At 71.1% G+C, this 111,555-nt stretch carries 102 protein-coding genes and 8 pseudogenes (1 of these 110 only partly in view); 60 read left to right on the plus strand and 50 right to left on the minus strand.

Features of this window, described 5'->3' with window-relative positions:
- Positions 1 to 310: 310 nt before the first annotated feature.
- Positions 311 to 1,405 carry an alanine racemase gene (locus ACWDAG_RS10515; RefSeq protein ID WP_450695202.1) on the plus strand — a complete coding sequence of 365 codons (1,095 nt, stop codon included), beginning with the start codon at positions 311 to 313 and terminating at the stop codon, positions 1,403 to 1,405.
- Between the two features lie 3 nt (positions 1,406 to 1,408).
- Here ACWDAG_RS10515 and ACWDAG_RS10520 read toward each other — a convergent pair.
- The 3 genes and pseudogenes from ACWDAG_RS10520 to ACWDAG_RS10530 form a co-directional block, all read right to left on the minus strand.
- Positions 1,409 to 2,211, minus strand: a pseudogene (locus ACWDAG_RS10520) (IS5 family transposase).
- Between the two features lie 48 nt (positions 2,212 to 2,259).
- Complete coding sequence (locus ACWDAG_RS10525) at positions 2,260 to 3,126, minus strand: TIGR03620 family F420-dependent LLM class oxidoreductase (protein WP_450695203.1); 867 nt, start codon at positions 3,124 to 3,126, stop codon at positions 2,260 to 2,262.
- Positions 3,127 to 3,170: 44 nt separating this feature from the next.
- Positions 3,171 to 3,995: a nucleotidyltransferase family protein gene (locus ACWDAG_RS10530; protein ID WP_450695204.1), complete on the minus strand. Its 825-nt coding sequence runs from the start codon at positions 3,993 to 3,995 to the stop codon at positions 3,171 to 3,173.
- A gap of 1,108 nt (positions 3,996 to 5,103) precedes the next feature.
- Here ACWDAG_RS10530 and ACWDAG_RS10535 point away from each other — a divergent pair.
- The 3 genes from ACWDAG_RS10535 (at position 5,104) to ACWDAG_RS10545 (ending at position 6,083) form a co-directional block, all read left to right on the plus strand.
- On the plus strand, positions 5,104 to 5,619 hold the full coding sequence (locus ACWDAG_RS10535; protein ID WP_450695205.1) for a hypothetical protein: 516 nt from the start codon (positions 5,104 to 5,106) through the stop codon (positions 5,617 to 5,619).
- Between the two features lie 120 nt (positions 5,620 to 5,739).
- The gene (locus tag ACWDAG_RS10540) at positions 5,740 to 5,955 is read left to right on the plus strand and encodes a hypothetical protein (RefSeq protein WP_450695206.1); all 216 of its coding nucleotides are present in this window, start codon (positions 5,740 to 5,742) and stop codon (positions 5,953 to 5,955) included.
- Positions 5,952 to 6,083 carry a hypothetical protein gene (locus ACWDAG_RS10545; RefSeq protein WP_450695207.1) on the plus strand — a complete coding sequence of 44 codons (132 nt, stop codon included), beginning with the start codon at positions 5,952 to 5,954 and terminating at the stop codon, positions 6,081 to 6,083. Before ACWDAG_RS10540 ends, ACWDAG_RS10545 begins: the two co-directional genes overlap by 4 nt.
- A 6-nt stretch (positions 6,084 to 6,089) precedes the next feature.
- Here the strand turns inward: ACWDAG_RS10545 and ACWDAG_RS10550 are convergent.
- Positions 6,090 to 6,622: pseudogene (locus tag ACWDAG_RS10550) on the minus strand (IS5 family transposase); the annotation flags it as partial.
- Positions 6,617 to 6,803, minus strand: a pseudogene (locus ACWDAG_RS10555) (helix-turn-helix domain-containing protein); the annotation flags it as partial. The pseudogenes ACWDAG_RS10555 and ACWDAG_RS10550, both read right to left, overlap by 6 nt.
- Before the next feature lie 3 nt (positions 6,804 to 6,806).
- Here ACWDAG_RS10555 and ACWDAG_RS10560 point away from each other — a divergent pair.
- Together ACWDAG_RS10560 and ACWDAG_RS10565 are read left to right on the plus strand one after the other, a co-directional pair.
- Positions 6,807 to 7,016: pseudogene (locus ACWDAG_RS10560) on the plus strand (ISAzo13 family transposase); the annotation flags it as partial.
- A gap of 391 nt (positions 7,017 to 7,407) precedes the next feature.
- Entirely contained in the window at positions 7,408 to 8,793 is a 1,386-nt protein-coding gene (locus ACWDAG_RS10565; protein ID WP_450695208.1) for an MFS transporter, read from the plus strand.
- Between the two features lie 40 nt (positions 8,794 to 8,833).
- On the opposite strand, the gene ACWDAG_RS10570 is transcribed toward ACWDAG_RS10565, so the two are convergent.
- The 4 genes from ACWDAG_RS10570 to lnt form a co-directional block, all read right to left on the minus strand.
- Positions 8,834 to 10,783, minus strand: coding sequence for a helix-turn-helix domain-containing protein (locus ACWDAG_RS10570; protein WP_450695209.1), 1,950 nt, complete (start codon positions 10,781 to 10,783; stop codon positions 8,834 to 8,836).
- A gap of 76 nt (positions 10,784 to 10,859) precedes the next feature.
- Positions 10,860 to 11,660: a 3-hydroxybutyrate dehydrogenase gene (locus tag ACWDAG_RS10575; protein WP_450695210.1), complete on the minus strand. Its 801-nt coding sequence runs from the start codon at positions 11,658 to 11,660 to the stop codon at positions 10,860 to 10,862.
- Positions 11,661 to 11,714: 54 nt separating this feature from the next.
- The gene (locus tag ACWDAG_RS10580; protein ID WP_450695211.1) at positions 11,715 to 12,194 is read right to left on the minus strand and encodes an NUDIX hydrolase; all 480 of its coding nucleotides are present in this window, start codon (positions 12,192 to 12,194) and stop codon (positions 11,715 to 11,717) included.
- Positions 12,195 to 12,262: 68 nt separating this feature from the next.
- A complete protein-coding gene (gene lnt, locus ACWDAG_RS10585; protein ID WP_450695212.1) occupies positions 12,263 to 13,873 on the minus strand; it encodes an apolipoprotein N-acyltransferase in 1,611 nt (536 codons plus the stop codon).
- Between the two features lie 245 nt (positions 13,874 to 14,118).
- Here lnt and ACWDAG_RS10590 point away from each other — a divergent pair, with 245 nt between their 5' ends.
- Positions 14,119 to 15,186: an O-antigen ligase family protein gene (locus ACWDAG_RS10590; protein WP_450695213.1), complete on the plus strand. Its 1,068-nt coding sequence runs from the start codon at positions 14,119 to 14,121 to the stop codon at positions 15,184 to 15,186.
- A gap of 9 nt (positions 15,187 to 15,195) precedes the next feature.
- Here ACWDAG_RS10590 and ACWDAG_RS10595 read toward each other — a convergent pair whose 3' ends face one another.
- Together ACWDAG_RS10595 and ACWDAG_RS10600 are read right to left on the minus strand one after the other, a co-directional pair.
- Positions 15,196 to 15,741, minus strand: coding sequence for a hypothetical protein (locus ACWDAG_RS10595; protein WP_450695214.1), 546 nt, complete (start codon positions 15,739 to 15,741; stop codon positions 15,196 to 15,198).
- A gap of 88 nt (positions 15,742 to 15,829) precedes the next feature.
- Positions 15,830 to 16,615 carry a glutamate racemase gene (locus ACWDAG_RS10600; RefSeq protein WP_450695215.1) on the minus strand — a complete coding sequence of 262 codons (786 nt, stop codon included), beginning with the start codon at positions 16,613 to 16,615 and terminating at the stop codon, positions 15,830 to 15,832.
- Between the two features lie 39 nt (positions 16,616 to 16,654).
- Between ACWDAG_RS10600 and ACWDAG_RS10605 the strand changes: the two genes are divergently transcribed.
- Both ACWDAG_RS10605 and ACWDAG_RS10610 read left to right on the plus strand, forming a co-directional pair.
- Positions 16,655 to 17,854 (plus strand): glycosyltransferase, encoded by a 1,200-nt coding sequence (locus tag ACWDAG_RS10605; protein WP_450695216.1) that lies wholly within the window; start codon positions 16,655 to 16,657, stop codon positions 17,852 to 17,854.
- A 75-nt stretch (positions 17,855 to 17,929) separates the two neighbouring features.
- A complete protein-coding gene (locus ACWDAG_RS10610) occupies positions 17,930 to 18,436 on the plus strand; it encodes a DinB family protein (RefSeq protein WP_450695217.1) in 507 nt (168 codons plus the stop codon).
- Positions 18,437 to 18,454: 18 nt separating this feature from the next.
- Here ACWDAG_RS10610 and ACWDAG_RS10615 read toward each other — a convergent pair.
- Positions 18,455 to 19,001 (minus strand): annotated as a pseudogene (locus ACWDAG_RS10615) (IS5/IS1182 family transposase); the annotation flags it as partial.
- 73 nt (positions 19,002 to 19,074) lie between these two features.
- The gene (locus ACWDAG_RS10620) at positions 19,075 to 20,409 is read right to left on the minus strand and encodes a TerD family protein (RefSeq protein WP_450695218.1); all 1,335 of its coding nucleotides are present in this window, start codon (positions 20,407 to 20,409) and stop codon (positions 19,075 to 19,077) included.
- Between the two features lie 300 nt (positions 20,410 to 20,709).
- Here ACWDAG_RS10620 and ACWDAG_RS10625 point away from each other — a divergent pair, with 300 nt between their 5' ends.
- The 4 genes from ACWDAG_RS10625 to ACWDAG_RS10640 all read left to right on the plus strand — a co-directional run bounded on the left by ACWDAG_RS10625 (position 20,710) and on the right by ACWDAG_RS10640 (position 25,419).
- Complete coding sequence (locus tag ACWDAG_RS10625) at positions 20,710 to 21,144, plus strand: DUF6643 family protein (RefSeq protein WP_450695219.1); 435 nt, start codon at positions 20,710 to 20,712, stop codon at positions 21,142 to 21,144.
- A 43-nt stretch (positions 21,145 to 21,187) separates the two neighbouring features.
- On the plus strand, positions 21,188 to 22,015 hold the full coding sequence (locus tag ACWDAG_RS10630; protein WP_450695220.1) for an MOSC domain-containing protein: 828 nt from the start codon (positions 21,188 to 21,190) through the stop codon (positions 22,013 to 22,015).
- A gap of 245 nt (positions 22,016 to 22,260) precedes the next feature.
- Positions 22,261 to 22,866 carry an Rv1733c family protein gene (locus ACWDAG_RS10635; protein WP_450695221.1) on the plus strand — a complete coding sequence of 202 codons (606 nt, stop codon included), beginning with the start codon at positions 22,261 to 22,263 and terminating at the stop codon, positions 22,864 to 22,866.
- Between the two features lie 108 nt (positions 22,867 to 22,974).
- A complete protein-coding gene (locus ACWDAG_RS10640) occupies positions 22,975 to 25,419 on the plus strand; it encodes a right-handed parallel beta-helix repeat-containing protein (protein WP_450695222.1) in 2,445 nt (814 codons plus the stop codon).
- Here the strand turns inward: ACWDAG_RS10640 and ACWDAG_RS10645 are convergent.
- Positions 25,389 to 27,743: a hypothetical protein gene (locus ACWDAG_RS10645; protein ID WP_450695223.1), complete on the minus strand. Its 2,355-nt coding sequence runs from the start codon at positions 27,741 to 27,743 to the stop codon at positions 25,389 to 25,391. The two genes, ACWDAG_RS10640 and ACWDAG_RS10645, sit on opposite strands and share 31 nt — an antisense overlap.
- Before the next feature lie 286 nt (positions 27,744 to 28,029).
- Here ACWDAG_RS10645 and ACWDAG_RS10650 point away from each other — a divergent pair, with 286 nt between their 5' ends.
- Positions 28,030 to 28,848 carry a DeoR/GlpR family DNA-binding transcription regulator gene (locus tag ACWDAG_RS10650; protein WP_390667331.1) on the plus strand — a complete coding sequence of 273 codons (819 nt, stop codon included), beginning with the start codon at positions 28,030 to 28,032 and terminating at the stop codon, positions 28,846 to 28,848.
- Between the two features lie 94 nt (positions 28,849 to 28,942).
- A complete protein-coding gene (locus ACWDAG_RS10655; RefSeq protein ID WP_450695224.1) occupies positions 28,943 to 29,413 on the plus strand; it encodes an SRPBCC family protein in 471 nt (156 codons plus the stop codon).
- Between the two features lie 111 nt (positions 29,414 to 29,524).
- Here the strand turns inward: ACWDAG_RS10655 and ACWDAG_RS10660 are convergent, their stop codons facing one another.
- The gene (locus ACWDAG_RS10660) at positions 29,525 to 30,649 is read right to left on the minus strand and encodes a PLP-dependent cysteine synthase family protein (RefSeq protein ID WP_450695225.1); all 1,125 of its coding nucleotides are present in this window, start codon (positions 30,647 to 30,649) and stop codon (positions 29,525 to 29,527) included.
- A 329-nt stretch (positions 30,650 to 30,978) separates the two neighbouring features.
- Here ACWDAG_RS10660 and ACWDAG_RS10665 point away from each other — a divergent pair, with 329 nt between their 5' ends.
- Positions 30,979 to 31,302 carry a hypothetical protein gene (locus ACWDAG_RS10665; RefSeq protein WP_266963703.1) on the plus strand — a complete coding sequence of 108 codons (324 nt, stop codon included), beginning with the start codon at positions 30,979 to 30,981 and terminating at the stop codon, positions 31,300 to 31,302.
- 231 nt (positions 31,303 to 31,533) lie between these two features.
- Positions 31,534 to 32,064, plus strand: a complete 531-nt coding sequence (locus ACWDAG_RS10670) for an ATP-binding protein (protein ID WP_450695226.1) — start codon at positions 31,534 to 31,536, stop codon at positions 32,062 to 32,064.
- A gap of 191 nt (positions 32,065 to 32,255) precedes the next feature.
- Here ACWDAG_RS10670 and ACWDAG_RS10675 read toward each other — a convergent pair whose 3' ends face one another.
- Genes ACWDAG_RS10675 through ACWDAG_RS10685 form a run of 3 tightly spaced genes read right to left on the minus strand, consistent with a single transcriptional unit; the run spans position 32,256 to position 35,847 of the window.
- A complete protein-coding gene (locus ACWDAG_RS10675) occupies positions 32,256 to 34,817 on the minus strand; it encodes an ABC transporter permease (protein WP_450695227.1) in 2,562 nt (853 codons plus the stop codon).
- A complete protein-coding gene (locus ACWDAG_RS10680; RefSeq protein ID WP_450695228.1) occupies positions 34,814 to 35,563 on the minus strand; it encodes an ABC transporter ATP-binding protein in 750 nt (249 codons plus the stop codon). The genes ACWDAG_RS10675 and ACWDAG_RS10680 overlap by 4 nt, the downstream gene beginning before the upstream one ends.
- Positions 35,560 to 35,847 (minus strand): SHOCT domain-containing protein, encoded by a 288-nt coding sequence (locus ACWDAG_RS10685; protein ID WP_450695229.1) that lies wholly within the window; start codon positions 35,845 to 35,847, stop codon positions 35,560 to 35,562. The genes ACWDAG_RS10680 and ACWDAG_RS10685 overlap by 4 nt, the downstream gene beginning before the upstream one ends.
- A gap of 188 nt (positions 35,848 to 36,035) precedes the next feature.
- Between ACWDAG_RS10685 and ACWDAG_RS10690 the strand changes: the two genes are divergently transcribed.
- From ACWDAG_RS10690 to ACWDAG_RS10710, 5 genes are read left to right on the plus strand one after another with little or no spacing between them, the layout of a single operon-like run.
- Positions 36,036 to 36,605, plus strand: a complete 570-nt coding sequence (locus ACWDAG_RS10690; RefSeq protein ID WP_450695230.1) for a TetR/AcrR family transcriptional regulator — start codon at positions 36,036 to 36,038, stop codon at positions 36,603 to 36,605.
- 12 nt (positions 36,606 to 36,617) lie between these two features.
- On the plus strand, positions 36,618 to 37,022 hold the full coding sequence (locus ACWDAG_RS10695) for a (R)-mandelonitrile lyase (RefSeq protein WP_450695231.1): 405 nt from the start codon (positions 36,618 to 36,620) through the stop codon (positions 37,020 to 37,022).
- Between the two features lie 17 nt (positions 37,023 to 37,039).
- Entirely contained in the window at positions 37,040 to 37,624 is a 585-nt protein-coding gene (locus tag ACWDAG_RS10700; RefSeq protein ID WP_450695232.1) for a DUF4865 family protein, read from the plus strand.
- Positions 37,621 to 38,529: a phosphotriesterase family protein gene (locus ACWDAG_RS10705; protein ID WP_450695233.1), complete on the plus strand. Its 909-nt coding sequence runs from the start codon at positions 37,621 to 37,623 to the stop codon at positions 38,527 to 38,529. The genes ACWDAG_RS10700 and ACWDAG_RS10705 overlap by 4 nt, the downstream gene beginning before the upstream one ends.
- A 22-nt stretch (positions 38,530 to 38,551) precedes the next feature.
- A complete protein-coding gene (locus ACWDAG_RS10710) occupies positions 38,552 to 38,950 on the plus strand; it encodes a tautomerase family protein (RefSeq protein ID WP_450695234.1) in 399 nt (132 codons plus the stop codon).
- A gap of 9 nt (positions 38,951 to 38,959) precedes the next feature.
- Here the strand turns inward: ACWDAG_RS10710 and ACWDAG_RS10715 are convergent, their stop codons facing one another.
- The 3 genes from ACWDAG_RS10715 to ACWDAG_RS10725 form a co-directional block, all read right to left on the minus strand.
- Positions 38,960 to 39,487 carry an SMI1/KNR4 family protein gene (locus tag ACWDAG_RS10715; RefSeq protein WP_450695235.1) on the minus strand — a complete coding sequence of 176 codons (528 nt, stop codon included), beginning with the start codon at positions 39,485 to 39,487 and terminating at the stop codon, positions 38,960 to 38,962.
- A gap of 122 nt (positions 39,488 to 39,609) precedes the next feature.
- Positions 39,610 to 40,272, minus strand: coding sequence for a response regulator transcription factor (locus ACWDAG_RS10720; protein WP_450695236.1), 663 nt, complete (start codon positions 40,270 to 40,272; stop codon positions 39,610 to 39,612).
- Entirely contained in the window at positions 40,269 to 41,450 is a 1,182-nt protein-coding gene (locus ACWDAG_RS10725; protein ID WP_450695237.1) for a sensor histidine kinase, read from the minus strand. The genes ACWDAG_RS10720 and ACWDAG_RS10725 overlap by 4 nt, the downstream gene beginning before the upstream one ends.
- Before the next feature lie 212 nt (positions 41,451 to 41,662).
- On the opposite strand from ACWDAG_RS10725, the gene ACWDAG_RS10730 reads away from it, so the two are divergent.
- Together ACWDAG_RS10730 and ACWDAG_RS10735 are read left to right on the plus strand one after the other, a co-directional pair.
- Entirely contained in the window at positions 41,663 to 42,259 is a 597-nt protein-coding gene (locus tag ACWDAG_RS10730; RefSeq protein WP_450695238.1) for a DUF308 domain-containing protein, read from the plus strand.
- Between the two features lie 342 nt (positions 42,260 to 42,601).
- Positions 42,602 to 42,827: pseudogene (locus tag ACWDAG_RS10735) on the plus strand (transcriptional regulator); the annotation flags it as partial.
- Positions 42,828 to 42,842: 15 nt separating this feature from the next.
- Here ACWDAG_RS10735 and ACWDAG_RS10740 read toward each other — a convergent pair.
- The 5 genes from ACWDAG_RS10740 to ACWDAG_RS10760 form a co-directional block, all read right to left on the minus strand.
- Positions 42,843 to 43,799, minus strand: coding sequence for a pseudouridine-5'-phosphate glycosidase (locus ACWDAG_RS10740; protein ID WP_450695239.1), 957 nt, complete (start codon positions 43,797 to 43,799; stop codon positions 42,843 to 42,845).
- Positions 43,796 to 44,947, minus strand: coding sequence for a PfkB family carbohydrate kinase (locus tag ACWDAG_RS10745; protein WP_450695240.1), 1,152 nt, complete (start codon positions 44,945 to 44,947; stop codon positions 43,796 to 43,798). Before ACWDAG_RS10745 ends, ACWDAG_RS10740 begins: the two co-directional genes overlap by 4 nt.
- Before the next feature lie 74 nt (positions 44,948 to 45,021).
- Positions 45,022 to 45,477, minus strand: a complete 456-nt coding sequence (locus ACWDAG_RS10750; RefSeq protein WP_450695241.1) for an RpiB/LacA/LacB family sugar-phosphate isomerase — start codon at positions 45,475 to 45,477, stop codon at positions 45,022 to 45,024.
- Positions 45,478 to 45,902: 425 nt separating this feature from the next.
- On the minus strand, positions 45,903 to 47,144 hold the full coding sequence (locus ACWDAG_RS10755; protein ID WP_450695242.1) for an ROK family protein: 1,242 nt from the start codon (positions 47,142 to 47,144) through the stop codon (positions 45,903 to 45,905).
- A gap of 36 nt (positions 47,145 to 47,180) precedes the next feature.
- Positions 47,181 to 47,822, minus strand: a complete 642-nt coding sequence (locus tag ACWDAG_RS10760; protein ID WP_450695243.1) for an alpha-ketoglutarate-dependent dioxygenase AlkB family protein — start codon at positions 47,820 to 47,822, stop codon at positions 47,181 to 47,183.
- 69 nt (positions 47,823 to 47,891) lie between these two features.
- Here ACWDAG_RS10760 and ACWDAG_RS10765 point away from each other — a divergent pair, with 69 nt between their 5' ends.
- Positions 47,892 to 49,025, plus strand: a complete 1,134-nt coding sequence (locus tag ACWDAG_RS10765; protein WP_450695566.1) for a methyltransferase — start codon at positions 47,892 to 47,894, stop codon at positions 49,023 to 49,025.
- Here ACWDAG_RS10765 and ACWDAG_RS10770 read toward each other — a convergent pair whose 3' ends face one another.
- The 3 genes from ACWDAG_RS10770 to ACWDAG_RS10780 are packed head-to-tail and all read right to left on the minus strand — an operon-like array spanning position 49,026 to position 50,955.
- Positions 49,026 to 49,886, minus strand: coding sequence for a class II fructose-bisphosphate aldolase (locus ACWDAG_RS10770; RefSeq protein WP_450695244.1), 861 nt, complete (start codon positions 49,884 to 49,886; stop codon positions 49,026 to 49,028). It lies immediately after the preceding gene.
- Between the two features lie 30 nt (positions 49,887 to 49,916).
- Positions 49,917 to 50,042, minus strand: a complete 126-nt coding sequence (locus tag ACWDAG_RS10775; RefSeq protein ID WP_450695245.1) for a hypothetical protein — start codon at positions 50,040 to 50,042, stop codon at positions 49,917 to 49,919.
- A gap of 31 nt (positions 50,043 to 50,073) precedes the next feature.
- Positions 50,074 to 50,955, minus strand: a complete 882-nt coding sequence (locus tag ACWDAG_RS10780) for an SIS domain-containing protein (RefSeq protein WP_450695246.1) — start codon at positions 50,953 to 50,955, stop codon at positions 50,074 to 50,076.
- A 147-nt stretch (positions 50,956 to 51,102) separates the two neighbouring features.
- Between ACWDAG_RS10780 and ACWDAG_RS10785 the strand changes: the two genes are divergently transcribed.
- The 5 genes and pseudogenes from ACWDAG_RS10785 to ACWDAG_RS10805 form a co-directional block, all read left to right on the plus strand.
- The gene (locus tag ACWDAG_RS10785) at positions 51,103 to 51,882 is read left to right on the plus strand and encodes a DeoR/GlpR family DNA-binding transcription regulator (RefSeq protein ID WP_450695247.1); all 780 of its coding nucleotides are present in this window, start codon (positions 51,103 to 51,105) and stop codon (positions 51,880 to 51,882) included.
- A gap of 99 nt (positions 51,883 to 51,981) precedes the next feature.
- Complete coding sequence (locus tag ACWDAG_RS10790; protein WP_450695248.1) at positions 51,982 to 53,823, plus strand: glycoside hydrolase family 15 protein; 1,842 nt, start codon at positions 51,982 to 51,984, stop codon at positions 53,821 to 53,823.
- Positions 53,824 to 53,952: 129 nt separating this feature from the next.
- Positions 53,953 to 54,606: a hypothetical protein gene (locus tag ACWDAG_RS10795; protein ID WP_450695249.1), complete on the plus strand. Its 654-nt coding sequence runs from the start codon at positions 53,953 to 53,955 to the stop codon at positions 54,604 to 54,606.
- A 41-nt stretch (positions 54,607 to 54,647) separates the two neighbouring features.
- Complete coding sequence (locus tag ACWDAG_RS10800) at positions 54,648 to 56,162, plus strand: amidohydrolase (RefSeq protein ID WP_450695250.1); 1,515 nt, start codon at positions 54,648 to 54,650, stop codon at positions 56,160 to 56,162.
- 135 nt (positions 56,163 to 56,297) lie between these two features.
- Positions 56,298 to 56,885, plus strand: a pseudogene (locus ACWDAG_RS10805) (NADP-dependent oxidoreductase); the annotation flags it as partial.
- Between the two features lie 144 nt (positions 56,886 to 57,029).
- On the opposite strand, the gene ACWDAG_RS10810 reads toward ACWDAG_RS10805, so the two are convergent.
- Positions 57,030 to 57,848 carry an alpha/beta hydrolase gene (locus ACWDAG_RS10810; protein ID WP_450695251.1) on the minus strand — a complete coding sequence of 273 codons (819 nt, stop codon included), beginning with the start codon at positions 57,846 to 57,848 and terminating at the stop codon, positions 57,030 to 57,032.
- 120 nt (positions 57,849 to 57,968) lie between these two features.
- Positions 57,969 to 58,298, minus strand: a complete 330-nt coding sequence (locus ACWDAG_RS10815; RefSeq protein ID WP_450695252.1) for a hypothetical protein — start codon at positions 58,296 to 58,298, stop codon at positions 57,969 to 57,971.
- Between the two features lie 94 nt (positions 58,299 to 58,392).
- On the opposite strand from ACWDAG_RS10815, the gene ACWDAG_RS10820 reads away from it, so the two are divergent.
- On the plus strand, positions 58,393 to 59,172 hold the full coding sequence (locus ACWDAG_RS10820; protein WP_450695253.1) for an SDR family NAD(P)-dependent oxidoreductase: 780 nt from the start codon (positions 58,393 to 58,395) through the stop codon (positions 59,170 to 59,172).
- Positions 59,173 to 59,285: 113 nt separating this feature from the next.
- On the plus strand, positions 59,286 to 59,882 hold the full coding sequence (locus ACWDAG_RS10825) for an AMIN-like domain-containing (lipo)protein (RefSeq protein ID WP_450695254.1): 597 nt from the start codon (positions 59,286 to 59,288) through the stop codon (positions 59,880 to 59,882).
- A 148-nt stretch (positions 59,883 to 60,030) separates the two neighbouring features.
- Here ACWDAG_RS10825 and ACWDAG_RS10830 read toward each other — a convergent pair whose 3' ends face one another.
- Positions 60,031 to 61,014: a S1C family serine protease gene (locus tag ACWDAG_RS10830; protein ID WP_450695255.1), complete on the minus strand. Its 984-nt coding sequence runs from the start codon at positions 61,012 to 61,014 to the stop codon at positions 60,031 to 60,033.
- A gap of 101 nt (positions 61,015 to 61,115) precedes the next feature.
- Positions 61,116 to 62,231, minus strand: coding sequence for a GNAT family N-acetyltransferase (locus tag ACWDAG_RS10835; protein ID WP_450695256.1), 1,116 nt, complete (start codon positions 62,229 to 62,231; stop codon positions 61,116 to 61,118).
- Positions 62,232 to 62,939: 708 nt separating this feature from the next.
- Here ACWDAG_RS10835 and ACWDAG_RS10840 point away from each other — a divergent pair.
- The 3 genes from ACWDAG_RS10840 to ACWDAG_RS10850 all read left to right on the plus strand — a co-directional run bounded on the left by ACWDAG_RS10840 (position 62,940) and on the right by ACWDAG_RS10850 (position 69,151).
- On the plus strand, positions 62,940 to 64,382 hold the full coding sequence (locus ACWDAG_RS10840; protein WP_450695257.1) for a DUF2079 domain-containing protein: 1,443 nt from the start codon (positions 62,940 to 62,942) through the stop codon (positions 64,380 to 64,382).
- A 64-nt stretch (positions 64,383 to 64,446) separates the two neighbouring features.
- Entirely contained in the window at positions 64,447 to 67,380 is a 2,934-nt protein-coding gene (locus tag ACWDAG_RS10845) for an AAA family ATPase (protein WP_450695258.1), read from the plus strand.
- Between the two features lie 139 nt (positions 67,381 to 67,519).
- Positions 67,520 to 69,151: a S53 family peptidase gene (locus ACWDAG_RS10850; protein ID WP_450695259.1), complete on the plus strand. Its 1,632-nt coding sequence runs from the start codon at positions 67,520 to 67,522 to the stop codon at positions 69,149 to 69,151.
- A 103-nt stretch (positions 69,152 to 69,254) separates the two neighbouring features.
- On the opposite strand, the gene ACWDAG_RS10855 is transcribed toward ACWDAG_RS10850, so the two are convergent.
- Entirely contained in the window at positions 69,255 to 70,466 is a 1,212-nt protein-coding gene (locus ACWDAG_RS10855) for a cytochrome P450 (protein WP_450695260.1), read from the minus strand.
- Between the two features lie 113 nt (positions 70,467 to 70,579).
- Between ACWDAG_RS10855 and ACWDAG_RS10860 the strand changes: the two genes are divergently transcribed.
- From ACWDAG_RS10860 to ACWDAG_RS10880, 5 genes and pseudogenes are all read left to right on the plus strand, one after another.
- Positions 70,580 to 71,239, plus strand: coding sequence for a TetR/AcrR family transcriptional regulator (locus tag ACWDAG_RS10860; RefSeq protein WP_450695261.1), 660 nt, complete (start codon positions 70,580 to 70,582; stop codon positions 71,237 to 71,239).
- Positions 71,240 to 71,586 (plus strand): annotated as a pseudogene (locus ACWDAG_RS10865) (amidohydrolase family protein); the annotation flags it as partial.
- Positions 71,587 to 71,651: 65 nt separating this feature from the next.
- Positions 71,652 to 72,224, plus strand: a complete 573-nt coding sequence (locus ACWDAG_RS10870) for a MarR family winged helix-turn-helix transcriptional regulator (protein ID WP_450695262.1) — start codon at positions 71,652 to 71,654, stop codon at positions 72,222 to 72,224.
- A gap of 70 nt (positions 72,225 to 72,294) precedes the next feature.
- Positions 72,295 to 73,005 carry a type 1 glutamine amidotransferase gene (locus ACWDAG_RS10875; protein ID WP_450695263.1) on the plus strand — a complete coding sequence of 237 codons (711 nt, stop codon included), beginning with the start codon at positions 72,295 to 72,297 and terminating at the stop codon, positions 73,003 to 73,005.
- Positions 73,006 to 73,222: 217 nt separating this feature from the next.
- Positions 73,223 to 74,602: a Tat pathway signal sequence domain protein gene (locus ACWDAG_RS10880; protein WP_450695264.1), complete on the plus strand. Its 1,380-nt coding sequence runs from the start codon at positions 73,223 to 73,225 to the stop codon at positions 74,600 to 74,602.
- Between the two features lie 40 nt (positions 74,603 to 74,642).
- On the opposite strand, the gene ACWDAG_RS10885 is transcribed toward ACWDAG_RS10880, so the two are convergent.
- The 5 genes from ACWDAG_RS10885 to ACWDAG_RS10905 are packed head-to-tail and all read right to left on the minus strand — an operon-like array spanning position 74,643 to position 78,813.
- Positions 74,643 to 74,990 (minus strand): hypothetical protein, encoded by a 348-nt coding sequence (locus ACWDAG_RS10885; protein WP_450695265.1) that lies wholly within the window; start codon positions 74,988 to 74,990, stop codon positions 74,643 to 74,645.
- Positions 74,991 to 75,049: 59 nt separating this feature from the next.
- Complete coding sequence (locus ACWDAG_RS10890; protein ID WP_450695266.1) at positions 75,050 to 76,327, minus strand: NAD(P)/FAD-dependent oxidoreductase; 1,278 nt, start codon at positions 76,325 to 76,327, stop codon at positions 75,050 to 75,052.
- Complete coding sequence (locus ACWDAG_RS10895; RefSeq protein WP_450695267.1) at positions 76,324 to 77,118, minus strand: amino acid ABC transporter ATP-binding protein; 795 nt, start codon at positions 77,116 to 77,118, stop codon at positions 76,324 to 76,326. The genes ACWDAG_RS10890 and ACWDAG_RS10895 overlap by 4 nt, the downstream gene beginning before the upstream one ends.
- Positions 77,115 to 77,870: an amino acid ABC transporter permease gene (locus ACWDAG_RS10900; protein WP_450695268.1), complete on the minus strand. Its 756-nt coding sequence runs from the start codon at positions 77,868 to 77,870 to the stop codon at positions 77,115 to 77,117. The genes ACWDAG_RS10895 and ACWDAG_RS10900 overlap by 4 nt, the downstream gene beginning before the upstream one ends.
- Positions 77,871 to 77,880: 10 nt before the next feature.
- On the minus strand, positions 77,881 to 78,813 hold the full coding sequence (locus tag ACWDAG_RS10905) for a substrate-binding periplasmic protein (RefSeq protein WP_450695269.1): 933 nt from the start codon (positions 78,811 to 78,813) through the stop codon (positions 77,881 to 77,883).
- Positions 78,814 to 79,018: 205 nt separating this feature from the next.
- Between ACWDAG_RS10905 and ACWDAG_RS10910 the strand changes: the two genes are divergently transcribed.
- A complete protein-coding gene (locus tag ACWDAG_RS10910) occupies positions 79,019 to 80,200 on the plus strand; it encodes a CdaR family transcriptional regulator (protein WP_450695270.1) in 1,182 nt (393 codons plus the stop codon).
- Positions 80,201 to 80,305: 105 nt separating this feature from the next.
- Entirely contained in the window at positions 80,306 to 81,478 is a 1,173-nt protein-coding gene (locus ACWDAG_RS10915; protein WP_450695271.1) for an acyl-CoA dehydrogenase family protein, read from the plus strand.
- A gap of 17 nt (positions 81,479 to 81,495) precedes the next feature.
- Here ACWDAG_RS10915 and ACWDAG_RS10920 read toward each other — a convergent pair whose 3' ends face one another.
- Entirely contained in the window at positions 81,496 to 82,338 is an 843-nt protein-coding gene (locus ACWDAG_RS10920) for an SMP-30/gluconolactonase/LRE family protein (RefSeq protein WP_450695272.1), read from the minus strand.
- Positions 82,339 to 82,455: 117 nt separating this feature from the next.
- Positions 82,456 to 83,268, minus strand: a complete 813-nt coding sequence (locus tag ACWDAG_RS10925) for an SAM-dependent methyltransferase (protein ID WP_450695273.1) — start codon at positions 83,266 to 83,268, stop codon at positions 82,456 to 82,458.
- An 82-nt stretch (positions 83,269 to 83,350) separates the two neighbouring features.
- Between ACWDAG_RS10925 and ACWDAG_RS10930 the strand changes: the two genes are divergently transcribed.
- Positions 83,351 to 84,754: a PP2C family protein-serine/threonine phosphatase gene (locus ACWDAG_RS10930; RefSeq protein WP_450695274.1), complete on the plus strand. Its 1,404-nt coding sequence runs from the start codon at positions 83,351 to 83,353 to the stop codon at positions 84,752 to 84,754.
- Positions 84,755 to 84,778: 24 nt separating this feature from the next.
- Here the strand turns inward: ACWDAG_RS10930 and ACWDAG_RS10935 are convergent, their stop codons facing one another.
- Positions 84,779 to 85,219, minus strand: coding sequence for an ATP-binding protein (locus ACWDAG_RS10935; protein ID WP_450695275.1), 441 nt, complete (start codon positions 85,217 to 85,219; stop codon positions 84,779 to 84,781).
- A 191-nt stretch (positions 85,220 to 85,410) separates the two neighbouring features.
- Here ACWDAG_RS10935 and ACWDAG_RS10940 point away from each other — a divergent pair, with 191 nt between their 5' ends.
- Genes ACWDAG_RS10940 through ACWDAG_RS10950 form a run of 3 tightly spaced genes read left to right on the plus strand, consistent with a single transcriptional unit; the run spans position 85,411 to position 87,382 of the window.
- Complete coding sequence (locus ACWDAG_RS10940) at positions 85,411 to 86,289, plus strand: helix-turn-helix domain-containing protein (protein WP_450695567.1); 879 nt, start codon at positions 85,411 to 85,413, stop codon at positions 86,287 to 86,289.
- Complete coding sequence (locus tag ACWDAG_RS10945; RefSeq protein ID WP_450695276.1) at positions 86,286 to 86,579, plus strand: DUF397 domain-containing protein; 294 nt, start codon at positions 86,286 to 86,288, stop codon at positions 86,577 to 86,579. The genes ACWDAG_RS10940 and ACWDAG_RS10945 overlap by 4 nt, the downstream gene beginning before the upstream one ends.
- A complete protein-coding gene (locus tag ACWDAG_RS10950; protein WP_450695277.1) occupies positions 86,576 to 87,382 on the plus strand; it encodes an SAM-dependent methyltransferase in 807 nt (268 codons plus the stop codon). Before ACWDAG_RS10945 ends, ACWDAG_RS10950 begins: the two co-directional genes overlap by 4 nt.
- Positions 87,383 to 87,456: 74 nt before the next feature.
- On the opposite strand, the gene ACWDAG_RS10955 is transcribed toward ACWDAG_RS10950, so the two are convergent.
- The gene (locus ACWDAG_RS10955) at positions 87,457 to 88,509 is read right to left on the minus strand and encodes a glycoside hydrolase family 5 protein (protein WP_450695278.1); all 1,053 of its coding nucleotides are present in this window, start codon (positions 88,507 to 88,509) and stop codon (positions 87,457 to 87,459) included.
- 191 nt (positions 88,510 to 88,700) lie between these two features.
- Between ACWDAG_RS10955 and ACWDAG_RS10960 the strand changes: the two genes are divergently transcribed.
- The 9 genes from ACWDAG_RS10960 to ACWDAG_RS11000 all read left to right on the plus strand — a co-directional run bounded on the left by ACWDAG_RS10960 (position 88,701) and on the right by ACWDAG_RS11000 (position 100,920).
- Complete coding sequence (locus ACWDAG_RS10960) at positions 88,701 to 89,756, plus strand: LacI family DNA-binding transcriptional regulator (protein WP_450695279.1); 1,056 nt, start codon at positions 88,701 to 88,703, stop codon at positions 89,754 to 89,756.
- An 80-nt stretch (positions 89,757 to 89,836) separates the two neighbouring features.
- On the plus strand, positions 89,837 to 90,616 hold the full coding sequence (locus ACWDAG_RS10965) for a YqjF family protein (protein WP_450695280.1): 780 nt from the start codon (positions 89,837 to 89,839) through the stop codon (positions 90,614 to 90,616).
- Positions 90,617 to 91,029: 413 nt separating this feature from the next.
- Entirely contained in the window at positions 91,030 to 92,292 is a 1,263-nt protein-coding gene (locus ACWDAG_RS10970; protein WP_450695281.1) for an MFS transporter, read from the plus strand.
- A 55-nt stretch (positions 92,293 to 92,347) separates the two neighbouring features.
- Complete coding sequence (locus ACWDAG_RS10975; RefSeq protein WP_450695282.1) at positions 92,348 to 94,729, plus strand: ATP-binding cassette domain-containing protein; 2,382 nt, start codon at positions 92,348 to 92,350, stop codon at positions 94,727 to 94,729.
- 63 nt (positions 94,730 to 94,792) lie between these two features.
- On the plus strand, positions 94,793 to 95,437 hold the full coding sequence (locus ACWDAG_RS10980) for a class I SAM-dependent methyltransferase (protein ID WP_450695283.1): 645 nt from the start codon (positions 94,793 to 94,795) through the stop codon (positions 95,435 to 95,437).
- Positions 95,438 to 95,575: 138 nt separating this feature from the next.
- Complete coding sequence (locus ACWDAG_RS10985) at positions 95,576 to 97,858, plus strand: glycosyl hydrolase family 95 catalytic domain-containing protein (RefSeq protein WP_450695284.1); 2,283 nt, start codon at positions 95,576 to 95,578, stop codon at positions 97,856 to 97,858.
- Between the two features lie 33 nt (positions 97,859 to 97,891).
- On the plus strand, positions 97,892 to 98,740 hold the full coding sequence (locus ACWDAG_RS10990; RefSeq protein ID WP_450695285.1) for a helix-turn-helix domain-containing protein: 849 nt from the start codon (positions 97,892 to 97,894) through the stop codon (positions 98,738 to 98,740).
- Between the two features lie 66 nt (positions 98,741 to 98,806).
- Positions 98,807 to 99,235, plus strand: coding sequence for a VOC family protein (locus tag ACWDAG_RS10995; protein ID WP_450695286.1), 429 nt, complete (start codon positions 98,807 to 98,809; stop codon positions 99,233 to 99,235).
- A 128-nt stretch (positions 99,236 to 99,363) separates the two neighbouring features.
- Positions 99,364 to 100,920, plus strand: a complete 1,557-nt coding sequence (locus tag ACWDAG_RS11000; protein ID WP_450695287.1) for a metallophosphoesterase — start codon at positions 99,364 to 99,366, stop codon at positions 100,918 to 100,920.
- Positions 100,921 to 101,355: 435 nt separating this feature from the next.
- Here ACWDAG_RS11000 and ACWDAG_RS11005 read toward each other — a convergent pair whose 3' ends face one another.
- Genes ACWDAG_RS11005 through ACWDAG_RS11025 form a run of 5 tightly spaced genes read right to left on the minus strand, consistent with a single transcriptional unit; the run spans position 101,356 to position 106,027 of the window.
- Positions 101,356 to 101,952: a hypothetical protein gene (locus tag ACWDAG_RS11005; RefSeq protein WP_450695288.1), complete on the minus strand. Its 597-nt coding sequence runs from the start codon at positions 101,950 to 101,952 to the stop codon at positions 101,356 to 101,358.
- A 5-nt stretch (positions 101,953 to 101,957) separates the two neighbouring features.
- Positions 101,958 to 102,818: a carbohydrate ABC transporter permease gene (locus ACWDAG_RS11010; protein WP_450695289.1), complete on the minus strand. Its 861-nt coding sequence runs from the start codon at positions 102,816 to 102,818 to the stop codon at positions 101,958 to 101,960.
- Positions 102,815 to 103,759 (minus strand): carbohydrate ABC transporter permease, encoded by a 945-nt coding sequence (locus ACWDAG_RS11015; RefSeq protein ID WP_450695290.1) that lies wholly within the window; start codon positions 103,757 to 103,759, stop codon positions 102,815 to 102,817. Before ACWDAG_RS11015 ends, ACWDAG_RS11010 begins: the two co-directional genes overlap by 4 nt.
- On the minus strand, positions 103,756 to 105,039 hold the full coding sequence (locus ACWDAG_RS11020) for an ABC transporter substrate-binding protein (protein WP_450695291.1): 1,284 nt from the start codon (positions 105,037 to 105,039) through the stop codon (positions 103,756 to 103,758). Before ACWDAG_RS11020 ends, ACWDAG_RS11015 begins: the two co-directional genes overlap by 4 nt.
- 49 nt (positions 105,040 to 105,088) lie before the next feature.
- On the minus strand, positions 105,089 to 106,027 hold the full coding sequence (locus tag ACWDAG_RS11025; protein ID WP_450695292.1) for a DUF6807 domain-containing protein: 939 nt from the start codon (positions 106,025 to 106,027) through the stop codon (positions 105,089 to 105,091).
- 324 nt (positions 106,028 to 106,351) lie between these two features.
- On the opposite strand from ACWDAG_RS11025, the gene ACWDAG_RS11030 reads away from it, so the two are divergent.
- The gene (locus tag ACWDAG_RS11030; RefSeq protein ID WP_450695568.1) at positions 106,352 to 107,485 is read left to right on the plus strand and encodes a S1 family peptidase; all 1,134 of its coding nucleotides are present in this window, start codon (positions 106,352 to 106,354) and stop codon (positions 107,483 to 107,485) included.
- An 80-nt stretch (positions 107,486 to 107,565) separates the two neighbouring features.
- Here ACWDAG_RS11030 and ACWDAG_RS11035 read toward each other — a convergent pair whose 3' ends face one another.
- Positions 107,566 to 108,411, minus strand: a complete 846-nt coding sequence (locus tag ACWDAG_RS11035) for an NAD(P)H-binding protein (protein WP_450695293.1) — start codon at positions 108,409 to 108,411, stop codon at positions 107,566 to 107,568.
- 147 nt (positions 108,412 to 108,558) lie between these two features.
- Between ACWDAG_RS11035 and ACWDAG_RS11040 the strand changes: the two genes are divergently transcribed.
- The gene (locus ACWDAG_RS11040; RefSeq protein ID WP_450695569.1) at positions 108,559 to 108,948 is read left to right on the plus strand and encodes a winged helix-turn-helix transcriptional regulator; all 390 of its coding nucleotides are present in this window, start codon (positions 108,559 to 108,561) and stop codon (positions 108,946 to 108,948) included.
- Between the two features lie 25 nt (positions 108,949 to 108,973).
- On the opposite strand, the gene ACWDAG_RS11045 is transcribed toward ACWDAG_RS11040, so the two are convergent.
- Positions 108,974 to 109,414 carry a helix-turn-helix domain-containing protein gene (locus ACWDAG_RS11045; RefSeq protein WP_450695294.1) on the minus strand — a complete coding sequence of 147 codons (441 nt, stop codon included), beginning with the start codon at positions 109,412 to 109,414 and terminating at the stop codon, positions 108,974 to 108,976.
- A gap of 74 nt (positions 109,415 to 109,488) precedes the next feature.
- Between ACWDAG_RS11045 and ACWDAG_RS11050 the strand changes: the two genes are divergently transcribed.
- The 3 genes in view from ACWDAG_RS11050 to ACWDAG_RS11060 are tightly spaced (at most 40 nt apart) and all read left to right on the plus strand, a layout consistent with a single transcriptional unit that may run on beyond the window.
- Positions 109,489 to 110,376: a class I SAM-dependent methyltransferase gene (locus ACWDAG_RS11050; RefSeq protein ID WP_450695295.1), complete on the plus strand. Its 888-nt coding sequence runs from the start codon at positions 109,489 to 109,491 to the stop codon at positions 110,374 to 110,376.
- A gap of 40 nt (positions 110,377 to 110,416) precedes the next feature.
- Positions 110,417 to 111,127: a ThuA domain-containing protein gene (locus tag ACWDAG_RS11055; RefSeq protein WP_450695296.1), complete on the plus strand. Its 711-nt coding sequence runs from the start codon at positions 110,417 to 110,419 to the stop codon at positions 111,125 to 111,127.
- Positions 111,097 to 111,555, plus strand: the 5' end (the start) of a protein-coding gene (locus ACWDAG_RS11060) for a Gfo/Idh/MocA family protein (protein WP_450695297.1). The gene runs 669 nt beyond the window's last position; only the first 459 of its 1,128 coding nucleotides appear in the window; it begins with the start codon at positions 111,097 to 111,099; its stop codon lies beyond the right edge, outside the window. The genes ACWDAG_RS11055 and ACWDAG_RS11060 overlap by 31 nt, the downstream gene beginning before the upstream one ends.

Here is a 111,555-nt window from a genome sequence, read left to right on the forward strand (position 1 = left end):
GGTGCACGGGAGCGTGCGTTCTCAAAGCGGCGTGTACCGGTAAATCTTCAAATGAGACAGGAGCACTCGTAAGGAAACCGGCGCATTACGGCTCTATCGATTGCCGCGGAAGTGATGTTTCCGGCGAATCGCTTCGCTGAGTGCTCGACCTGACTCCTGAAAACCCGCGCGAACCATCCGATATCAGAATCAAACGCTCACTTAGAGGTCGTCTCGATTGGTTGCGTATGACCTGGGGCGATGGCTTTGTGGCCCTCGTCTGCCGACCTGCCATGATCATCTCGACGTGTTCCATGGCGGGAGGCAAGAGATGGCGATGCTGCTGCCCGATGGGCTGGCTACGCCGGCGCTCGTGGTCGATTCGGACGTGTTGGAAAGCAACATCTCGCGCATGGCCGAGGCTTCGCGGGCTCAAGGGTTTGCCCTGCGTCCGCACGCCAAGGCCCACAAGTGCGCACAGATCGGGGACCTTCAGCTTCAGGCTGGCGCGCGCGGGCTGTCGGTGGCCACGATCGGCGAAGCCGAGGCATTTGCCCGGGTCGGCGTGGACGACCTGTTCATCGCGTACCCCGTGTGGCTCGATGCCGACAAGGCACAGCGGCTGCGCCGACTGGCTGACCGCGTTGCCCTGAGAGTCGGCGTGGAGTCGGTCGAAGCCGCGCAGCGGCTGGGGAACGCCGTGCGCGGCAGCGACCGGCCCGTCGAGGTACTTGTCGAGGTCGACAGCGGCAGCCGTCGCACAGGAGTACAGCCCCAAGTAGCTGGTGAGGTTGGGAAGGCGGCCGCCGACGCGGGACTCATTGTTGCGGGCGTGTTCACGTTCCCGGGACACGGGTACGGTCACGACGCGCGGGCACGTGAGCGCGCCGCACGAGACGAGGAGCGCACGCTGGGCCAGGCCGCCCAAGTGCTGCGGGATCGCGGGCTCGGCGTCCATGTGGTCAGTGGCGGGTCGACTCCGACGGTGGGGCAGTGGCAGCCGGGCGCAGTGAACGAGTTGCGGCCAGGTGTCTACGTCTTCAATGACGCCACCCAGTTGGCCATCGGCACCTGTGGGGTGGAGGACCTGGCGCTGGTCGCTGCGGCGACGGTGATCAGCGTTCCCGCCCCGGACCGCTTCGTGCTGGACGTCGGCAGCAAGGTCCTCGGCTCCGACCGGTCGCCTTGGGTGACAGGCCACGGCTACCTGCCTCAGTTCCCGCAGGGATCCATCACGGGGCTGTGGGAGCACCACGCCGTGGTCCGCCTTCCGGAAGGCGTGAGGGGGCCATGCCTTGGGGCGGTGGTCTCTGTCGTCCCCAACCACATCTGCACGCCGGTGAATCTCGCCGATGACCTGCTGGTCGTCAAAGACCGCCAGGTGATCGACCGCTGGCAGGTCACGGCACGAGGGGCCAATACGTAAGCATCACTTCAGGCGGGAGAGACGGCGGTAGCAGATCAAAGTTGCGGCTATCCCGGCGAAGGCAAGGAAGGGTTCGGCCTTGCGCTCGTAGCGACGGTGGAGTCCGCGGCACCCGGCCGGCCAGGCCACCGTCCGCTCCACGGTCCAACGGTGGCGGTCCAGCCGCTGCGATGACTCGATCCCCTTGCGCGCGATGCGCGGGACGATGTTCCGGCCGCGGAGCCAGCGTCGCAGGTGGTCGTAGTCGTACCCCTTGTCGGCGTGGAGCTTGGCAGGCCGCCGTCGGCGCGGTCCACGGCGAGAGCGGATCGGCGGGATACCCCTAACCAGGGGTTCCAGTCCCTGACTGTCATGGGTGTTCGCGGCAGAGATGCCGATCGAGAGGGGCAGACCGGACCGCTCGGTGATCAAGTGGATCTTCGAGCCCTTCTTGCCGCGATCTACGGGATTCGGACCCGTCAGATCCCCCCTTTCGCCGCCCGCATGTTCACCGAGTCGATGGCACACCGCGACCAGTCCAACTCGCCGCGGGTGCCCAGCTCATCCAGCACCAGGCGGTGAAGCATGCCCCCACACCCGGGCCCGGCTCCACTCCATGAACCGCCGGTGCGCGGTTGGCCCAGAAGGGCCGAAGCCGGACGGCAGCTGGCGCCACGTACATCCGTCGTGGCCACGAAGACAATGGCTGCCGGCACCTGCCGGTCCCCATACCTGCGTCGGCCCCCGCCCTGGGGCCGCACCGGAGCGGTCGGCACCACCCGCTGAAACAACGCCCACAACCCGTCCGGCACCAGACGCTCCACCATCGCCATCACGCCTACCAGCCTAGTGATCAAGCCAGTTGAGACGATCTCTTAAGCACGGGGCAGGCGCTCGGCCACGGCGCGCCACGCGGTGAGCGGGAAGGCTTGCGGGGTGTCGGTGACAATCTGGAGGGCGACATGGTCCGCGCCCGCCTCCAGGTGGGCCGCGACACGCTGCGCGACGACATCGGCGGATCCCCATACCACCAGGGAATCGACGAAGCGGTCACTGCCGCCGTCGGCGAGCTCGTCCCGCGTGAACCCGTCCTCCATCCAGGTCCGCACGTAGTTGGCCTTCGTGAGGTAGGGACCGATCGCCCGCCGTGCCGTGGCACGGGCCGTGACCGGGTCGGTGTCCACCACGGACGTCTGCACCGGCGCGAGGAGCGGCCCTGCCCCCAGCGCCGCTCGTGCCCGGGCCGTGTGGGACGGCGGGACCAGGTAGGGCTGCACTCCAGCGGCCCGGTCGGCGGCGAGCTGGGTCATCAGGGGCCGGTGCGCGCCCAGGATCCGCGCGGCTTTCGGCAGCGGGCCGGCGGACGCGTCCAGCGCGTCGAGGTAGGCGGACATCGCCGTATAGGGGCGCTGGTAGGCCGCGGCGATCTCGGCGTGACTGACGGCCAGGCCCACCAGCGTCCGTCGCCGATAAGGTGCGGGAAGCCCCTGGTAGGCGGCGGCGAGCCGACCGGGCGGAAGGTTCCAGACGGAGACGCAGGAGGGGGCTACGATCGCGTGTCGGGTCGCCGTGAGGAGGTTGAGGCTGCTGTGCAGGTCCCCGCTCGGGTTACCGCCGGGCATGCCGCCCAGCCACAACGTGCCGTAGCCGAGCTCCTCCAGTTCGCAGGCCGCAGCCCTCGCTCGATCGGGATCACCGTGAGTGAACGCTGTACTCCACACCCCGACCGGCGACACATCCATACCGCGCCCTCCCCGGAATTCACCTGACCATGCCTGTCCTGCGGTCACTCGGCCACAGCCTGACGGGTAGCCCGTCGGGTGGCGAGATCGCGTTCCAGCCTGAGCACGTCCGCCGGGGTGTTCACCGCCTGCCAGGGCGCGTCGATCGCGTAACCGGCCAGCTGACGGGTGCCAACCAGTAGGGGCAGTGTGCTGTCGGCGTGATCTCCCTCCTCGGGAAGGAGAGAGACGACCTGCCAGGCAAACAGGTACACACCGGCGTTCACCCGGACCGGCCCCGGGGTGGTCGGGGCGAGGTCTGTCACCCGGCCCAGCTCGTCGTAGGCCACCGCGCTGCCGGGCAGGCCGGGACCGGCGAGCGCCACGGTCGCCGCGACGCCACCGCGCAGGTGATGGGCGCGCATCCCGCCCAGGCAGAAACACGTCCAGATGTCCCCGTAGAGGGCGAACCACGGCTCCCCCGGATACGGCAGGGCCCGTGCTGCCCGGCGTAGTCCACCGCCGCGCCCCAGCGGCCGTTTCTCGACCACTGCCTCGGTCCGCGGCGGAGACGGCAGGGAGTCGAGGTACGAGACGATGCTTTCGGCCAGATGTCCCGCAGACACCACGACGCGTTCGACACCACAACCAGCCAGCCAGTCGAGTTGGTGCCGAAGGATCGGCACCCCGCGGACCTCCACCATCGCCTTGGGCCGCTCACGGGTCAGCGGCAGGAGCCGACTGCCCCTTCCCCCCGCAAGAATGACAGCCTGCCGGACGGACAGCGGGTCGTCTCGCCCGCAGACCAGGGGGAGCGTGTCGGACGCGGCGGGCCCGCCCGGTCTATGCACGCACAGGCGAGCGTCGGGCGACAGGCCGGATCGGATCATGCTCTTGTAGATACCCGTCCTGCCGGGACGAGAAGAGGCGTAAACCGGTCTTCGCGCGCTCTGTCCACTGGTCGGCCGGGCCCGTCGCGCGAGTCTGGCCGACCCCCGTCGAACGCCGGGTACGAGACGGGGGCGCGCCACATTGCCTGCCGTGACGGTGAAGAGCGGCTCAGGTGCAAGGGCCTTGCCGGTCCGTCGGTCCGGGCGGCCTCAGGATGAGGTGGGCCGCCATGGAAAACGGTACGTGCGTGTCCCATCCCGCTGCGACTGCGCTTACGTGGTGTGCCAGCCGGAGGCCGTGAGATCCGAACGGGGGGGTGCCGAGCACGTGGTGGGCCCCGAGAGCAGCGGCCCGAAGGTCGCCGCCGCCTGGATTCTGGTGAAGTTCAGGCCGGGTAAGGAAGACTGAAGGCCGGCATCCAGGTGCGGGGAGGCGGCGGTGCGGGTCGGCTCCGCCGCCCCTGGGGTGCGCCGATGCTCGGCGCAACCGTGTTGCAGGCGCAGACCGACCTGCTCGCCAAGCCGCATACCCTGGGGTGCAGGATCGCCGCGCTGCTGACCACAGCGGGCCTGTACGCGTGGTGGGCGCCGTCAGAAGTCCTGGCCGCCTTCGCCGGACCTGCCAATCACCTGAGGGACTCCGGCCGCTCCACGCTCAGCGAACTCCCCCATCCCGCCCAGCTGGAGACAGAACTCACTGCCCGGCTGCTCGCCTCTCAACGGCGCCGGGCACGGACCCACCCGAGAGCGCGTCAAGCAGGTATGGGCTTGCTTACTACACAAGTGCCGGCTTCGCCCGGACAAGTAGTTCGCGTAAAGCGTTCGGGCCAGTTGGTCGGCGCCGGGCTGAACTGACCCGGCATGGGAGCTTCATCCCAGCACCATACAGCTCAGAGAACGGGATCAACTCACCCATGATGGCAGGCTCCAGTGGCGGGGCGACAAGACCGGTGTTTGAATGAACTCGTGTCCTATTGAGACGGCTTTGTGAAATGGCCGAAGCCGGGTCGCTCGCTCTTGGGACCTCGGGCCCCAGAGCCGCCCAGTTTTTCGCTCCAGATGTGTCCAGGGCCCCGTAAGCGTGCCCTGGTTCGAAGGGAGCCATCCCGTGGCCACGTATGTCAAAGAGAACCCCGACTGCAAGTCCAAGATTCTGTTCGTAGGCTCGACGGGGCTCAAGCCTCTCGACAATCCAGAAGTCCCCGTGCAGATGTACATCGACATCCTGGCACCCGACGAGACCTACACAAACGTGTACTTCGGGACAGCCATGATCTACATCGAGTTCCTGATCCCGAACACTCCTGTCGGTGTGGAGATGGTCGGGCACCCGGACATAAACCCCAGCGGATTCTGGGACGTCCCGAAGGACGGCTCGTGGGTCGAGGCGCCGTGGGGCCAGCCCACTGACCGGCTGCGTATCAGGCACCACAACGTCCGGGTGGTCTCGGGCCCCGGCAACGGCCTGACGCACTGGCTCGGTGTGACGGGCCTCGGGCAGGGCGAAGCGTTGGAGTTGCGTGCCTACTGCGAGGCCACCGACATCTCCGCCGACACCGCCAGTTGCCCGATCCGCATCGCGGATCTCAAAGTGGGCGACCGCCTGTCCGGGTATCTAGGCTGAACTCCCCTGCCCGGTTGGTACGTTCACCTGCAGGCCGCTCAGGACACCGCCGAACGGCTGCGATCTGGCTCGGTGCCGCCGGGTCTCGGCGTCGATCCGGCGGATGCCCAGGAACTCGGCGTGATCTGTCACACCTGGCGCAACTACCTCGCTCTCGGCTCGCTCGGGCCCGACCTGTTCTATTTACTGCCGGACTTCGCGGACACGAAGGGCTGCCTGATCCGTCAGGTCGTGGAGTGGGTGCGGGAGGTGTGGGAGGAGACAACGCGACACAGCTCGCCTCCCAGCTCACGGGTGGCCTGTCCCAACAACTCGCACAGATCTTGGACGAGTTGACGTCCGCCGTAATGTCGTCCTTCAAGGGGCTGCTGGCCGACATGGGCGACTGGTTCGGTGTGCTCACCTCAGGTGTGCCCCAGGGATACGGCGACAACGCCTTCTACTGGTCGGACGCCTTCCACTAACAGCGGCTAACAGAATGAGTTCAGTTGTCGGTGGGTGATCAGGCAGCAGGCGAGTTTGAGGAATGCCTCGTGCATGTCTGCTCGTCGTTCCCAGCGCACACGCAGCCGACGGAAGCCGTGGAGCCAGGCAAAGGTCCGCTCGACCACCCACCGGTAGACGCCCAGGCTGCTGCCGTGTCCGGTTCCGCGCCGCGCGATGGCGGGCACGATGCCGCGGGCGCGGACTTGCCTGCGGTAGCTGTCGTGGTCGTAGCCGCGGTCCGCGTAGAGCGTCACCGCTCTTTGGCGGGGCCGGCCGACCCGGCCGCGGACGGGCGGGACGGCATCCAGCAGAGGCAGAAGCTGGGTGACGTCGTTGCGGTTGCCGCCGGTCAGGATGACCGCCAGCGGGGTGCCGTGCCCGTCGGTGATCAGGTGGTGCTTGGAACCGGTCCGGCCCCGGTCGACCGGCGACGGGCCCGTGTGGCTCCCCCTTTTAAAGCCCTGACGTGCGAGGAATCGACCACGCACCGGGACCGGTCCAGCTTCCGTTCCGCCCGCCGCCAGCGGTTCGCCGACACTCCGGGTCACCCTGAACCGCCGGGCCACCTCCCGGTCACTGGCCCCAGCCTCGATCAGATCAGCTGCTGCGAGCCGGACTTGCTCACGCCGAGCCCGTTCCTCGGCCGTCAGACCACCGCTATCGGATACCTCATCCTCCCGGCATAGCGCCGCCCGCAACCTCTCCACCTGCGAAAACTCGCGACTATGGGCCTCCTGGGCCAGCTCTTCAACACCACCGCCATGACCATCAGCCGCGCAGTGAAAGACGTCCGCCCGCTCCTGGAAGCCCACGGTGTCCATCTCCCAGCCTCAACAGCCCGTTTCCGCACATGGGAAGACATCATCAGGTTCCTCGACCCCGACAAAGCCAAGACCAAACCGACGTGTTGATTCCGGGCAAGCCCTAACTGGGCTCCACATCAGCCCCTTCCCCTCATTGCCTCAGGTCAGCAAGGGGCCGACTGTGTACCACGAGCAGACGAAGAACCTGCCTAGTGGCCCGATCCGCCCCCGATGCCCGAGTTCTACGGAGCGTAGTCAGCACCAAGTCAGCACGGGAGTCAGCACGCCACCACCAAATCATCCCCAACTACGCTTCCCGGACGGCACCTATTTCGCCCCTCACCAAGCTTGATAGCCGCCGCTCCGCGAACGGGCATGGTGGTTCGACGCATAGCCGTGCCCCGAACTATGTTGCCCCACCACATGTGCGCCTGACCTGCATGTTTCTACGGTGTGCCAACACGTACCCGTCCCCACCGCACACGAGGAAGTGGCGCACATGGCCTCCGGAACCACCGCTCCCCCACCACCTGCGAACCTCCGTCGCATCGTCGCCGCCAGCCTCATCGGCACCACCATCGAGTGGTACGACTTCTTCCTCTACGGTTCTGCCGCCGCGCTCGTCTTCAACAAGTTGTTCTTCCCGGACTCCGACCCCCTGGTCGGCACGCTGCTTTCCTTCCTGACGTACGCCGTCGGATTCGCCGCCCGCCCGCTGGGCGCACTCGTCTTCGGCCATTACGGCGACCGGATCGGACGCAAGAAGCTGCTGGTGCTGAGTCTGCTGCTGATGGGCGGGGCGACGTTCGCGATCGGGTTGCTGCCCACGCACGCGACGGTCGGAGCAGCCGCGCCCGTGCTGCTGACAACTCTGCGTCTGATTCAGGGCTTTGCGCTGGGCGGCGAGTGGGGCGGCGCCGTGTTGCTGGTGTCCGAGCACGGGGACGCCCGGCGGAGGGGTTTCTGGGCCTCGTGGCCGCAGACCGGTGCGCCCGCGGGGCAGTTGCTCGCCACCGGGGTGCTGTCCCTGCTGACGGCCGTGCTGACAGACGACGCCTTCGGGTCCTGGGGCTGGCGGATCCCGTTCCTGCTCTCCGGCGTGCTGGTGATCGTCGGTTTGTGGATTCGTCTGTCTGTCGATGAATCGCCCGTGTTCCAGCAGGCGTTGGCGCAGGCCGAGGCTCGTAAGGCCGACCGAAGTGCGGAGGCCGAGAAGCTGCCGCTGGTGTCCGTACTGCGCCACCACTGGCGGGACGTGCTGGTCGCGATGGGCGCGCGCATGGCGGAGAACATCAGCTACTACGTCATCACCGCGTTCATCCTCGTCTACGCCACCACATCGGCCGGCGTCTCCAAGCAGACCGCGCTCAACGCGGTGCTGATCGCATCGGCCGTGCACTTCGCGGTAATCCCGGCCTGGGGCGCGCTGTCGGACCGCGTCGGACGGCGTCCCGTGTATCTGCTCGGCGCGGTCGGCGTCGGGCTGTGGATGTTCCCCTTCTTCTCCCTCATCGACACCGGCGGCTTCGGGAACCTGATCCTCGCGGTCACCGTGGGTCTGGTGCTGCACGGTGCGATGTACGCGCCCCAAGCCGCCTTCTTCTCCGAGATGTTCGCGACCCGGATGCGCTACTCGGGAGCCTCGATCGGCGCCCAGTTCGCCTCGGTCGCGGCGGGCGCCCCGGCACCCCTGATCGCCACCGCGCTGCTGGAGGACTACGGCAGCTCCACCCCGATCGCCCTTTACGTCATCGGCGCGGCCGTCCTGACGGTCCTCGCGGTGGCGCTCGCCAAGGAGACCCGTCAGCGGGACCTGGCCGAGGTGGAACCGTCCGCGGGCGCGGAGCCTGCGCCGGCCCCGTCGGCGGACGCGCGCACCGTGTGACTCGCCGTCAGTCTGCCCCCGTACGCCTCGCGTACGGGGGTCAGTGCTGTGCGCGGGCCGACAACCGGTGCAAGCGCAGGGCGAGTTGAATCTCCAGGGCGCGGGCGGGGTCTTGCCAGTCGTCACCCAGGAGGCGGGCTACGCGCTCCAGACGCTGCGCCACCGTGTTGACGTGGACGTGCAGTTCGTCCTTGGTGCGCGCGGGGCTCATGCCGCAGGTGAAGTAGGCGTCGAGGGTGTGCACGAGGTCGGTGCCGCGTCGTTCGTCGTACGCGACGACCTCGCCGATGGTGCGCTCGACGAAGCCGGTGACGTCCCGGTCCCCGGCGAGCAGCAGGCCGAGGAAGCCGAAGTCCTCGGCTGCGGCACCGTCACCGGGGCGGCCGAGCAGACGCAGGGCGTCCAGACAGCGTCGGCCCTCCGCGTAGGCGGCGGCCGCCGTGTCGGGGTGGGCGGCGAGGTCCCGGACGGGGGCGGAGGCGCCGACGGTGACCGCCTCGTGGACCGCTGTGCCCAGCTGGTGGGCAGTGCGGCGAGCCAGGTCGGTGGCGGTGTCGCCGGGGGCCAGCGGCAGCAGCAGGACGGTGCCGCCGTCGCGGGCGGCGGCCAGGCCGTGCCGGGTCGCGGCGAGGTGCGAGGCGGCGGACCACAGGCGGCGGCGGGCGGCCGCCTCCTGGTCGGCGTCGGGTGCGGCGGCGTCGAGTCGGGCGGCCAGCACCACGTGGGTGGCGTCGAGGTCGGCGTGCAGCCGGGAGGCGCGCTCGCGCAGCAGACGCGGGTCGCGGTCGCGGGCGTCGAGGAGGTCGTCCAACAACTCGCCGCGGACGCGCTGTTCGGCCTCGGCGGCCGAGCGTCTGGCGAGCAGCAGCAGCGAGGTGACCATCGCGGCGCGTTCCAGGGTGAGTTGGTCGACGGGGTCGAGACCGGGGTGGCCGCGCAGGACGAGTGCGCCGAGCAGTTCGCCGCCGGCGGCCACGGCGGCGATCCAGTCGTCCTCATGCCGTACGGCGTGTCCTTCGGCGCGGGACGCCTCCAGGGGTGTTGCCGGTGCGTCGGCGGCTTCGGTGAACTCGACCGTTCCGTCGAGGACTTGGGAGACGGCCGCGGCCACGTCGTGGACCCCGCCGCCGCGCAGGACCAGCTCCGCGAGCCGGTCGTGGACGTCGGAGGCGCGCTCGATGACGGCGCTGCGGTCCTGGATGATCTCGTTGGCGCGCTCCAGGCCGGCCAGGGCCGAGCGGGTCTCGGTGAGGAGGTTGGCGGTGTCGATGGCGGCCGCGGCCAGCGCGGCGAACGAGCCGAGCAGCGCGATCTGCTCCCGTTCGAAGACCCGGGCTCGCCGGTCGGCCGCGAACAGGACACCGATGACGTGGTGGCCCAGCATCAGGGGCACGCCGAGGATGGCGACCAGGCCCTCGTCGCGCACACCGTTGTCGATCGTGTTCGTGTGCTGGAAGCGGTCGTCCTTGAAGTAGTCGTCGGTGACGTACGGGCGGGCCGTCTGGGCCACCAGACCGCCGAGCCCCTCCCCCATGCCGAGCCGCAGCTGCTGGAAGCGTGCGGCGACCGAGCCCTCGGTCACCCGCATATAGGTGTCGCCGCGCACCGGGTCGTTCAGGCTGAGGTAGGCGACATCGGTGCCGAGCAGGGAGCGGGCGCGCTGCACGATCGCCTGCAGTACGGCGTCCAGGTCCCGCAGGCCCGCGAGGTCGTGCGCGGTCTCGAAGAGCGCGGACAGCTCGGCCTCGCGGCGGCGGCGCCCCTCCAGCTCCGCGCGCACACGCAGCGCGAGCAGTTTGGCGTTCTCGAGCGCGGCGATCGCCTCGGCAGGCCGCCCCTCGGCGCGGGCCAGCAGCACCGGCTGCTCGTAGGCGTCGGCGGACGCGCCCCTGGCCAGCAGCTCGAGGAACGGCGTCTCGGCATCGCCGAGCGCCGCCCCGGCCGCTTCGGCGCCGGTGCGTTCGGCGGACTGCACGTGATCGCGAGACATGCTCACAGGATTCCTCAATCCACGCCCGCCCCGTCAGGCCTGTGGATAACTCGTCCCCGCCCGGACGCGGGGCTGGTCAGTGCGCGGTCCAGCCACCGTCGAGGACGAGCGAGGTGCCGGTCACGAAGGAGGCCTGAGGGCTGCACAGATAGGCCACGGCCTCGGCGACCTCCTCCGGTTCGATGAGCCGTTTGACGGCGCTGTCCTGCAGCAGCACCTCCGCCAGGACGCGCTCTGCCGGGATGCCGTGCGCCTGCGCCTGGTCGGCGAGCTGCTTCTCGACGAGGGGGGTGCGCACATAGGCGGGGTTCACACAGTTCGAGGTGACACCGTGGGGTGCGCCTTCGAGGGCGGCGGTCTTGGACAGGCCCTCCAGACCGTGCTTGGCGGCCACATAGGCCGACTTGTAGGCCGAGGCGCGCAGTCCGTGGACGGAGGACACGTTGACGATGCGGCCCCATCCCTGGCCGTACATGTGGGGCAGCGCTCCACGGATGAGTCGGAAGGGTGCTTCCAGCATCACGGTGAGCACGGTGTGGAAGACCTCGGGCGGAAACTCCTCGATGGGGCGCACCAGCTGCAGCCCGGCGTTGTTGACCAGGATGTCGGTGCCCGCGGCGGCCGGCTCGGCGGCGTCGAGGTCGGTGAGGTCGAGGACATGCGGTTCGACTGTGCCCGCGAGGCCCCGGGCCTGCTCGGCCAGCGTGTCCAGGCCCTCGGCATCCCGGTCGACCGCTCTCACCTTGGCCCCGTCGGCCGCGAGGCGCAGCGCACAGGCGCGGCCGATGCCACCGGCAGCGCCGGTGACGAGGGCGGTGCGGCCGCCGAGGTCGAGGGAGGGGGCGTGGGGAGCCGGGAGGTCGCTGGGCGGGGTCATGTCTCGACCCTAAGCAGCAGCCCCGCCTCCCCACATGTGCTCACCACCCATACTTCACTCGGAACTCATGGGCTCGAACCATGTGGGTTCGTCGGAGAGGGCCTGCTTGATCCGGAAGTGGTGGTAGTCGGTCATCTCCGGCAGCTCGTCCAGCGCGAACCAGCCGACCGCCAGGGACTCGTCGTCGTTCACCCGGGCCTCGCCGTCGATGGCGCGGCAGCGGAAGCAGAGGTCCATGAACTGGCAGGTGTCGCCGTTGGGGTAGGTGACCTGCCGTCCGGACCGCACCGAGACCAGCCGCTCGACGGCGACCCGGACGCCGGTCTCCTCCTGCACCTCGCGCACGAGCGCGGCGGCGGGCTGCTCACCGGGGTCCGGGATGCCGGAGATCAGTGCCCACCGGTGGTTGTCCGCACGCTGCCCGAGCAGGACTCTGCCCTGGTCGTCGAAGACGACGGCGCTCACGCCGGGAAGCCAGAGCAGCTGGTGGCCTGCGGAGGCCCGGATCTCTTGGATGAAGTCAGGAGTTGGCATGACACCGACCCTAAGGGGCCGGTGTCCCGGGCCCGGCGCACGTCATGGTGCGTGCGCCGGGCGTACGGTTACACGCTCCGGGCGCGTCGCCCGCGGACACCGGCTCCGATCGCCCAGCCGACTCCGCCTGCGGCGACCAGCACGAGGGCCATCTCCGGCAGGATGCCGACCCGGGTGGCGGGCGTCTCGGAGGAGCGCAGCGGCACCTTCTGCACCAGATGGGCATGGACGAACATGCCGGTCTTCTGGGTGATCTTCCCGTCCGGCATGATGACCGCGCTGACACCACTGGTGACCGGCACGGTGACGGTCCGGCTGTGTTCGACGGCACGGACGCGGGACATGGCGAGCTGCTGGTAGGTCATCTCGCTGCGGTCGAAGGTCGCGTTGTTGCTCGGCACGGAGATCAGCTGCGCCCCGTCGGTGACCTCGGAGCGTACGGCCCAGTCGAAGGCGGCCTCGTAGCAGGTGACCAGGCCGACCTTGGCGTGGTCCATGCTGAACACGCCCGGCTTGGTGCCCCGGCTGAAGTCCTGGCGCACCATCGAGGTCCAGTTGCTGTTGATCGCACCGATGAAGGAGCGCAGCGGCAGGTACTCCCCGAACGGCTGGATCTGCCGCTTGTCATAGGTGTCGGTTGGGCCCTTCTTCGGGTCCCACAGGATCTGCTCGTTCCACAGCTTGCCGTCCCGCGCGACGACGCCGCCGACCGAGATGGGCACACCGATCGCCTTGGCCGCGCTGTCGATGACGGCGTAGGCGTCGGCGTTGGCGAAGGGGTCGACGTCGGAGGAGTTCTCCGGCCACAGTACGAAGTCCGGCCTGGGCGTCTTGCCGGCCTTGACCTCGGCGGCCAGGCGCTTCGTCTCGCGGGCGTGGTAGTCGAGCACGGCGCGCCGCTGGGCGTTGAACTCCAGCCCGGAGCGCGGCACATTGCCCTGGATGAGGGCGACGGTCGCGTAGCCGTCCTCGGCCTTGTCACTGACCAGCGAACGGGCGGCGACCGCGCCCACCACCGGGACGGCCACGCTCAGCAGGGCGACGGCCGCGGCCGACCGCTGGACGGCCCGGGTGCGCCGCGCATCCAGGGCGAGGCGTACGACCTCGAAGAGGCCGAAGCCGCACAGCACGACCGCGAAGCCGAGTACCGGGGTGCCGCCCACCGCGGCCAGTGGCAGGAAGACACCGTCGGCCTGACCGAATGCGATCTTGCCCCAGGGGAAGCCGTTGAACGGCACGCGCGCGCGTGCCGCCTCGCCGGCTGTCCATACCGCTGCCGCCCACACCGGCCACGCGGGAAGCTTGGACACCGCGGCGACGCCCGCACCCACCAGCGCGACGAACATCGCCTCGATCGCCGCCAGGGCGATCCAGGGCACCGGGCCGACCTCCACGCCGGTCCACACCAGCAGCGGCAGCAGGAAGCCGAGGCCGAAGAGGTAGCCGAGGCCCAGGCCCGCCTTCCAGGTGCGGCCGCGCAGCACCCAGCCGAAGACGGCGAAGGCCGGAAGGGCCAGCCACCACAGGGTGCGGGGCGGGAAACTGACGTAGAGCAGCACTCCGGAGAGCGCCGCGGCGAGAGCCGGAACGAAGCGTACGAGGCGCGCCGCGCGCAATGCGGGCGCGCCCTGCGGCTGCAACTGGTCCGACTCGTCCACGGAGGTTGCGGTGACGGTCACTCCGGGAGTGTACGGCGCGTGACCTTGACACGGACAGCGCGGTCCGCGGGACGCCAGGGGGCGCCGGTCCGCACGGAAGCAGCATCGTTCCTGCGCAACTCGGTCCAACTCATCCACAAAACGTCCATCAGCCGTTACGGTGTGCCCAGCCATAGTCGCTCGGCCGGTCACGGCCTCGGCGGCCTGGGTCGTTCGAGGTCGGGGGGCTTCGGTCCGGTTCGGGGGGCGGGGTGGGTTCCACAGAGATGACGTCCGAAGCCGGTCCTGGGGAGGTCGGCGAGAGACGAAACGTTTCTGACGCGGTGGGCGTGGTGGTCCTCGGGGCGTGCGCCACCTGGTCGCTGGTCACGGCGACCATGCATGACGGCCGCCCGGAGGGTGTGCTGCTCGCGGTGCTGGCCGTCGCGGCCGGCTATGCCGTGGGGCGGATCTGCGGGGCGTTGTTGCCGGTGGCCGCGCCGGGTGCCGGTGCGCTGGCCGGGCTGGGCCTGGCGGTGGCCGTACCCCACCTCGCCCCGGGGCCGCAGATCGTGGCACCGCTCGGACACGCGGGTGCCACCGCCGCGCTGCTCACCCTGTGCGTGGGCGCCGCGTGCTGCGCGGCCTGGGCCGCCGGCTCACCGGCCGGGCGGTTCGCCATGGGAGCGCTGGCGGTCGGCATCACCGTGACCGCGGCCGTCCTGGGCTCGACCAGCGGTTTCGTCATCTGTACCGCCGTGTTGCTGTGCTCGCTGGCTGCCGGCCGCATGCACAGTCGGGCAGCAGGCATCGCCGGACTCGCCCTGACCGCGGCCCTGGTCACCGGTCTGACCTGGGCCGTCGCGGGAAACTCGCTGCCCGAGGGACTGACCACGTCCTTGGACGGCCCGCTCACCCAGCACCGCGTCCAGCTGTGGCAGGACGCCCTGCACATGGCGCACCACAACGCAGTGCTGGGCGTGGGCCCGGAGCGTTTCGGTGAACTGAGCACGGCGGCGAGCCGGACCCTGCTCTCGGACGGCAAGCCGCACTCGGCGCTGCTCCAGCAGGCTTCGGAACAGGGCGTCGTCGGGGTGGTCCTGCTGGGGGCGTCCTTCTGCTGGGTGCTGCATGGGCTGTGGCGCTCCCCGCGGCCCACGCCGGTGGTGCTCACTGCGGGTGCGGCCCTCACGGGACTCGCCGCGATCGCCGCGGTCGGCAACGCGCTCAGCTTCACCGCCGTGTCGGTCGGCGCGGGCCTTCTTGCGGGCCTGGCCACGGCCCGGCCGCTCGCCGACGAGTCACCTCAGCGGGAGGTGGCCGCACGCCCGCGCGGTGACCGGCTCACCCCGTGACGGGGCTGCTCAGTGCAGTGCGCCGGTCGTGCCCGGACGCAGCCGGTCCTTGATGACCCGGACCGCGGCCTCGGCGTTGTCCACGGTGACCGTGAACGTATGGCCGTCCCACAGGCGCAGGACGACGCCCTCGCCACGCCGCACGACGACCGCGGTGCCCTTCTCGGGCCGCCAGCGGTAGCCCCAGCCGCCCCAGTGGCGCGGGTTGACGTGCGCCGTGAACTCGGCGCCGGCGACATGGGAGAGAGGAATACGACGGCGCGGCACACCGATGTGGCCGCAGCGCACCTCGAGGCACTCCTTGTCGAGCTTCAGATCGACGTGCAGGAAGGCGAGCGTGCCGAAGAGAACCAGCAGCCCGGCGGCGATGCAGCCGACGACGGCCATGACGAGCGGGGCGATGCCCGAGGTCCAGGCCGAGTCGACGGCCAGCTCGATGCCGAGCGCCATGACGGCCGCGCCGGCCAGCGCCGGCAGCCACTGGACCCGCTTGCTGGCGTGTCCGGTCCAGACGTCGGGGTGCTTGGCTTTCTCGCCGTGGGGGTGGTCCCTCATGGTTATGAGGTTACTCAGGTTTCGCTGCGCGGGCACCGAGTCGCGGAGTGTGACCGTGCCGACCGGTCCGTCAGTGGGGTGCCCCGGCTCACCGGGCGGGACTGACCGCCTTGAGGAAACGTCCCTCTTCATACGTCAGCGCTGTCTCCGGCAGCTCGGCCTCCCGGCCGCTGAGCAGCACCGTGAGGGTGCCGACGGCGGGGGCCTCGGGGGCGGGCTGCTCGCCGATCCGGCGCAGGCCCTGGGCGACGACCGCGCCGGCGGTGCCGTGCAGGATGAGCGGCGGCCGGCCGGGCCGCTGCACGGCGGCGCGAATGCGCTCGGCGACCAGTTCATAGTTGGTGCAGCCGAGGACGAGGGTCGTGATGTCGTCGGGGGTGCGTGAGGCGGCCACGGCGACGGCGGCCTCGACCGCTGCCTCGTCAGCGTGGTGCACCGCGTCGGCAAGCCCGGGACAGGGCACTTCGGTAACGTCCACACCGGCAGCGAACTCGGCGATGAGACCGCGCTGGTAGGGGCTGCCCGTGGTGGCGGGGGTCGCCCAGATGGCGACGGGGCCGCCACCCGCGGCGGCGGGCTTGATCGCGGGGACGGTGCCGATGATCGGCAGCTCCGGCTCGAAACGGGCGCGCAGCGCCGGAAGGGAGTGCACGGACGCGGTGTTGCAGGCGACGATCAGCACGTCGGGCTTGTGCGCCGCGGCAGCCTCGGCGACGTCCAGGGCGCGCTTGGTGATGTCCTCCGGTGTGCGCGGTCCCCAGGGCATCCCGTCGGGGTCCCACGACAGGACGAGATCGGCGTCGGGCCGCAGACGGCGCGCCACGGCGGCGGCGGGAAGCAGACCGATTCCGGAGTCCATGAGCGCGATCTTCACCCGGCCACGATAGACGATGGGCCCTTGCGGGCAGGTCGGGTGGGGCAGACTGCGCGAGTGAGCGCCATCGTGTGGATCGCCGCCGTATCACTCGCCGCCTGGCTGTGGCTGCTGCTCTGTCAGGGCTTCTTCTGGCGCACGGACGTCAGGCTGCCGCCTCGCCGGGATCCTGAGGGATGGCCGTCGGTGTGCGTCGTCGTCCCCGCGCGTGACGAGGCCGCCGTGCTGCCCGCGAGCCTGCCGTCGCTGCTCGCCCAGGGGTATCCGGGCCGGGCGGAGATCTTCCTGGTCGACGACGGCAGCTCGGACGGCACCGGACAGCTGGCCCGCGAACTGGCGGAGACCCACGGCGGACTGCCCCTGACCGTGGTCTCCCCCGGTGAACCGCCCGCAGGCTGGACGGGCAAGCTGTGGGCCGTGCGGCACGGCATCGAGCTGGCACGCGCGCGTGGGCCCGAATATCTGCTGCTGACGGACGCGGACATCGCGCACGCGCCGGACAGCCTGCGCGAGCTGGTCGCCGCCGCGCGCAGCGGCGGCTTCGACGTCGTGTCGCAGATGGCCCGGCTGCGGGTGGAGAGCCTGTGGGAGCGACTCGTGGTGCCGGCCTTCGTCTATTTCTTCGCGCAGCTGTACCCGTTCCGCCGGATCGGCAGGAAGGGGACGCGGACGGCGGCTGCCGCGGGCGGCTGTGTGCTGCTGCGTACCGAGGCCGCCGAGCGGGCGCGGATCCCGGACGCGATCCGGCACGCCGTCATCGACGACGTGGCGCTCGCGCGCGCGGTCAAGGGCGGCGGCGGACGCATCTGGCTGGGGCTGGCCGAGCGGGTGGACAGTGTGCGGCCCTATCCGCGGCTGCGCGACCTGTGGCGGATGGTGTCACGCAGCGCGTATGCGCAGCTGCGCCACAACCCGCTGCTGCTGCTCGGCACGGTTGCCGGGCTGGTCCTGGTGTATCTGGTGCCGCCCGCGGCCCTCATCGCAGGTCCGGCCGCCGGGGACGGGGCAGCCGGGGTCGTCGGCGGTGCCGCCTGGCTGGTGATGACGGGGACGTACCTCCCGATGCTCCGCTACTACCGCCAGCCGCTGTGGCTCGCTCCGCTGCTGCCGTTCACCGCGTTCCTCTATCTCCTCATGACGGTCGATTCCGCGGTGCAGCACTACAGGGGACGTGGCGCGGCCTGGAAGGGCCGCACCTATGCGCGCCCGGACGCCGTCGCGGACGAGCACCCTCTCTAGGTGTGCTGTCCGGCGGATCGGGTCCGCCGATAAATGCCTCGACATCGGTCGCGGTGATCGGGGACGCTTCGCGCGATGACAAGAATCGACGACACCCCGCCCGCGTGGGACGAGCGCACCCAGCTCACCACGTTCCTCGACTACGCACGTGACACCGCCCGCGCCAAGTGCGATGGCGTCTCCGCGGAGAACGCACGCAAGGCGCTCCTGCCGGGCTCACCGCTGATGACCCTGAGTGGAGTGATCAACCACCTCCGCTGGGTCGAGTACTACTGGTTCCAGGTGGTCTTCCTCGGCGAGGAAGACCGGGGCCCCTGGACCGAGGAGGACCCCGACCGCGAGATGCGTGTCGCCGTCGACTTCCCGCTCACGCAGTTGCTCGACGAATACGCCGAACAGAGCGCCCGCTACCGCGAACTGGTCGCCGGGAACGCCCTCGACAAGCAGGCCCAGCGATCCGGCCGCAACGGCCTCCACGTCGACCTGCGCTGGATCCTCCTCCACCTCACCGAGGAGACGGCCCGCCACAACGGCCACCTTGACATCCTGCGCGAGATGCTCGACGGCACGACCGGCGCCTAGCTCCGCCGGAGATCGTGGGCGGAGCCGAAGTCGAATGGATGCGACGGTGACGGTGCCGTGGAAGATGTAGCCGCGCTTGTCGAACCTCGTGGCCGCGGCCGGGGAGTTCTTCTACGCGTCGATCCTCCGCTCGACTTCGTTCCTTCGCTTGTAGATCGTCCTGTCGAAGCCTGCGGGTCGGCCGCCCTTACTGCCCCTTCGTCGGCGGTTGGCCCGCTGGCGTCGTCCCGTTGGCCCGGAGTGATCAGCAGGGCCAGGGGGAGACGTCCACTCTCACCGGCGAAGTGGACCTTGCAGGTCAGGCCGCCCCGGGAGCATCCGAGTCCCTGGTCGGGGCGGTGCTGCCGGGGCGTGCGTCTTTTCCGGGCACTCGTGGCGGTTTCCTACGAGCCCCGGCGGCGTGCCGATGGGCCCGACAGGAGGTCGAATCGACGCTCACCATCGACCGGCCGATCCGGCCTCAAGCGTCGGCATCGGCCAGGACGGCCGCGAAGACCCCGTCCCAGGCGCCGTCCGCCGACCAACGTCTGTGCCGTTCGTAGACCGTCTTCCATGGACCAAAACGCCCCGCCCCATGCTCATGGCAACGACCCGAAGCCACGACGGTCACACGATCCGCTGGGCACCCCCTTGGTCGCTCATTTCCTGCCGGGAGTCCAGTTCATGCCCCACCCGTAGGCGTAGTCGACGGTCCGCTGGGGGCTGACCCCGCGCTCGGGCACCAGGTAGCGGGCCTCGCGCTGGACGACCAGGTCGTTGCCCGTGTTGGTGATCAGGGCGAGGGCGCACACCGTCGAGGGGACCGTGCATTCGTCGAGCGAGAAGTCGATCGCGGCGCCGTGCTGCGGCTGGAGGGTGACCGTGGCGTGCAGGTCGGCGAAGGAGCGCGCGCCCTCGTAGATGGTCACGAAGACGAGGATCCGCCTGAAGGACTGTTTGTGGTCCAGGTTGATCGTGAGGTTCTCGCCGCTTGCGAGGGCGCCCGTGCGGTCGTCGCCGTCGAGGTGGATGTACGGCGGCCGCTGCAGAGCCCCGAAGGCGTTGCCGAGGGCCTGGACCACGCCCTTGCTGCCGTCGGTGAGTTCGTACAGGGCGCACAGGTCGAGGTCGAGGTCCGCATGCATGGCGACCGCGCGGCCGCGTTTGCTGCCCCATCCCGAGAACTGCTTGCGCACCTGCCAGTTGAGATTCACACGCATCGCGCCCGAGGTACCGCCCTGTTTGGCCAGTGAGACCGCTGGGGCCGCCTTGGTGAGCGTCACCTTGCTCAGGCGGACCGGCTGCGCCGGAGGTGCGGGTGGCGGGGGTGGCTGCACGGCGGCCGGGGGCGCGACCGGCGGGGGCATGTGGACCGGCGGGGCGGTGGGCGGCGGCATGGTCACGGGCCAGGCGACGGGCGGTGGCATGGTCACCGACGGTGCGACGGGGGGCGGAGGTGCGGGCGCGGTGTGCTGCGGTTCGTCCACCGTGATCCCGAAGTCCGTCGCCAGGCCCTCCAGTCCGCTGCTGTAGCCCTGGCCGACCGCACGGAACTTCCAGGCGCCCTGACGGCGGTAGAACTCCCCGAGCACGAAAGCGGTTTCCACGCTCGCGCCCGTGCTGTCGAAGCGTGCGACCACACCGCCCTGGGCGGCGTCGCGGACCTCGATATAGAGGTCGGGGACCTGTCCGAACGTGCCGCCGTCCGCGGAGGCGACGAGGACGATCGTCTCGATCGCGGGTTCCACGCGCGCGAGGTCGACAAGAAGGGTGTCGACGATGCGGCCGCCGCCGTCGCGCTTGCCCTCGTGCCGGACGGCCCCGGAGGCATGCGCGGGCTGGTTGTAGAAGACGAAGTCGCCGTCGGAGCGGACCTTGCCGCCCACGAGCAGAAGGGCCGAGGCGTCGGCGTCCGGCACGCCGGGGCCGGAACGCCAGCCCAATTCGACCCGCAGTGCCGTCGTCGGCACCGGAGTATTCGATCCTTTCGGCATTGACATGTCCGCCCCCATCACGTGTCACTGCGCCAGTCCGTGGCCCCGGCGGCTCTTCCGGTTCTCTACCGCACAACCTATTCCCCGGCACGGCGAACTCCTACGAGGAGCACAGGAAGAGCAAGTGACCAACCCGCCGGTAACCCGCCCGGAGCTTGGCCTTTACAGGACCGGTACCTCGATCGGCGCCCTTTTTTGCCAAGTTCGCTCGCATTGGGGATCCCGCGTCACTGCGAACACTCAAAACAACCCTCTTATCGGTCTCCCCAACTAGCACATCGAGGGCTTAACTTATGAGCCATGACCTCCCCCCGCTCCACCTTCGGCGGCGGCTACTACTCCGCCTTCCCGGACACCCCGATCTACGACCGGCTCGTCGCCGAGCGGGGCACCCCGCAGATCGCTCCGATCCGGGTCCCCGCCGCGTACGACGCGCCGGGCAGCTACCTGCCGGCGCTGCCGTCGGCCCTGCCCGCTCTTCCGGCGGGCCCCTCCCAGCCCTCCTACGGCTATCCGCAGGCGCAGCAGCCGGCTCCGCTGCAGCAGGCGCCCGCGGCCTACATCCCTCAGCAGGCCACCGCGCAGCGCGGCTATCCCGGCCCGCAGCAGCCCCAGCCACCGCGGCCAATGGCGGCCGGCACGGGCTACGAGGCGATGCGCCCCGCGGCCGCCCGCCCCGCCCCGGCCCCGTATCAGGACCCGTACAACAACCAGCAGCAGTATCGCGGCTACTGATCAATCCTCCCGGGTTGTCACTGCCGCCTGGCAGGATGGCCTGATGGGGAACGCGCTGCTGCAGTCGATTCACGTCCATCCGGTGAAGGCGTTCCGGGGCCTTGCGCCCCGGGAAGCCGTCGTGGAGCCCTGGGGGCTGGCCGGAGACCGCCGCTGGGTGCTGATCGATGACGGGGGAAAGGTCGTCACACAACGTCAGCAGCCGCGCCTTGCGCTGGCCGCCGCCGAGCTCGTGCCCGGCGGCGGCGTTCGCCTGTCCGCGCCGGGCATGGACCCGCTGACCGTGCCGGTGCCCCGTTCGGTGGACACGGTGCCGGTGGAGATCTTCGGCGACAAGGTGGAGGGGGTCCTCGCCGCGGAGGCGGCCGCGCACGCCTGGTGCAGCGAGTATCTCGGCATCGGTGTGCGCCTCGTACACATGGATGACCCGGCCACGCGCCGGCCCGTCGACCCGGAGTACGCACAGCCGGGCGAAACAGTCAGCTTCGCCGACGGCTTCCCGCTGCTGCTCACCACGGTCGCCTCCCTTGAGGCTCTCAATTCCCTGATCGCCCAAGGAACTCACTTGGCCGAGGGGCCGCTGCCGATGAACCGCTTCCGGCCGAACGTGGTCGTGGCCGGCACCGCCGCCTGGGCCGAGGACGGCTGGTCCCGCATCGCGATCGGCGAGGTCACCTTCCGCGTCGCCAAGATCTGCGGGCGATGCGTGGTAACCACCACCGACCAGGGCACCGCCGTGCGAGGCAAGGAACCCCTGGCCACACTGGGACGCCACCGCCGCATCGACGGCAAGCTGGCGTTCGGCCAGAACCTCGTTCCCCTCTCCCCCGGCACGATCCGGGTCGGCGATCCGGTGACGGTGCTCGCCTAGCCGACTCTCGAGCAGACGACCCTCACGGCACATCGGACGAGGTCGGCCGGCCCGAAGCGGTCCGCGAAGAAAGATCCTGACAAGGACCGGTACGCGGGAACCTGGGGCCGGGGCATGCGCGTTGAGTTTGCGTGAGAAGTTCATGAGAGGCCCCGGGACAGGTGATTTCGATCTCTCTTTGACCGGGCCCGCGGGTGAACGGCTCCACCGGGGGTTATCACGGAGCGGGAAGGGGGTGGGGGACCGTGCGAGCAATCCGCGGACTCTGGCGCTGGCGGCACAATCCGCTGCGGCGCACGAGCGATCTGATCGAGGCGTGGGTGGCGCTGGTGGCGCTGCTGCTGATCCTGGCCGTCGCGCCCGTGATCGGTTGTCTCGTCGGCGGCATCGTCCAGGACGCCCTGCAGCAGTCCGTCCGGGACCAGCGCACGGCCCGCCACCCGGTGACCGCCACCGTGGTGCGCAAACTGGACCGCTCCCCCCTGGACACCGACCCCGAGACATCCTCGGTGCGGGATCTGCGCAGCCGTGTCGTCGCCGACTGGACCGCACCGGACGGCTCCGGCCACCACGGCGCGGCCCTGGCGGAGCTCAAGTCCCCACACCGCGGCGACCACTTCGAGATATGGACCGACCTGCACGGCCAGATAGTGGCCCGCCCGCTGGACTCCACGACAGCGACGACCCACGCGGTGCTCGCCGGGTTCGGTGCCGCCCTACTGACCGCGGGCACCGTCGAGGGCGCCCGGCGGCTGATCGTCTGGCGCATGGTCCGTCGCCGGTACGCCCGTTGGGACCAGGCCTGGGACCGGGCGGGCCCGGACTGGGGCAGGACCGGCACCGGCAGCTGACGGCCTTACGGCTCTGGTCAACCCACCGCCCGCGCGCACGCTACGGTGGACCGGCCGAACGCAATCGGCATCAACCCGCGTACCACGAGGTGGGGGCACAGCAACGCCATGGCACAGGGCACGGTCCAGGTGACGCACACCGGCACATCGCGGTGGCGACGCCGCACGGGTGAGTACGCATCGCTCGCCGCCGCCCTGGAGGCCGCCGCCGACGGAGACGTCCTCACCGTCGCACCCGGCACCTACCGGGAAAACCTCGTCGTCCAGCGGTCGGTGACCCTGCGCGGGCCCGAGGGCTCTCCGGGTTCGGTGCGGATCGCACCGGTGGACGGGGTGCCGCTGACCGTGCGTGCCTCGGCAGTGGTCCAGGACCTGCACGTGGAGGGACAGGACGCTTCCGTGCCCGCCCTGTTGGTCGAGGAGGGCACACCGGAGCTGCAGGACGTGCGGATCATCACCCGGTCCGCCGCCGGCATAGAGGTGCGGGCGGGCGCCCGTCCGACCGTGCGGCGCTGCACCGTGGACAATCCGGCCGGCATCGGTATCGCCGTACTCGACGGCGGGGGCGGGGTGTTCGAGGAGTGCGAGGTCGTGGCCGCCGGTCAGTCGGGGGTCGCGGTCCGCGGCGGCGCGCACCCGCGCCTGGAGCGGTGCCGGATCCACCACGCCTCGGGCGCGGGACTGTCGGCGACCGGGGAGAACTCCGCGCTGGAAGCGGTGGGTTGCGAGGTGTACGAGGTCCGGGGCAGCGGTGTCCAGGTCACCGGCCGGGCCACCGCGCACCTCACGGACTGCGATGTGCACCGGACCACCGCGGACGGTGTCACGCTCGACACGGACGCGGTGCTCACCCTGGCCGACTGCCGCATCCACGACATCCCGGAGAACGCGGTCGATCTGCGCTCCCGCTCGGTGCTCACGCTGACCCGCACGACGGTGCGTCAGTTCGGCCGCAACGGCCTGTCGGTGTGGGATCCGGGCACCCGCGTGGACGCCAACCAGTGCGAGATCTTCGACAGCACGGGCGACTACCCGGCCGTGTGGGTCAGCGACGGAGCCACCGCGGTGCTGGAGTCCTGCCGGGTGCACGACGTGCCGGACGCACTGTTCGTCCTGGACCGCGGCTCGCGCGCGGACGTCGTCGACAGCGACCTGTCCCAGGTCCGCAACACGGCCGTGTCGGTGAGCGACGGCGCCACCGCGCAGCTCGACGACTGCCGCATCCGGGACGCCGCGACGGGCGCCTGGTTCCGCGACCACGGCAGCGGCGGCACCCTGAGCAACTGCACCATCGACGCCACCCAGACCGGTGTGATCGTCACCAAGGGCGCGGACCCGACCATCGAGCGCTGCACCGTCGACTCCCCCGCCGAGGCGGGCTTCTACGTGTCGGCGGGCGGCCGCGGCAGCTTCGTGGGCTGCCGGGTGACCGCCAGCGGCGGCTACGGCTTCCATGTGATCGACGGCAGCCGTACGACGCTGCGCAAGTGCCGCACGGAGCGATGCGCGCGCGGTGGGTACGAGTTCGCGGAGGGCGGCGACGCGGCCCCGGGTTCCGGCCCGGTCGTCGAGGACTGCACCAGCGACGAGAGCGCGGGACTCAGGCCGCCCACGGCCCGGGAGACCGCCGTACAGCAGACCGCTCAGTCGCCCGGCCTGCTGGGCGCGATCCCCGGGCAGCGCACCACCGAGCAGGAGCCCCTGCTCGCCCCCGCGCAGCCCCCGCAGCCCGAGCAGCCGGCACGGACGTCGAAGGCCGTGCTGGGTGAACTCGACGCGCTGGTGGGCCTGGAGAGCGTCAAGCGCGAGGTGCGGGCGCTGACCGACATGATCGAGGTGGGCCGGCGCCGGCAGCAGGCGGGCCTCAAGGCGGCCTCGGTGAAGCGGCATCTGGTCTTCACCGGCTCCCCCGGCACCGGCAAGACGACCGTCGCCCGCCTCTACGGCGAGATCCTCGCCTCGCTCGGCGTACTGGAGAAAGGACATCTCGTCGAGGTGTCCCGGGTCGACCTGGTCGGCGAGCACATCGGCTCGACGGCGATCCGCACCCAGGAGGCCTTCGACAAGGCGCGCGGCGGTGTGCTGTTCATCGACGAGGCGTACGCACTGTCGCCGGAGGACTCGGGCCGGGACTTCGGCAAGGAAGCCATCGACACGCTGGTGAAGCTGATGGAGGACCACCGGGACGCGGTCGTGGTGATCGTCGCGGGCTACACGGCCGAGATGGAGCGGTTCCTTTCGGTCAACCCCGGTGTTGCGTCCCGTTTCTCACGGACCATCACCTTCAGCGACTACGAACCCGACGAACTGCTGCGGATCGTCGAGCAGCAGGCCGACGAGCACGAGTACCGGCTGGCGCCGGGCACCGCGGAGGCACTGCTGAAGTACTTCACGGCGATCCCGAAGGGCCCGGCGTTCGGCAACGGCCGGACCGCACGCCAGACCTTCGAGGCGATGGTGGAGCGGCATGCGGGCCGGGTCGCCCAGGTCGCCGAGCCGAGCACGGACGATCTGACCCTGCTCTACGCCGAGGATCTGCCCGAGTCACCCTGAGGTACGTGCCCGGGGCGTGGCGCGGGCAGCTCCGAGCGCAGGCGGGCCAGCAGCCGTTCCCGCTCATCGGCGAAGGCCGGGTCGGCCTGGTAGTCGCCGTGGCCGAGGATGGCGGCGGGCAGCGGGTGCTGTGCGGTGCGACCGTAGGCGAGGGGATCCTTCAGGGGTGCGCGGTCCACCTCGGGGCCGCAGTCGCCGGACAGCCGGACCGGGCCGCCGATGGGGTCCGTGAGCCGGTACAGGTTGCGCCAGCAGTCGACGTCGTGGTGCAGGGAGCTGAGGGCGGCGGGCCCGAAGTGGGCGGGGAACCAGCGGCCGTAGAGGCGCTCGAGCGGGGAGCCGTAGGTCAGCAGGGCGACCCGTCGGCGGACGGACGGCTTCAGCTGCCAGGCTGCGGCGGCCGCGAGCACACTGCCCTGGGAGTGCCCGGAGAGCACGAGACGGCCGCCCGTGGCACGCGTCCAGGTGGCCATCCGCCAGGTCAGGTCGGGCACCGCACGCTCGGCGTAGCAGGGCGGGGCGAAGGGGTGGGCGGCGCGCGGCCAGAAGGTGCCGACGTCCCACAGGATGCCGATGGTGCGCCGGGCGGAGGCGTCCTTGTAGGCGCGCCTGCCCCAGGTGACGAAGAGTATGAAGCCCAGGCCGATCAGCCAGGAGCCCAGCGCCTGGGCGGTCTGTGCGGCGCCGTGCACGAAGGCGTAGGCGTGCCGCGCGGCCTCGCCGGGCGCCTCTTCGGTGATCTTCGCACCGAGGAGGGCTCCGGCGCCCAGCAGCAGGGTCGTGGCGGAGGCGACGGCGACGAGGAGGGGGCCGCGGTCGGTGAGTGCGGCCAGCGCGCGGGTCGTGGCGATGCGCCGGGTGCGCGCCGTGTCCTTGGGTTCGCCGGGGTAGTCGAGCTCGACGGTGCCCAGTTCTGTGCGGCGCAGCAGCCAGGCCCCCCGGCCCAGCCCGGCGCAGAAGACGAGCAGGACGAGGAGCAGTACGGGGATCACGGACGCCTGCCAGGTCAGCAGGACCGGCGGGCCGTCGATGGAGGTGCCGGTGCCGTCCAGCCAGTCGGACACCCGCTGGGAGACGCCGCCGGACATCACCCCGCCCAGGGCACAGGCCAGCATCGCGACGGCAGGTCCGCCCTGGCCGCGCAGCACGGTGCGGGTGTCGGGGTGACTGCGGTACAGCAGGCGGGCGACCACCGCGAGGGCGATCACCAGTAAGCCCTGGACCAGGGCGAGGGCGCCGAAGGTGGTGCCGCCGCCGACGAGCAGGCCGGCCGACTGCCAGCCCGGCCGCTCCCAGCCCGCGTACACCGCGCAGAGCAGCAGCAGGAGGAGGGCGGTCAGCGGCAGGCGTCGTACGAGGTGCTCGTCGAGTTCCTGGTCGAGGCGGTTCTCGCTGCGTCCGCGGCGGCAGACCACCCACACCACGACGACGGCGGTGGCCACGAGTGAGATCTCCAGGAGCCGGCCCACGGTGTCGAGTGCCGCGGGGCCGCCGGGCCTGCGGTCGAAGCGTGCGGCGGAGGACGCGACCGCCGCGGCGACCGTCAATAGGCCCGCCGCGGTGTGCGCGGCGCGCAGCCGGGCGACCAGCCGACGGCCGTACCAGAAGCCGGGCCGGCCCAGGGCGGTGCGGCCGGTCTCCTCGTCGGGTTCGGGCCGGCGGTCGATGGGCTGCTGGGACTCGTACGCGCTCCAGGTGCGGTGGGAGAGGTACCAGAGCAGGGCGGTGAGCGCGGCGGGCACCAGGGCCGCGACGGCGAGTCGCCGGCCGGGCCTGCTCCACCAGCCGTTCTGGGACACCTCGGGCGACAGGAAGCCCAGCCAGGAGTGCCGCTCGGCGCACGCGCGCGTGCCGGCGCACTGCCAGGCGGCCAGGTCCAGGGCAACCTCGCAGGCGGCTGCGACCAGCAGCACCGTCAGCGTCAGGCCCGCCAGCCGTACGAGCAGCCCGTACAGGCGGACCTTGCGCCGGTGGCCGCGCGCGGTGGGCCGCATCCAGTGGGCGAGGTTGACCACCATGAACGGCAGGAGCAGCAGCCACAGGGCCCGCGCGCTGTTGCCGGAGGTGAGATTGCACCAGACGTAGGCCTCCGGCACCGGTCTGCCGCGGTACTCCTCGGGCCTGCTCTCCGCGTCGACGTCCTCGGCGCGCCGGAAGACGGCCGCCGTGTCGTCGCCGCTGATCCGCACCGTGCGCGGATCATTGAGCATCTCCTGGGGTGTGGTGCCACCCACGCCGTGGACCAGGAGCTCCAGGGCGGTGGCGGATCCCTCGGGTCCCGGGAAGGGACCGCTGGCCGGGGCACATTCCTGTGCACGTTCCACTGTTCGCACTTCCCCCGTGACGCGCCGTCTTCTGTGTCCGTGCGGGCACCAGGATCTCCGCTCGGGCGGCGGCCTACACCCGTGAACACGGAATCTCCCCGATCCGGGTGATCTGGGCGTAACAGGAGGGGCATTGGTGACATGTGCGCGTCGGGCAGGTGGCGTCGTGGGGGCCCAGCCGTGCAAGGATGGGACGTCCGCGCACCGGGACAGGGGGAGAATGTCCTTGTCGGAGCAGGTGCGCAGGGCGTGTCGGACGGCTTGAGGCGAAAGGACCGGAGCGTACGTGAGCGAGAATCAGAACCTCCTCGCGGAGCAGCGGCGCGCCCTGATTCTGGACGAGGTCCGGCGCCGGGGCGGGGTCCGTGTGAACGAGCTGACCCGCAAGCTCGGCGTGTCGGACATGACGGTGCGCCGCGACCTGGACGCGCTGGCCCGCCAGGGCGTGCTGGAGAAGGTGCACGGCGGCGCGGTGCCGGTCGTGGAGGCGAGCACGCACGAACCGGGCTTCGAGGCCAAGTCGGGCCTGGAGCTGACGGCCAAGGAGGACATCGCGCGCTCGGCGGCCCAGCTGGTGGCGCCGGGTACCGCGATCGCCCTGTCGGGCGGTACGACGACGTATGCGCTGGCCCACCATCTGCTGGACGTGCCGGACCTGACCGTCGTGACGAACTCGGTGCGGGTGGCCGATGTCTTCCATGCGGCGCAGCGCACCTCCGGCCCCCGGCAGGGTGCGGCCACGGTGGTGCTGACCGGCGGGGTGCGCACGCCCTCCGACTCGCTGGTGGGGCCGGTGGCCGACCAGGCGATCGCGGCGCTCCACTTCGACGTGTTGTTCCTCGGTGTGCACGGCATATCGGTCGAGGCCGGCCTGTCGACGCCGAACCTCGCGGAGGCCGAGACCAACCGGCGCCTGGTGCAGTCGGCGCGGCGGGTCGTGGTGGTCGCCGACCACACCAAGTGGGGTGTGGTGGGCCTGAGTTCGTTCGCGGCGCTGGAGCAGGTCGACACGCTGGTGACGGATGCGGGTCTGGCGGGCGACGCGCGCGAGGAGATCTCCGAGCATCTGCGCCGGCTGGTCGTGGTGGGCGAGCCCGAGAGCTGATCCCTCCGGGGACGCTGCTGACATCTGACGGGTCGCCAGCTATCGTGACGTTGCCCCGGTCAACCACCCTTCTCCGTCAAGGGGGTTCGCGTTCATGGCCCATCGTCTGCGTCCCGTCGGGCTCGACTTCGTCGACACCGCCCCCGTGCGTCTGGTCTTCGCGCAGGAGGTCTCCGCGAGCCCGGAGGCGGTCTTCCACGCCCTCAACGACGATGTGCCGGGGTGGGCGGAGTGGTTCGCGGCCGTGAGGTACGCGCGGTCCCTCGACGACGGTGCCGGGCGCGACATCCGGCTCAAGGGCGGCGGGCGCTTCCGGGAGACGGTCATCGCGGCGAAGGAGGCGGAGGTGTACGCCTACCGGGTCGACGTCACCAACGCTCCGGGCGTCCGCGCCCTCGCCGAGGAGTGGCGGCTGGTGCCGTCCGGGACGGGCACGCGCGTGCAGTGGACCTTCGCCGCGGACGGCACGGCACCGTTCCGGTTCGTGGTGAAGGCTGCACGGGCGGGGCTGGGGCGGGCCTTCCGGGATGCGGTGATGTCACTGGACCGGCGGCTCGCACGCTGACCGCTCCGCGGGATGTGCGGCTATCGGTCGCTTCTCGTCTGCGGCGTCGCTGTGGCTGGTCGCGCAGTTCCCCGCGCCCCTTTCGGGGCGCTGCTGAACCGTAGAGGACTCTCAGCAGGGCCAGACGCCCGTCTCCAGCAGTGAGTCGATCGCCGCCGAGTACGGCTCGATGTCCAGGCCCTGCTCGGCGAGCCACGCATCCGAGTAGTACTTGTCGAGGTACCGGTCACCCGGGTCGCACAACAGCGTCACCACGCTCCCCTTCCGCCCCTCGGCCACCATCTCGGCGACGATCTTCAGCGCGCTCCACAGTCCGGTGCCCGTCGAGCCGCCCGCCTTGCGGCCGATGGCCCGCTCCAGCGCCCGTACGGCGGCCACGCCGGCCGCATCGGGGACCTTCATCATCCGGTCGATCGCGCCGGGCACGAAGCTCGGTTCCATCCGGGGACGGCCGATCCCCTCGATGCGGGAACCCCGGTCGCAGGCGACGTCCGGATCGCCGGTGGTCCAGCCCTCGAAGAAACAGGAGTTCTCCGGATCGGCCACACAGATGCGGGTGTCGCGCTGGGTGTAGTGGACGTACCGCGCGAGGGTCGCGGAGGTGCCGCCGGTGCCGGCCGTCGCCACGATCCAGGCGGGCTCGGGGAACCGCTCCAACTCCAGCTGGCGGAAGATGGATTCGGCGATGTTGTTGTTGCCGCGCCAGTCCGTGGCCCGTTCCGCGTAGGTGAACTGGTCCATGTAGTGGCCGCCGGTCTCCACCGCGAGGCGGGCCGACTCCTCGTACATCTTGCGGGAGTCGTCCACGAAGTGGCACTGCGCGCCGTGGAACTCGATCAGGCGGACCTTCTCGGCACTCGTCGTGCGCGGCATGACGGCGATGAAGGGCACGCCGATCAGCTTGGCGAAGTACGCCTCGGAGACGGCCGTCGAGCCGCTGGACGCCTCGATCACCGGGCGGCCCGGCCGGATCCAGCCGTTGCACAGTCCGTAGAGGAAGAGCGAGCGGGCGAGCCGGTGCTTGAGGCTTCCGGTCGGGTGGGTCGACTCGTCCTTCAGGTACAGGTCGATCCCCCACTTCTCGGGCAGTGGGAAGCGCAGCAGATGCGTGTCGGCCGAGCGGTTGGCATCGGCCTGGACCTTGCGGACGGCTTCTTTCAGCCAGTCGCGGTAGGCGGCGTCGGTGTGGTCGACATCGAGGGTCTTGCCGGTCCGGCTCTGCTGGGGGGTGCTCACGACGGGTGCTCCTTAGGCTGTGCGCCGACGGCGCGTCGCGCGGCCGACGCACCGATCATAAACACCTTCCGCACGCTTCTCACCTGCATAAACGCATCTTTGAGCACCCCAAAGAACACCCTGGGGCCGGAGGACGGGCGGAGGTGGGGGCGCATTCGCACGAGTGCTCCGGGCGCTCGCTCCGAGGTGCCGTGCGTACTGGTGCTGGACGTCGGGTGCGGGCAGACTGCATCGAACGGGGGCGCACACTGGATCACGACACCAGCTGGATCACGACCTACGCAGGAGCACGGTCCAGCGCACCGGACGGCCACAAGGGGGCGGGCGGCATGGCGGAGCCGGAGTTCACGGCGACGGGCGTGCGGATCGGCAAACGGCTGCGTTCGCTCACCCGGGCCGGGCAGGTCCGGATCAGCGACGGCAGACTTGCGCTGCTCACCAGTTACGGCACCGAGATCGACAGCGCGCCGGTACAGGCGGTGCGCGCCTCCAAGCCCTGGTTCGCCGCGGAGGATCGCGCGCTCGCGGACCTCAACGGCAAGCGGTATCTGTTGACCCTGGGCGATCACGATCCGGCGCCGGGCGAGCCGGGGCCACCCGCGGCACGCCGGTTCATCGAGGCCGTACGGAAAGCGGCGGGGCGCGGCGGCTGACAGGACCCACGGGACGGCGACGGGCCTGCACCCGCGTGGTCGGCGGAGCCGATCGCGAGTTGCGCTCCCGCGCCCCCTGGGTCACGCTGTTCTCACGTCACTCTGGGTTTACCGGCGATAACGCTGCGAACCAGCCCGCCGGGCACGACGGCAGGTGGCCATGCCCCTCGGGCACCTGCTGGATCCGTACTCCGTGTTCTTCCGGACCTCTTAAGTCGGGGAGTCGCAGCCGTGATCAGTCACCCAAGCAGGCACTGCACGGTAGAGCTGCAAGCCCTGCCGTCGCGGATCGGCCAGGTCCGCAGAATCGTCTCTGCGCAGTTGCGCTACTGGCATCTGGACGCCCTCATCGACCGGGCCGCGCTCGGTGTGACGGAGCTGTTGACCAACGTCCATCTGCACGCCCAGCCCGACAAGCTGTGCACCGTCGAGATAGAGCTGGTGCTGGACCGGCTCATGGTCTCCGTGCGCGACCACGACCCCCGCCTGCCCGAGGTACGGGACGTGGAGGCCTCCGCCACCACAGGGCGCGGGCTGGCCATGGTGGCGGCGGTCAGCGAGAGCTGGGGGGCGCGCCCCGACGGCGAGTCGGGCAAGGTCGTCTGGTTCGCGCTGCCCACCACGCCCGCTCCGGTTGCGGCGCCGGCCCGCCCTCCGCGCCGTACGGCCGACACGCCGGCCCGCCGGCTCGTCGAGGTCGAACACGCGGCCGACGGCCGCAGGTCCACGCACGCTCCCGCCCGGTCCGCCGTTGCCGGCTGACCGGGCGGTGACTGTATTGGATGGGTCGGGCGTAGTGGATGGGTCGGGCGCCTTCAAGGCGCCTGGGTCGGTGTCGAGACGGCGAACGTGCACAGCGCTTCGCGCCTCCGCGCGTTCGCCGTCTCGACACCGACGCGCCCCTACGGCTCCCTCCCGGCCGGTGGCCTGACGGCGTTGTTGCTTGGCGTCGGTCACTCGGTGGCGATGGCCCGCAGCACATCCAGGCGCGCTGCCCGCCGGGCCGGGCGCAGGCCCGCGAGGGCTCCTGCCGCGAGGCCCACCAGGGCCACGATCGCGAGCTGCATGGGCGGGATCGCGAAGGCGAAGGTGCTGTCGCCGGCGCCGTCCGAGGCCTTGACGAGGACCCAGCCGAGGAAGGCTCCGAGGCCGAGGCCGCCGACCGTGCCGAAGGCGGCGACCAGGACCGACTCCCAGCGGACCATGGCCCGCAGTTGGGGGCGGGTCTGGCCGACGGCCCTGAGCAGGCCCAGTTCGCGGGTGCGTTCGTGGATCGCCAGGGTCAGGGTGTTGGCGATGCCGAGCAGCGCGATGAGGACCGCGAGGGCGAGCAGGGCGTAGACGAGGGTCAGCATCATGTCGATGCCGCCGGCCGAGGACTGCGCGTACTCGCTGCGGGTCTGGACCTCGGGGTTGCCGTAGCGGTCGGCGACCTTCTGCACGGCGGCCTTGCCCGCATCCGTGCTCACGCCGTCCTTGAAGGAGACGGCGACCAGGGTGTCGGAGTCCTGGGTGCGGTGCGGGGCCCAGGCGGCGCGGGTGATGACGTAGTCACCGGCGAGTTCGGACTGGCCGTAGACCGCTCGGACGGTGAAGGTCTGCTTCTTGCTGTCGGTGAAGGTGAGTTGGGCCCGGCTGCCGGTGGAGAGGTGCTGCTTCTCGGCTTCCGCCCCGGTGATGGCGATGCCGTCGGTGCCGAGGGCGCGGAGTGAACCGTCGACCGTGCCGAGGTCGAAGGTGCGCTCCAGGGTGACGGGGTCTGTGACGGTCAACGCGCGTCCCTTGCCGTCGACCTTCGCCACTCCGCGGCCCAGACCCACGGCCGTGTCGACCTCGGGGAGTTGTTGTATCGCGCCGGCGAGCCGCGGGCTCAGACCGCTGCCGCCCGCGCCGAAGGAGGGTGTGCTGACGGCGACGTCGCCGGCGAAGGACCGGGACACGGTCTGGTCCATGGTGGCCTTCAGCGAGGCCCCGAACACGGTGAAGAGAGAGACGACGGCTACGCCGATCATCAGGGCGCCGGCGGTGGCGGCCGTCCGCTTGGGGCTGCGCAGGGCGTTGCGGCGGGCGAGGCCGCCCGTGACGCCGCGGAATGTGTCGAGCGGGCCGCCGAGGATCCGTACGGCCGTGGTCGAGGCGACCGGGCCGAGGACCACGAACGCCACCAGTGCCAGTACGGCACCAAGTCCCGCCATCCAGAGGGACGGTGAGACCAGCACCCCGCTGAGCGTGGTGGCGACGGCGAGGGCGGCGAGGCCCATGCCGATGACGGCGCGGGTGCGGGAGGCGCCGGAGGTGTCGACGGCCGTCTCACGCAGGGCGGCCAGCGGGGCGGTGCGGCCGGCGCGTGCGGCGGGCAGCAGTGCGGAGCCCAGGCAGACCACGATGCCGACCGCGAGCGGAAGCGTCATGGACAGGGCGCCGATGACCAAGTTGCTGTCGGGGAAGGGGAATCCGATCGCCGGAAACAGGGCCTGCAGTCCGGCGGCGATGCCGATGCCGCCCGCCAGGCCCGCCGCCGAGGCGGTCACGGCGACGGCGGTGGCCTCGATCAGGGTCATGGCGGTGACCTGGCGGCGGGAGGCGCCGAGGGCGCGCAACAGGGCGTTCTCACGGGTGCGTTGGGCGACGACGATCGCGAAGGTGTTGTGGATGGAGAAGGTCGCGACGAGGAGGGCGATGCCGGAGAAGACGAGGAGGAAGGCGGTGAAGAGGGTCAGGAACTGGCTGGAGATCATGTCGGTGTTCTCCTGGGCCGACGCCTGACCGGTGATGGCCTCGACTCCCTTGGGAAGTACGGGGGTCAGGCGGTCGACGAGTTCCTTCTCGCTGACGCCGGGGCCTGCCCGCACCTTGATGCTCGCCGCCTCGCCGGGGCGGGCGGTGAGGTACTTCTCGGCGTCGGCGCGGGTCATGCCGGTGAAGGTCACCTGCGCCATGCCGTCCTCGCCGCCGAAGGTCGCCAGGCCGACGATGGTCACCTTGACCGGGTCGGGGGTTCGGAGAGTGGTGGTGTCGCCGATCTTCAGGTTGCCCTTTTTCGCGGCGCCGCGGTTGACGACGACCTCGCCTGAGTGCTGCGGGACGCGGCCCACGGCGAGCTGGTAGGGGTTCAGCTTGGCGTCGGTGATCCAGTTGCCGGCGAGGGTCGGCGGGCCCTGGCCGCCGATGGGCTTGCCGTTCTTGCCGACGAGTTGGCCGGCGCCCTCGATGTCGGGTGCGGCGGCCGCGACACCGGGCACCCGTTCGAGGGTGTTCACCAGGGCCGTGTCGACTGGTCGGCGCACGCCCTGGCTCTCGCCGGGCGTGGTGATGGTGTCGGCGCTGCGCACCACGGCGTCCGTGCCGCTGGTCGCGTTGCCGAACATCGAGTCGAAGCCGGCGCGCAGCGTGTCGCCCATGACGAGGGTGCCGGCCAGGAAGGCGACGCCGAGGAACACGGCGAGGAAGGTGCCGGCGAAGCGCCGCTTGTGGGCGCGCAGGAAGGACGCGCTCAGGCGTACGGCGGCGTTCATGAGGGCACCTCGAAGGCTTTCATGCGGTCCAGGACCTTGTCGGCGGTCGGGGTTTCCATGCGGTCGACCAGGCGTCCGTCGGCGAGGAAGACGACCTCGTCGGCGTGGGCGGCGGCGACCGGGTCGTGGGTGACCATGACGACGGTGCGTGAGGTCTGGCGCACGGCGCGGCCGAGCAGGCCGAGGACTTCCCCGCCGGAGCGGGAGTCCAGGTTGCCGGTGGGCTCGTCGGCGAAGACGACGTCGGGCTGCCCGGCGAACGCCCGTGCCACGGCGACGCGTTGCTGTTGCCCGCCGGAGAGTTCGGCGGGCCGGTGGTGGAGGCGGTCGCGCAGGCCGACGACGTCGATCAGCGCCTCGATCCACTCCGGGTCGCCCTTGCCGCCGGAGAGGTCCAGCGGCAGCGTGATGTTCTCCGCGACGCTCAGGGTGGGCACCAGATTGAACGCTTGGAAGACGAAGCCGACGCGGTCGCGGCGCAGCAGGGTCAGTCGGCGGTCGTCGAGGCCGCCGAGTTCGGTGTCACCGATGTACGCGGTGCCTGAACTGAGCGTGTCGAGGCCGGCCGCGCAGTGCATGAGGGTGGACTTTCCGGAGCCCGAGGGCCCCATGATCGCGGTGAAGCGGCCGACCGGGAAGTCGACGCTCACCCCGTCCAGGGCCCTCACCTCGGTGTCGCCGCGGCCGTACACCTTCACGGCGTCGACGACCCGGGCGGCCGTCCGGATGGCGGTCGTGGTCGTCACGCCGCACCGCCCTTGGTACGGCCGAACTGCTCGTCCAGCACGGACAGTCGGCGCCAGTACTCGTCCTCGTCGATCTCGCCGGAGGCGAAGCGGCGCCCGAGCACGGCAAGGGGTGAGTCGCCGGAGGGACGGGCGTCCCCCATGGCCCGCCACGGGCCGCCGCGGCCGCGCCACACGGTGCGGCGCAGGACGGTCACGACGCCGATCACGACGGCCGCCCAGATCAGTGGGAAGAAGAGGATCCACGGGCCGGGGCCGCCGTTCCAGTCTGCGAGGGTCTGCATCTCGGGTCATCTCCTGGGTGGGTCTGCGGTGCGTCTGGTGGTGATGGTTCGAGACTCCCGCCGTGGAGGGGTCCCGGTCGTCGTACGGCCAGCGGCAGTGCATGTACCTCCCGGGGAGTACGCGGGGTCGTGTTCGCTGCTCCCAAAAGGGCTCGACTTCTGTAACTACTAGTATGTACAGTCAGCGCATGAGCACCTCGGAGAGCACCCCGGACCGCCTCATCGAGTCCACCCGTGAGCTGCTGTGGGAGCGCGGTTACGTGGGCACCAGCCCCAAGGCGATCCTGGAGCGCTCGGGTGCCGGACAGGGCAGCATGTACCACCACTTCAAGGGCAAGCCGGATCTCGCACTGGCGGCGATCCGGCGGACGGCCGAGGAGTTGCGGGCTACCGCCGAGGGAGTACTCGGCGGACCGGGAACGCCGTACGAGCGCATCGAGGCGTATCTGCTGCGCGAGCGTGACGTGCTGCGCGGCTGCCCCGTCGGGCGGCTGACGATGGATCCGGACGTCGTCGCCAGCGACGAGCTGCGCGCACCGGTCGACGACACGCTCGACGCCATCCGTGAGCTGATCGCCGGGATCGTCGAAGAGGGCAAGGAGCAGGGCCAGTTCGCGCCCTCGCTGGACGGCGAGGAGATCGCCGCGACCGTCCTCGCGACCGTCCAGGGCGGCTATGTCCTCGCCCGCGCCTCCGGCTCCCCCGCCGCCTTCGACGCCGGCGTCCGAGGGCTGCTCTCCCTTCTCGCCCCGCGTTAGGAGTTCAGGTCTGTGCACATCACCAGGAAGCGCCCCGAGACCCGGCAGGGCCCGGCGGAGAACTTCACCGGCTCGGTATGGCTCGACGAGATAGCCGCGCCCGCGGCCCCGTCCCGGCTGCGCATGTTCAACGTCCACTTCGCGCCCGGCGCCCACACCGCCTGGCACCGCCACCCGCACGGTCAGGTGCTGCACGTCCTGGACGGCGAGGGCCTCGTGCAACGCAAGGGCACCGCACCGGAGTTGATCCGCGCGGGCGACACGGTGTGGATCGAACCGGACGAATGGCACTGGCACGGCGCCGGGCCGCGCACCTTCATGACGCATCTCGCGGTCGTCGAGGCCGCCGAGGACGGCACCACCACGGAGTGGGATGCGCACGTCGGCCCCGAGGACTACCCCGCGAACGGCTCTTAGGCCTGAGGAGGCATCCGATGCACGCCATGCAGTACGAGTTGACACTGCCCGCCGACTACGACACGGGCATCATCCGGAGCCGTGTCGCCCGCATCGGGCATCTGCTGGACGACTGGGAGGGCCTCGGCTTCAAGACGTATCTCCTGCGGGAGCGCGGGGTGAACGGCTCGCCGGTCAACCAGTACGCGCCGTTCTACCTGTGGAACACCGTCGAGGGCATGAACACCTTCCTGTGGGGCGGCGCCTTCCAGGGGCTCAGCAACGACTTCGGGCGACCGTCGGTGCGGCAGTGGACCGGCCTGGCGTACGAGGAGGGCGGCGCCCCCGGCTCACCGGCGCGGTTCGCGGTACGGCGGCGTCAACCGGTGCCCGAGGGCGTGGTGTTGGCCGACCTCATGGCGGACGCGGCGCAGGAGACCGTGCGGCTGGCCGGTGCGGACGGCGCGGTGCTCGCTGCGGCGGCCGTGGACTCCAGCCGCTGGGAGCTCGTCCACTTCTCGCTGTGGGAACACGACACGCCGAAGGCCGAAGGCGATGTGTTCGAGGTGCTGCACATGTCGGCGCCGGGACGTGAGAAGTCGCCGCGCGGGCGGCAGTGGTGAGCAGTGTCCGTACGGTGCTGGGGGACGTGCGGCCCGAGGACCTGGGCGTGTGCGACGCGCACGACCATCTCTTCCTCCGCAGCGCGCAATTGCCCGGCCAGGAACTGAACGACGCCACTGCCGCGCGGGCCGAGTTGGAGGCGTTCCGGGCGGCGGGCGGGGCGAGCGTCGTCCAGTGGACGCCTTGGGGGATGGGGCGCCGGGCCGCCGATCTGCCCTTGCTGTCCCGAGCGGCCGGTGTGCACGTGGTCTGCGCGACCGGACTGCACCAGGCCGCCCACTACACGCCTGAGTTGCTCGACGAGCTGCGCGGAAAGCTCGCCGACGTGTTCGTCTCCGAACTCACCGAAGGCATCGGCACATCGGGTGTCCGCGCCGGCCTCGTCAAGGTGGCCGGCGGCTTCCACACCCTCGACGCGCACGCCCGCTGGACCATGACCGCGGCGGCCCAGGCCCACCACGCCACGGGGGCGCCGATCACCGTCCACCTGGAGCTGGGCACGGGCGCACTCGACGTACTGGACCTGCTGTGCGGCGAGTTGGGCGTGCCGCCGGAGCGTGTGATACTCGGCCACCTCAACCGCTCCCCCGACCTCGTGGTCCAGCGGCAGGCCGCGGAGGCGGGCTGCTGGCTGGCGTTCGACGGCCCCTCCCGTGCCCACCACGCCACCGACTGGCGCATGCCGGACGCGGTGCGGGCCCTCGCCGAGGCGGGTTTCGGGCACCGGCTGCTGCTCGGCGGGGACACCGTGGTCGCCGGGGCGCGGTCGGTCGACGGCGGTCCGGGGATGCCGTATCTGCTGCGCAGGATCCGGCCACGTCTCGCGCGCGAGCTGGGCGAGGAACTGATCAACCGCGTCCTCACGGAGAACCCCGCCCGGGCGTTCGCCGTCGAGTGGCGCTGAGCGGAACGGAGGACCGCCGCCCATGCCCTTGGTCCGTATCGACGCACTGGGAACCGATCCGGCACGCCTGGACGCGCTGGGCAGAGCCGTGCACGAGGCGTTGGTGGAGACGCTCGGCATCCCCGCCGACGACCACTTCCAGATCCTGACCGGGCACGACGGCGCCAACAGCGCACTGCGGCGGTACGGCAGTTACCTCGGCGTGCAGCGCGACGACGGCATCGTCTATGTCGCGATCACGATGCGCTCCGGCCGCACCGCTGCTCAGAAACAGGCGTTGTACCGGCGGATCGCCGAACTCGCGCAGGTCCACGCGGGCACCGAGCCGCGGAATGTCTTCGTCACCGTGACCGAGAACGGGCCGGCCGACTGGTCGCTCGGTCACGGGGTGGCGCAGTACCTGGACGCGGCCTGTTCCTGACCGGCCGCATCAACGGCAGAGCTCGTCCAGGTCCTCACAGAAGGCCGGGAACTCGGCCTGCGCCTCGGCGACGATCTCCCGGGCGGTCCGGCGCGGGGTGGTGGCATGCCGCTCGGCGAGTTCGGCCAGCGTCGGGTTCGGGCGGGCCTCGCGCTGCTCGTACTCGATGACCTCCATCGGGCCCAGTCCGTCGGCCAGCACCCACAGGAAGTCGGAGAGGTTGCCGGCGATGACGCCCCGCTCCCCCTCCGACCCCAGGAACACCACGGGCTGTTCGGCGAGGGGCCGCCCGGGCCGCGCGCACCAGAGGGCGGCGAGGCCTCCGGTGCCGTCCTGTCCGAAGACCCGGTAGGCGTCGCCGTCCAGTTCGTGGTTGCCGGTCCAGTGGCGGATCCAGTCGGTGGTCTCCTCCGCGGAGTCGAATGCGTCATAGGGCTCGAAGTCGATGCCCTCGCCGTCGTCGTAGTCGAACTCCACCCCGGCCACGGCGGCCAGGGCGGGCGGAAGTCGGCGGTCGTCGCCGGTCGTCTCGATCATGGGTGCAGGCTAATCGGCACCACTGACAACGTCCCTGGGGCGCTGTCGCCCTCAGGAAGAGCTCGTCCGCCCTGCCATGGCGCAGGCCCTGCTCGGCAGGCGCGGCGTTCAGCCCGGCAGGCTCAGGGGTAGAGGCCGGCGCGAAAGGTGAACGAGACGAGTTGGGCTCGATCACGTGCGCCGACCTTCGTCATGGCCCGCACCGCATGGGTCTTCACGGTGAACGGCGACACGGACATCTGGGCCGCGATCTCGTCGTTGCCGAGACCGCTCGCGACGAGGACGACCACGTCCCGCTCCCTGGGCGTCAGAGCGGCGAAGCGGCGCAGCAGTTCCTGGTCGATCACCGGGGGCGGACTGTGGGTCATGTGACCGATGAGCGCGGCCGTCGCGGCGGCCGACAGCGCACCGCCACCGCCGACGACCTCGGTGATTCCGGCGACGAGTTCAGCAGGGCTCACGGTCTTGCTGAGGAAACCGTTGGCCCCCGCGCGAAGGGCGGCGAGAACGATGTCGTCCTGGTCAAAAGTGGTCAGCACGATCACCCGCATCTCTTCGGGTGGGTGCTCTTTGCGGATCCGGCGGGTGGCTTCGACACCGTCGATGCCTGGCATACGGATGTCCATCAGGACGAGGTCGACGTGGTGGTCCCGCAGGTAGGGGACGACCTGGAGTCCATCGGAGAGATCAGCCACGACCACGAGACTCGGGTCGAGCCGAAGCATCGCCCGGATCCCGGCCCTGATCTCGGCCTGGTCGTCGACGATCAGAATCCGCGTGGTCATACGGCGGCTCCCAGAGGGCTGAATTCCGCATGGACCCGGAATCGCCCATCGTCACTGTCGATCGTCAGTCGCCCGCTGGAGGACTCGACACGTTCACGCATCCCCACGAGTCCGAGTCCGCTGCCCGCGCCGGATCCGCGCAGTGAGTGACCGACGCGGTTCTCGACGGTGACGCAGATCCTGCCGTCGCGCTCGCGCACGTCCACCGTCGCCGCCCCCTCTCCATGCCGGTAGGCATTCGTGAGTGCTTCCTGAACGACCCGGTAGACCGTCACGCCGACGCTGGGTTCCACAAAGCCGGCGGGGAGGTCGATGGAGGGCCGGACGTCGAGGCCGATGCTCTCGAAGGAGGCGACAAGAGTTTCCAGGCCACTGAGCGCCGGGGTCGGCCGGAGCGCCTCGTCGTCGGAGACCACGTCTTGGAGGCGCAGGAGCGTGAGGATCCGTTGCGTCTCGACGACGACGGTGCGGGCGCTGGACCTGGCTGACACGAGAGCCTGCCGGGCGGACTCCGCGTCTTCGGGCAGCCCGATCTCCGCGGCACCGAGGTGCATGCTCAGCATCGCGACCTGGTGGCCGAGGACGTCGTGGAGGTCCCGGGCGATGCGGAGTCGTTCCTCGGTCACCCGTCGGGTGGCTTCGATCTCGCGGGTGGCGATGGCGCTCTCCGCCCGTTCCTCCAGAGTGCGCCAGTGCTCTCGATGGATGCGCAGCGCGGCCCCTGTCGCACCTCCCGCCACGGCTGAGAAGAGTGCGGCGGCTCCCACGATCGCGCCGCCGCGGAATCCTCCCAGCGTCATGAACGCCCCGAGGAAGAACGCCGCCACGATGCCGGTTCCGACCAGCGGCTGTTTTCCCCTGAGGGTGACCGAGAACAGCACGAGCACCGCGATCATCCACACCGACAGGGGGTCCTGGCCCACCGCTGTGACGGCGAAGGACGCCGCGCTCGCCACGACCAGTCCTGCCCACGGCCGCCACCATGAGAGGGCGACCCCGCCACCGGCCAGGAGCACGGAGAGGGCCGTCGGCCAGTCCGACCCTCGCAGGATCACTGCCACGATCTGGCCGGTGAACACCAGCGCGGCCACCGAATAGGCGACGAGGTGCAGCACCTCGGGGCGGCGGACCCACAGGGGTGCCAGGGGACCGTCGTGATTGTTCTGCGCCTTGCCCATGGCCCGATTCTCGTGCACAGGTGCTGCGGCCGTGTACTTCGAATGATGTAGAGGGCGAGCCCGGTCCGGCCGACGGAGTCGGCAGAACTCGTTCGATTCGAGGTGGATGGCAGAACTACTTCGTTCGAAGTACGCGGTCTTTCCCGAGGCCGCTGAGACTCCTCATCGAGGCGACCGTCTCACACCATCACCATCACCGAACGGGACACCCGATGACTCAGACCACCGTGACGTCGAGTACGACCACGACCCCGACGACGCCCTCCGGGCTCCGATCGCTCTACCTGATCCGAGTCGCCTTCTCCCTGATCTGGGTGGCACTCGTCGTCACGACCTCCACCTCGCTCGTGTCGACGGACAGGCCCACGGCGATCGCGGCCGTACTGCTGGTCGTCTACCCCCTGTGGGACGTCGTCGCCACGCTCCTGGAGCGTCGCACGGCCCGCAGCGGCTCCACGGACCGCGTCAGTACCGCCAACATGGCTGTCGGCGTCGCCACCGCCGCCGCGATGATCGTCGCCGTCTTCTCCACCGTCGGGACGGCCCTGCTCGTGTTCGGCATCTGGGCCCTCGTTTCCGGAGCGATCCAGCTCGTCGTGGCGATCCGGCGCCGACGCACCGTCGGTGCCCAGTGGCCCATGGCCATCAGCGGCGGGCTGTCCGTCCTCGCCGGTGCCTCCTTCGCTGCCATGTCCGCCTCGGCGACGAGCAGCCTGTCCTCCGTCGCCGGCTACTCAGCCTTCGGTGCCTTCTGGTTCCTCGTCTCCGTCATCGCGCTGAGCATCCGCAGCCGACGCGAAAAGCATTGACCATCGACCGCCGGAGCCACCGCACCGGCCCGCGCCGGATCAGCGGTCGTACGCGTTCAGGGATCGGGTGACCGGGCCGCTGGTCCTGCAGCGGCCCGGCGGCGGATGACAACGCCCTCGACGGTCCGGCAGTCGTGTCGTGCCAGGTCGAGCCGGCCTTGAGGGAGTCGCCCAGACATCGGGCTCATTCGGCCAGGACACGGAGATGTCCACGGACGACCGTAGTTTCGCCGCCGCGGCCAGGGTCTCGTGCACCGGATGGGTGTCAAAGGCCGCCAACAGGGCTTTGTCCGCCGGGCGTTCGGTGCCGGGTGGGCGATCTGCTCGTAGGCCGACTCGCGACCGGAGGTGGCCTGCGAACCGGACGGTCACGAAGGGCTGTTGACGCTGGTCGTCGCCCTGGGCTGCGGCACCGGCGCGTCCCCCGGCTCGTACTGGAGCACAGTGCCGTGCACGACCGGCTGGCGGTGGTTCCCGCGGATCCGCCGCCGGAGCCGCTCCCGCTCGGGCGTGCGTACGGCAGACGGATCTGCGGCGGACGTTGGTGGCTGCGCTGTGGAGGCTGTGAGCCGCCGCGGGGGTCTCAGCCGAGCTTGGCGTACTCGACGGCGATGCGCGCGCCGAGCCGGGCGTTGTTCTTGACCAGGGCGATGTTGGTGCGCAGGCTCTCGCCGCCGGTGAGCTCGACGATCCGGCCGAGGAGGTAAGGGGTGGTGTCCTTGCCGGTGATGCCGGCCTTGTCCATCTCGGCCAGGGCCTGGGCGATGACGCCGTCCATGCGCTCGGCCGGGACCTCCTCGTCCTCGGGTACGGGGTTGGCGATGCTGAGGCCGCCGGGGATGCCGAGGTCCCAGCGGGCGTGCATGACGGCGGCGATCTCGGCGGGCGAGTCCACGCGCATGGGCGAGGTGAAGCCGCTGCGGCGCGAGTAGAACGCCGGGAACTCGTCCGTGCCGTAGGTCAGGACGGGCACGCCCAGGGTCTCCAGGGTCTCCAGGGTCAGGCCGATGTCGAGGATGCTCTTGACGCCCGCGCTGATCACCGCGACGGCGGTCGCGGCCAGTTCGGTCAGGTCCGCGCTGATGTCGAACGTCGTCGGTGCACCGCGGTGCACCCCGCCGATGCCTCCGGTGACGAACGTACGGATACCGGCGAGCGCGGCCAGCCGCATGGTCGCGGCGACCGTCGTCGCGCCATGTGCGCCGCGCGCGATGACGTACGCGAGGTCGCGGACGCTGGCCTTGGTGACGTCCGGCGCGGTCGCGAGGAGCTCCAGGTCCGCCTGGGTCAGCCCGATGTGGGGCCGCCCGTGCAGAACGGCGATCGTCGCGGGGACGGCGCCGCCGTCGCGGATGATCTGCTCGACCTCCACGGCCATCTGCACGTTCTGCGGGTACGGCATGCCGTGGCTGATGATCGTCGACTCCAGCGCCACGACGGGACGCCCGTCGCGCAGCGCCTCGCGGACCTCGTCGGTCAGCACCAGACGCGGGTGCGGGACGGGGGTCGCCGGAGTCGGGGCGGGGGTGGGCGTGGTCATCTCTGGCTCCGCATCGGGTCGTTCAGCTCGTTCGGTTCGGTCGGGTCGGTCAGCGCGTCCTCGATCAGACGCGGGGTCAGGTCGGGGCGTACCGTCGCCGGGCTCTGCACCGTCAGGGCCGCGGCCGCGTGTCCGTAGCGGGCGGCGTCCACGGGGTCGCCGCCGGCCAGCAGGGCGTGGACGAACGCGGCGAGCATCGCGTCCCCGGCGCCGGTGACGTCGGCGACCTCGGCGGGCGGCGCGGGCAGGAAGGCCGCCCCAACGCCCATGGTGCTCAGCACGCTGCCGCGCGCGCCCAGCCGTACCCACACATGGCGCACCCCGCGCGCGTGCAGCGTGTCGGCGGCGGCCGTCACCTCGGCCTCGCTGTCGCCGACGGGCCGGCCGAGCAGAGCCCGCAGTTCGTCGAGGTTCGGAGTGAGGGCGAAGACGGGACGCCGGGCGGTGAGCAGTGGCCCGAGCAGGGCGGCCTTGGGGGCGCTGACCGGGTCGATCACCACCGGTACGGCCGCGGGCTGCGCGACGTCCATCGCGTGGGCCAGCACCTCGGCGGGCAGATTGCCGTCCAGGACCAGCATGTCGGCGTGGGCGATCAGCTCGCGGGCCGGGTGCAGGTCCTCGGGAGCAAGAGCTTCCGTGGCCGCCATGTCGGCGACCGCCACGACCAGGTCCCCGTCGGCGTCGAGGACCGCCGTGTATGTCCCCGTCGGGTGGGCGCTGCGGTGCACGTGGTCGAGGCGCACCCCCGCCGCCGCGGTGTCGGCGAGGAGGCGCTCGCCCGCCGCGTCCCGGCCGACGGCGGCGATGAGATGGGTCGGGGTGCCCAGCCGCGCCAGGTTCTCCGCGATGTTGCGGCCCACGCCGCCCGCGGTGGTGCCGGCGCGCCCCGGGTTGCTCGTCCGCTGCCGTACAGGCGCAAGGCTGCGTACCTTCACGTCGACGTTGGCCCCGCCGACGACCACGACGGCGTTCTCCTCGCGGAGGATGTAGCCGCGGCCGAGGATGGCGCCCTTCTTGCCCAGGTTGGACAGGTGCACGTTCACCGCTGCCCGGGTGCTGCCGAGGGCGTCGGCGATCGCCTGCGGCCCGGCCAGGGGGTCGCGGCGCAGCAGCGCGATGATCTCGCGCTCCCGCTGGGTCAACATCATGCTGACTAAACTAAAGCGCCTTTATTGAAGTAAGCAAGAGGTGATCGTCGGGGTCCTGAGCCGGGTGCGCGTCCTCACTCCGCGGTCCTGCCACTGTCGAGCCGTCCCACGCGCTCCACGTTCTCCCGGTCCTCGGCATCCCGGCTGGGCTGCGCCGCGAACCAGGCGTCGAGGATCTCCTTGAGCAGCGGCTCGGACGTCAGGCGCAGGCTGAGCGCCAGCACGTTGGCGTCGTTCCAGCGGCGGGCGCCGTCCGCCGTGTACGCGTCGGTGCACAGGGCCGCCCGTACGCCGGGCACCTTGTTCGCGGCGATGGACGCGCCCGTGCCAGTCCAGCAGCACACGACCGCCTGGTCGGCGCTCCCCGCGGCGACCTCGCGGGCCGCGGCCTCCGAGCACGCGGCCCACTGGGGGTCGTCCCCCGGGCTCAGCGCCCCATGGGGCACGACCTCGTGGCCGCGCCTGCCCAGTTCCGCGACGAGCGAGCGCGCCACGGGTTCGTCCATGTCCGAGGAAACGGAGATCCGCATGTTCCGGAGCCTAACGCCGCCCGACAGGTCGTGGGGTAACACGACTTCGACCTTGCCAGTGCTGCGCAATCTTGCGGGAAGCCGACCGCCGCTGGACGCACTCTGCAGGGTTCCCAAGCTGAGGTCCCACCGGGCACCGAACTCTTACGGTCTCTCACGGTGAGGCCGGCCTCAGCTGTTCGGGGTACGGGCCGTACTCGCCGGATCGGAAAAAGCGGCTCGATGAACTCCCGCTCCTTGTCCGCAAGTTGCACGCGCGTCGTGGAAGGAGCTGAGGCAAAGCCCTCAGGAGCGTAAACGGGGTGGGAGGGTGAGACAGGGCACGGGTGTACAGGTCCACATAAGCCGTGCGCGCACCATTAGGCGCCGGACACCGCACGTGCTCGAGCCCCTGGCGGACGGGCTGGCCAAAGGCGTCGGCGGTCTCAGTGGGTGAGGGCCCCCAGCGGATCGTCCAGTACCGGCTGCCACGCCAGCTCGGCGGCGCCGACCAGGCTGTTGTGGTCGAGGGTGCAGGCCAGGATGGGGACGCCGCCGCTCTGGCCCCACAGGCTGCGGTCGGCGACGACGGCGCGCAGGCGTTCGGGGTCGGCGTCCAGGAGGGTGCGGTGGAGGCCGCCGAGGATGATGCGGTCGGGGTTGAGGATGTTGACCAGGCCCGCGAGGCCGAGGCCGAGACGGTCGATGAGGGCGTCGGCGGCCGTGCGGATGGCGGGGTCGCCGTAGTGGTGGCGGATCAGGTCGTTGGCCTGCTGGAGGAGGTTGACCTCGGGGCCGGGGTCGCGGCCGGCCGCCGTGAGCAGGGCCAGTGGGTCGGCCTCGACGTCGAGGCAGCCGCGGCTGCCGCAGTGGCAGGGGCGGCCCTCGGGGTTGACGGTGAGATGGCCGACCTCCAGGGCCAGGCCCGAACTGCCCGTGTGCAGGCGGCCGTCCAGGACCAGCGCGCCGCCCACGCCCCGGTGCCCCGTGGCCACGCACAGCAGGTCGCGGGCGCCGCGGCCCGCGCCGTGCCGGTGCTCGGCGAGGGCGGCGAGGTTGACGTCGTTGCCCGCGAAGGCGGGGCCGGTGATGCCCGCCTCGCGCACGCACTCCGCGAAGATGCGGCGGACCGGCGCACCCGCCGGCCAGGCCAGGTGCAGGGGGTTGAGGGCGAGTCCGTCCGGTTCGGCGACCGCGGACGGTACGGCGAGTCCGGCGCCGACGCAGCGCCGACCCGTCGAGCGCAGCAGCTCGGCGCCCGCCTCCACGACCGAGCCGAGGACCTTCGCCGGGTCGGCGTCGACGGTCTCGCAGCCGGGAGCGGTGGCGACGATGCGGCCGCCCAGGCCGACCAGCGCCGCCCGGAACCCGTCGGCGTGCACCTGTGCGGCGAGGACGACCGGGCCGTCCTCGGCGACCGAGAGCCGGTGCGAGGGCCTGCCCTGCGAGCCGGCCGCCGCGGCGGGCCGGGCGTCGACCCGGATCAGCCCGAGGGCCTCCAGTTCGGCGGCGACCGCGCCGGCCGTGGCCCGCGTGACGCCGAGCTCGGCGGTGAGCACCGCCCTCGTGGGCGCGCGCCCGGTGTGCACGAGCTCCAACGCGGGCCCGAGCGCGCCGCGCCCCCGGTCCAACCGCGTTCTCGAGGTGGTCCCTTCCCCCGTCGGCCGGGGGTCCGCCTTGCCGCTCATGAGGGCGAGTCTCCCATGATCCGCAGTTACGCCGGGCTACAGGCCGCTGACCCGAAGTGTGATGTTCAGCCGTCCTGTCAGCCCCAACTCCGGAGGCGCACTGCCCGCATACACGCGCGGCACCCCGTGGTGGGCGAGCCTGGACGGTCCGCCGAACACGAACAGATCTCCGCTGCGCAGCTCGACATCCGTGTAGGGCTTGGTACGGGTCTCGGTGTTGCCGAAGCGGAAGACGCAGGTGTCGCCCAGGCTCAGGGAGACCACCGGTGCGTCGGACTTCTCGTCGCTGTCGCGATGCATACCCATGCGGGCCTCGGCGTCGTAGAAGTTGATCAGTGCGATGTCGTACGGTGCCGCCGGTTCGCCGAGTGTCTCCAGCACCGCGCGTCGGCCGACTTCGCCCAGCCAGGCCGGGAACGGCTTCACGGGGGCGCCGTCGCCGTCGACGACCGTGCGGGCGTAGCCGTACGGGTACCAGTGCCAGCCCAGGCAGACCTGCCTGGCGGTCATCGTGCCGCCGCCGGGTGTGTGCACCGTGCGCAGGCCGGCAGGTGGGCGCGCCCACGCGCGACAGGCGTCCAGCAGCTCCCGCTGGGCGTCTGCGGCCAGCCAGCCGGGTACGTGCACCGCGCCGGGCGCAACCTCCGTGCGCTCCCGTGGGAACAGCTCGGCATCCATGTCGCCCATCCTCCCCCCACCGGCCGTGAGCTGCGGCTCGGCTAGCCTTGACGCACGATGAACGACCGTATGACGACGCCGTGGGGCGAGTTCGCGCTGGCCCGTTTCCCCGAGGACCCGCGCGAGAGGCTGCGCGCCTGGGACGCCTCCGACGAGTACCTGCTCAGGCACCTGGCGGCCGAGAAGGTCCCGCTGTCCGGCACGGTCGTGGTCCTCGGCGACCGCTGGGGCGCGCTGGCCACCGCCCTTGCGGCGCACCGGCCCGTGCAGATCACCGACTCGTACCTGGCGCAGGAGGCGACCCGCGCGAACCTGGCCCGGGCCGGCGTCGAGACCGGTGCCGTACGGCTGCTGACCACGCAGGATCCGCCGCCCGACCGCGTCGACGTCCTCCTGGTCAGGGTGCCCAAGAGTCTCGCGCTCCTGGAGGACCAGCTGCTGCGGCTGGCGCCCGCGGTGCACGAGGGGACGGTCGTCGTCGGCACCGGGATGGTGAAGGAGATCCACACCTCGACGCTGCAGTTGTTCGAGCGGATCCTGGGGCCCACCCGCACCTCGCTGGCCGAGCGGAAGGCCCGGCTGATCTTCTGCACGCCCGACACCGCGCCGGAGCGGCCCGCGAACCCGTGGCCGTACAGCTACGCGCTGCCCGAGGGCATCGGCCCGGTCTCGGGGCGCACCGTGGTCAACCACGCGGGTGTGTTCTGCGCCGACCGCCTCGACATCGGCACCCGCTTCTTCCTGCAGCACCTGCCGGCCGCACTCGGCGGCCGGCGGGTGGTGGACCTGGGCTGCGGCAACGGTGTGGTCGGTACGGCGGTGGCGCTGGCCGAGCCGTCGGCCGAGGTGCTGTTCGTGGACGAGTCGTTCCAGGCCGTGGCCTCGGCGGAGGGGACGTACAAGGCGAACGGGGTGCCCGGGCACGCGGAGTTCCGGGTCGGGGACGGGCTGACGGGGGTGCCGGACGAGAGCGTCGACCTCGTGCTCAGCAACCCGCCGTTCCACTCGCACCAGGCGACGACCGACACGACGGCGTGGCGGATGTTCACCGGGGCGCGGCGTGTGCTGCGTCCCGGTGGTGAGATGTGGGTGGTCGGCAACCGGCACCTGGGCTACCACGTGAAGCTGCGCAAGGTGTTCGGCAACAGTCAACTGGTCGCCGGCGACCCGAAGTTCGTGGTGCTGAAGGCCGTCAAGAGATGATCAGGTGGTGGGCCGGGCGACCGTCCGGATGATCTCGGTCACCGCATGCACCATCGCCTCTCTGCCCACGCTCAGGTACTTGCGTGAGTCGACCGCCTCGGGATGGGCGGCGAGGAAGTCGCGGATCGCGCCCGTCATGGCGATGTTGAGAGCCGTGCCGACGTTCACCTTGGCGATGCCTCCGGCGACCGCCGCGGCGAGCTCGTGGTCCGGTACGCCCGAGGAGCCGTGCAGGACCAGTGGCACGTCCACAGCGGCCGACAGTCGTTTGAGGAGGTCGTGGTCGAGGGTCGCGGTGCGGGTGGTCATGGCGTGGGTGCTGCCGATCGCGACGGCGAGGGCGTTCACACCGGAGTCGGCGACGAAGGTGCGCGCCTGGGCGGGGTCGGTGCGGGCGCCGGGCGCGTGGGCGTCCAGCGGGGGCTCGCCCGTCTTTCCGGCGACCTGCCCCAACTCGGCCTCGATCCAGAGGCCTTGAGCGTGCGCCCAGTCGACGGCGGCTCTGGTCGCGGCGAGGTTCTGCTCGTAGGGCAGACGGGCCGCGTCGTACATCACCGAGCTGAATCCCGCGTCCGCAGCCTGGCGCAGCAGATCGTCGCTCTGGACGTGGTCGAGGTGCAGCGCGACCGGCACTCCGGCACGTTCGGCGGCGGCGAGGGCCGCGCGGGCGAGCGGGAGCAGTCGGCCGTAGCGGAACTTGACGGCGTTCTCGCTGACCTGGAGGACGACGGGGGCCTCGGCGGACTCGGCGCCGGCGATGACGGCCTCGACGTGTTCGAGGGTGATGATGTTGAAGGCGGCGATGGCGGAGCGCTCGGCGGCGGCCCGGCTGACGAGCTCGCCGGTGGTGGCGAGGGGCACGGCTTCTCCCTTCGGACTTGTGGGGGTGCGTCAGGGCGTGAGGACCACCGAGCGGGTGAGATGGCTCGGCCGGTCCAAGTCGAGCCCGCGCACCGCGACGGCGCAGCACGCGGCGCCGGCCCGGGAGACCAGTTCACCGGCCGTGACGAGGGACACGGCTTCTCCCTTCCAGCGTTTCGTGGGTGCGTCAGGGCGTGAGGATCACCGAGCGGGTGAGGTGGCGCGGCTGGTCCGGGTCGAGCCCGCGGGCCGCGGCGACGGCGACCGCGAGGCGCTGGGCGCGGACCAGTTCGGCGAGCGGGTCGAGGCCGCCCGCGATCCACAGCCCGCCGGTGGCGCGCACCTGTTCGGCCAGGCCCTCCGGGGCTTCACCGAGCATCCAGGTCGCCGTGCCGTGGGTGGTGATACTGATGGGGCCGTGCCGGTACTCCATCGCCGGGTAGGCCTCGGTCCAGGCGAGTGAGGCCTCGCGCATCTTCAGTCCGGCCTCGTTGGCCAGGCCCACCGTCCAGCCGCGGCCCAGGAAGGTGAACTGCGTGCAGTCGACGAGCCCTTCGGGCAGCGGGGTCGTGAGGGCGCTGCGGGCGTCGGCGACGACGGCGTCGGTGTGCGCGCCCAGATGGGCGCGGAGCAGGGTCAGCGCGGTCGTCGCGAACCGCGTCTGCACGACGGAGCGTTCGTCCGAGTAGTCGAGCACGACGAGGTCGTCGGCGGCCGCCATGACCGGCGTGTCCGGGTCGGCGGTGATCGCCGTCGTTCGCGTGCGGCCCCTCAACTGGCCCAGCAGGTCGAGCACTTCGGTGGTGGTGCCGGAGCGGGTGAGGGCCATGACACGGTCGTAGGAGCGGCCGTGGGGGAACTCGGAGGCGGCGAAGGCGTCCGTCTCGCCCTGTCCCGCGCCCTCGCGCAGTGCGGCGGCCGCCTGCGCCATGAAGTACGAGGTGCCGCACCCGACGATCGCGACCCGCTCCCCGGGCGCCGGGAGCGCTCCGCGGTGCCGGTCCGTCTCCGACGCGGCGCGTATCCAGCACTCGGGCTGGCTGGTCAGCTCGTCCTCGACATGGGTCATGCCGGGCCCTCCCCTGTTTCCGGTACTGACTCGATGGCGTGCGTGATTGTTCTTGCAAGATATAGCGAGTTTTCGAGCAGTATCAAGCATTCGAGCTCATACGGGGTGCGCTAGGGTCGCCGGGAGATCGAGGAACGGAGGGTGGGCATGTCCCGGGACGCCCGCTGGAAGGCGCTGCTGGAACTGCTCGTCGAGCGCGGCCGGCTGGACGTCGAGGAGGCGGCCGCCGAGCTGGAGGTCTCGGCCGCGACGATCCGGCGCGACTTCGACCAGCTCGCCGAGCAGCAGATGCTCGTCCGCACGCGGGGCGGCGCGGTCGTGCACGGGGTGTCGTACGAGCTGCCGCTGCGCTACAAGACCGCCCGGCACGCCTCCGAGAAGCAGCGGATCGCGAAGGCGGTGGCCGGACTGGTCGCGCCCGGCGAGGCGGTGGGGCTGACCGGCGGCACGACCACCACCGAGGTGGCGCGGGCCCTGGCCGTGCGCAGCGATCTCGCCTCCGGTTCCCCGGCGCTCACCGTCGTCACCAACGCGCTCAACATCGCCAACGAGCTCGCGGTGCGCCCCCAGTTCAAGATCGTGGTGACCGGCGGGGTGGCGCGTCCGCAGTCGTACGAGCTCATCGGGCCGCTCGCGGACGGCGTGCTCGGCCAGATCACCCTCGATGTGGCCGTGCTCGGTGTCGTCGCCTTCGACGTCACGCACGGCGCAGCCGCGCACGACGAGGCGGAGGCCGCGATCAACCGGCTGCTGTGCCAGCGCGCCGAGCGGGTGGTCGTCGCCGCCGACTCCAGCAAGCTGGGCCGACGGGCGTTCGCCCGGATCTGCGCGGCCGAGTCGGTGGACACCCTGGTCACGGACACGGCGGCGAGCGCGGAGTCGGTGCGCCGCTTCGAGGAGGCGGGGATCGCGGTCGTCACGGTCTGACTCCCGACAGTGCGCCCCGGCCTCCGCGATCCTCACGCCCGGCCGCCTGATTCCGCCTAGGCTGGGAAGCGGGATGCGGGTCGGGGCAGGGAGGCTGCGATGAGCTCAGGAGCGATCGACCAGGGCGTCCCGGGGGCCGCTCCCCGGTATCTGCCGATCGCCGAGCACGGTCTGATCGGCGATCTGCGCAGCGTGGCCCTCGTGGGCACCGACGGCACCATCGACTGGTACTGCTGCCCGGCCTTCGACGCGCCGAGCGTCTTCGCGGCGATCCTGGACGCGGAGCGCGGCGGCTCCTTCGAGCTGGCGGCGTCCGTACCGGCGAAGACGAAGCAGTTCTACTTCCCCGACACCAACGTCCTGATCACCCGGTTCTTCACCGAGGACGGCGTCGGCGAGGTGCAGGACTTCATGCCGCTCAACGGCAGGGACGTCGAGACCGAGCGGCACCGGCTGATACGGCGGGTGGTGTGCGTGCGCGGCTCCATCCCGTTCCGCACACGGGTGGCCCCGCGCTTCGACTACGGCACCCGGCCGCACACCGTCCGTCTGGTCGGCGAGGTCGCGGTGTTCGCGTCCGAGGGGCTGTCGCTCGCGCTGACGGCCACGGTGCCGCTGGAGGCCGACGGGCTGGACGTGCAGGCCGACTTCAAGCTCTCCGAGGGCGAGACCGCGGTGTTCGCGCTGGACCAGGTCGGCGGCGACGTGGAGCCGCGCCGGTGCGCCAAGCTGGAGGCGGAGGAGCAGTTCGGCACGACGGTGGCGTACTGGCGGCGCTGGCTCTCGGCCTCCAAGTACCGTGGCCGCTGGCGGGAGATGGTGCACCGCTCCGCCCTCACCCTGAAGCTGCTCACCTACGCGCCCACCGGCGCGATCGTGGCCGCGCCGACCACGAGCCTGCCCGAGCAGCTGGGCGGCGAACGCAACTGGGACTACCGGTACGTATGGGTGCGCGACGCCGCCTTCGCCGTGTACGCACTGCTGCGGCTCGGCTTCACCGAGGAGGCCGAGGCGTTCATGAACTTCCTGACCCGGCACGTCAGTCCGTCGACCGACGGGGACTCCGCACCCCTGCAGATCATGTACGGCATCGACGGCCGCACCGACCTCACCGAGCTCGAACTCGACCACCTGGAGGGGCATCAGGGCTCCGCGCCGGTACGCATCGGCAACGCCGCAGCCGACCAGCTCCAGCTCGACATCTACGGCGCGCTGATCGACTCGATCTACCTCTACGACAAATGGGCCAAGCCCATCTCCAGCGCCCAGTGGGACGACGTGTGCGCGCTGGTGGACTGGGTGTGCGAGCACTGGGACCAGCCGGACGAGGGGATATGGGAGACCCGCGGCGGCCGCAAGAACTTCCTGTACTCACGGCTGATGTGCTGGGTGGCCATCGAGCGGGCCATCCGCATGGCCAACCGGCGCGGTCTGCCCGCCGACCTGCCCCGCTGGCGCGAGCGCCGCGACACGATCTACCGGCGGATCATGAAGCGGGGCTGGTCCGAGACCCGGCAGGCGTTCGTCCAGCACGAGGGCGGCGACGACGTGCTCGACGCGGCCGTCCTGATGATGCCGCTGACGAAGTTCATCGCCCCCACCGACCCCAAGTGGCTGTCCACCCTCGACGCGCTCACCCACGACCTGGTGTCCGACTCCCTGGTCTACCGCTACGACCCGATGGCGAGCCCCGACGGGCTGCGCGGCGACGAAGGCACGTTCTCCATCTGCTCGTTCTGGTACGTCGAGGCCATGGTCCACGCCGGCCGCATCGACGAGGCACGCCTCGCCTTCGAGAAGATGCTCACCTACGCCAACCATCTGGGCCTGTACGCCGAGGAGATCAGTCACACCGGCGAGCAACAGGGCAACTTCCCGCAGGCGTTCACCCATCTCGCGCTCATCAGCGCCGCCTTCAACCTGGACAAGGCCCTGGGCTGAGGGTGGTGCTGAGGACACCGTGGATCCGGTCCTCAGGCCCAGGGACGGCGGGCCCCGCGGCCGGGAGGATTCTTGATGTCGGCAACCGGGCCGACGCGGAATCCACCTCACGGACTCGGGGGAACACCCATGACCGAAACCTTCGCCAGGCGCCTGACCGGCGTCGCCGGCATCGCCGCCGCGGCCGCACTGATCGTCGAAGTACCCCTGTACTTCGTCTATTCGGGCCCGCCGCCGGACGCGAACGTGCTCGCCCGGCTGTTGCTGGGCATCGTCGCCCTCGCCTGCCTGGTCGTGTTCGTGACGGCCTTCCGTGAACTGATCAAGCGCACGCATCCCGCCTACGAGTGGGCAGGTTCGATCGCCTCCGCCACAGGGCTGGTCTACGCGACGATCACCCTGGTCTCCATGGGACTGGAGGCCGGCGCGGTGATCGCCACCGACCATCCGATCGATCCGACCATCACGGTCAACGGGACATACATCCTCTACGGGTCGATCTCCCGGCTGATGCTGGGCCTGTTCCTGGCGGCGGTCGGCCACGTCGTCGCGCGCACCGACGTGCTGCCCCGCTGGATCAGCCGCTCGGCCTACGTCCTGGCCGCGATCAACCTGGCCTTCGTACCGTCCCTGTTCTTCGGCAACACACCCGCGCACTTCTACGCGGCGAACGGCTGGGGCACGACCGCCCTGATGGGAGCGATCCTCAGCTACTGGCTGCTGGCCGTGGGCATCTCCACCTACCGGAGCTCCACCCGCCTGCACCGCTCCGTCGCCGCGTAGCCTCAGAAGCCGATCACCGGGACCTCACCACTGGAGCCTTGATGACGAGCCTCGACGGCATACCCGGCACCGCCGCGGACGCACTCGGCACGCCGCCCGCGCTGACGCTCTCCCGAGTGCGGTTGGGCGCCGGTGGGCCGCTGGGCAGTGTGCGTGTCGCGGACGGCCGGGTCGTCGCCGTCGAGGTGGAGAGGGACCCCGGCGGTCCGGTGTTCGACATGGACGGGCGGACGGTGCTGCCGGGCCTCTGGGACGCCCATGTGCACGCGGCACAGTGGGCCGGCAACCGTCATCGGGTCGATCTCGCCGGGCTGGAGTCCGCGCGGGCGGTCGCTGAAACCGTGCGTCTGCACGCCGCGGGTCTGCCCGCCGACGAGATGGTCCTGGGGCAGGGCTTCCGGGACGGTCTGTGGCCGGACACGCCCCACAAGGCATTGCTCGACTCCGTCTGCCCGGACCGGCCGGTCGCGCTGGTCAGTGCCGATCTGCATGCCGTCTGGCTGAACTCGGTATGCCTGGCACTGGTCGGCCGCGGCGGCCATGCGACGGGACTGCTGCGCGAGCACGAGTGCTTCGAGGCCATGCAGGCGCTGCCCGAGGTGCCCGTCGAGGTCCTCGACGAGTGGGTGGCTCAGGCCTGCCGGGATGCCGCCGCGCGGGGCGTCACGGGCATCATCGACTTCCACTTCTCCGACAACCTCGCCGACTGGAGTCGACGGGCGGCGCGTTCGGCGCTCGCCGTACGGGTGCAGGCCGCCGTCTACCCCCGGCATCTGGATGCGGTCATCGAGGGCGGGTTGAGGACGGGTGACCTGCTGCCCGGCACCGGCGGCCTGGTCCGGGTCGGCCCGCTCAAGCTGTTCACGGACGGTTCGCTCAACACGCGGACGGCGCTGTGCTGCGATCCCTACCCGGGGCTGGAGGGCACGGAGGAGGCATACGGCATCCAGGAGACCGCGTACGCGGAGCTGGTCCGTCTGATGCGGCGTGCCGCCGCCCATGGCATCGAGCCCGCCGTGCACGCGATCGGCGACCGGGCCAACACCCTCGCGCTCGACGCGTTCGCGGACGTCGGCTGCCGGGGCCGCATCGAGCACGCCCAGCTGCTGTCGGCCGCCGATGTGGAGCGGTTCGCGGCACTGGGCGTCACCGCCGGGGTGCAGCCCGCACATGCCACCGACGACCGCGATATGGCGGACCACCACTGGGCCGGGCGCACCGGGCGCGCCTTCGCCTACGGCGACCTGCTGGCGTCCGGCGCCCGGCTGGAGTTCGGCTCCGACGCTCCCGTCTCACCGCTCGACCCGTGGCTGGGCATCGCGGCGGCCGTGCACCGGACCGGCGACGAGCGGCCCGCCTGGCATCCGGAGCAGCGGATCCCGGTGGCGGCGGCCCTCGCGGCGTCGGCACGGGGACGTTCAGGGCTCCGGGTCGGTGACACGGCCGACCTGGTGGTCGTGGACGTGGACCCTGCGCAGGCGGACGCGCGCACGCTGCGGGAGATGCCGGTGCACGCCACCATGCTGGGCGGGCGCTGGACGCATGGGCCGCGCTGACGGCGAACGGTGCCCCCGATCAGCTGTGCATGGCTGCTCCCAGAATTTTTTGGCCCTTGCAGACAGGCCTGATCAGCAGGGTCGGCAACTGGCTCAGTCATCCGACTCAAGCCGCGCCGGGCCGCGAGGATCACCATGGTCAGGTACGGGTCGGAGGTATCGGAGTTGTCGGTCGGTGACGAGGTGTTCGGTCTGATTCCCTTCACGCGGGACGGTGCGGCAGCGGAGTTCACCGCCGTCCCGGCGGGGGTGCTGGCCGTCAAGCCCGCGGCGCTGTCCCACGACGCCGCGGCCGCGTCGACGCTCGCGGGGCTGACGGCCTGGCAGGGCCTCGTCCGCCACGGTGGCCTCACCGCGGGCCGACGGGTGCTGGTGCACGGTGGGGCGGGCGGGGTGGGCTCCTTCGTGGTGCAGATCGCCGCGGCACTGGGTGCCTCGGTCACCGCCACCGCCTCGGCCGAGGACGCGGAATTCGTGCGTGAGCTGGGTGCGGAGCACGTCGTCGACTACGCGAGCGAGCGGTTCGAGGACCAGGTCAAGGAGGTCGACCTGGTCTTCGACACGGTCGGCGGCGACAGCCAGACCCGCTCCTGGCAGGTGCTGCGGCCCGGCGGCGTGCTCGTCAGCATCGTCGCCCAGCCCGACACCAGCCGGGCGGGCGAGGCACGCGGGGTGTTCTTCGTGGTCGAACCGGACCGTGCCGGGCTCACCGAACTGGCCCGGCTGTTCGAGTCGGGGAGGCTGACGCCGCGCATCGACCGGGTGGTGCCGCTGGCGGACGCGGGGGGGCGCGTACACGGCGCTGGAGCGGGAGCACCGCCGCGGGAAGGTCGTGCTCAGGGTGAGCTGAGGGGTCGTACCCCTTCCTCAGGGCGCGGTGTCCGGCCGCAACCCCTGCTTGCCGAGCCATACCAGACAGGCGTCCGCGACCTCCCGCCAGCCGCTGTCCACGGTGAGCGAGTGGCCGCGGTCGGCGAACTCCACGAGTTCGGTCACCGCCGTCGAATGCCGGTACTGCTTGAGCGTGGCCTTGGTGACGGCTTCGGGGACGGTGTGGTCACGGCCTCCCATGATCAGGAGGAGTGGGCCGCGGGTCTCGTTGTCGGTGTCGACCTTGGCCGGCGAGTGCCGCGAGAAGTTGGCAGCGGCGGCCTCGAACAGAGGCTTGCCCGGCGCCGGGATGGTCCAGCGTTCGTACAACGCGTCGGACTCCTCTGCCTCGACCGCGTTGCCGAAGGCGAAGCGGAACTGCTCGGCCGTCAGCGACACCGCGCGGTGCCGGTTGGCCGGGTTGACGAAGACCGGGAAGGTGGAGCGCAGTGCCGACAGCGGCAGCGGCAGGACGCCCTTGATCTGGGCCGCGTCGATGGCGATGGCGGCGGCCGCGCGGTCCTGGCCGAGCAGTTTCTCGGCGATCATCCCGCCGAAGGAGTGGCCGATGAGGACGGGGCGTTCGGGCAGTTCGTCGATGACGGCCGCGTAGTGCTCGACGACGTCGTCGATGCCGCGGTCGGCGATGGAGTCCGGGTTGGCCCGGGCGAGTTCGACGGTCTCGGCGACGCCGGGCCAGCCGGGCGCGAGAGTCCGGTGGCCCGCGGCCTCGAACAGCTCCTGCCAGGGTGCCCAGGAGGTCGGGTGCAGCCAGAGGCCGTGGATGAAGACGACGGGTGGGGCAGTGCCGGCCATGATCGGGTCCTTCCGCCGGTTCGGGGTCGGTCGACGGGCGCGGAAAGGCTTGCGTCCGTCTCATATGTTCCTCTGCTCGGCGGTGCTTTGGCTTGAGTCAGGTGACTGCCGGCGCGGCCGTCAGCGCACGCCGGGCTCCCGTTCGTCGGCGACCTGGTCGTCGGGGCCCACGATCGACTGCGCGCGGTGCAAGGTACGGCGGTACGGATCGTCGCCCAGCACATCGGCCAGGGCGGCGTTGGCCGCCAGTCGGCGGATGGACGGTTCGGACTGCACGACGGCGGATCTGACCAGCGGGTGGCGGAAGCGCAGCCGTGCCTCGTCGAAGTGGAGGAGACCGGCGGCCGCGGTGGCAGCCGGTGCGGGCGGGGCGGGTGTCGCACGGCGAGGGAGCTCCGGCGGGTGTGCGCGTCGGCGGAAAACGGGCGGGCGCGCCGGGGAAGCAGTCACATGACCGAAGCACGTCCCCCGGCCTTGCCCATATGGTCGGCTCGGTGGGCGGCGAGCGCCCCGGCTCCCTCCCGGACACGTCAAGGAGCAGCTCATGGACCATGGACTCGACGGTCAGGTCGCCGTCGTCACCGGAGCGAGCCGAGGCATCGGCCTCGCTGTCGTACAGGCGCTGGCGGGCGAAGGGGCCCGGGTGGTCGCGGGTGCCCGCCACTCGTCGGGAGAGCTGGACGAGTTGGCCAAGGCCGATGCCGTCGAGGTCGTCGAGGTCGACCTCGCCACGGAGTCGGGTCCCGCCCGCCTGCTCGCGCGGGCGGGCGACCGCGTCGACATCCTGGTCAACAACGTCGGCGCCGCCCCCGTCCGGCCCGAAGGGTTTCTGAGCATCACCGACGAGGACTGGCTGGCCTCGCTCACCCTCAACCTGCTGGCGGCGGTCCGGGCGACCCGCGCCGCGCTTCCGGTCATGCTCGCGCAGGGCAGCGGCAGCATCGTGAACATCGCCTCGGTGAACGCCGCGCTGCCCGATCCCCTGGTGCTCGACTACAGCGCGGCCAAGGCGGCGCTCCTCGCCTTCTCCAAGGGCCTGTCGAAGGAGGTGGGCGGCCGCGGGATCCGCGTCAACACGGTCAGTCCCGGCCCCGTCGCCACCGATCTGTGGCTGGCCGACGACGGCGTGGCGGCCACGGTGAGCCGGGCGACCGGCGCCGATCCGTCGACGGTGAGGGAGGGCGCCGCGAACGCCATGGTCACCGGCCGGTTCTCGCAGCCCGACGAGGTCGCGAACGCCGTCCTGTTCCTCGCCGGGGCCCGGGCGGCGAACACGGTGGGTACCGACGTGCGGGTCGACGGCGGATTCATCCCGACCTGGTAGCCGGCGGAAGCCGCGTGAGCGCACCCTGGAGATGACCAACCTGCAACCGCAACCTTTCAGCCATCCTGTATGTCTCATCAAATACCAGTACGAACCAGGCTTCGGGGGACGTGATGAGACGAAGCAGAGCAACACGCAGCAGAACCGCATGGGCGACGCTCATGCTCCTGGGCGCCGCAATGGGAGCGACCGCGATCCCGGCCGACGCCGCACCGGCCACCACCACCCAGACCGTCACCTGCCCCACCGGCTGGGGCAGCGTCGCCAAGACACGTGCAGCATCCACGACGAAGCCGGTCAAGAACGTCAGGACCGGCCGACACACCTGCTACGACCGGATGGTCATCGACATCCCCGGCGCGGGCCGGAGCAGCCTCGGCTACTCCGTCGGGTACGTCAGCCACCTCTACCAGGACGGATCCGGGCGTCTCATACCCGTCGGCGGCGGTGCCGTCCTCGAGGTGCGGGTGCATGCGCCCAGCTACGACCCCGCCACGGGGGCGCCCACCTATCCCGCCCGGGCGGGCCGTCCGCTGCCGGGCGTCGACCTCACCGGGTACCGCGCCTTCCGGGACACCCGGTTCGGCGGCAGCTTCGAGGGCGACACCCAGCTCGGGCTCGGCGTCCGGGCCCGGCTGCCGTTCCGCGTGCTGCGGGTGGACGGCCATGTGATCGTGGACGTGGCCCACACCTGGACGGGCAAGCCCTGAGGCACCTCAGGCGCCGGAGGAAGCCGAAGGAGTGGGAGAGGAGGCTCCCCGGAAGGCCTTGAGCGCGTCCACCAGCCAGGTGGTGGACGCGCCGAGTCGCGTCGAGTCCGGTGCGTTCGCACCGCCCCGGCGCAGAGCACGCGGCCGCTCAGTCGTCCGCGATCAGCTCCACCGGTGTGGCGATGACATCGACGAGGGCGTCGCCGCGCAGTGCGGTCAGGGCGAGGGGGCGTCCTATGGCGTCCTCGAGCATCAGCCGCTGCAGAGCCTGGGCGCTGGTCACCGGTTCGCCGTGGACGGTGATCAGCAGGTCGCCGTCGCGCAGTCCGGCCCGGGCGGCGGGGGATGCGGGCACGACCTCGACGATCCGCAGGCCCGTGGGGCGGCCGGTACGCGCCCGTAGCAAGGGCGGCAGCGGCGCGGGGATACCTGCCAGGCCGAGGTAGGCGCGGCGGACTCTGCCCTCGGAGAGCAGGGTCGCGATGATCTGGCGGCTGGTGCCGTTCACCGGGATGGCAAGGCCCAGGCCGACGTCGGCGATGGCGGTGTTGATGCCGACGACGCTGCCGTCGGCCGTGGCGAGCGCCCCGCCCGAGCTGCCGGGGTGGAGGGTGGCGTCGGTCTGGACGACGTCGTCGATGACGCGGGTCGCCCGGCCCGCGCTCGCCGGCAGCGACCGGCCCAGTGCGCTGACCACGCCGGCGGTGACGCTGCCGGTCAGTCCCAGGGGGTTGCCGACCGCCACGACGAGCTGTCCCACCCGTAGTGCGTCGGCCTCGCCGAACCGGGCCGGAGGCGGTGTCGGCCCGTCGGCGCGCACCACCGCGAGGTCGGAGAGCGGGTCGGCGCCGATGACGTGGAAGGGGGTGGTCGTGCCGTCGGCGAAGGACGCCGTACCGGCGTCGGAGTGCCCGACGACATGGGCGTTGGTGAGCAGGAAACCGTCGTCGGTGAAGACCACCGCGGAGCCGGTCCCCCTCACGAACCGGCCTCTGGAGCGGCGGTGCGCGACGTTCAGGGCCGCCACCTTCGGGGTGAGTTCGGCTGCGACGGAGGTGACGATCTGCGAGTAGGCGTCGAGCGCGGCCTGCTCCTGAGGGGAGCGGTCGGGCTCGGAAAGTGTCTCGGCCACGAGTCGACCTTTCCGCTGGCCCAAGGGCGTGCATTACATGCTTACACCTTTGCTCGGGCAGGCGGAGCGGACTTCGCTGCGGGCTGACGCCGGAGGTCTTGTCAGCGTGTGCGGGGCCGCGCGGTGCCGGCGTCCGTCCGTCTCGATGTGCGCAGGGTGCCGACCGTCTTCAGCAGCCGGTCGGCGGGTGCGCGCAGCTCGGGGTGGGCGTTGACCGTGTTCCGCAGGCCCCGCACGGGTCTGCGCCACAGCCGGTGGGCCGCCGCGACCGGGTGGGGGCGGCTGGCGAACCCTTCCGCCACGCGCAGCTCGCGGGTCTTGAGCCAGTCCTTGTACTCCTTGTCGCCGCGCCCCAGGTCCATCAGCGTCACCCCGTTGCGGGCCGCCGCCTCGGCGGTGCGCAGATGCATCATCAGCCCGGGTGAGTAGTAGTGCAGGTCGGGGTCGTATGCGGTGAACCAGGCGGCCAGCACGGTGCGCGACCTTGGCCCGAAGTGCGCCGCCACCGGCCGGTCGCCCGCGTACAGCACCGACAGCACACCCGTGAAGTGCTCCTCGCGGACCTCGAAGAGATGGTCCACCAGGTCGACGATCCACGGCCGCGAGAAGCGGTCCATCCGGCCCGTCCTGCGGTACTGGGCGGACTTCCACTGCATCAGCCGGCGCAGCATCCGCGGGTCGCGCTCGTCGAACTCGAAGCGCACCTCGCCGACGTCGCGCCCGAGACGGCGTTCCTTCTTCAGCGTCGTCTTGGCCAGCCCCGGGTACGCACCGCGCAGCCACGGCGCATAGCCGCTCTCGTCGGGCTTCAGATCGACGACCGGGGAGGCGAACGTCCCCGTGACATGCCGGCCGAAAGGCTTCTGCTCCGCCACGAGATGGTCGAACTCGAAGATGGACAGGCCGCAGGCTCTCAGCAGTTCCTGGGCGTTCCAGGTGACGCCGGGACGGTGCACCAGCGCCTGGCAGTCGGACAGGCCGAGCCCGACGGCCCGGCCGACACCGAAGGCGTTGCGTTCGTACGGGAAGAAGCCGACCGGCGCCCCGCCTTCACGCAGGACGGCGATCCGCGTACCGGCGCGGTATCTGCCGATCCCGAGGGCGAACTCCGGAGCCAGGAAAGGATTGGCGTACTCGGGGGACTCGTCCATCGCCGCATGCCACGCCGAACGCAGCGAGGTGCTCAGTTCGTCGACTCTGTGGATCGTGACGTCCACGTCAGATCATCCGCCCTTCCCCAGGCTCCGCGAGGGACGACCCGGCCGCAGGGCAGACCGGTAGAGCGTGTGGACCCCTGTTCATTGATCGCATCCGCGACCGCTCCCCCCGTGACGTCCCCCCGCGGCGCGCTGTCCGCGTCGTACCACGTTCTTTGAGTATCAGCCGGTTCCCGGCCGTGTACACGGTCGTTCCGCGATTGATCCTCGGGTTCCGAACTGTCCGCCGAGGATCAAACGTCGCGAAACAGTACGCATGTTGTCAAGAGTGCCTGCCGCTACAAAACGGCAGCGGAAGAAGCGACCCTTGCCGCGCACGTACATTTCACGCCGTCCTCATGTGCGGGCCGTCCAGTCGGGCCGGGTCCAACTGGCGTCGTCTGCAGGCGCACCGCGGAGTGGCCCCTCGTCACGCTCACCAACTACGACTTCCTCCAGGGCGTCCGCCACCAACCCCGGTGTCAGGGCCCTCTCCCCCACCCACGTGCGGCAGATCATGGCCGACAGAGGTATGCGCCTGCCCAAGCCGTACGGGCCCGTCGACACCGGCACAGCGGCAGCACCCCCCCGTCCTTGGCTCCAGTGGTGCAAGTGATCTACGTCTCAGCGGGTGAACCGGGGCGCGGCGAACGCGGTCACAGCAGATGACGTAGTCATCGAGTGCCCGACGCGGCTGATCCGTGCCGGCGCATAAGGACGCCCCCCACCGTGCCCAACACCCAGCAGGACACCCCGACTTCGCTCCGCTCCGACCCCTCCATACCTGCGCCGGTCGCGCCTCCCCCGCGTGACCGGCGTCCCCGTCCCCCCGGCCGCCGCGATCCCCTCCTCCTGGCCACCGCCCTGTTCGCCGCGTACGCGGTCCTGTCCATCACCCGGTACGAGCATCTGGCGACCCGCTCCTGGGACCTCGGCATCTTCGAGCAGGCGGTCCGCGCGTACGCCCATCTGCAGGCGCCGGTCGTCGATCTGAAAGGGCCCGGGTTCAACATCCTGGGCGATCACTTCAGCCCGGTGCTCGCTCTGCTCGCCCCCGTCTACCGGCTCTTCCCCTCCCCTGTCACGCTGCTCGTCGCCCAGGCCGCCCTCTTCGCGGTGTCGGCCGTGCCGGTGAGCCGTGCGGCCGCCGGGCTGCTGGGGCGGCGGCGCGGGCTCGTCCTCGGAGTCGGGTACGGCCTGTCCTGGGGCCTGCAGCGGGCCGTCGACTTCGACTTCCACGAGGTCTGCTTCGCCGTCCCCCTGATCGCCTTCAGCCTGGAGGCGCTGCTGGCGCGCCGGTGGCGGCCCGCACTGTGGTGGGCGCTGCCGCTGGTGCTGGTCAAGGAGGACCTGGGCCTGACGGTGGCGGCCATCGCGCTGGTCGTCGCCCTGCGCTGCCACCGCTCCCCGCGCACGCTCGCGTACGCCCTCGCGGTGGCGGTCCTGGGCATCGCCGCCACCGTCGTCACCCTCACCCTCGTCATCCCCTCCTTCAACACCACCGGCGGCTACACCTACTGGACCAAGGTCGACAGCAGCTTCACCCTCTTCGACGGCACGGACATCAAACTCCGCACCCTCGCCTGGCTGTTGATCCCCACGAGCGGTCTGCTCGCCCTGCGCTCACCGCTGTTGGCCGTGGCCCTGCCCACCCTCGGCTGGCGCTTCTACTCCGCCGACGACCACTACTGGGGCACCGCCTGGCACTACAGCGCGGTCCTGATGCCCGTCGTCGCACTGGCCCTCGTCGACGCGCTCGCTCTGGCGCGTATGAGCCCCCGGCCCTGGCTGCGTTCGTACGCCCAGCAGTTGCCCGCGGCGGTCGCCGGAGCCGCACTGGCCCTCACGACCACCCTCCCGCTGTCCACGCTGACGGAATCCGCCACCTACGACACCCCCGAAGGCGTCCCCCGCATCGAACGCGCCCTGGCCCGCATCCCGGACGGCGCGACGGTCGAGGCCGACATCGGCCCCAGCAGCCGTCTCACCTCCCGCTGCCGCGTCTTCTGGATCGGCGACACCCGGGGCATCACACCCGACTACATCGCCCTGAACAACTCCGGGAAGTGGGTCGGCGACGTCCAGGCGTACGCCCACCAGCTGCACCCCGACGCCCGTTATGTGATCGACGACGCCGCCCACGGTTACGTCGTCCTCAAGCGCAGCTCGTGACCGGCAGACGCCTGACGTCATTGACAAGCCGGATCCGCGAAGGTTGTCATGTACACATGCTGCGATGCCCTGGGGCCTGCTGCACTCGCCGCGGGTACCGTCATTGACCGGACGCCGCGCGCTGCTCGACGCCGCCCTGGCCCAGTTGACCGTCCGCCCCGGAGTGCTCTTCCACGGCCCCGCGGGCATCGGCAGGTCCACGCTCCTGGCTGCCGTCTCGGCGTCCCTGGCCACGCAGCACCAGTCATGCACGGTGCTGCACTGCTCGCCCGCCCAGGAGGATGCCCGGCTTCCGTTCGTCGGCCTCATCGACCTGTTCGCGCGGGTGCCGCAGAGCTGCCTGCAGGCCCTGGCGCCCGCACCCCGGGCAGCACTGCGGGCGGTCCTGCTGCGCGGCCCGGAACCGGCCGACGACCAGAGCCGCCTGGCGGTGCGCGTCGCCGTGGTCGAAGTGCTGCGCACCCTCGCCGCGACCGGCCCCGTACTGCTGGTCGTCGACGACCTCCAGTGGCTCGACGAGCCGAGCGCCGAGGTGCTCGCGTTCACCGTACGGCGCCTCGAAGGCATCGACGTCCGGGTGGTGGCCGCCGAGCGGGTGGCCGAGGGCGAGCAGGCCGATCGGCTGCGCTGCTGCCCGCCGGGCACCGTCGAACTGCCGGTGCCGCCCATGGCGGACGGCGAGATCGCCCACCTGGTGCGCACGGCCATCGGGGTCGAACTCCCGGCCACCGTGCTGCGGGCGCTCCAGGACACCGCTGCCGGAAACCCGTCGTACGCAATGGAGTTGGGGTGGGCTGCCCCGCGTGATGCGGCGTCCGTCGGCCTGGACCGGGCGCTGCCCGTACCGGGGAGGCTGCGCACCCTGCTGCTGGGCGAGGTGCGTACGCTGCCGGAGGCGGTACGGCACACCCTGCTCGTCTCCGCCGTCGCCGCCCGCCCCAGCCTCACCGTGCTGCGTGCCGCCGGGCTTCCCGACCCCGCCGCGGACCTCGCGGAGGCCGAACGGCTCGGCATCGCGACGGTCGACGCCGACGGGACCGTGCGTTTCAGCCATCCAGTGATCCGAGCCGCCGTCTGCGCCGACGCCCCGGAGTACCTCCGCAGGCAGGCGCACGCCCTGCTCGCCCAAGCGGTCACCGAGCCCGTGGAGCAGGCCCGCCATATCGCTCTCGCGCACCCGTACGAGGACGAGGCCACCGCCCGCACGCTGATGTCCGCGGCCGAGTCCGCCCGACGCGACGGCGCACCCGATGCCGCCTTCGAACTGGCCGGGCTCGCCGCCCGGCGCACTCCCGGCGACCGCCCCGCGGACCGCGCCGACCGGCTGCTGGCCGCGGCCGACTACGCATGCGACGCCGGGCAGTTGGAGGAGGCCGGACAGGCGGCCGAGACCGTGCTCGCCGGGTCGGGCTCGGCACGGCAGCGGGTGCGGGCCCGGCTGGTCCTGCTGCGCAACGCCGGGCAGGCGCTGGGAGGTACCCGTGACCTGATCGAGGAGGGCCTGCGGGACGCCGCCGACGACCCGGAGGCCGAGGGATGGCTGCATCACTGGGCGGCCGTACGTGGGCTGCTGTGCGGGGAGTTGGCCGAGGCGGCCCGGCATGCCCGGCGCGCTGCCCGGCAGGCTGCGCTGGCAGGCGACACCGACACCCGGATCGGCGCCCTCGCCACGCTCGCCCGGGTACAGTCCCTCGCCGGGGAGCCGGCCGCCGCCGGCGCCGCGCTGGAGGAGGCCCTTGCACTGGTCGGCGGCGCCGCCGCCGGACCGGAGAGCTGGGGGCTGGTCCGGATGCGGGCGATCCTCGCCCTGGACTCCGACCAGGTCACCGAGGCCGGGCAGCAGGTCACCGAACTCCTCTCGGACATCGGCGAGTTCGCCGGCGTCGAGGAGGTCATGGCGACCTTGGTGGCGCTGACCCGTATCCAGGTGCGCGCCGGCCACTGCCGGGAGGCACTGCGCACCGCGGCCCGCTGTTCGCACGCCCTGGCCGAGACGGGCGTACAGGCGGCTCCCGCGTTGTACGCGGCGGCGCTCGCGGCGACCGCGGGCGGTTCGGCCGACGAGGCCCGGCGCCTGGCCGAGCAGGCGGTCAGGGCCTCCGAGGCGGACGGCGACCGGCTGTTCCTGCTGCGCGCGCTGGCAGTGCTCGGGCAGGCCGAGCTGCTCCCGGGCGATCCGCGAGGCGCGGCGGCCGCGGCCGAGGCGCTGCACCGCGTCAGGGAGCTCGGCGAGGCGATGGGCGCGGCCGATCCGCCCTTGCTGCACTGGTACGGCGACCTGGCCGAGGCCCTGGTGATCCTGGGCGAGACGGACGCCGCCGGTGCCGTGCTCCACGAGGCCCGCACGCGCGTGTCCTGCGATGCGCCCGGGAGCGTACTGGCGGCTCTGGAACGGGCGGAGGGGCTACGGGAAGCGGGGCTCGGCCGGGCGAAGGAGGGGGCGCTACGGCTGCGTGCCGCGGTGGACCGCCTCCGCCGACTCCCCCTGCCCGTGGAGCTGGTGCGCACCCTGATCGCGCTCGGTGCCGTCGAGCGCCGCTCACGACGCAGGACCGCGGCACGGGCGGCCCTCGGTGAGGCGCTGGAGACCGCGACACGGATCGGCGCCGCTCCGCTGTCGGCACGGGCCGGGGACGAGCTGGCGCGACTGGAGGCCGGGGACCGCAGCGGTGAGACGGGCGCGGGCGCAGCCGAACTCACCCCCACGGAAGCCAGGATCGCCGAACTGGTCGGCGGCGGGGCCACCAACCGCGAGGTCGCCGCGGAGCTGTTCATCAGCGTCAAGACGGTGGAAGGCGCTCTGTCACGGGTCTACCGCAAGCTCGGTGTCCGTTCGCGCACCGCGCTCGCCCATGCGATGGCGGTCGCCGTCATCGCGTCCGGGGCGGCGGCCGTGAACTCCGGCGACGACGACCAGGTCAGGCCCGCAGTACAGGCGATGACGGCAAGTCAGCCGAACCGCATCCGGACGGCCCGTGCGCTCGGCAGCCGCCGCTGACGAGACATCCACCGTTCACGTGACATCAGTTGTTAACACGTGAAGCAAGGGTTCCCCCGCTTATGCGGGTGGGGCTGGTGTTCCTAATTTGAAGCCGTTCCGCTTCCGGGACACCACCCCCACTCTCCGGAGGACCTCCGTGAAGTCACGTCTGAAACTGCTCGGCCTGGTCACCGTGCCCGCCCTGCTCGCCGCCGCCGTACCCGCCGCCTACGCCGCCGGCACCGCCGTTCAGTCGCACCCGACCCGCGCGGCCGTCACCGGAGATGTCCTGAAGGGACTGAACAAGAACGCGACCCGCACGGGCACGGTCTCCGCCGGGAAGCGGATATCGGTGGCGATCAGCCTGACCCCCAGAGACAACAAGGCACTCGACACCTTCATCGCCAAGGTCAGCGATCCGCGGTCGAGTTCCTACGGCCACTACCTGACGAAGCGCCAGTTCGCGGCCCGCTTCGGCCGGACCGACGCCGAGGTCGAGCAGCTCAAGGACTACCTGCGCGCCCAGGGGCTCACCATCGGCACCGTCCACTCGGGCAACCTGCTGGTCGACGCCAGCGGCACCGCCGCCCAGTTGGAGAAGGCCTTCGGCACCAAGCTGTCGACGTGGAAGGACACGGCGTCGGGGCGCTCGTTCTACGCCAACGACAGCGCGCCGACGCTGCCGGCCTCTGTCGCCTCCCTCGTCAGTGACGTGGCCGGTCTCAACAACCGCCTCACCCTGCACCACCAGGCGCCCTCCACCGTCACCCCGCACAACGGACCGGGCGGGGGCTACACCCCGGCCCAGCTCAAGGGCGGCTACAACGTCTCGGGCACGTACACCGGCAGCGGCCAGAAGATCGCGCTGATCGAGTTCGACGGCTTCCAGCAGTCCAACATCACCAAGTACGACACCAACTACAGCCTGGGCTCGCCCACCCCGACCGTGCAGAAGGTCGACGGCGGCTCCGGCGCGCTCGGCGACGGCCAGGTCGAGGTGGAGCTGGACATCGAGGTCCTGCACGCGATCGCCCCCAAGGCCAACGTCACCGTCTTCGAGGGCCCCAACTCCGACGCCGGCGAGGTCGACACCTACCAGGCCATCGTCGACAGCGGCATCCCCACCACCTCGATCAGCTGGGGCGCCGCCGAGAGCGCCCGCACCACCTCCAACATCAACGCGGTGGACGCCGTGTTCAAGGCGGGTGCCGCCCAGGGCCTCGGCTTCTACGCGGCCTCCGGTGACAGCGGCTCCGACGACGCGGGCGACGGCGGCACCTCCGTCGACTACCCGGCCAGCGACCCGTATGTCACCGGCGTCGGCGGCACCAAGCTGACCGTCACTTCGTCCAACGCCTTCAGCAAGGAGGTGGCCTGGTCCGGCGGCGGTGGCGGCAAGTCCTCCGTCTTCAAGATCCCGAGCTGGCAGACCGCGGTGCAGAAGAGCGCCGGCGGCGGCTTCCGCCAGGTGCCGGACGTCTCGGCGCACGCCAACCCCAGCCCCGGCGTCTCGATCTACTCGCAGGGTTCCTGGTCCTCGGTCGGCGGCACCAGCGCCGCGGCCCCCGAGTGGGCGGCGTTCGCGGCCCTGTACAACCAGCAGGCCGCGGCGGCCGGCAAGGCCAACCTGGGCTTCGCCAACCCCGCCCTGTACTCGGCGAGCGGCACCGGCTTCCACGACATCACCAGCGGCAGCAACGGCGCCTACTCCGCGGCCACCGGCTGGGACTTCACCACCGGCTGGGGCTCGTACAACGCCGCGACCCTCGCGAGCAAGCTGCTCGGCTGACCCCTGCCGGCTGAACGCCGCGGCGCGGTCCGGGATCACACCCGGGCCGCGCTGCGGCGTACGTCGGGGCGCTGCTCGGCGACGGGCTGTGCGGGCCTGTTGTTCACCAGGTCACGGGAAGCTCGGTCACACCACCGGTGAGGGTGGTGCGCACCTTGAGTTCGTCGAGCGCCTTGGCGAGCCGGAGACCGGGCAGGCGGCGGGCCAGCGCGGCGAACACGACACGCAGTTCGACGCGCGCCAGGCTCGCTCCGATGCAGAAGTGCACACCGTGGCCGAATCCGAGGTGACCCCGTTCCGGACGGTCGGGGTCGAAGTTCTCGGCGTCCGTGTAGACGGACGCGTCGCGGTTGGCGGAGTTGACCGAAAGGATCACGGCGTCGCCGCGGCGGATGGTGACACCGGCGACGTCGAGGTCGGTGTGGGCGTAGCGCAGCAGACCGAGGTCGCCCGGCGCGCCCATGCGCATGATCTCCTCCACGGTGGCGTTGACCCGGCCGGCGGGGTCGGCGGTCAGCGCCTGCCACTGGTCGCGGTGGGTGAGCAGGAAGAGCGTGCCCAGGCCGATGCGGTTGACGGTGGTCTCGTGCCCGGCGAACAGCAGCCCGACACAGAGGCGGATCATCTCGTCGTAGTCGTAGTCCGGGTCGGTGCTCTGGGCGCGGACGATGTCGGAGATGACGTCCTCGCCGGTCCCTGCGCGTTTGGTCTCGGCGAGTTCGGTCATGTAGCGGCTGAACTCGTCCCGTGCCTGGTGGGCTGCGTCGCCGATGGCGTAGTCGGCCATGCGCTCCGACAGCGAGGCGAAGTACTCGTGGTCGTCCTGGGGCACCCCGAGCAGCCGGCAGATGACCGCGACCGGCAGCGGGAAGGCCAGCCCGGCGTGCAGGTCGACGACGCCGTCGGGGGCGGTGTCGTGCTCGGTGAGCAGTCGGTCGATGCAGTCGTCGACCAGGTCTTGCACATGGCCGGAGAGCATCTGCATCCGCTTGGCCGAGAAGGCCGGCGTCAGCAGCCTGCGCATCCGGGTGTGGTCGGCCTCCTCGGTGTCGTAGTTGCCCGAGGGCCCGTCCAGTACCGCGGCGGAGGTGATGCGTGACGCCCGTTCCGGCTGGGGATGGGAGCGGCCGAGCCGCTTGTCGCCGAGCAGGTCTCGGACCTCGTCGAAGCGGGTGACCAGCCAGGCCGGATCCCCGGCCGGTGTGGTGACCGGCGTGACCGGTACCTCCCGGCGCAGCACCTCGTAAAGCGGCGCGAGGTCCAGGACGTTCGGTCGGGTGAAGGGCAGCTGCGGACGCTCGGCGGCAACGCTCATGGCTCTCCTCCGGTGATCTTCCGGTGGTTCGACCGTAGCAGTTTATTGTCAGTCACTGCCAATAAAGTTTGCGCCAATCGGCCTGCCTCATCAGGGGTGTCTAAGATCGGCCGATGGAGGACTTCAGAGTGGGCGGTGGCCGTGCACCCCGCCGGGGGCGGCCGCCGGTGAGCGACGAGCAGCGCGAGCGGCAACGCCTGGACATCTCACGTCACACGGTCCGGCTGTTCGCCGCGCAGGGCGTGGCCGCCACCTCCGGCGAGCAGATCGCACGGGCGGCCGGAGTCTCCGAACGCACGCTGTGGCGCCACTTCCGCACCAAGGAAAGCTGTGTTGAGCCCCTGCTCACGAAGATGATCGACGCCTTCCGGGCGGTCCTGCACGGCTGGCCCGCCGGCACCGACCTCACGGAGCATCTGCGAGCGGCCTACCGCCCCGTCCTCGAATCGTCGTCCAGCACGGACATCGAGACGGTTCACGCCGTGGTCCGGCTGACCCGCGACGAACCCGCGCTGCGTGCGGCCTACCTCATGCTCCGGGAGCGCGCGGAGGACACGTTCGCCGAAGTGCTCGCCGAACGCACCGGCCTGCCGGCTGACGCGTTCGAGGTCCGCGCCCAGGCCGCCGCCGTGAACGCCGTACTCAAAGTGGCGGCCGACCACTTCGCCGACGACACGGCCGAGACCGGCATCACCCCTGAAACCCTGCACCGGCACCGCGAACAACTCGCGGGGGTGCTCAGCCTGGTCACCCGGGGGATCTCGGCCCCCTGAAGGGGTGCCCTCGACGGCGGCGCGGCGGTCTGCGCCAGTTCGGACGCACCGATCACCGAGCCCGACTGGCGGCAGGGGTGGCCGCGATGATGCTGCGGGAGTCGAAGGCGAGCGGCCGGCCCGGCGGCCCCGAGCAGTGCGTGGGCCTCGCCGAGGCCGTGCGGGCGTAGACGGTCAACGCGGCCCGGCAGGACTTCGCGGAGGAGTGGAAAGGCACGGTCGAGTCCGCCAAGGTCGCGGACCTGTGCGTCCTGGACCGCCCGCTGCTGGGTCTGGATCCGCACGCGATCACGGACGCGGAGGTGGACCTGACGGTGTTCGACGGGCGCATCGTCCACGAACGCTGACGCCCTTCGTGATTCTCTTCGTACAATTTGAGTCCGAACGGTCAATGAAGAGCGAGGGAGCGCCCGTGCCCGGCCAGCGATCCATCATCGAAGCCGAGAAGCTCGCCGCGGCGAAGCTCGGCGGCATCCCGATACGACGGGACCAGATGGCCGCCGTGGCCAACATCTACCGGGCCGCCTCCGCCGTGCGTCAGCACGTGGAGAACTCGGTGCTGCGCGGCTCCGACCTGACCTGGACGGCGTTCGTCGTGCTGTGGGTCGTATGGGTGTGGGGCGAGTCGGAGACCCGGCACGTGGCCGAGGAGGCGGGCATCTCCAAGGGCACCCTGACCGGGGTCTCGCGGACCCTGGAGTCCCGCGGACTGGTCAGGCGGGCGGGCCACCCGTCGGACGGCCGCCTGGTGCTGCTCAGCCTCACCGACGAGGGTGAGCGGCTGATGCAGCGGCTGTTCCCGGCCTTCAACGAGGAAGAGGCCTTCGTCACCGGCCAGTTGACGGACGAGGAGTGCCGGACCCTGGCGGAGGGCCTGCGGCGCGTGGTGATCCAGGTGGAGGAGAACGGCGAGGAGCGCCGCCGGTCCCTCCTCAACGGCGCCCAGCCGGCACCCCGGCGGAGTGGCCGACGGGCGAAGGGCTGAGTTCTCTATTATTTGAGAACTCAAACAACACGTTTCGAAGAGGCCCGCCGAGATCCAAGGAGCCGCCACCGTGCGCGCACTCGTCGTCCAGCACGACCACACGACAGAACCGGGGCTGGTCGGTGCCCGCCTCGTGGAGCGCGGTTACGACCTCAAGGCCGTGACCGTCGTGCCCGAGCACCGTCATCACACCCCGGACGTCGCCTTCGACTTCCCCGAGGCCGCCGACTGGGATCTCGTCGTCTCGCTCGGCGCGCCCTGGTCGGTGTACGACGAGACAGCCATAGGCAGTTGGATCGGCGGTGAGCTCGCGCTGCTGCGCAAGGCCCACCACCTCGGCATACCGGTGCTCGGCGTCTGCTTCGGCGCCCAGGCACTGACCACCGCCCTCGGCGGCTCGGTCGAGCCGTCGCCGCGTCCGGAGATCGGCTGGACCGAGATCGACACGTACGACCCCTCGCTCGTGGGCCGGGGCCCCTGGATGCAGTGGCACTACGACCGGTGCGTACTGCCGCCGGGCGCCGAGGAGTTGGCGCGGAACGAGGTGGGCGTGCAGGCGTTCCGGGTCGGGCGGAGCCTCGGAGTGCAGTTCCATCCGGAGATCACGATGTGGATGCTGCGTGGGTGGCTGGCGAACGGTGGTGAAGAGCAGGCGCTGCGGCATGGCGTCGACCCCGGCGAACTCCTTGCCCGTAGCGGCGACTTGGAGCCGACCGCCCGGGCGAACGCCCGCAATCTGGTCGACGCGTTCCTCGATCGGGTGGCGGGCGCGACGGACTGACGCAGGCCGCGGCGGGCAGACCCCAGCCGCCGGCCGACCTGTTGACCGATATGGCTTTGCCCCCCGCCTCGTGGAGGTCATCCCGCCAGCGGGGTACGGGGAGTTCACCGCGCATCACCTTGACCACCACCGCCCGCACCAGCAGACTATGGCCTCTTGAGAGCGCTCTCAAACTTGGCTCTCGAACCGAGCGTCACCGACCCCGAGGAGAGCACCCATGGCCGAGATCGCCCGTCGGACGATCATCGGGGCCGGGAGCGCCGCTGCCGCCCTGGCCGTGCTCGGAAGCGGCACGGCTCGCGCGGTCACCGGCTCAACTCCCGCCGCCGAGGCGGAAGTTGCCCGGGTGCGCGGCTATGGCTTCCTCGCTGCGGCCATGGACGGCTATCCGGATCACGGCAGCATCCGTCTGGCCCAGAGCTACAGCGATCAGGCCGGGCTCTTCAGCACGGCGTTCACGTACGACAACGCCCTCGCGATACTGGCCCACCTCGCCCACTCCGGGCCCGGACCGCGCGCCAGAGCCATCGCCCTCGGGGACGCCCTTCTCTACGCACAGACCCACGACCCGCAGCACGCGGACGGCAGGCTCCGGCAGGCCTACAACGTGGGACCGTATGTCTTCTACGACGGTTCACCGCAGCCGGACGGCTTTGTGCGGGCGGACGGCACCGTGAACGTCGGCATCCAGTTCGGCTTCACCGGTACGGCCGTCGGTGACATGGCCTGGGCGGGCATCGCGCTGGCGGCGCTGGCCGCCCGCACGGGGGCGGCGCGGTTTCTGACGGGTGCCGTGCGGATCGGCGAGTGGGTGGAGGCGCACGGCCGCACCGACGAGCCGCTGGGCGGCTACAAGTTCGGCGTCGACGGCAGCGATCAGAAGCTTCCCTTCACCTCCACCGAGCACAACATCGATCTGACCTGCCTCTTCGCGCGTCTCGCCCGACTCACCGGGGACGACGTCTGGCTGGAGCGGCAGGCCCGCGCGCGGGCGTTCCTCGACAAGATGTGGAACGAGTCCGGCGGCTTCTTCCACACCGGCACCAACGACGGCGTCACCGTCAACACCTCGCCGGTGCCCGAGGACACCCAGACCTGGAGCTATCTGTCCCTCCACGACCGCCGCCGCGCCCGCTCGGTGGACTGGGCGACAGCCGGCCTCTCGGTGCTGGACACCGCCGACCGACCCAACAGCACGGTCCCGGCGGGGCAGTCGTACGAAGGTGTCACCTTCAGCTCGGCATCCCTCCTCGCGGACGAGAGCTCGCCCATCGCAGCCTCCCAGCCCAAGCCCGACCGCAACGGCGTGTGGTTCGAGGGCACCGCCCACCTCGCCCTGGCCCTGCGGGAGCGCTGCGCGAGTGGTGACGAACGCCGGGCCGCGCGCCTCATCGCCTCCATCGAGCGAGCCCAGGACCAGCTCGGCACGGGCCAGACGGTGGGGAGCAAGGCCCTGCCCGAACGGTCGGGAGTGGTCTCGGCCAGCAGTCCCTTGGACACCGGTTTCGGCTTCGGCTACTACCCGTACCGGCACGTCGGCGCCACGGCCTGGTATCTGCTGGCGGTGGCCCGTGCCAATCCGCTGCGGGGACACTGAACCGCCCCGGGCAGCTGCCCGGTCGCTGCGGAGACCCCCGTCATCCGCTCGCTGGACCCTTCTGCTGCCCGCCGACGAACGCCAGGGCCTCCCGCGCAAGGGGTGACCAGTCCAGGGCGGACTCCGGGGAGAGAGCGAACCACTCCTTCATGGGCGTGCCCTTGTTGGCGTCGAAGTTGTCCCCCTCGTCCGCGTCGACCAGCGCGTCCACCCGCTCCTTGGGCAGCTTCACGACCAGCTGCCCGCGGACGAGCATCGCGAAGATCTTGCCGTGCACGCGCAGCGCGCTCCGGCCGAAGCCGGAGCCGGAGCCGCTGGGAGGAGTGACCCCGGGGAGGCCCAGCAGTTCGCTCACCAGGTCGTCGAAACGCTCCTCGGCCGGCGTCATACGGCTCCTCCCGGGTCCTGCGGCGAGACCGGTACGCAGCCCACTGAATCACGTCGGCATCAGTGGCGCAGCCTGTCGAAGCGGAACGGTTCCAGGGTTTCGGGGCGTCGGCCTGTGCGGACGTACTCGGTGAGTCGGCGCCCGGTGACCGGTCCCAGCGTGACGCCGAGCATGCCGTGTCCGGTGGCCACGAAGGCGTTGGCGTGGCCGGGGACGCGGTCGATGACCGGAAGGCCGTCGGGGAGGAAGGGGCGGCCTCCGACCCAGGGGTCACGGATCAGGCCGACCAGGTCGTCCGGGTCGTCGAACCAGTGGCCCAGGTAGTGCCGGCTCGCGAGGGCGACGGCGACGACGCGGCGCCAGTCGAGACGGTTGTTGTTGCCGCTCAGCTCCATCGTGCCGCCGATCCGCGTCGTGCCGCCGATCGGTGAGGCAACGGCCCGGCGTTCGCCGAAGTACAGGGTGTGCCGGGGGGCGGGGTCCAGATCCACGGAGAAGCTGTAGCCCTTGCCCGCCTGGAGGGGCAGCGGGTGTCCCAGCGTGCCCAGGAGGTCGGCGGAGCGCATGCCGGCCGCGATCACGACGGCCTCGCACGGCATCTCGCCCAAGGTGGTGCGCACCGCCGCGACTCGGCCCCCATCGGTCCCCCTGCTGGTCCTGAACCCCACCGCCTCCGCGTTCTCGTGGACCTTCACACCGGCCGCAGCCAGCGCCTGTCCGAGCCCGAGGGCGAATGCCTCCGGGTCGACCAACCCCTCCCCCTCCACGAGATACGCCGCGCGCACCCCGAACGACAGCGCGTCGTCGAGGAGACGGGCCTCGTCCCCGGTGGTGACATCGTCGGGCAACGGGTAGCGGCCGTCGGCCATCTCCCGTTGTACGGCGAGGTGGTGGCGGGCCTCTGCCGGGGAGAGGAAGGCGTGGACCATGCCGGGGCGGGCCAGAGTGGTGTCGACTCCGGCGTCGCGCAGGCCGTCGAAGAGGTCGAAGGTGGAGCGGTTCAGCTCGGCGATCGCCGCGTAGCCGCGCCGGAAGGCGGCCGGGGTGCTGCTGCGCCAGAACCGCCACAACCAGCGCACGAAGGCCGGGTCGGGCAGGGGACGCAGATACAGGGGTGAGTCCGGCCGGCCCAGGGAGCGCAGTGCGTACCGGACGACGCCCGGGGCGGGGACCGGCGTCGAGTGGCTGAGGCAGACCCAGCCCGCATTGCCCCGGGACACTCCGGAAGCCAGGCCGCGCCGTTCGACGACCTCCACCGCGAGGCCTGCCTCGGCCAGGTAGTACGCGGTGCACAGTCCGACGACACCGCCACCGAGGACCACCACGGGCGCGGTCATGACGCCGACTCGTAGGAGGCGAGGAACTCCCGGGTGCGGGCCCGGGCGGGGCGGTCGAGGACGTCCTGCGGCGCGCCCTCCTCCACGATGCGGCCGCCGTCGACGAAGACGACGTGGTCGGACACCTCGCGGGCGAAGGGCAGTTCGTGGGTGACCAGCAGCATCGTCATGCCGTCGGCGGCCAGTTCGCGCATCACGCCGAGCACTTCACGGGTGGCCTCCGGGTCGAGGGAGGAGGTGGGCTCGTCGAAGAGCAGCACCTCGGGTCGCAGCGCCAACGCCCGGGCGATGGCGACGCGTTGCTGTTCGCCGCCGGAGAGCTGGTCCGGCTGGGCGAGGCCGCGGTGCGCCACGCCGACCCTGCGCAGCAGCGCGACGGCCCGCTCCAGCGCCTCCCGCTCGGGAATGCCGGCCCTGCGCTGCGCCAGCACGACGTTCTCCACGGCGGTGAGATGGGGAAAGAGGTTGAAGCGCTGGAAGACCATGCCGACGGTACGGCGCAGCCGGGGCAGGTCGCGGCACACCATGCGGCCCTCGCTGTGCACCACCTCGCCGGCCACCTCCACCGTTCCCTGGTCGGGGCGTTCGAGGAGGTTGACGCAGCGCATGAGAGTGGTCTTGCCGCCGCCGCTCTGTCCGATGACGCTGACGATGCGGCCGCGGTCGACCTCCAGGTTCACGTGGTCGAGCACCAGGCGGCCGTCGAAGGACTTGCTCAGGCCCTGGATCCGTACGACCGCCTCGGTGGGGGCCGTCGGCGCGTTCCTCGCCGTGGTGACGGGCTCGGTCATACGACCGCCTCCTTCGGGTTGGCTGCCGCGCCGGGGTCGGCGGCGAGCAGCACACCGGCGGCGCGCACCCGGCGCCGTCGCCAGGGGGACAGGGGCACACCGGCGCGTACCTTCCGCTCCAGCAGCAGGAGGAGCTGGGAGAGCGGGTAACAAAGAGCGAAGTAGATGGCCGAGATGACCAGGTACACCTCCAGCGCCCGGAACGTTTCCGAGGTGATGAGCCGGCCCTCCGACATCAGCTCGGCGGCGGACACGGTGACCAGCAGCGAGGTGGACTTGAGCAGGTCGACCAGCATGGTGTTGGTGCCGGGCAGAGCCTGCCGGACGGCCTGCGGAAGGACGACGTGCGCGAAGATGCCCGCCTTCCCGAGTCCGAGCGCCTCGCCCGCCTCGGTCTGTCCGGCGTGCACGCCGCTGATGGCGGAACGGAAGATCTCGGACAGGTAGGCGGCGTAGAAGACGATCAGGCTGAGGCAGCCGGCGCTGAAGACGTCCAGCCGGATCCCGGCCGAGGCCAGGCCGAAGTAGGTCAGGAAGATGATGGCCAGCAGCGGGACGTTCTTGAACACCTCGGTGTAGACGGCGGCGAGGGCCCGCGCCGGCCAGGCCCGGTTCAGCCGGAGCAGCGCCACGGCCAGGCCGAGGAGGACCGCGCCGACGAAGCTGACCAGTGTGTAGGAGACGGTGCGCCAGAGCGCGTCGAGGAGGTCGGACCGGTAGTCGGACCAGGGGACTTGGAAGAGGCCGGACATGTTCGCTCCCTCACTGTCCGATGGACGGCGGCGTCCAGGTGCCGGGCCGGTCCACGCCGCGGCGCGCGGTGGCGACGTCGGCGGCCGGCTTGAGGAACTGCTCCGGGTCGCCGCCGTACTTCTTCACGAGCTTGGCCATCTCGCCGTTGGCGTACATGGCGTCGATCTGCGCGGAGATCGCCTTCTCCAGCTTCGTTGCCTGCTTGGGGAGATAGAAGCCGGTCTGGTACGGCTGGAAGTACGCGTAAGCGGGCTTGGCCTTGACCTCGGCAGCGGTGGGCGGTGTCAGGTACTCCGTCCTGATCTTCAGTTCCGGGCGTTGCTTCTGGGCCGCGATGATGATCAGCGGGTCGAGGAAGCCGACGTCGACACGGCCCGCGCCGAGGTCGTCGAAGACGCCGGTGGCGTCCGGGTAGGCGTGCAGCCTGGCGCCGGGCACGGACTGGATGGACTTCACCCAGACGTAGCCCTCGACGGTGCCGAGGTCGAGGCCCTTGAGGTCGTCGACGGTCTTGTAGGTCTTTCCGCTGCGGACTGCCATCGCCGGGGGCGAGTAGTACGGCGGGTCGGTGAACAGGCCCTGCTTCTGCCGTTCGGCGGACCAGGCGACCCCGCCGATGGTGATGTCCACCCGGCTGGACTGCACTCCGGCGAGCATGCCGGCGAAGTCCGTGACCTGTGGCTTGACTTGCAGGCCGAGCTTCTTGGCGACGTAGGTGAGGATGTCGCCGTCGAGGCCGACGATCTTGTCGCCGTGGACCGTGGTGTAGGGCGCGTACGGCTGGACGGCGACCTTGATGACGCCGGGCGTGAGCGTGCCGAGGGCGGCGGTCTTGGCGGACACGTTCTTCGGGGTGCCATCGCCGTCCGAACTGCAGGCGGCGACGGTGGAAATCATCAGCATCGCGGACAAAGCGACAGCGAGCGAGCGCACACGGATCATCGGCGTGGGCCTTCCGTATCGGCACTGAGGGGGCCCGCCGTTCACCGCGCTGTGCCCTCGGCGGGAGCTTGATTGGGCCCATACGCTAGAGATCGACCGTGCGGTGCGTCACCGTTCACTTCGTACGAACTTGTGGCCGGAATCATGCGATGCCCTGTACGGTGCGTCCAACCCCGGCCCGCTCTCCCCCACGGGAGGAACCGTCGTGCTGAGCCCGTCACTCGCCCAGGAGATCGCCGGGGACACCTCCGCCGTCATCGGCTTCAACGTGCTGATCACCGATGCGGAGGGCATGGTCATCGGCAGCGGTGACAGCAGCCGGGTGGGGTCCTTCCACGAGGCGTCGGTCGAGGTCGTCCGTACACAGGAACCGGCCACGCACAACGCCTCACAGGCCCAGCAGCTGCGCGGGGTACGCCCCGGCGTCACCCTGCCGCTGGTCGCGGGCGGCCAGGCGGTGGGCACCGTCGGGATCACCGGCACCCCCGCCCAGGTGCGCCGCTTCGGACTGCTGGTGAAGCGCCAGACGGAGATCCTGCTGAGGGAGTCCGTGATGCTGCGCTCCCGTCTGCTCTCGGAGCGGGCGGCGGAGAAGCTGCTCGCCGACATCGCCTCCTACGATCCCCAGGTCGTCGAGGGCGACTTCCTCGTCTTCCGTGCCGCCGAACTCGGCTTCGACCTGCGGCTGCGGCGGGTGGCGGTGGCCATCGAGGTGACCGTGCCCGAGGGGGCCGCACGGCGCCGGGCCGGCGGGCCCACCCACGACGTGGCACTGGTCCGCACGGAACTGCTGCGCACCGTCCGCGAGGTCTTCGCCGACCCGCAGGACATCGTCGCCGGTGCGGCGCCCGGGTGGATCGGTGTGCTGCACCGTGTTCCGGCCCGCCGCCGCACGGAGTTGGTCGCCGACTGCCGCCGGGTCGTCGACGTCATCGCCGCGCAGGACGGTCTCACCGCCCGGGTGGGCATCGGCGAGCCCGCCTCCTCGGTGGGCGGCGGTCTGCACGACTCGTACCAGGACGCCTGCGACGCGCTGCGTCTGGGCGGGCGTTCGACGGGGGACTCCCCCGTCCAGCTGATCGCCGATCTGCGGGTCCACCAGGTCCTGGCCGCCGTGAACCAGTCCGCCCGCAACCGCCTGGTCGACCTCACCACCGCGGAGCTGCGCGCCCAGCCGGATTGGCCGGCGCTCCGCGACACGATCACCGCCTGGTGCGAAAGCGGATTCAACCTCGTACGGGCCTCCGCCGCCCTGCACATCCACCGCAACACCGTCGTCTACCGCATGAACAAGATCGAGCAGATCACCGGCCGGCCGTTGCGCGAACACCGCACCACCATGGCCCTCTACCTCGCCTGTCTGGCGGACCGGATGGGCAGTGGCTGACCCGCGTTTCCGTTCAACTCCGGCTGCCGCAGGCGCCGTTGACAGTGCGCGCGATCCGCGTCACGGTGAGGGCTCCGTCGTGCCCGGAGTGCCCGGAGGTCGTCCATGGCTCCGTCGTCAGCACCACGTTCCGACACCGGCATCGTCGAACGCGCCCGCTCGATCGCCCCGTTCATCCGCGAGCACGCACTCCGTACCGAGCAGGAGAGGAGTGTGCCCGGCGAGGTCGTCGCGGCGCTGACGGACGCCGGGATCTACCGGATGAACGTTCCCCGGCGGTACGGCGGTTACCAGACCCGGCCGCGCACCCAGGTCGACACACTGACCGAGATCGCCGCCGCGTGCGGCTCGACCGCCTTCACGGCCCTGATCCAGGCCGGCTGCGCCTTCATCGCTGCGCTCTTCCCCGACGAGACGCAGGACGAGATCTTCACCAGTCCCGACGTACGGGTCGGCGGCACCCTCATCCCGGACGCCACCGCCCTCGCCACGGCCGACGGCTATGTCGTCAACGGCACCTCGGGCTTCGCCACCGGCTGCCGGCACGCCGACTGGCACCTGCTGACGGTTCGCGTGGAATCCGGCGAGGGGCCGCCCGAGGTGCTGTGGACCGCCGTGCCCATGGCCGAGTTGGAGATCCTCGACGACTGGCATGTCTCCGGGCTTGCGGGCAGCGGCAGCAACAGCGTGGTCGCGCGTGACGTCTTCGTGCCCGCGCACCGGGTGCTGCCGGTCGGCCCCCTCCTCAACGGCGAGTTCCCCTCCAAGTCCAACGCCGACGACCCCTTCTACCGGATGCCCGTCCTGCTGATGTTCTGTGCCTGGACGGCCCCGAACGCACTCGGCCTGGCGCGGGCCGCGCTGGAGGAGTTCACCGGGCGGATCCATCGGCGGGGTATCACCTACACGTTCCACCAGCGACAGAACGAGGCGACGGTCACCCATCTCCAGGCCGCCGAGGCGGCGCTGAAGATCTCCTGCGCCGAACTGCTGACCAGCGACTTCGTCGCCCGTATCGAGGCCGGCGAACCCTACGGTCAGGAGGAGCGCGCCAGGATCCGCGCACAGAGCGGCTATGTGGCGCGGCTGTGCAAGGAGGCCGTCGACCTGATCGCCTCCGCCTCCGGGGCGTCCTCACTGCACCGGGAGGTGCCCATCCAGCGGGCGGTGCGCGATGTGCAGGCCCTGAACCTGCACTCCTTCGTCAATCCCGCGACCAATCTGGAGATCTACGGCCGGGTCCTGTCGGGACTCGACGCGGGCACGCCGTTCCTGTGAGGCAGGTGCGGCACCTTCTACGGCCGTCCTGCTCCCGGCACCTCGACCGGCACCGAGAGCACCTGGCCGGTTCCGGGCGCCACCATCTCGGTCTCGGTCATACCCTGCCAGCGGGCCGCGGTGATGAACAGCGTGCGGCGGTCGGGTCCGCCGAGCACACAGGCGAAGGCTCCGCGGTCCAGCTCCACGGTCTCCAGGACGGTGCCGCCTTCCGCGACGCGCACGCACCGCCGGTTGGGCACGTCCGCGTACCAGACGGCGTTCTCCGCGTCGACGCAGATGCCGTCCGGGACGCCCTCGCCCAGATCGGCCCAGACACGCCGGTGCGACAGGGTGCCGTCGGCGCCGATGTCGAAGGCGAGCAGCCGGCGGCGGTAGGAGTCGGCGACGATCAGGGTGGCGTCGTCGGCGGTCACCGCCATGCCGTTGGGAAAGGCGATGTCGTCGGCGACCTCGCGCACCGAGCCGTCGGGCGCGGCCAGGTGGACGGAGCCGGGTTTGACGTCCTCTCCCGCCATCGGGTCGAAGTGGGCGCGGTTGACGTAGGTGTTGCCGCGGCCGTCCACCACGATGTCGTTCCAGCCCGGGATGCCGAGATCGGCGTACTCGACGAGGCTTCCGTCGGGCTCGCGGCGCAGCAGCCGACCCTCCGCGGACGAGACGATCAGCAGTGAGCCGTCGGGCAGCCAGGCGGTGCACAGGGGCAGCGACGGCACCCGCGCGACGACCTCGCTGCGGCCGTCCCCGTCGACGGCGAGAACCTCGCCGTCGGTCCAGTCGGAGAAGTACAGCCGGTCGTCGTGCCAGCGGGGTGACTCGACCAGGCCCCGTCCGGTGAGCAGCGTGGATACATGGGTCATCGTCCTCACAGCCCTGCGCTCGGGCCGGCCCGGTGCCGGCCTCTCACCCTCTACACGAACGAGGGTCCGCCGGATCGACAGCGCGCGGCGACTGTCAGCTGGACGCTGCAGGCCCGGCTAGGCGCTCTTGCGGCCGACTCCCGCATACACCCAGTACTCCGACGGCTTGTCCGGGATCCGGTCGTCGGCGTCCGGGCGCCACAGGGGGAGGTAGACCAGGCCTGGTTCCACGAGGTCGAACCCGGTGAAGAGTTCGAGGATCTCGTCGTGGGAACGGGTGATGACCGGCGAGGTGGCCCTGGACCGGTACAGCTGGCCCACCGCCGCGGCCTTGTCCGGGCGGTCCTGGTTCGTGCCGTGCGACATCGCCAGGTAGCTGCCCTCCGGCAGAACGTCCCTGAAGGCGGCCACAAGGCCGGCGGGGTCCTCCTCCGCTGTGACGAAGTGCAGGATCGCATTCATGAGTACGGCGACCGGCTGCTCGAAGTCGATCAGCTTGCGCACCTGCGGCGAGGCCAGGATGTCGGCCGGCCGCCGGATGTCGGCGTCGACGATGTCCACGTCCGGGTTGTCGGCCAGCAGCGACGTGCTGTGCGCCACGGCCACCGGGTCGTTGTCGACGTAGACCACCCGGGCTCCCGGGCTGACCGCCTGCGCCACCTCATGGACGTTGCCCTGGGTGGGGATGCCCGAGCCGAGGTCGAGGAACTGCTGTACCCCGGACTCGACCAGGAAGCGCACGGCCCGGCCGAGGAAGGCGCGGTTGGCCCGGGCCAGGGTGCGCGCCTGGGGCTCGATGGCCGTGATGGCCGCCACCGCCTCCCGGTCGATGGCGAAGTGGTGCTCCCCGCCCAGCAAGGCGTCGTACACACGGGCGACGCTGGCCCTGTCCGGGTCGGTCCCGGGCGGGAAACCTTCACTCTCGGGCACGACAACTCCCTTTTCGACCAGGGGCCTTGACGCAACATCATATAGTTGCCGACGACACACGGCGAGCCACCCTCATCGCCGCGTGCCCGGACCCCCACCCGGAAAGGCACGACCCCTGCGGAACGAACCGCGCAGCCGCACCGACGCACCCCCCGCCGCACTGCCCTCCCCCCGCCGGTCGGCGTTCTCCCCCGCCGCCGACGCGATCGGCTCGGAACTCGACCTGGGGCTGACCGGCAGCCATGTCGTGCACGCGCTGACCCCCGGCTTCTGCGATGCGGCCTCGATCTATCTGCTGGAGCGCTGGCTGCGCGACGAGAACGCGCACGCCGTCGCGCAGGCGCCCCAGATGGAGGCGCGCCGTCTGGCGCTGCGCATCGGCACCGACGCGGTGGAGGACTGGGAGGGCGTGCTGCCGGTCGGCGAGGTGATCGTCTTCCCGCGCGAGACGCCGTACGCCCGTGCGCTCGCGGCCGGCCATGCACAGTTGCTGGACGCGATCGACCCGCACACCTCCCAGCGGCTGGTGGCCTCCGGGGGCGGCGACGCGCGGATCGACGACCTGCTGCACGTGTCGTCCTTTCTCGTCGTCCCGCTGCAACTGCGCGGCACCTCGGTCGGCTTCGTCGCCTGCTCGCGCGGCCCGGACCGGGCCCCCTTCCGGCCCGCGGACGTCGTGGCCGCCGAGGCGCTGGGCGCACGCGCCGCCACGGCCCTGGACAACGCGCGCCGCTACGAGCATGAGCGCCGCACCGCCCTGGCCATCCGGAACAGCCTGCTGCCCGGCACGGCACAGGAGGTCGAGGGCTGCCGCATCGCCCACGGCTGCCTGCCCGCCGGGCAGGGCAACATCATCGGCGGTGACTGGTTCGACGTGTTGAAACGGCCCGGTGACCGGGTCAGTCTCGTCGTCGGGGACGCCATGGGACACGGCCCGGAGTCCGCCGTCGCGATGATCCAGCTGCGCACCGCCGTCCGCACCCTGGCCACCCTCGACATCCCTCCGGCCGATCTCATACGACGCCTCGACGCGCTCGCCTGCGACACCCCGGGAGCATCGTTCGCGACCTGTATGTACGCCGAGTGGGACGCCCGGCAGCACACCTGCACCCTGGTGGGGGCCGGTCACCCGCCCCCACTGCTGCGCGGCCCCGACGGCCGAACCGCGCCGGTCGCGCTCACCGGGCCCGGCCTGCCCCTGGGGCTGGGCACGGGGAGCTACGAGGCGACGGTACTGACCGTGGACGAACCCGCCCTGCTCGTGCTCTACAGCGACGGCCTGGTCGAGTCCCGGGACGCCGACATCGACCAGGAGATCATCCGCCTCGCGCGCGCCCTGGACACGGCGGCCGTCGAGTCCGCGGCCGCCGGCGAGCAGGACCCGCTGCAGTCCCTGTGCCGACGGCTGCTGAGCACCCCTTCCACCGCGGCCGCCGCCGACGACCGCACCCTGCTGCTCGCCGAGTTGACCCCCCGGACGGGCTGAGGCCGCCCCTCCCCGGGCAGGCTCTCAGGCCGTCAGGTGCGCCCACACGGCATTGCCGCCGGTGAGCCTGGAGCGGTCGACTCCCCAGTTGTCCGCGATCTCCTCCACGATGAGCAGCCCGCGGCCGCTCTCGTCGTCGGGGCACGGCTCGCACCGGGGCAGGCCGCGGTCCGTGCGGTCGTGGTCGTGCACCTCGAGGCGCAGGCACTGTTCGGTGATGAGCCCGATGCCGCACAGGATCCGGGCACTGAGTGTGTGCCGGACGGCGTTGGTGGCCAGTTCGGACACGAGCAGGACGGCGTCCGCGCACAGGTCGCCCGGCAGACGCCAGGCGCTCAGCCGCGCCCCGATGGAGCGGCGGGCGACCTTGATGCTGGAGCGGTGGGGCGGCAGTTCGAGCCAGTGGGTGCGCTCCTGGTTCGGGGCGTCTAACAGCTGCGGGGAGGAAGTCGTGTGGGGGGACACGCAGTTGCCTTCCGTGGGGAGCGGGGCGCGCAGTGATCGTCGAGACGATTCACACAAATAACTATGCTCACAGGGCAGTTCAAGCTGCAACCAGCTGCCTGATAATTTCATGGAGCCGGTATCTGTCCGTCCGCTTCGTCAAGTCGCCCTCGGCAGCCCGGCGATGACGGTCACTCAGGAGGTAGGGCGTGGTGAACGAAGGTCGGTCGGGCGCGGGCAGCGGCCCCAGCGCACCCACCGTTCTCCGTATGATCCTCGGCCGGCGGCTGCAGGAGCGGCGCCAGGATGCGGGTCTGACGCTGGACGACGCGGCCAGGGCCCTGCGGGTGACGTCCTTGACCATCCGCCGCCTGGAGAAGGCGGAGGTCGGTCTCAAGCCTCTCTACGTGGACAAGCTGCTCGAGACGTACGGGGCCGACCGGCAGGAGATCGACGAGTTCGTCGACCTCGCCGAGCGGGCCAACGAGCCCGGCTGGTGGCACGTGTACCGCGATGTGCTGCCGAGCTGGTTCAGCGGCTACGTGAGCCTGGAGGCCGGAGCTACGACGCTGCGCACCTACGAGCCGCACTATGTGACGGGCCTGCTGCAGACCCACGACTACGCGCGCGAGGTGCTGCGCGGCGGCTTCCCGGGCGGCAGCGAGGAGGACCTGGAGCGGCGGGTGGATCTGCGGCTGCGCCGCCAGTGCCTGCTGGAGGGACCCGATGCGCCCACGCTGTGGGTGGTGCTCGAAGAGACGGTGCTGCACCGGGTGGTGGGCGGCCCCGAGGTGATGCGGGAGCAGATCGACCGGCTCCTGGAGGTCTCGGAGCTGGAGCACGTCAGCGTCGACGTCGTGCCGTTCTCCGCGGGTGCCCACGTCGGCGCGTGCGCCCCCTTCACCTACTTCCGGTTCAAGGAGCCGGAGCTGCCCGACATCGTCTACAGCGAGATCCTCTCCGGTGCCATGTATCTGGACCAGCGCTCGGACGTGGCGGCCCATCTCGAGGCACACAACCGCATGTCCCTGCTGACCTCGGACACGGACAGCAGGGCGCTCCTGAACCGCATGCGAAAGGAGTACTCATGACCGGCGCCGACAGCGTTGTCCGCGGCGTCTACAACGGCATGCCGGCGTCGGACCTCGGTGAACAGGGCTGGGAGTCTCCGTGGAGCGGCCCCAACGGCGGCCAGTGCGTGCAGACGAAACAGCTCGCCGACGGCCGGGTGGCCCTGCGGCAGTCGACCGACCCCGCCGGCCCCGCGCTGATCTACACCCCCGAGGAGATCGCCGCGTTCGTCGCGGGAGTCAAACGAGGTCTCGCCGATCATCTGGCGGCCCTGTACCCCCCACGCACCCCACCGAAAGGGACAGCATGACCAGCTCGCACGCCGCTCGGGACATCGACACCAGCAGGCCCCACTCCGCCCGGATGTACGACTACTACCTCGGCGGCAAGGACCACTTCGAAGTCGACAAGCTGGCCGCGGAGACCGTCGCCTCGGCCTACCCGGCCATCTTCGTGTGCGCCCGTGAGAACCGGGCGTTCATGCATCGCGCCACCCGTGTGCTCGCCCAGGAGCACGGCATCCGCCAGTGGCTGGACATCGGTACCGGCATCCCCACCGAGCCGAACCTGCACCAGGTGGCCCAGTCCGTGGTCCCCGAGGCGAGGGTGGTCTACGCGGACAACGACCCGCTCGTCCTCAAGTACGCCGAGCGCCTGATGCGCAGCACAGCCCAGGGCCGCACCACGTACATCGAGGCGGATGTCAACGACCCGGCGGCGCTGCTGGACTCCCCCGCCCTGGCCGAGGTCCTGGACCTGAACCAGCCCGTGGCCCTGTCCCTCAACGCCCTGATGCACTTCGTGACGGACGCGCAGGACCCGTACGGCATCGTGGACCGTCTGCTGGCCGTCCTCCCCTCGGGCAGCGCGCTGGCATTGAGCCACTGCACGCCCGACTTCGACCCGGCCACCTGGCAGAAGGTCACCGACATCTACACCACTGCGGGAACGCCGGTGCAGTTCCGCTCGAAGGACGACGTCGCCAAGTTCTTCAGCGGACTGGAGCTGCTGGATCCCGGCATCGCGGTCGGCCACCGCTGGCGCCCGGACGGCGAGCCCGACGCCACGGACGCCGAGGTCAGCCTCTGGACCGGGGTGGGCATCAAGCCGTAGCCGTGACGTTCGGCGGGGTGCCGGACGGCCCCGGGCCCAGTGGCTCCGGGACCGTCCGGCGGCTGGTGCGAGGATCAGGGCTGGACGGGCCGGCCGCGTCCCCAGGCCCAGGCGAGACGGTCCGCGCCGGACTGGTTGGTGGTTTCCAGCCAGGGGCGGGATGCGTCGCCGACGAGCTTCTGCATCGAGTAGATGTCGTCGGTGCGCAGGCCCGGCCAGTACACCGAGCCCATCTTCAGCTCGCGGGCGGTGTCCGTCTCGGCCTGGATGAAGTTGACGTAGTTGTCGTCGGGCGCCGGCTTGTCGTAGTTCAGGCCCGTGGTCATGGGGGCGCCGAACTCGTCGATGACCGTACGGCTCGCGCAGTCGCCGATGCGCTCCTTGAGGTCGGCCTTCCACTGGTCGTAGGTGGCGTACGACTTCCAGAAGCCGTAGTGGTGCAGCGACAGGTAGGTGCCCTTCAGCCGCGGGTCGGCGCAGACCGAGGTGACGTGGTCGTTGTAGCCGGCGCCGCTGACGAAGACGCGGCCCCGCGGGACCGACCCGTAGGTCGCGAGCCACTTGGCGGCGATGTCGGCCCACTGGGTGTCGGTGTAGCCGTGCGGCTCGTTCATCGGCTCGAAGTAGACCTTCGAGTTGCCCTTGTAGGCCTTGACGACGGTGTTCCACATCGGCCAGTAGGTGGCCTCGTCGTCGATGAAGCCGTCCTTCTGCGCGCCCGTGCCCTCCCAGTACGACAGGATCACCTTGAAGCCCTTGGCCGTCGCCGCGTCGATCACACCGCGGTACGACTTCCAGTAGGAGCCGTTGACGGTGTACGGGTTGATGGGCAGCCGGACGGTGTTGGCGCCGAGGTTGGCGCGGAAGGCGGAGATCACCCGGCTCGCCTTGGTGTAGGTCTGGGCGTAGGTGTCGGAGAGCGACAGGCCGGACAGGACGACCGGGTCGTCGGCGTAGTTGTCGCGGGGGTCGGCCCAGTTGACGCCCTTGAACTGGGTGGTGTCCGTCTTCGGCGCGGCGGAGGCGGTGCCGCCGGTGAGGGTCGCGCCGCCGACCGCGGCGATCGCGACCGCCGCGCAGGCGGCACGCAGCCGGGGAGCGAGGCGGTTCGTGGGGGTCTTGCGCATCGACGTGGCCTTTCGGAAGGTGGCGGCTCGGCGCCCGCATGTTTACGTAAACATGCGCTGTCGTCCCAACGGATGTTTACGTAAACTCGGCGGCGCCGGAATCGTGGCATCCGCCTCAGCGGCCGTCAAGGCTCCTCACGCGTAACATCCGGTGCGTCGCGCAACAGGTCGGGCACCCGAGGGAGGCACCAGTGGTGGAACGGGGCAGCACCGGCGTTCCGGGCGGACGCCGCAAGCAGCGGGTCTCCATGGCCGATGTCGCCAAGCTCGCGGGCGTGTCCTCCCAGACGGTCTCGCGTGTCTCCAACGGCTATCCCGGGGTGATCAGTTCGACCCGGGAGCAGGTGCTCTCGGCGATGCGGGATCTGGGCTACCGGCCCAACAGCGCGGCGCGCGCCCTGCGCTACGGCCAGTTCAACACCATCGGCGTGATCCTCTTCAGCCTGTCCTCGACGGGCAACAGCCGCACGGTGGAGGCGATCGCCACGCGCGCCGCGGCCGAGGGCTACGCGATCACTCTGATCCCCATCGACGTCCCCACCCAGGACAACGTGCTGGGCGCCTTCACGCGCATGGGAGAGCTGGCCGTCGACGCCGTGATCGTCATCATGGAGATCCATCTGCTGGACACCGGCACGGTCCAGCTGCCGCCCGGCGTCCACGTCGTCGTCGTGGACTCCGACGCCGGCGACCGCTACAGCGTGGTCGACACCGACCAGGCCGACGGCACCCGCAAGGCCGTCAGCCACCTGCTCGATCTGGGCCACCGCACCGTCTGGCACGTGACGGGACCGGAGACGTCCTTCGCCGGTCAGCGCCGAACTCAGGCCTGGCGCACGGTCCTTGAGGAGGCCGGACGCCCGGTGCCGCCGCCCCTGCACGGCGACTGGTCCGCCGAGTCCGGCTACACGGCCGGCCTCGCACTCGCCGAACAGCCGGACTGCACCGCCGTGTTCGCCTCCAACGACCAGATGGCGCTGGGGCTGCTGCGCGCCTTCCACGAGCGCGGCCTGAGGGTGCCCGCGGACATCAGCGTCGTCGGCTTCGACGACATCCCCGACGCCGCCTTCTTCGTCCCGCCCCTGACCACCGTCCACCAGGACTTCGCGGAGGTCGGCCGCCGCTGCGTGCAGGACGCCCTCCAGCAGATCCGCACCCGCGGCGACTCAAAGCCCGGCACCGATCTCGTCCCGACCAGCCTGGTGGTCAGGCACAGCACCGCGGCCCCGCCGGACCGGCGCCGATGACTGTGCCGTTGGGCACAACGCCGGCTGACCCGGGCCCGTTCGAGCAACCGGGCCGCTGCCCGCGTGTTACAAGGCTGGCCATGGAGATCGAACCGATCACCCCGTCGACCCCGCGACCCGTGCGCAGGCCGACGCTGGTGCAGGGCTGGCATGAACTGACCTTCCTGCACTGGCCGGTGGAGCCGGAGCGGGTGGCCGCCCTGCTGCCCGCCGGGACCCGGCCGGACACCCTCGACGGGGTCACCTACGTCGGCCTTGTCCCGTTCCTGATGCGCGGCGTGGGCCTCGGCCCAGGGCCGGGTCTGCCGTATCTCGGAACGTTCTGCGAGACGAACGTACGGCTGTACTCGGTGGACGAGCAGGGCCGCCGCGGTGTCGTGTTCCGCTCGCTCGACGCGACCCGGCTGCTGCCCGTGCTGGTGGGGCGGCTGGGCGTGCGGCTGCCCTATGTGTGGTCGGCGATGCGGCTGCACCGCGCGAGCGACAGGCTCACGTACACCTGCCGTCGCGGACGGTCCGCGGGCCGCGGCCCGAAAAGCCGGGTCGTGGTGCGCCCCGGCGCACCCATAGCGCGGCCCACACCGCTGGAGCTGTTCCTCACCGCCCGCTGGGGCATGCACGTCCCGTGGCACGGCCGCACGGTGCACCTGCCGAACGAGCACGCGCCCTGGCCGCTGCACCGGGCCGAACTGCTCGACCTGGACGACGAGTTGATCACGGCGGCCGGACTGCCCCGGATGACGGAGGCGCCGGTCAGCGTGCTCTACTCGCCGGGCGTCTCGGTCCGGTTCGGGACGCCGTCCCTCCTGAGGGCGTCCCTCCCCGGCCAGGGCCTGTCCGGCGGGTCAGGTCGGCTATAAGGTGCGGCGCGTCTCGGCCGCCCTGAGCTGGCGCTGATGCGCACAGCTGGACAGCGCAGGAGGGAGTCGACGCGGAGCGTCGGCAACCGACGACAACGCGGCTGGAGGTCAGGCTGATCCGCCGGACAGTCCCTGGAGGACCCGGAAACCGGCGACACGACGAACCCGGCTGCGGCGTCGGTCCCACCCCGCCCAGCTGCCCGATGGCCCCGCCGAGCCTGGGGCGGAAGCGTTCCAGCGTCTTCGGCTGCGCGCCGACCACCCAGCGGGCGCACCGCGTACCAGTCGGGTCGCGGGCGGGATGTGTACGGCGCGTCCTCGCGGGGGGGGCGGCGTCCGTACACCAGACACCCGTGCAGAGCGATCAGGAATTGAGAAGCGCCGCCGCCTCGGTCACACCTAGCGTGGCCGAGGTGATCCGACGCCTCGTTCCCTCCCCGTACCGGACGGTCCTCGCCCACCGGCTGTTTCGGCGGCTGGTCCTCGGCTTCGCGGTCTCCTGCCTCGGGGACGGCATGAGCTTCGTCGCGGTGGCGTGGCTCGCCATCGAGCTCGCGCCGCAGTCCGGTGCGGGGCTGTGGGTCGGCGGCGCGGTCGCCGCGTACACCCTGCCGGGCGTGATCGGCGCGCTCCTGCTCGGCCGCCGGCTGCGCCGGGTACCGGCCAGGCGGCTGCTGATCGCCGACAGCGTGGTGCGCGGTGTGTTCCTCGGCGCCGTACCGCTCGCCTGGTTCGCCGGGCTGCTGTCGCCGTCGCTGTATGTCGTGCTGCTCGCGGTCTCTTCGCTGCTGCACGCCTGGGGCAGCGCGGGCAAGTACACCCTGCTCGCGGAACTGCTGCCGGACGAGCAGCGGCTCGCCGCGAACACCCTCGTCGGCTCGCTCGACTTCGCCGCCACGATCGCCGGGCCCGCCCTCGCCGGTGTACTGGTGACGTACGCGAACTCCGCGCTCGTACTGGGCCTGGACGCGCTCACCTATGTGTTCCTCGCCGTCCTCGTCGTACGCACCCGGCTGCCGGAGTCGGGGCAGGTCTCCCCCATCGACGGGACGGCCGCCCGCGGCGGGCTCGCGCTGCTGCGGTCCCGTCCCGAGCTGCTCGGGCTGCTGGCGCTCACCTGGTTCTTCAACTTCCTCTACGGCCCGGTCGAGGTCGCTCTGCCGCTGCACGTGACCGAGGACCTGCACGCACCCGGCACCCTGCTCGGCCTGTACTGGATGCTGTTCGGCTTCGGCGCGGTGCTCGGCTCGCTGGTGGTCGGCGCACTGCGCCGCCTGCCGCTGTGGCCCGTGACGGTCGGCATCGTGACGGCCTGGGGGCTCGTGCTGGTGCCGTTCGGGGCCGGTGCGCCGACGGCCGTCACCGTTGTGTGCTTCATGCTCGGCGGTGCGATCTACGGCCCGTTCGTGGCGCTGTCGGTGACCCTGATGCAGGCGAAGGCGCCCCCGCAGCACCTGGCGGCGATGCTCGCGGCCCGCAGCGCGGTGCTGCTCACCGCCTCGCCGCTCGGCACGGCCCTCGGCGGACCGCTCACCACGGCGCTGGGCCCCCGCGCGACGCTCGGCGGCTCGGGGCTCGCCACCGTGGCGCTCGGCGCGCTCGCGTGCGTCCTGCTGCTCGCCCGGCGCAGGAACCGATCAGGAATCGAGAAGCGCCCGCTCGTGAGCCGCGGCTAACGTGACGGCAGAACGACGACTCCCGCGCCCGCCCGGACCGACCCATGGAGAGACGATGACCACGGCGAAGAGGACGAACGCGCAGTCGCCCGCGCTGCATGCCGCCGACAGCCACGACATGATCCGCGTGCACGGCGCGCGCGAGAACAACCTCAAGGACGTCAGCATCGAGATCCCGAAGCGCCGTCTGACGGTCTTCACGGGTGTCTCCGGCTCGGGCAAGAGCTCGCTGGTCTTCGACACGATCGCCGCCGAGTCGCAGCGCCTGATCAACGAGACCTACAGCGCCTTCGTACAGGGCTTCATGCCCAGCCTGTCGCGGCCCGAGGTCGACGTACTGGACGGGCTGACCACTGCGATCTCCGTCGACCAGCAGCGGATGGGTGCCGACCCGCGTTCCACGGTCGGCACCGCCACCGACGCCAACGCGATGCTGCGGATCCTGTTCAGCCGGCTCGGCAAGCCCTACGTCGGACCGCCCGGGGCGTTCGCCTTCAACGTGCCCTCGGTCTCCGCGGCCGGTGCCATCTCGGTGGGCGGCGGCGCCAAGCAGAAGGTCACCTTCAACAAGGTGGGCGGCATGTGCCCGCGCTGCGAGGGCCGCGGCTCGGTCTCCGACCTGGACCTGACCCAGCTCTACGACGACAGCAAGTCGATCAACGAGGGTGCGTTCACCATCCCCGGCTACACCGGCGGCGGCTGGAACTCCCGGCTGTACGCGGAGTCCGGCTTCTTCGACCCGGACAAGCCGATCAGCAGGTTCACCAAGAAGGAACTGCACGACCTGCTGCACCGGGAGCCGACCCGGATGAAGATCGCGGGCATCAACATGACCTACGAGGGGCTGATCCCGCGCATCCAGAAGTCGATGCTCTCCAAGGACAAGGAGGCGATGCAGCCGCACGTGCGGGCCTTCGTGGAGCGTGCGGTCACCTTCACCGTCTGTCCCGAGTGCGAGGGCACCCGGCTCGCCGAGCACGCCCGCTCCTCGAAGATCGAGAAGATCTCGATCGCGGACGCCTGCGCGATGGAGATCAGGGATCTGGCCGACTGGGTGCGCGAGCTCGCGGAGCCGTCGGTTGCGCCGCTGCTCAGCTCGCTGCAGCAGACCCTCGACTCGTTCGTCGAGATCGGTCTCGGCTACCTCTCGCTGAACCGGCCCGCCGGCACGCTCTCCGGCGGTGAGGCGCAGCGCGTGAAGATGATCCGCCACCTCGGCTCCTCCCTCACCGACGTCACCTACGTCTTCGACGAGCCGACCGCGGGCCTGCACCCGCACGACATCCAGCGGATGAACGGGCTGCTGCTGCGGCTGCGGGACAAGGGCAACACGGTGCTCGTCGTGGAGCACAAGCCGGAGGTCATCGCGATCGCGGACCACGTGGTCGACCTCGGCCCCGGCGCCGGCACGGCGGGCGGCACCGTCTGCTATGAGGGCCCGCTCGACGGGCTGCGCGGCAGCGACACCGTCACCGGGCGCCATCTCGACGACCGCGCGAAGCTCAAGGACGGGGTGCGCGAGTCCACCGGCACCCTGGAGATCCGCGGCGCCAGGGCGAACAACCTGCGGGACGTCGACGTGGACATCCCGCTCGGTGTGCTCGCCGTGATCACCGGTGTCGCGGGGTCCGGCAAGAGCTCGCTCGTGCACGGGTCGATCCCCGAGGAGCTCGGGGTCGTCTCGGTCGACCAGAGCCCGATCCGGGGTTCGCGGCGCAGCAACCCGGCGACGTACACCGGTCTCCTCGAACCGATCCGCAAGGCGTTCGCCAAGGCCAACGGCGTCAAGCCCGCGCTGTTCAGCGCCAACTCCGAGGGTGCCTGCCCGACGTGCAACGGGGCGGGCGTCATCTACACCGACCTGGGCATGATGGCCGGGGTCGCCAGCACCTGCGAGGACTGCGAGGGCAAGCGGTTCGACGCCTCGGTGCTGGAGTACCGGCTCGGCGGCCGGGACATCTCCGAGGTGCTCGCGATGCCGGTCTCCGAGGCCCTGGAGTTCTTCGCCGAGGGCGAGGCCCGCACCCCGGCCGCGCACAAGGTCCTGGAGCGTCTCGCGGATGTCGGGCTCGGCTATCTCACCCTGGGGCAGCCGCTCACCACGCTCTCCGGCGGTGAGCGCCAGCGCCTGAAGCTGGCCACGCACATGGGCGAGAAGGGCGGCGTCTACGTCCTCGACGAGCCGACCACCGGCCTCCATCTCGCCGACGTCGAACAACTCCTCGGTCTGCTGGACCGGTTGGTGGACTCGGGCAAGTCCGTGATCGTCATCGAGCACCACCAGGCGGTCATGGCGCACGCCGACTGGATCATCGACCTCGGCCCCGGCGCCGGCCACGACGGCGGCCGCATCGTCTTCGAGGGCACCCCGGCCGACCTGGTGGCGGCCCGCTCCACCCTCACCGGCGAGCACCTCGCGGAGTACGTCGGCGCCTGACCGGTGCGCCACACATCCGGTCGGCCTTGACCCTGCCCAAGGGGCAGGGCCGACCATGCCGGTATGGATGACGACGCACTGCTGGCCGAGCAGTTGGCCTACTACCGGGCGGGCGGGGCCGAGTACGACCGGCCTTACGCCGAGCACGCAGAACTGCAGGCGCTGCTCACCGCCGTCGACGATCTCCCGATAGCCGGGGACGTGCTGGAGCCGGCCTGCGGAACAGGCCAGTGGACCCGGCTGCTCGCCGCGCGGGCGCAGTCGGTGACCGCCGTCGATGCGGCGGCCGAGGTGCTGGCGCTCGCTCGTGCGCGCACTGCGGCCGCCAACGTCGAGTTCGTCCAGGCCGACCTGTTCGCGTGGCAGCCGCCGCGGCGCTACGACATCGTGTTCTTCGCCTTCTGGCTCTCGCATGTCCCGCCCGCGCGCCTGCCCCGCTTCTGGAACACCGTCGCCCAATCGCTCGGCCCGGGCGGCAGAGTGATCTTCATCGACGACGGGCCTGCCGGGGCCGCGGCGGAGGACGTCGTCGCCGATCACCCGGTCCCGGCGGCGGTGCGACGGCTCGACGACGGCAGCGAGTACCGCATCGTGAAGGTCTTCCACGACGCCCGGACGCTCACGAGCGACCTCACCGCGCTGGGCTGGTCGGTCCGCATCCGACCGGTGGCCGGGCACTTCATCGGCATTGCAGACCCTGCGAACTGATACCCGTACATCGGATCAATCTCTGACAGGTCGAGGTCGTTGACGCCTACTGTGCGCCAGTCCTACGCTTCGCCGGGATATAGATCCGATGAATCGAACCGTCAGGAACTGTCCGTCGCATCGTGGAGGCACCCCGCAATGACCTCTAGACGAACCGTGCTCGGCTCAGCCCTCGGCGCCACGACGGCCGCCGCCTTACCCGGCGTCGCCGCTGCGGCCACCGCTCCCCCGGAGGCCTCCGCGCCCGTCGGCCGCTGGCGGCTTCGCAACCGGATGGACTCCGACGACGCGTGGGCCGGCTTCCTGCGGGGGCAGGATCTGGTGTGGCACCGGCTGCCCACACTCTGGTACGAGGGCCCGTTCCTCGGCGACGGGCGCCTGGGCAGCATGGTGTACCGGGAACCGGACGCCAACAGCATCCGTTTCACCGTGCAGCACGGCGAAGTGCAGGACCACCGCCCCGAGTTCGGCAGCGGCTGGGGTACCGCCCGGCTGCCCGTGGGGCACCTCACCCTCGATCCGGCCGGCACCATCGCCTCCGTCGACTGGCGACTGAGCCTGTGGGACGCCGAGCTCACCGGCACGGTCACCACCGACAAGGGCACCCTGACGCTCTCCGCGCTCATCCACGACGGGATCCTCGCCGCACGAGTGACGGCCGCCGGCGAGGAGCAGGTCCGCTGGACCTTCCACCCCGAGGAGGCCATCAGCCCCCGGAAGATCCAGGAGGCGCCGCCGACCGGATACGTCGCCAACCCGCCCTGGACCACACGGACCACCGGCGACGTGGAACAGGTCCTGCAGCCGCTGGTCGGCGGCGGTCAGACCGCGACGGCCCATCGCCGCTCGGGCGACACCCTCCTGCTCAGTGTGGCCCACAGCCATCCCTCCGGCACCCGGGCCGGAGAGGTCTCCCTGAAGAAGATCCAGCGCGCCGGCTCGTACGGCGAACTCCGCTCGCAGCACACCCGTTGGTGGCACGCCTTCTACCGCAAGAGCTTCGTCTCGATCCCCGACCAGCGGCTGCAGAGCTTCCACTGGATCCAGCTGTACAAGGTCGCGTCGGCGAGCCGCGCGGGCGGCCCCGTGATGGCCACCTCCGGGCCGTGGCTGGAACCGACGCCCTGGCCCGCCGTGTGGTGGAACCTCAACGTCCAGCTCGAGTACTGGCTCATCCACGGCTCCAACCACCTCGAACTCGACTCCCTCGTCAGCACGTTGAGGCAGAGCCAGGAGCAGCTGACCGCCAATGTGCCCTCCGCCTATCGCCCGGACAGCGCCGGCGTCGGTCGCAGCTCCGACATGTTCGCGAACCGCAGCGTCGGCACGCCCGGCACCGGCGCCGAAGTGGGCGACCTGACCTGGGCGCTGCACAACGCGTGGCTGAGCTACCGGCACACCATGGACGAGGCCCTGCTGCGCGACACGATCCACCCGCTGCTGCGCCGCACCGTCAACTACTACTGGCACTTCCTCCAGCCCGGCGACGACGGCAGGCTCCACCTGCCCTCGACACTCTCGCCGGAGTACCCGGTGGTCCCACCCCGGGACACCAACTACGACCTGGCGCTGATCCGTTGGGGCTGCGCCACGCTTCTGGACGCCACCGCACGGCTCGGGATCGACGACCCGCTGAAGGAGCGCTGGCAGGAAATACTCGCCAGACTGACCCCGTATCCGGTCGACGAGAACGGCTTCATGATCGGCGCGGAGACCCCGTACGCCCAGTCCCACCGCCACTACTCGCATCTGCTGATGGTGTATCCGCTCTACCTCGTGAACTGGGACCAGCCCGACCAGCGGGAGCTGATCGAGAAGACGGTGGTGCGCTGGCACGCGCTGACCGGTGCGCACCGCGGCTACAGCTACACGGGCGCCGCGTCGATGTACGCGATGATGGGCCGCGGCGACACGGCGCTGACGTATCTGAAGAAGTTCTTCGACCCCACCACCCGCTATCCGTGCCGGGCCAACACCCACTACACCGAGGCCGGTCCGGTCATCGAGACACCGCTGTCGGCCTCGCAGTCCCTGCACGACATGCTCTGCCAGAGCTGGGGCGGAGTGGTACGGGTCTTCCCCGCCGTCCCGTCCTCCTGGCCGGACGTGACTCTGCACGACTTCCGCACCCAGGGCGCCTTCCTGGTCAGCGCGGTCCGCACCAAGGGGGTCACCCGCTTCGTGCGCGTGCGCAGCCTGGCGGGCGAGCCGCTGGAACTGCGCCACGGGCTGCCTGAGGGCCGGCTGACCGCCGTCCTCGACGACGGCCGCCCGGCGCACACCCGCACCGCCTCCGACGGCACCCTCGCCGTCGACCTCCCCAAGGGCCGCGAGGTCCTGCTGTACACCGGCGAACGGCCCGATCTCGTCATCGCTCCCGTGGCCGTGAGCGAGCCCGGTGCGGCGTGGGGCCTTCCGTAGCGGCGTCCATGCCGGGCGCAGGACAATGACCGCATGGGTGAGCTGGTGGACGAGGCCGTGCGGGCGGTGCCTGCGCGGTCGCTGCGCGGGCTGGTCGGCTGGTACTCCGGCTACCGTCAGCGCGGCATCCCGCACGGCCGGCACCGGGGGCTGCCCTCCCCGTGGCTGACCCTGATCATCACCCTGGACGAGCCGCTCAGCATGGCCGCCCATCCCGATCCGGGCGCCGCCCCCGGCGACTACCCCACCCTGCTGGGCGGCCTGCACCTGACGCCCGCGCTGATCGACATCCCCGGGCGGCAGTCCGGCATCCAGATCGCCATCAGCCCGCTCGGCGCCCGCGTCGTGCTGGGGCTGCCCGCGGGAGAGCTGGCCGGGACCGACGTGCACGCCGACGACGTGCTGGGCGCGGGCGTGCGCGAGGTCCACGACAGGGTGCGGGAGGCTCCGGACTGGGCCGCCCGGTTCGCCGTCGTCGACGACTGGCTGCTGCACCGCATGTCCCGGCACGACGGCATGGGGACGCTCACCTCCCCGGTGGCAGAGGCCTGGCAGCGGCTGCTGTCCGCCGGAGGTGGCCTGCGCATCGACAAGCTGGCCGCCGACACCGGCTTCAGCGAGCGGCACCTGCGCAACCGCTTCCGCGCCGACATCGGGCTCACCCCCAAGGCGGCCGCCCGGGTCATCCGCTTCGACCTGGCCCGACGCCGCCTGGCGGCCCGCCCGGGCGTGCCCGACCTCGCGGGTCTGGCCGCCGACTGCGGCTATGCGGACCAGTCCCATCTCGACCGCGAGTTCGCCGCCCTGGCGGGCTGCACACCGAGCGCCTGGCTGGCTCAGGAGTTCCGAAACATCCAATCCGGGCACCATCCGCCCGCGTGACCCTGATGAGAGCGGCCGGGCACCCCCGGCAGGCTCCCGGTTCCCGCGAAACGGAGGCGCATCACCATGACGACCAGTACGCCCGACAACGCCAAGCAGCCGCCCGCCCCGCAGGTCTGGCCCACTCTGCGCGCCCACGACGCCCGCGCGCTGATCCGTTTCCTCGTGGAGGCCTTCGGCTTCGAGGAGACCGTGGTCCACGCAGAGGGCGACCTGGTCCAGCACGCCCAGCTCAGCTGGCCCGAGGGCGGCGGCGTCATGCTGGGGTCCGTGCGCGAGGATCAGGAGCCCGGCACCGGTCCGACACCGCCCGGCGCCTTCAGCGCCTACGTCGTCACCGCCGACCCGGACGCCGTCCATGCCCGGGCCAAGGCCGCCGGCGCCGAGATCACCATGGATCTGCACGTCACCGACTACGGCTCCCGCGACTTCGCCGCCCGCGACCCCGAGGGCAACCGGTGGCACTTCGGTACATATCGGGGTGAACCGCGCTGATCATCATGAGGTGAGCATTCTCACCCGGATCGGTCGCAGGCGGGCCGACCTGGGATTTGTCGCCCTACGGCCCCTGCCCCGGCATCCACATCACTGCCGCCGTTCACCGCGGGCGCGCACACTGGGGCATGCGCTGTTGCCTGTCCGCTCCCCTCGCCGCTCTCTCGGCCCTGCCCGACCCCTGTCAGATCCTGCGTTCCGGCGCCCTCCTCACCCCCGCCCTGCTGCGGACCGCCGCCGATGCCCTGCGCGGCCCCGCGGGCAGGAGCAGGCACAGCCACCGCGACGGCCTGGCCGCCGTCCATCTGGAACTGGTCACCCTGGCCGAGGACCGCGCCGTCATCACCTGGTACACCGGGGTGCCCGGCACCGACGACGGCTTCGGCCACATGCTCCCCGCGGTCACGGAGAGCGAGGTCCTCTACGGCACCCATCCCGGCCGCCTCACCCGTGTCGCGTCGGAGGACGGTCCGGTGGCGCACCACTACGTGGAGCTCACGGACCTGGAACCCGGGCAGACGTACTACTACCAGGCCCGCTCACGGGGCGTGGCCGCGACGCCGACACCGCTGCATCTCGTGCGCGGCAACGCCGTCGGCACCAACCGCCACGGGCTCGGCTCGGCCGGAGGCCCGTACTCCTTCACCACGCCGCAGCCGCCGCCGGGGCGGCACCTGCTGTCGATCGCGCTCTGCAACGACCTGCACCTGGGCGAGACCACCGCCGGCCTGGTCACCGGTATGCCCCTGATGCGCGGGATCACTCAGGAACTCGGCCGCGCGCCGTACCCCGAGATCATGAGCCGGGCCGTGGTCGAGGAGGCCCGCCGGCGTGGAGCGGACGTGCTGCTGGCCGCCGGGGACATCTCGGCCGGCGGGGCGGCGCGGGACCTGGCCGAGGCCAAGCAGATCCTGGACGGTTTCGGCACCCACGGTCAGGACTATTTCGTCGTACGCGGAAACCACGACAGGCCCGGGCACGGCAACTGCCGCTCCTGTGACGGCGGTTGCGGGGACTCCTTCCGGGACGGGTTCCTCGGCGGCGACGGGCCCGCGTATTTCGCGCGCGACCTCGGCGGGCTGCGGATCGTCGGACTCGACACCTACGAGAAGGACGGCAACGGCGCCGACTCGGGTGGCCTCGGCGCCGAGCAACTGGCGTGGTTCCGGGCCCGGTTGAGGGAGAACAGTGACCAGCCCACGGTGGTGTTCGGACACCATCCGCTGGCCGTGCGGGACTCCGTCTTCCCGGTGACCGGCGGGCAGCGCCTCGGCCGCCGTCAGGCCCGCTCCATCCTCGACGCCTACGCAAGCGCACCGGGCGTCTTCCTCCACCACGCGGGCCACACCCACCGCAACAAACGCACCGTGCTCCCGCAGGCCCCGCACGTCACGATGCAGGAGGTCAGCGCGGTCAAGGACTATCCGGGCGGCTTCTGTCTGCTGCGGATCCACTCGGGCGGGTACGCCGTGAACCACTACAAGGCCGGCAGCGCCGCGGCCCGCGAATGGACCGAGCGCAGCCGCCGGGTGGCCGCAGGACTGTGGCCGCACCACGCCCTCGGCCGCTCGGTGACCGACCGCAACAGCATGACCGCCCGCGACCTGTCCGGCATCACCCGCCCGGCAGCGGCGATCCCCGCCCAGCGCCGCCCCGAGGCGCACGCGATGCGTCCACAGCAGTAACGGCCGAGGCAGGCGGGCCGGACGCGTGTGAGACGTGAGCGCCGGCCGTCACCCACCACGCTCCCACCTCCCACCTCGGGGGCTGTCCCGGGAGCCATCGATGGCGTGAACTTCCGCTGAGCCGTTGGATGGCTGCGGCCTGTGCGTGCCTGCCGGTGGGCCTGCGCTCCGTGGCGGGGTCACGTGCGGCCGGTTCCCGAGCCTGTGGCGCGTGCCGCTGGTCCTGAGGCTGTGCCGGGTTGGTGGCAGCTCTCGTCGTGAGCTGTCGGATGGCCGCGGCCTGTGGGTGCCCGCCGGCCGGCCAGACCTGCGCTCCGTGGCCGCGTCGCGTGCGGTCGGTTCCCGATCGTGTGGCGCATGCGGCCGGTCACGGGGGTGTTTCGGGAGCGGTTGGTGGCGCGAGCGCGCCCGGCTCGTCCCGCTCCACATCCGCGATCAGGAACAGGCGGCCGCCCACCGCACATCGACGGCGGTGACCGCCAGTGCCAGCGGCCCCGGCGCCAGAAGCGCCAGCGGCACCAGCACCCACGCGCACACAACAGCCGTCGCCACTGCGAGCAGCACCAGACCGCTGCCGCCCGCGTCCCGTACCGCGTCCCGGGCGGCCTTCCGCACGGCGGTCGGCCAGTCGTCCAGGGACTCGGGGCGGGCGCAGGCCCTGAGGGCGACCACGGTGGCGCAGGCGCCGATCGCGGCGGCGGTCACCGCGAACGGCGGTGCCCCCGGCAGTCCTGCCCGCGCCAGCGCCAGGTCCGCGGCGAACAGCAGCGCACCGGCCAGGGCGGCGGCCCCTGCGATCAGGTCGCCCGCCCGCAGGCGCCGCAGCAGCAGGGCGAAGTAGCGGCCGGCGGTGACGGGCCGGTCCTCCCGCGCGCCCCTCAGCACCGCGCAGGCCGTCGACAGCGCGGCCGGGGCGGTCAGCAGCGGCAGACAGGCCGCAGCCGTGGCAAGGCCGACGCTCAGCATGTCGGCGAACAGGGTCATGCGCGGCCCGAAGACCTCGCCCGGCTCCCGCGTACGCGCATCGCCCATCCCGCTCACCCCTTCAGTCCGGAGCTGGCCATGCCCTCCACCAGGAACCGCTGGAAGGCGAGGAAGAACAGCACGATCGGCAGCAGCGCGATCACCGACATCGCGAACATCGGGCCGAACGCCGACTGGCTGGAGGCGTCCACGAACGACCGCAGCGCGAGCGTGAGCGTGAACTTGTCCGGGTCGAAGAGGTAGATCAGCTGGGTGAAGAAGTCGTTCCACGTCCAGATGAACGTGAAGATCGCCGTGGTGATCAGCGCGGGGCGGGTGAGCGGCAGGATCACCTGGAAGAAGCTGCGGAACGGGCCGCAGCCGTCGATGCGCGCAGCCTCCTCCAGCTCCCTCGGCAGGCCGCGCATGAACTGCACGATCAGAAAGACGAAGAACGCCTCGGTGGCGAGGAACTTCGGCAGGATCAGCGGCCAGTAGGTGTTCACCATGCCGATCTTGTTGAAGATGATGTACTGCGGGATCAGCACCGCATGGTGCGGCAGCATGATCGTCGCGATCATGAACGCGAACATCGGGCCGCGGAAGCGGAAGCGCAGCCGCGCGAAGGCGTAGGCCGCGAGCGAGCAGCTGATGACGTTGCCGAGGACCGCGCCGCCCGCGATCAGCAGCGAGTTGCCGAGCAGCCGCCAGACGGACACGTCGTTCACGCCGTCCAGGGCGGTCCTGTAGTTCGACCACTCCAGATGGCCGGGCAGGAGGTTGAGGCTCGCGATGACCTCGTCCGCCGGTTTCAGGGACGTGGCGAGCAGCCAGGCCAGCGGGTAGAGCATGACCAGCAGTGCGGCCAGACAGCCGAGGTGCACGGCGATCCGGCCCCAGCGAACAGGCTTGCGGGCTACGGCAGTTGTGGTCATCGGTCCCCCTCGGAGGCGTAGAAGACCCAGGAGCGCGAGGTGCGGAACAGCACCGCGGTGACGGCGCCGATGACGAGCAGCAGCACCCAGGCCATGGCGGAGGCGTAGCCCATGTGGGAGGCGACGAAGCCGCGGTCGTAGAGATACAGGGTGTAGACGAGAGTCGAGTCCGCGGGACCGCCCTTGCCGCCGCTGACCGCGAAGGCGGGCGTGAACACCTGGAACGCCTGGATGGTCTGCAGCACCAGGTTGAAGAACAGTACCGGGGACAGCATCGGCACGGTGACGGACAGGAACTGCCGCCATTTTCCTGCCCCGTCGACGGCAGCTGCCTCGTACAGCTCGGCCGGGATCTGCTGCAGCCCGGCGAGGAAGATGACCATCGGCGCGCCGAACTGCCACACCGTCAGCAGCGCTACGGCCACCAGCGCCCAGCCGGGTTTGTTGACCCAGCCGCCGGTGCCGAAGAGGTTGTCCACGGTGCCGCCGTCGTTGAAGACCGCGCGCCAGACCAGAGCGATGGACATGGACGCGCCGAGCAGCGAGGGAGCGTAGAAGGCGGAGCGGTAGAAGCCCTTGCCGCGCCTCATGGTCTTGAGGGCGAGCGCGACCACGAGGGCGAGCGCCAGTTGCAGGGGCACCGCGATCACGACGTACGTCAGGGTCGTCACCACCGACCGCCAGTACCGTGGGTCCTCGGTGAACATCTGCGTGTAGTTGCGCAGGCCCACCCAGCGCGGCGGGTTGAACAGGTCGTAGTCGGTGAAGGAGAGATACAGCGACACGGCCATCGGCAGCAGCGTCAGGACACTCGCGCCGAGCACCCACGGGGACAGGAACACCCAGGCGGCGCCATCGCGTTCGCGCTTGGGGCGGCGCCCCGCGGCGGGCACGGGCCGGGGCGGGCGCGCGGTGGGTGCGGGGATGTCGGTGGTGGTCATGACCTCAGCTCCGCCTTCGCCTCGGTGACATAGTTCTCGGCCGCCCGGCGCGGCGACATGCGCTCGTACGACACCTGGTCGTAGTCGCGCTGGAAGGTGGTCTGCAGGGCGTTGTCGCCGGAGGGCGGGGCCTGCGGCGGATCCTTCAACGTGCCTTCCAGAGACGCCTGGTAGTCGGCGACCGTCTTGTCGAAGTCCTTGAGCTGTGAGGCCGTCTGCTCGCGGATGGTCTCGTTGACGGGGATGCCGCGGGTCGCGCCGAGGATCTTCGCCGCCTGCCGGTCGTTGAGGAGGAAGTCGACGAGTGCGGCGGCCTCCTTGCGGTGGCCGGTGTGGGCTCCTATGCCGAGGAACATGGACGGCTTGAAGTACTGGCCAGGCGTGCCGTCTTCCCCCGACGGCATCGGCGCGAGCGCGACGCCGCCCTTGACGAGCGCGAGGTAACCGCTGGACGGGGCGTCCCAGTTGAAGTCGGCGGTGGCCTTGCCGCGGCCGAGCGGGGTGTTCTCCACGGAGCCGTCGAGCTGGGTGGTCTGTTCGGCCGGGGAGACCGCGCCCTCCCGGCGGAGCCCGTCGGTGAAGGTCCACCAGCGGGCGAGGTCGTCGGCGGTGAAACCGAGGCCACCGGCCTTGGTGTAGAGAGCTTTGCCCTGACCGCGCAGCCACACCTCGAAGGCGTCCTCGCTCTGGCCCGGGTCGGTGGCGCCCGGCTTACCGGTCTTCTTGGCCAACGCCCGCATGTCGTCGGCCCATTGGCTCCAGGTCCAGCCCTTGCGCGGGAGGGTCAGCCCGGACGCCTTCCAGGCCGCGGCGTCATAGACGACGGTCTCGGTGCCGCGGCCCTGCGGGATGGCGTACTGGCTGCCGTTCGCCCTGCCGGTGGCCAGCAGACCCGGGTCGATCTCGGCCGTGCGCAGGACGTCCTTGACCTTGCCGAGGTCGAGCAGGACATGTCCGGAGGCGTACTGGTCGATCTGGCGGTAGTCGAGCTGCATCACATCGGGGGCGTCGCCGCCCGTGGCCTGGATGGCGAGCTTCTGCTTGTAGGCGTCGTAGCCGGAGAACGACGTCCGCACCCGCACGTTCGGATGCTGTTTCTCGAACAGGGCGACGGCCTGCTCGGTGCGTGCCGCGCGGTCGGGGTTGCCCCACCATGTGTAGCGCAGCACGACCTTGCCGCCGCCGGCCGACTCCCCGGATCCCCCGCAGCCGGCCAGCACCGCACTGAGCACGAGTGCGGTGGCCGCCGCGCAGAACCCCTTTGTCCTGTGTCCGGGCATGCCGAGGTCACCTCTTTCCTCACAGCTGCTTGCTCTCAGGGCCGGACGGTCACCACGCCAGACCCTCCAGGTGGCCGGCGACGCGGTCGCGGTCCCAGGCGCCGTCGGCGATGACGAGCCGATAGCGATAGGCGAAGGACTCGCCGGGCGGCAGCTCGAACTCCTCGAAGAACGCCCAGGAGAACGCGACCGTGGGGATCGGTTCCGAGCGCACGAACCAGTGCGAGTCGTGGATCGCGGACTGCTCGTCGAGGTTCTCGGGCGCGTGGGCGAACACGAGCGTGGAGTGCGCGTCGACGTCGTCGTGCTCGGTGGTGAAGGCCAGCCAGGGGCCCTGGGTGCCCATCAGCTTGCTCGCGTCCGTGCCCACTCCCCCGTCGAGGTCGGGTCCGAAGGCGGTGCCGCCGGTGAAGTCGCGGGGGCCGCGCCACTGCAGTCCGGTGTAACCGGCCATCTCACGGCCCTCGGTGGTGGGCGAGCCGAAGGCCAGGGGTTCGTCACGGAGGTTGGTGAGGTGGATCGACCAGTCCAGGGCCCAGGCACCTGCCTCCTCGTCGACCGAGTGGACGGTGAGACCGCGCTCCTCGCGCGCCCACTCCGCGCCGCCGTTCTCCACCCAGGTGAGAGCCTCGGTGAAGGCGAGCCGGTCCTCCTCGACCGTGAACTCGGGGAAGCCGTCGTGCCGCATCGAGCCGACCCGGTCGGGCAGCGGCAGATAACCCCGCCCGTGGACATAGCAGTTGCCGCCCCAGAAGTTCTGCCCGGACAGATGACTCGCCGTCATCTGCACACCCTTGTGCCAGCGATGGTCGCTGGGGCGGTAGCCGGTCACGGTGCGTCCGGCGAGGGTGCGCACCGGGTGGGCATAGGGCTTGCGCGCCTCGAAGGCATCGGGGTCGGGACGGTAGACGTAGCGGAGGATCTCGGTGCCGTCCGGCGCCGCGACCGCGATGTGGTCGCCGTAGGCGTGACTGACGCGAATGCTCATGCGCACTCCTCGGGGCCCGGTGTGGGGGGGTGGTTGCCGTGCATGACCTGGTTGCAGAAAGCGCTTGCACCCGAAGGTGACCTTAGGTGCGGGCCAATGTCAGGACAACCCCCCGTGCAGTCACGGGTGTCCGCGCGAACAAACCCGCCCGACATGGCCGAGGCCATCCCCATGCCCATCCCGTCCGAGATTGGTATGGACCTCCCCTGGATCCCCCGCTAGGCTCTGCCGCGCATGAAGTGAGAGCGCTCTCAACACTCTGCTGTTCCACCCCCACCCTGCTGGAACAACGAAGGGGCCACTCCCTTGAGACGCACAACAGCCATGCGCACCGCACTGTCCGCACTCCTCCTGCTCGGCAGCTGGGCCACCGCGAGCGCCGTACCGGCCTCCGCCGCCGACACCCCCTCACACACGACCGAACCGCCGGCCTCCGCCTCCCTCCTCTCCGCCATGCAGCACGACCTGGGCCTGACGAAGGCTCAGGCCGAAGCACGCCTGGCCGCCGAGAAGACGGCGGCGGCCGTGGAACGGAAGGCCAAGCGTGCCGCCGGGTCGTCGTACGGCGGCTCCTGGTTCGACGCCGCAAGCGGCAGGCTGACCGTCGCCGTCACCCGTGGCGCGAACACCGACGCCGTGCGCGCGACCGGCGCGGCCGTACGCCTCGTGCCGCACAGCGCGCGGCAGCTGGACGCGGCGAAGGCACGCATTGACGCCCTCTCCGCGCCCGCAGGCGTCGGGAGTTGGTACGTCGACGCCAAGGCCGGCAAGGTCGTCGTGAACGTCGTCGCCGCACACCGTCGTGACAACGATGTCCGGGCCTTCCTGGCCCGAGCCCGCCAGGCCGGCCCGGTCACGGTGCGGCAGACCTCCGACGCCCCGCAGACCTTCGCCGCCGGCACCGTGGGCGGCGACCCTTACTACACCGGCAACGTCCGCTGCTCCATAGGTTTCTCGGTGTACGGCGGCTTCGTCACCGCCGGGCACTGCGACCAGCACACGGGTGCGGTGTACGGCTGGGACGGCTCCTATGTCGGCGACTTCCAGGGCTCGTCGTTCCCGGACAACGACTACGCCTGGGTGAACGTGGGCAGCGGCTGGTGGACCGTGCCGGTGGTGCTCGGCTGGGGCACCGTCTCCGACCAGCTCGTGCGCGGTTCGGCCGAAGCCCCCGTCGGTGCCTCCATCTGCCGCTCCGGCTCCACCTCGCACTGGCACTGCGGCACCGTCCTGGCCAAGAACGAGACGGTCAACTACAGCCAGGGCGCCGTCCATGAGCTGACGAAGACGAGCGTCTGCGCCGAGCCCGGCGACTCCGGCGGCTCCTTCATCAGCGGCGACCAGGCGCAGGGCGTCACCTCCGGCGGCTGGGGCAACTGCAGCTCCGGAGGCGAGACCTGGTACCAGCCGGTCAACGAGATCCTCAACCGGTACGGGCTGACGCTGCAGACTGCCTGAGTCCGCGCCGCCGTCACCGAGCGGGCTTCGCCGGGGATCAGCCGGCGGAGCCCGCCCGGGCCTTGGGCAGGTGCGAGGGTTCATCGGAACGCGGCGACATGCCTCTGTGCCCAGTCGGCGAACGTACGGGGCGCGCGGCGGAGGATCTGCTCGACGTCGGGGCTGATGCGCTGCTCCGCGGGTGTGGGCTCGCCGAGGATGTCGAGCGTCGTGTCGACCACGGGCTCGGGCAGGAACCGCAGCATCTGTGCGCGGGCCTCGTCGCGGGTCTGCTCCACGAAGCGGACCGGTTCGCCGAGCGCGTCGCCGATCGCCTCGGCCTGCTGCCGGGGCGTGGTGAGGGCGGGCCCGGTCAACTCGTAGGTCCGTCCGGCGTGGTGGTCCTCGCGGAGGGCCGCGGCGGCGACCTCGGCGATGTCGTCGGGGTCGATGGTGGGCAGGCCGATGTCGGCGAACGGGGCGGCGATCGCTCGTCGTGCGCGGACCGACTCGGCCCAGGCGTAGGTGTTGGAGTTGAAGCCGCCGGGCCGCAGGATCGTCCAGTCCAGACCCGACTGCCGGACGGCGTCCTCGATGGCGCGTGCGACACCGCCGTGCGAGGCCGACTCCGGCCGGGTCGTGACGCCTTGGCAGGACAGCAGCACGACTCGCTCGATGCCGCCGGACTTGGCGACGTCGAGGATGTCCCGCGGGCTGAGCAGGTGGGCGCTGGGGCCACCGTTCTGCAGGAACAGCGCTTCGGCGCCGTCGAACACCGGCCGGAGGCTCTCCGGTTGGGTCAGGTCCGCCTGCCGGTGGCGGACTCCGTGCGGCGCGTCTGCGGCCGAGACGGCTCGGGAGGTGGCGGTCACCTGCGCACCGCCGGCTGCGAGGGTCTGCACGAGCGATCGGCCGACGTTGCCAGTCGCCCCCGTCACTACGATCACGGTCAACTCCCCTGTTGATGAGGTGTGTTGTGAATGCCCGAGCGGGCGTGAACGGCCTCGGAGACTGTCCTCCGGGCGCCTCCAGGACGCTAACACCGCCGGTATAGTAGGTACCTAGGGGAAAGTGGCTATCCCGGAGGGATGCGCATGACGGTCGAGGGCATGCGGGCGGCAACGGCCGGGACCGATCCGGAGGTCGCCTGTCCGATCGGTCCGGTCGTGGACGTCGTGTTCAGCCGGTGGACCACACCGATCCTGTGGAGCCTGCACACGCACGGCCGGCAGCGGTTCGTCGAGCTGGAACGGCGCATCGCGAGGATCACACCCAAGGTCCTGACCCAGCGACTGAGGCAGCTGGAACGCGACGGTCTCGTCGTGCGCACGTACCACCCGGAGGTCCCGCCCCGCGTGGAGTACGAGATCAGCGAACTCGGCCGCAGCCTTGCCCCGCTCTTCGCGCATCTCGCCGAATGGTCCGCCGACAACCTCGAAAAGGTCGAGCGGTCCCGGCACGACTACGACGCCCGATCGGCCTGACGCCGCTTTAGACCCGCAGGCTCCGTCAGCGCTCCTGCGGTGACCGCGGAGCCCGCTTCCTCGGTACGGCGACAGCGCCGGAGGCAGCCGCCCCGAGGAGGCGGCGGAAGGTCGGGCATTCCATGTGGCTCGGCGCGGGGCAGGCGGCGGCGTGCCGCAGGGAGTCGCGCAGGACGCCGAGTTCACGGATCGTGCGGTCCAGCTCCTCCGCCTTGGCCGCCAGCACCTGCCGGTCGATGCGCGGCCGACCGTCCGGCGCGAACATGCGCGCGATCTCGTCGAGGGAGAAACCGGCGGTGCGCCCCATCGCGATCAGCGCCAGGCGCTCCAGCACGGCGGGGTCGTACTGACGGCGCAGACCCCGCCGTCCGCTCGCGGCGATCAGCCCCTTTTCCTCGTAGAACCGCAGTGTGGAGGCGGGAACTCCGGCGCGCTGCACCACCTCGGCGATATCCAGGTCTGCCATGCTCTTTACCTCAAGTCGACTTGAAGTGGCACGGTGTCATCTCGACCGGACGAAGGCAAGCCGAGGAGGCGATCATGGAGGTCACGCGCGGGAGCGATGACGATCAGGCGGCCCGTTGGAAGGGGCCCGGCGGCAACGCCTGGGTCGAGCTGCAGGCGGTGCTGGACGAGATGTTCAAGCCCTTCGAGGACCTGCTCGTCGATGCCGTGGCGGCCAAACACGCGGGCCGTGTGCTCGATGTCGGCTGCGGGACCGGCGGCATCACACTGGCCGTCGCGCGCCGGCTCGGTCCGGCGGGCCGCAGCGTGGGCGTCGACATCTCCGAACCGGTGATCGCGGCCGCCCGGGCGCGCGCCGAAGAGGAGGGCACACCGGCGTCCTTCGTCGTCGGCGACGCACAGGACCACGCCTTCGAACCCGGCGCCTTCGACGCCGTCATCTCACGCTTCGGCGTCATGTTCTTCAAGGACTCCGTGCGGGCGTTCGCGAACCTGCGGCGTGCCGCGACGGACGAGGCCCTGCTGCGGTTCATCGCCTGGCGCGGCGCTGCGGAGAACCCGTTCATGACAACGGCCGAACGCGCCGCGGCACCGCTGCTGCCCGACCTGCCCGTCCGCCGCCCGGACGAGCCGGGTCAGTTCGCCTTCGCGGACCCTGACCGCGTCCGCCGCATCCTGGAGGAGAGCGGCTGGGCCGGCATCGACATCCGGCCCATCGACGTGGCCTGTGCCCTGCCCGAGAGCGAGTTGCTCCACTACCTCACCCGACTCGGCCCGGTCGGTCTGGCCCTCGGCGGGGTCGACGAGCAGACCCGCGCCCGCGTCATCGACACGGTCCGCGCCGCGTTCGCCCCCTTTGTTCAGGGCGCAGAGGTCCGCTTCACCGCCGCCTGCTGGCTGGTCGAGGGCTCCGCGGGCACGAAACTTTCGCACATCCGGCAGCCCGTTGCCGGGCGCGGGTGACTGGCGCATAGTGAGGGCTCCGCACGGGTGAAGGGACGCGATGCAGCCGAAGAAAGCCCTGGTGGTCCGAGGTGGGTGGGAGGGGCATCGGCCGGTCCAGGCCACGGAGTTGTTCCTGCCCTTCCTCGAAAAGAGCGGTTTCACAGTCCGGGTCGAGGAGTCGACCGATGTCTACGCCGATGCCGCCGAGATGGCGAGCACCGACCTGGTGGTGCAGTGCGTCTCGATGTCGGAGATCAGCGCCGAGCAGGTGGCGGGACTGAGCGCGGCGGTCGCGGCCGGTACCGGTTTCACCGGCTGGCACGGCGGTATCGCCGACTCGTTCCGTGCCTCCTCCGACTATCTCCAGCTGGTGGGAGGCCAGTTCGCCTGCCACCCGGGCAAGGAGCCGTGCGAGCGCCGGGGCGAGGAGGAGGACAACTTCCTGCCGTACACCATCGCCATCACCGAACTCGGGCGTGAGCACCCCGTCACCGAGGGGCTCGACGACTTCGAGCTGTGCACCGAGCAGTACTGGGTGCTGCACGACGATCTGATCGACGTTCTGGCCACCACCACGCACCCCGCCCGCCCCTGGCAGCCCTGGCAGCGGCCCGTCATCTCACCGGCGATCTGGACCAGGCAGTGGGGCGCCGGGCGGATCGTGGTGACGACACCGGGGCACAGCCTGGACGTACTGGAGAACCCGAACGTCCGCACCGTCGTCGAGAGGGGCATGCTGTGGGCGACGCGCACCGCATCGGCATCGTAGGTCTCGGCGTGATCTCCCGCGCGTACCTGGACACGCTCCTCGGCCATCCCGCCGTGCACGTCACCGCGGTCGCCGACCTCGACGCCGCGCGGTCGGCCGCGGTCGCCGCCGAGCTGCCCGATACCCGGGCGCTGGCCGTCGAGGAGTTGCTGGGCAGCCCGGACGTGGACACGGTGCTGAATCTGACCGTCCCCGCCGCCCACGCCGAGATCGCCCTGGGCGCCATCGGCCACGGGAAGAACGTCTACGGGGAGAAGCCGCTGGCCGCCACCCTCGACGACGCCCGGGCCGTCATGGATGCCGCCCAGAGGGCGGGAGTCGGCGTGGGATGCGCGCCGGACACCGTCCTGGGCACCGGAGTCCAGACGGCACGGGCGGCCGTCGAGGCGGGAAGGATCGGGCGCCCCCAGTTCGCCTCGGCCGTCATG

Source organism: Streptomyces sp. NPDC001157, from assembly GCF_053598255.1.

Coding starts and splice junctions, on each gene's coding strand:
- ACWDAG_RS10515 (WP_450695202.1), top strand. CDS start 311: ATGGCGATGCTGCTGCCCGATGGGCTGGCTACGCCGGCGCTCGTGGTC.
- ACWDAG_RS10525 (WP_450695203.1), bottom strand. CDS start 3,126: ATGGATGTGTCGCCGGTCGGGGTGTGGAGTACAGCGTTCACTCACGGT.
- ACWDAG_RS10530 (WP_450695204.1), bottom strand. CDS start 3,995: ATGATCCGATCCGGCCTGTCGCCCGACGCTCGCCTGTGCGTGCATAGA.
- ACWDAG_RS10565 (WP_450695208.1), top strand. CDS start 7,408: ATGGCCTCCGGAACCACCGCTCCCCCACCACCTGCGAACCTCCGTCGC.
- ACWDAG_RS10570 (WP_450695209.1), bottom strand. CDS start 10,783: ATGTCTCGCGATCACGTGCAGTCCGCCGAACGCACCGGCGCCGAAGCG.
- ACWDAG_RS10575 (WP_450695210.1), bottom strand. CDS start 11,660: ATGACCCCGCCCAGCGACCTCCCGGCTCCCCACGCCCCCTCCCTCGAC.
- ACWDAG_RS10580 (WP_450695211.1), bottom strand. CDS start 12,194: ATGCCAACTCCTGACTTCATCCAAGAGATCCGGGCCTCCGCAGGCCAC.
- ACWDAG_RS10590 (WP_450695213.1), top strand. CDS start 14,119: ATGACGTCCGAAGCCGGTCCTGGGGAGGTCGGCGAGAGACGAAACGTT.
- ACWDAG_RS10595 (WP_450695214.1), bottom strand. CDS start 15,741: ATGAGGGACCACCCCCACGGCGAGAAAGCCAAGCACCCCGACGTCTGG.
- ACWDAG_RS10610 (WP_450695217.1), top strand. CDS start 17,930: ATGACAAGAATCGACGACACCCCGCCCGCGTGGGACGAGCGCACCCAG.
- ACWDAG_RS10620 (WP_450695218.1), bottom strand. CDS start 20,409: ATGCCGAAAGGATCGAATACTCCGGTGCCGACGACGGCACTGCGGGTC.
- ACWDAG_RS10625 (WP_450695219.1), top strand. CDS start 20,710: ATGACCTCCCCCCGCTCCACCTTCGGCGGCGGCTACTACTCCGCCTTC.
- ACWDAG_RS10630 (WP_450695220.1), top strand. CDS start 21,188: ATGGGGAACGCGCTGCTGCAGTCGATTCACGTCCATCCGGTGAAGGCG.
- ACWDAG_RS10640 (WP_450695222.1), top strand. CDS start 22,975: ATGGCACAGGGCACGGTCCAGGTGACGCACACCGGCACATCGCGGTGG.
- ACWDAG_RS10655 (WP_450695224.1), top strand. CDS start 28,943: ATGGCCCATCGTCTGCGTCCCGTCGGGCTCGACTTCGTCGACACCGCC.
- ACWDAG_RS10665 (WP_266963703.1), top strand. CDS start 30,979: ATGGCGGAGCCGGAGTTCACGGCGACGGGCGTGCGGATCGGCAAACGG.
- ACWDAG_RS10675 (WP_450695227.1), bottom strand. CDS start 34,817: ATGAACGCCGCCGTACGCCTGAGCGCGTCCTTCCTGCGCGCCCACAAG.
- ACWDAG_RS10685 (WP_450695229.1), bottom strand. CDS start 35,847: ATGCAGACCCTCGCAGACTGGAACGGCGGCCCCGGCCCGTGGATCCTC.
- ACWDAG_RS10690 (WP_450695230.1), top strand. CDS start 36,036: ATGAGCACCTCGGAGAGCACCCCGGACCGCCTCATCGAGTCCACCCGT.
- ACWDAG_RS10700 (WP_450695232.1), top strand. CDS start 37,040: ATGCACGCCATGCAGTACGAGTTGACACTGCCCGCCGACTACGACACG.
- ACWDAG_RS10710 (WP_450695234.1), top strand. CDS start 38,552: ATGCCCTTGGTCCGTATCGACGCACTGGGAACCGATCCGGCACGCCTG.
- ACWDAG_RS10715 (WP_450695235.1), bottom strand. CDS start 39,487: ATGATCGAGACGACCGGCGACGACCGCCGACTTCCGCCCGCCCTGGCC.
- ACWDAG_RS10720 (WP_450695236.1), bottom strand. CDS start 40,272: ATGACCACGCGGATTCTGATCGTCGACGACCAGGCCGAGATCAGGGCC.
- ACWDAG_RS10725 (WP_450695237.1), bottom strand. CDS start 41,450: ATGGGCAAGGCGCAGAACAATCACGACGGTCCCCTGGCACCCCTGTGG.
- ACWDAG_RS10730 (WP_450695238.1), top strand. CDS start 41,663: ATGACTCAGACCACCGTGACGTCGAGTACGACCACGACCCCGACGACG.
- ACWDAG_RS10740 (WP_450695239.1), bottom strand. CDS start 43,799: ATGACCACGCCCACCCCCGCCCCGACTCCGGCGACCCCCGTCCCGCAC.
- ACWDAG_RS10745 (WP_450695240.1), bottom strand. CDS start 44,947: ATGATGTTGACCCAGCGGGAGCGCGAGATCATCGCGCTGCTGCGCCGC.
- ACWDAG_RS10750 (WP_450695241.1), bottom strand. CDS start 45,477: ATGCGGATCTCCGTTTCCTCGGACATGGACGAACCCGTGGCGCGCTCG.
- ACWDAG_RS10755 (WP_450695242.1), bottom strand. CDS start 47,144: ATGAGCGGCAAGGCGGACCCCCGGCCGACGGGGGAAGGGACCACCTCG.
- ACWDAG_RS10760 (WP_450695243.1), bottom strand. CDS start 47,822: ATGGATGCCGAGCTGTTCCCACGGGAGCGCACGGAGGTTGCGCCCGGC.
- ACWDAG_RS10765 (WP_450695566.1), top strand. CDS start 47,892: ATGACGACGCCGTGGGGCGAGTTCGCGCTGGCCCGTTTCCCCGAGGAC.
- ACWDAG_RS10780 (WP_450695246.1), bottom strand. CDS start 50,955: ATGACCCATGTCGAGGACGAGCTGACCAGCCAGCCCGAGTGCTGGATA.
- ACWDAG_RS10785 (WP_450695247.1), top strand. CDS start 51,103: ATGTCCCGGGACGCCCGCTGGAAGGCGCTGCTGGAACTGCTCGTCGAG.
- ACWDAG_RS10790 (WP_450695248.1), top strand. CDS start 51,982: ATGAGCTCAGGAGCGATCGACCAGGGCGTCCCGGGGGCCGCTCCCCGG.
- ACWDAG_RS10795 (WP_450695249.1), top strand. CDS start 53,953: ATGACCGAAACCTTCGCCAGGCGCCTGACCGGCGTCGCCGGCATCGCC.
- ACWDAG_RS10800 (WP_450695250.1), top strand. CDS start 54,648: ATGACGAGCCTCGACGGCATACCCGGCACCGCCGCGGACGCACTCGGC.
- ACWDAG_RS10810 (WP_450695251.1), bottom strand. CDS start 57,848: ATGGCCGGCACTGCCCCACCCGTCGTCTTCATCCACGGCCTCTGGCTG.
- ACWDAG_RS10820 (WP_450695253.1), top strand. CDS start 58,393: ATGGACCATGGACTCGACGGTCAGGTCGCCGTCGTCACCGGAGCGAGC.
- ACWDAG_RS10825 (WP_450695254.1), top strand. CDS start 59,286: ATGAGACGAAGCAGAGCAACACGCAGCAGAACCGCATGGGCGACGCTC.
- ACWDAG_RS10845 (WP_450695258.1), top strand. CDS start 64,447: ATGCCCTGGGGCCTGCTGCACTCGCCGCGGGTACCGTCATTGACCGGA.
- ACWDAG_RS10855 (WP_450695260.1), bottom strand. CDS start 70,466: ATGAGCGTTGCCGCCGAGCGTCCGCAGCTGCCCTTCACCCGACCGAAC.
- ACWDAG_RS10860 (WP_450695261.1), top strand. CDS start 70,580: ATGGAGGACTTCAGAGTGGGCGGTGGCCGTGCACCCCGCCGGGGGCGG.
- ACWDAG_RS10880 (WP_450695264.1), top strand. CDS start 73,223: ATGGCCGAGATCGCCCGTCGGACGATCATCGGGGCCGGGAGCGCCGCT.
- ACWDAG_RS10885 (WP_450695265.1), bottom strand. CDS start 74,990: ATGACGCCGGCCGAGGAGCGTTTCGACGACCTGGTGAGCGAACTGCTG.
- ACWDAG_RS10890 (WP_450695266.1), bottom strand. CDS start 76,327: ATGACCGCGCCCGTGGTGGTCCTCGGTGGCGGTGTCGTCGGACTGTGC.
- ACWDAG_RS10895 (WP_450695267.1), bottom strand. CDS start 77,118: ATGACCGAGCCCGTCACCACGGCGAGGAACGCGCCGACGGCCCCCACC.
- ACWDAG_RS10900 (WP_450695268.1), bottom strand. CDS start 77,870: ATGTCCGGCCTCTTCCAAGTCCCCTGGTCCGACTACCGGTCCGACCTC.
- ACWDAG_RS10905 (WP_450695269.1), bottom strand. CDS start 78,813: ATGATCCGTGTGCGCTCGCTCGCTGTCGCTTTGTCCGCGATGCTGATG.
- ACWDAG_RS10915 (WP_450695271.1), top strand. CDS start 80,306: ATGGCTCCGTCGTCAGCACCACGTTCCGACACCGGCATCGTCGAACGC.
- ACWDAG_RS10920 (WP_450695272.1), bottom strand. CDS start 82,338: ATGACCCATGTATCCACGCTGCTCACCGGACGGGGCCTGGTCGAGTCA.
- ACWDAG_RS10945 (WP_450695276.1), top strand. CDS start 86,286: ATGACCGGCGCCGACAGCGTTGTCCGCGGCGTCTACAACGGCATGCCG.
- ACWDAG_RS10950 (WP_450695277.1), top strand. CDS start 86,576: ATGACCAGCTCGCACGCCGCTCGGGACATCGACACCAGCAGGCCCCAC.
- ACWDAG_RS10955 (WP_450695278.1), bottom strand. CDS start 88,509: ATGCGCAAGACCCCCACGAACCGCCTCGCTCCCCGGCTGCGTGCCGCC.
- ACWDAG_RS10965 (WP_450695280.1), top strand. CDS start 89,837: ATGGAGATCGAACCGATCACCCCGTCGACCCCGCGACCCGTGCGCAGG.
- ACWDAG_RS10975 (WP_450695282.1), top strand. CDS start 92,348: ATGACCACGGCGAAGAGGACGAACGCGCAGTCGCCCGCGCTGCATGCC.
- ACWDAG_RS10980 (WP_450695283.1), top strand. CDS start 94,793: ATGGATGACGACGCACTGCTGGCCGAGCAGTTGGCCTACTACCGGGCG.
- ACWDAG_RS10985 (WP_450695284.1), top strand. CDS start 95,576: ATGACCTCTAGACGAACCGTGCTCGGCTCAGCCCTCGGCGCCACGACG.
- ACWDAG_RS10990 (WP_450695285.1), top strand. CDS start 97,892: ATGGGTGAGCTGGTGGACGAGGCCGTGCGGGCGGTGCCTGCGCGGTCG.
- ACWDAG_RS10995 (WP_450695286.1), top strand. CDS start 98,807: ATGACGACCAGTACGCCCGACAACGCCAAGCAGCCGCCCGCCCCGCAG.
- ACWDAG_RS11000 (WP_450695287.1), top strand. CDS start 99,364: ATGCGCTGTTGCCTGTCCGCTCCCCTCGCCGCTCTCTCGGCCCTGCCC.
- ACWDAG_RS11005 (WP_450695288.1), bottom strand. CDS start 101,952: ATGGGCGATGCGCGTACGCGGGAGCCGGGCGAGGTCTTCGGGCCGCGC.
- ACWDAG_RS11010 (WP_450695289.1), bottom strand. CDS start 102,818: ATGACCACAACTGCCGTAGCCCGCAAGCCTGTTCGCTGGGGCCGGATC.
- ACWDAG_RS11015 (WP_450695290.1), bottom strand. CDS start 103,759: ATGACCACCACCGACATCCCCGCACCCACCGCGCGCCCGCCCCGGCCC.
- ACWDAG_RS11020 (WP_450695291.1), bottom strand. CDS start 105,039: ATGCCCGGACACAGGACAAAGGGGTTCTGCGCGGCGGCCACCGCACTC.
- ACWDAG_RS11025 (WP_450695292.1), bottom strand. CDS start 106,027: ATGAGCATTCGCGTCAGTCACGCCTACGGCGACCACATCGCGGTCGCG.
- ACWDAG_RS11030 (WP_450695568.1), top strand. CDS start 106,352: ATGCGCACCGCACTGTCCGCACTCCTCCTGCTCGGCAGCTGGGCCACC.
- ACWDAG_RS11040 (WP_450695569.1), top strand. CDS start 108,559: ATGACGGTCGAGGGCATGCGGGCGGCAACGGCCGGGACCGATCCGGAG.
- ACWDAG_RS11045 (WP_450695294.1), bottom strand. CDS start 109,414: ATGGCAGACCTGGATATCGCCGAGGTGGTGCAGCGCGCCGGAGTTCCC.
- ACWDAG_RS11050 (WP_450695295.1), top strand. CDS start 109,489: ATGGAGGTCACGCGCGGGAGCGATGACGATCAGGCGGCCCGTTGGAAG.
- ACWDAG_RS11055 (WP_450695296.1), top strand. CDS start 110,417: ATGCAGCCGAAGAAAGCCCTGGTGGTCCGAGGTGGGTGGGAGGGGCAT.